Consider the following 115,343-nt stretch of genomic DNA (forward strand, 5'->3'; position numbering starts at 1 on the left):
AAAATAAGCTGCTGAGCTTTTCTCAACAGCCTTTTTTTACTACGATTTTGTAGTGTTAGAAATTTCGTTTGAAGCAATAGTTTCCTTCGTTATTGGATTTGTTTTATGTACAGCTCTATAAAGGCGAGGAGCAATAATTCCTGCAAATATCGATAAAATAATATCTTTCGGCAATGGAACCATCATCCAACTCCAAGCAAGTTTATATGTAAATCCTTCTGGTGCTTCAGCCCAAAGTTTGTAAGCATAGTACATCCAATTTGTACCGATGACATAATTGACAACCATACCAATAAGTGAAGCTGAAATAAAAATGCCAACAGATTTTTTCTCAGATTTTTCGATGAACAAACCGACAAGAAAAGAAACTAATATGTAGGATAGTAAAAATCCAAATGTCGGTTTTATAAATATAGCAGCACCGCCAGTAAATTGGGCGAATACTGGTGCACCAGCAATACCAATGAGAACATAAGCAATCATTGCCAACGCCCCAACTCGACTACCTAAAATGGCACCAGCAAGGATCGAAAAAAATGTTTGCAATGTGATCGGCACTCCTCCAATGACTAGGAAAGATGTCATATTTGCGCCAACAGCCATTAAAGCAACAAAAACGGCTGCCATCGTTAAATCAATTGTTCTTAATCTTTTTTTGACCATTCTACTTTCTACTCCCCTTTACAATTGTTACCAAAGTTATCATAGACAAAAGCAACCCATTTTGTCAACTCATTTCTTTTATATGTTAACTTTTATTGTAAGAAATTTTTAATATTTTTATATTTTTTCTATTTTATATAGATTTTTAACGTCTTTATTGTTAACATTATTTTATTAGAAGTTTACATAAATGGAGGCTGTAATATGAATTGGAGTAAATTAGCAGAACATGTTATTAATGGAAGAGAAATTTCTGATGAGGAAGCGCTGGCAGTTTTAAATTGCCCTGATCATGATATCTTATCTTTATTACATGGAGCTTTTCAAATCCGCAAGCACTATTTCGGTACAAAAGTTAAATTAAATATGATAATGAATGCCAAGTCTGGCAACTGTTCGGAAAACTGTGGGTATTGTGCGCAATCCGCTGTTTCAACTGCACCAATTGAAAAATATTATATGCTGGACAAGGAAGCATTATTAAAAGGAGCTAAACAAGCATTTGATTTAAATGTTGGTACATATTGTATTGTCGCAAGCGGGCGAGGACCAACAGACCGGGAAATTGATACGGTTGTTGAAACAGTAAAAGAAATTAAACAAACATATAATTTAAAAATTTGTGCTTGTCTCGGATTATTAAAACCTGAGCAAGCAAAAAGGCTAAAAGAAGCTGGTGTTGACCGATACAACCATAACTTAAATACATCAAAAGAACACCATGACTTTATTACAACTTCCCATTCGTATGACGATCGTGTCAATACGATCTTAACGATTAAAGAAGCAGGTATATCCCCTTGTTCCGGTGTAATTGTCGGAATGAAGGAAACAAAGGAAGATGTCATTCGTATGGCACGGAACTTAAAAGCGATCGGTGCAGATTCGATCCCGATAAACTTTCTTCATGCCATTGAGGGGACACCACTTGCAGGAACGAATGAATTGAATCCTAGGTATTGTCTAAAGGTATTGGCCCTTTTCAGATTTATTAATCCTGATAAAGAAATTCGCATCTCTGGCGGACGAGAAGTGAACTTAAGGAGCTTGCAGCCACTCGGTTTATACCCTGCAAATTCAATATTTGTTGGCGATTACCTAACAACAAGGGGAGCAGAAACCACTGCAGACCACCAAATGCTGGAGGACCTTGGATTTGAAATTGATTTCGTAAAAGTAGAGGCAGAAGTGTAAAAAAATAGACTAATGAAAAATAAGCACCCATGAAGGTATAGAAAAAATACGTTTATGGGTGCTTACAAAAATGGTATTAAAAAATAAACATCTAGAAAAGATTTTATCTTTATATAATAGTATTTTGTAAATATTTAAAGGCTAATAAATCTGTATCCTCGGTGTATTTACTTCCTAATTGCCGTGTTGTTTCATTGTCACGGCTTCCAATCCAAGCTATTAATTGCAATCTTCGCATCATGATAAAAGTAGGAATTTCTTCCTTTTCTTCATTGGAAAGGGGGCGTATCTTTTGATATCCTTTTATCCAGGCATCAATTAATGCGGGAACATATGGTTTATGTTCAATAAAACTTAAAGAAGTTGCAAGATCGTATAAATAATATCCAAATCCGCAGTCATCAAAATCAATAACTTTTATGTTATCTCCATCAATAAGTAAATTAGCAAGGCGTAAATCTGAATGAATAAGACCGAATCGATCAGGTCCATTCCCAAAATTTTTTAGCCTAGTAAATATTTTTTCTGAAACTTTCTCGAACAAGGCTAATCGATCTTGGGTCATTCCCAAGCCATTTTGCCACTTGCCCCATTTTGGATTAGAACCAAGAATAGTGTCATAATTCCAAGTTAGACGCTTTATATTACGCAAACGATCTCTAAATTTAATACTGTGTTCGTGGAGCTTTGCTGTTATTTCACCAAGAATCTCAAATTGATCAATGAGAGCGCTTTCATCGTTTTCATCAGGAGCTTTCCCTTCTAAAAATGTAAATAAAGTACAATAATATGTGTTATTTTCATCCGTAATCTCTTGTATATATTGCCCGTTTTCTGCTTTTATTGGTAAAGAAACTGTAATCGTAGAAAGTTCATCAATTGATTTAATCCAAGCAATTTCACCTTCAATTTCTTCCTTTGTATGATAACCTGGCCTCCCTACTCTTAAAATATATTTTTCACCAGTAATTGTATTTTTCACTAGAAAAGTTGCGTTTTCAGAGTAGTTTAAAAGTTGGATCGTTTCTTGAGTTTGAAATGGGTAAAAAAGGATTGCTCTTTTTGCAATCTGAGTAAATTTATCTAAAACATCGTATAAATAATTTTTAGTATCACTCATCGTATTTCTCCTTTCATTTCCAAATCTATCAACTATTTCGAAAAACAGTTTGTTTCAGCTTGTTTAGTAAACACGTTACAATTGCCATGCTATATTACTAAACCACATCAATTAAAAGTTAAATAAATTTTTAATATTCCGATATTTAATTATAAAAATTGAAAAAGTTATTTCTACCTATTGTCCAATATCCATTAATTCTTTATAACTATGAATAATTAAATCAGCATCAATCAGATGATCTGTATTTTTTGCATAAGAGACAATCCCTACTGTAAAATTTATTCCTGCATTTTTACCTAATTGTATATCAGCATTTGTATCTCCAATTAGCATTGTCTCTGAAAGTGAAAATCCAAAGCGGTCACTAGCCAAATAAACAAGATCAGGGTATGGCTTTCCATTCAACACTTGATCACTTCCAATCACAAAGTCAAAATAGTTTTCCACACCTACTTTTTTTAAGTGACACTTTGCTTTTTCAGTATCATCTGCTGTCAAAACACCTAACTTTACATTATTTTCCTTAAACTTTTCAAGTAACTCCTTGATTCCATCTATCAATTTAATTGATATTGAACTATTTTGTCTTTCATTTGCATAATTTACACTTTCATTAGCATGAAATACAGCTAAATCCCATGGTAAGCCGTTTTCATATATTTTATAAGCTAAAATAATCTTACTTTCTTCCATATTAGCTATTGCTAGAGGACTTTTCGGATCAATAGAATTGTCTTCTTCTCCCGCTCCAAAAACTTTTCTTAATTCCTTCTTGGTAAGTGAACATTCTGGCAAATTACTTCTAATATATTCTGATAGATCATCAACCCATGGTATCCAAATGGATGGAAAATCTAATATTGTTCCATCTTTATCAAAAAGAACTGTATTAATCTCTCTCCCTAAAAAATTCATCTTTTCACGCCTTTCAAGTATTGGAAAGGAACACTATATGATTTCAGATATAATATTTATAGTATTTCTTACATCGTTAGCAGAAATATCTAATTGGTTCTTTTCTTCATTAGTTAGAGGAAGTTCAATGATATATTCAATCCCACTACCACCTAGGATCGTAGGTACACCTAGACACAAGTCGTAATAACCATATTCACCCTCTAGATAAGCAATGGCTGGTAGAATGCGTTTTTTATCTCTAATTATTGCTTCTGCCATTTCAACTAAAGAGGCTGCAGGAGCATAGTATGCGCTCCCATTTCCTAACAATTCAACTATTTCGCCTCCCCCTTTTCTAGTTCTTTCAACAATTGCATCAATTTGTTCTTTTGTCATAACTTGATCTAAAGGGATGCCGGCGGCATTGGAGTACCTGATCAGTGGTACCATATTATCACCATGGCCACCTAGCACGAACCCTTTAACATCCTCCACAGAAATGTTTAAAGCTTCAGCAACAAATGTATTAAAACGTGCTGTGTCAAGGACACCAGATTGACCGATCACACGATTTTTCGGAAACCCAGTCGTTTTTAAACAAGTATACGTCATAGCATCAACTGGATTACTTAGGACAAGGACGTAACTTTCAGGTGCATATTCTTTAATCTTTTTCGAGACGGTCACCATGATATCTTTATTCGTCATTACTAAGTCATCGCGGCTCATACCGGGCTTTCTGGCAACTCCAGCGGTTATAATGATCATGTCGGCATTTTTTATATAAGAGTAATCTGATGTGCCAATAATTGTAACATTGAATTTTTCGATTGGCCCTGCTTCAAACATATCTAAAGCTTTCCCTTTGGTTGGCTTTTCTAACGAAGGAATATCTAGTAAAACGATATCTCCTAGTTCTTTTTGTGCTAACAAAAGCGCGCATGTTGCACCTGTAAATCCAGCCCCTATTACCGCAATTTTATTTTTTTTAAACGTTTTCATGCGTGATCTCCCTCTTCTATAGCAACTTTTTATTCCATTCATTTATTTTTTTCCATTTCTCCATTCGAAGGATCCCCATCATTTTCACTGTTAGTATTAGAAGATTTAAGAACATCATCTGGAATATTAAGTGGATTTTCTTCCTTCCGTTCAACTATTTTTCTCCCTGTTTTTTCTCTATCACTCTTAATATCTTTCATCTTTTTATTATTTTTTCTTTTCTCTTGATCTTTAATATTGATTTGTTCACGATCAGTAATATTTGTTCCATCGTTCTTTTGGATCAATTCTTTTATTTGTTTGTCTGGATGGGGTATCACCCAGGATGAAACATAGGTTCCGAAACGATTTGAAGCTTTCTTCCCTGCTTCTACTGCTGCTTGAACAGCACTAACATCCCCTTCAATTAAAATGGCTACTAAACCAGCATCAACCTTTTCCTTTCGAATAAGTGTCACATCCGCCGCTTTTAACATTGCATCTGCAGCTTCTATTGTGGCAACAAGACCCTTTGTTTCAATCATGCCTAAAGCTTTCGTCAACCATTCTCACCCCCGGTTTTTTATCAACAATGGAAGAAATGTTCATTAATTTCCAGGAAGAATCCCTTTTAATTCACTATGCGGTCGAGGAATTACATGGACAGAGCGAAGTTCTCCAACACGTTTCGCCTGTTCGCTACCTGCTTCTACTGCCGCCTTTACAGCCCCAACATCTCCACTTACAAATACTGTGACAATTCCCCCTCCTACATGTACTTTTCCAACAAGTTTTACGTTTGCTGCTTTTACCATTGCATCTGCTGCTTCAATTGCCGCAACAAGTCCTCTTGTTTCAATCATTCCTAATGCACCATTAATTTCAGACATCGTTTTCCTTCCTCCTTAAATTCACTTTTTATAAACTTGAATCTATAAGGCTACTTGTGACACTACTTTTTGAACTAGATCAATGATAACTTTTTTATCAATCGATTGTGTGTCATACTTAACATCAGCAAGCACTTTAGCTACAACTTCTTCAACTGTTTTTTCTTCCTTTTCAGTAATATGTTGAGGTTGCACTATTTCTTGCGGAATGGAAACTTCTTTCGTAACAAAGGCTAAACGTTTAATATTAATAAGATGACGGGCTGAAATATTATCACCTGTTATATTCCCTCCATAGGATCCACACCCAAGAGTAAAAGATGGTTTTAATCCTGTTGTTGCACCAACAGCTCCAATGGAAGAAAGAGTATTTACCATTATTCGTGAAACAGGCATTTCTTTTGAAAACTCTTCAGCGATTTGTTCATTATTGGTATGAATTGACAGGCTATGTCCTCTACCACCAAGATTTAATAAACCTAAACAAATTTCCTTGGCTTTCTCTTTCGTAGGTGCAGTATATAGTGCAAGAATTGGAGATAGTTTCTCAATAGAAAAAGGCGCTGATTTTTCTAACCGATCTTCTTCAGCAATGATTACACGAGTATCAGGAGGTACTTGAATACCAGCCATTTTAGCTATTTCCACTGCAGATTTCCCGACAATATCCGGATTAAGCTGCCCAATAACAGGTGAGATTATTCTTTCCACTTTTTGTTTTTCCTCACCTTCAACAAAATAAGCTTTATTTTTTTTCAATTCCCGTATTGTCGCTTCTTTTATATTTGCATCTACCACGATCGCTTGTTCAGAAGCACAAATTGTTCCATTATCAAAGGTTTTGCTATCAATAATATTTTTTACAGCTTTGGCAATATTAGCGGATTTTTCAATATATACTGGTACATTTCCTGGACCAACTCCATAAGCCGGCTTCCCAGAACTATATGCCGCCCTAACTAGACCAACACCACCCGTTGCTAATATGACATTCGTTAATTTGTGTTTCATTAACTGTGTAGTTGCTTCTAAAGTAGGATTGGAAATCCAACCAATTATTCCTTCGGGAGCCCCTGCTTCAATAGCTGCTTGACTACACACTTTTAACGCTTCAATTGTACATTTTGTGGCGCGCGGATGCGGACTAGCGACAATTGCGTTTCCACTTTTTAATGATATTAAAGTTTTATAGATAGCTGTGGAAGTAGGATTTGTTGTTGGTATGATTGCTGCTACTACTCCAAAAGGATAAGCAATCTCAATTAATTTTGAGGCATAATCACGATGAATGATTCCAATCGTTTTCTCATTTTTAATAGATTCGTAGACATCTCGAGAACTTACTTCATTTTTTATTTTCTTGTGAGCAACAATGCCTATTCCTGTCTCTTTAACTGCCATTTCAGCAAGTCGATTAGCTTCGCGAAATGCAGCGTCTGCTATATTCTTTACAATTTGGTCTACTTTTTGCTGTGAAAAAGTAGCAAATAATTTTTGTGCTTCATGTGCTTTTATCAGTGCATGCCTCATTTCTTGAATCGATTGAAGATCAGTATCTAGACACATTTTCTGAATCCCTCCTATTGTTTAATAATGTTTTGGTTTATTTGCCACATGAATAACAGCTTCACGAAAAGCATTTGCAGCAGCTTCACAAGCTGATTGAGTGCCTGTTAATAGTCCCCCGGCAAAATTTGTTTCCGATGGTGGTTTAAATAAAGACCTTAACTCAACATTTGCTTCTTTTAAAGCAATATCAATTCCAAACATTGCTTCCAGTGGAGGTGCAATTAAATAAGCAATTGATTCTCCTTCTTTAATTCCCGCTTCCTTTGATAATAATTTTCCAGCACGAGGAACGACATGGGCAAAAAACACATGGGAAACCTCTTCATTTAAGGCTTCAAAATAAGCTTCCTTATTAACTGTTTTAATTACAGCTTCCATACCGCTTCGTACTTCATCATTGTTTGGGCCAGAAAACATTCCAATAAATTCTCCTGATAATGGACCTGAAGAATAAGCAGAACCAGCGTAAAAAGAATGGCTGTAACAGACTTCGATATCAGCTTGTTTTGTCGCCTCATCAAGGGCAACAATTCCAATATCATCAATTGTCACAGTAAACATCCCAATGCTAGAATGATTTGGTGGTAAATCAAACTTTTTGATCATATCTGGATGTACTTTAGGAATTATTCGAATTGCTAATATTTCAGCGAAAATGGGTTTGAGCTTCATAAAATTTTGGATCTCCTTTAAAGTTCCTTTTGCACAAGAGATATTCCACTAGCTTTATAATTTAAAATCTTTTCTATCAATGTTCCAAGATAAGCACCGGCTTCAACAGGAGGTATTCCGCCTTTATGGATGTTCGAAACAACCATACGGTCTGCTTCAATCGTTCCAATTCTTGGCTTATAGCATAAATAAGCACTTAATGATTCAGCACTTACAAGCCCAGGCCGTTCACCGATAAGTAAAACAACTACTTCTGGTTCCAAAATTTCACCAACATCATCCATGACAGCAACTCTACCTCTTTTTATAAAAAAAGGTGTACCTATCATAATGCCCTTATTCACTAAAGACTGTTGAAGTGAAAGATAGACATCTTCTACATTTTCTAATATTGCATTTGAACTCAATCCATCTGATATAATGATTTGTACTTGAGGTTTTTTGATGCATCTACTCTTTATTAGCTCTTTTCCCTCTTCAGAAAGCCTTCTACCGTAATCAGGTCTTCTTATATAAGTGTCTTTATCAACTGCTTTTGTTGTGACCGAAAATAATTGCAATCTTTCTAGAAATGTATCAGGTACTTCCCCTGAAACCGCATCAACTGCTGCAGCATGATCATAACGAAATTTAAGCCAACTATTCGTAAGAGGACGAGGTCCAGATCTTCCTACACCAACTCGAGCTGGTGTTTTTTTTCTTATTTCGATTAATTCATCAGACACAAATTCTGTCTCTATACTTGAATTTTCTTTTAATTCAGAAATATTTTTTCGCTCTAATTCATTTATTTCTTTCTCATTCCTTGAGTCAGTAATACTTTGAGCAGTTTTTTTCTCAATAAGTTGATCAACAATAAGTCTTGTTACTTTTTCTATCAGGAGTTTATCCATAATTTTTACCCCTTTTATCTATTAAAAATTGTTAGGTCTCCAGCTTTATTAGTCAAAATACCATCCTCTGTTATAATATCCATTTCTAATAGCCAGCGATTAAATTCAGGAGCAGTCTGCTTTTGTAATGTTTGTCTTAATGTTGCAACATCATGGTAACTCAATGTTTGGTAATTCAACATGCAATCATCACCCATTGGAGCAGCAATAACAAAATTGACACCTGCAGCAGTCAGCAAAACACTTAAATCTTCGATATCATTTTGGTCTGCTTTTGCATGATTTGTATAGCAGATATCAACTCCCATCGGCAATAAATGCATTTTTCCCATAAAATGGTCTTCTAGACCAGCCCGAATAATCTGTTTATTATTGTACAAGTATTCAGGGCCAATAAATCCAACAACAGTATTAACAATAAAGGGATCATAGCACCTTGCAAAACCATAGTTTCTTGCTTCCAAAGTCATTTGATCAACATTGTAATGGGCTTCAGCGGACAACTCTGATCCTTGACCTGTTTCAAAATAGAGACGATGTGGTCCGGTACCTGTCCCTTCTTTCCTAACTAGTTCATTAGCTTCAAATAATAGCTCTGCTGTTATACCAAATGATCGATTTGCTTTTTCCGTTCCTGCGATACTTTGAAAAATCAGATCTGCAGGTGCTCCTTGTCTAATTGCTTTCATTTGCGTTGTGACATGTGCTAACACACAATTTTGAGTAGGAATTTTCCATTCCCGAATAAAATCATGAGTAGCATGTAACAACCTTTTTACATTTTCTACAGAATCATCAACTGGATTAATTCCTATAACAGCATCCCCAACACCATATGACAGACCCTCTTTAATCGACATTAAGATGCCCTCAACATCATCTGTTGGATGGTTTGGTTGTAATCTCGAAGAAAGTGTACCTTTTTGTCCAATTGTAATATTACATGTTGTAATAACTTCAATTTTGTTTGCTGCATAAACTAGATCTATATTTGACATTATTTTTGCAACAGCAGCTATCATTTCACTTGTTAGGCCTCTACTAATTCGTTTTAAATCTTCACTTTTCGTATTGTCCGATAAAATATATTCCCTTAATTCTGCAATGGACCAATTTTTAATGGAAGAATATATTCTTTCATTAATCGAATTTTCAATCATTCTCGAAACTTCATCTTCTTCTGGAGGAATTATAGGATTATTTCTAATGTCTTCAAGCGTCAATGTACTTAAAACTTCTTTGGCTGCGATTCGTTCCTGGACCGTTTCGGCTGCTATTCCAGCTAAGCGATCTCCCGATTTTTCCTCATTCGCTTTTGCAAAAAGTTCTTTTAAATTGGAAAAAGAATATACTTTTCCTAAATACGTTGTCTTTAACTTCACTATTAGCACCTCTTAATAAGGAAGTTCTTAAAATGCTAATGACTTCATAACAACTGGAACAACACCTGACTGAAGTAATTTGCCTATATCTAAATAATCACCAAATTCAGAATTAATTTGATCAATACAAACACACTTTAAGGATGGATACTTGATGGCAAGAGTTTGACCAATCGCTTTAGCTAAATCTTTTTTTAGAATAATTACCAATGGCTGGAAGGGATCTTTTTTATAATTAATACCATCTATTACAGCATCAACAAGTTTATGAATCTCCTGAAAACTTAATAATGGAACATCAGTGAAAAATAGCGCAAAATTTTGTCCTTCCTCAAAAGGATCATATATTTGAATTCCTTCTCTTATTGCATTGACGATAATGGTACTTTTTTCATCCGTCCAGTTTGGAAACTCAATACGGTGAATTGGTAAATTTTTTATCGGTAAAAGTGAAGGATCCACTTGAATGGTTGCTCCACTAATTTCGGTCGTTTGTGTACATGCTCCTATGACAGTGGCACGTGATGTTTCTTTCGGTATTAGCCATTCGAACTCAGCTAGAGAACGATTTTCCAAAAGAGATTCTGCTAAAACCATTCCGATATCGTTAAAAGATACACCATTTTCCAATTGTTTTTCTTTTTTATAAATACACTCTGCTATACCACCAGAGAAGGTAATTACATCAATCCTCTCTGACCAATTTGGCGGGTGGCCAAGCAAGTATTGATAATCATCGGCTTGTAGACGTTGTTGTAAAGTCCGTGCAAGTACCATAGCTAAGTGATCAGTCATTATTTTCAATTTAGTTTTTGATATATAATCTCCTATTCCTACATTCATTCCTAATTTAGAAAAGGAATTTTTTATCCTGTCAGAAATATAAATGATAACTTCATTTTTAAACTCTATTAGTTTTCCACCAATATGTAATGTACAAGTTCCCAATAGCTTGCCATATTGGTAGACTGCAATATTAGCAGTTCCACCGCCAATATCAATGTTTGCAAATACTTTGCTTGATTGTTTTGATGCATCATATAAACCTGAACCTTTAGCGGCAACAATCGCTTCAAGATCTGGACCAGCTGTAGCAACTAAAAAGTCTCCACCCTGTTTCGAAAGATAAAATAATGCCTCTTCAGCATTTGATTTTGTCGCTGCTTCACCAGTAATAATAACAGCTCCAGTTTGAACATCTTCCGGAACAATATTGGCTGCTTCGTATTGGGATAAAATGATTTCTTCAATTTTTTCCATATCAATTTCTGAAGATGATTTTAAAGGTGTACGAAAAATTGGACTCTCGTAGATAATTTCTTTGTTAATAATTTCAATGGAAGGTATACGTGTTTTTCCCGCAGTATTTTTTAATAAAAAACGGCTGACAACCATTTTTGTTGTACTTGTTCCAATATCGATTCCAACGCTAATCAAATGTTCATTTTTACACATTTTTACATCCTTTCAAAAATCAAAGTTAAAATTTTTGGGATATTGCTCTTTTTTATTCAATTAGTTATGGAAGATTAGAATATCGTTTTGCAACGTATTTTTAGAAATTTCACGCATTTCTTCAATACTTGAACATTTAATTAGTTCTTTTAATTCTTTGATACCGATCATTGAATATGAAGAGGTAAGAACGATTGGACCAGATATTATTGCCCTTTTCAAATATTCAACTGCACGTTTTACGTTTGCTTCTGGGTGATCGCATTTGGTAACAACTCCAATAATCAATTTATTGATACCTAAACTAAAACCTGGCGGAAATATCGATTTTTCTTTTGTTGCATCCTGAATAAATAATACATGTGTGACTTCCAACGAAGTTGCCATAATACTTTTGTAATATAAAGGGTTTTCACTATATTCCCCTGGAGTATCAATAATCCAATCATAGAAATTTAAGCTTTGTGTTTTATGTGGCTCAATTTTCTTTCCTAACAATGCAAGTGTTAATGTTGTTTTTCCTGCACGAATGGCACCAATTAGCATGGCTCGATTATTCATTGCAGCACCCCAAGAACGATTATGATTTTGTAACCGCTGTTGTTGTATAATTTAAATATTTCTTAAGAAATTGATTTACCTCTATTAAAGCTGTTTCGACCTCGGAAACACTACCAGTCAATACTAGACTCCCAGTAAATCGATCAAGAAAACCAATTTTTACGCTTGCTGCTTTAGTCGCATAATCGCCAGCTATAATAACTGTTTCACTTGGAGTTAAAGTTAAAATTCCTAGTGCTCCTGTCTTTTCCAATCCTAGTTTGTCGTAAAGGTCCGGGTCAGGGTTGGCAATCAAGTGACTTAGTGTTACCTGCTTTCCAGGAACAAATTCTTGAATAAATCGCTTCTTTTCTTCCACCAAGATCAACACCTGTTTTCATAATTTCTAACATCATTTTTCTGGTTTTCGATAATCAGGCTTGCAAGTGTTTGTTGATCAACTGTCGGAATGACCGAGTAGGCAACTAGCGCTCCCGTACGTTCTGCAATCTGCTTTCCTACATCAATGGCTGCCAATACAGAACTAACATCGCCTGTTATAAATGTAGTTATTCTGGCAGGATCTGTCTTATTTTGCTGAAACACGCGTACATCAGCAGTTTTTAGCATGATATCAATAGCTTCAATTGTAGAAGCAATCCCTATTGTCTCGATCATCCCAACAGCTATCCCCATGTTTTCATCCTTTCTTAATCTTCCGGATCAATAATTCCGATAATAAGAGCATCGACAGGTACAGGCTGATCGTTGAAAGTTGAGGCTGGTGTTCCCCTTGTAACAATCACTTTGTCTCCTGTACCTGCGCCAATACGGTCAACAGCCACAATGATTGAATTTGTACAGGATTCATTTGGTTCTAAGTATTCAATTTTTACTTTTAATAGCTTTACACCGGTTAACCCTTCTTCCTTTCTAGTAGCCCAAATGCTACTAATTACGGTTCCTATGACCATGATGGAAAGCCTCCCCGACTTTAAGAAAACGAAATCTCGATACCACGCTCCCTTGCTTTATCACGTGCAAGCGGAGTAATGATTGTACCTTGCTGAACAACAAGCCGTTCACCAGAATAATTGATAATATCATCTTGTGTAACGAGTGTTTTTGTAATGGTGCTATTCTTTTCAATATTAAAAGGTTTCAAATCCTTAAGTTCCTTAAAAGCTACTCCATATTTTTCGATTGTTTCTTTGTAACTATGAATGGTTTTTAAATAATATGGATATTTATGTTTTTTTTCGTCTACCTGTAATAATTTTTGCAATCTAGGTTCAAGCACGAATGTAATTGGAATTTCATGAATGATTAAATGGGAAAAAAGTTTGCTTTCAAGACAATCGGTAAAACCAAGCGCAACTTTCGCAAGAAAGTCTTGATCAACTGATAAGAATGCTGCATGATCAACTTGGAACATTAAATTGTCATCTTGCTGATTTGCTTTCACAATACTCCAATAAAAATTTAAAAAACTACAATCCTGTTCGGTATTTATATTAGGCTTTGAAACTACAAGAAGTTTTTGCCTTTTCATCATATTTTCGTTGGCTAGTTTGTTAACGATCTCTTCAACAATTCTTTCTATTACTTCTGGGTCAATCATATTGGACCACCCAATTTAAATAGTTTTCCAAATGTACCAGGCTTGACGTCAGCCGCATTTGCCTCATCTGTGTCTATATGCATTTCCAAGACAAAATTTGGAGAGACCCGAACTTTTACTTTTTCAAATGAAATTGGTCTGCTTTCATTTATTATTTTGACACGAACGAATTCTCCGTCTTTTACATTAAAACGGACTGCATCTTCGGGATTCATATGGATATGAGCTTGAGCAATAATTAAACCTTCTTTCAAATAGATGCTCCCTTTTGGCCCAATGATTGTTACTGGCGAAGAATCCATAAGTTCGCCAGATTCCCGAATTGGCGGTGTCACCCCAAGCTTTCTAGCATCTGTCAAGCTAATTTCTACTTGTGTCTTCCGTCTTAATGGTCCCAATATTCTGACATTTTGGATACTTCCTTTTGGTCCAGCAATTGTAACCGTCTCATTAGCCGCAAATTGCCCTGGTTGTGAAAGGTCTGCTTTCTTTGTCAAAGATGCTTCACTTCCAAATAATTTTTCAAAGTCACTCTTCGTCAAGTGACAATGACGACCTGATACACCGATTGGAACAAGATATTTATCATTACTATTTTTCATAGCATGTTTATTTGTAAGCTCCTTTACGATTTCTTCAACCAAATGATCAATATCCATTCTTTTCACTTTAAACACCTCAAAGACTGCTATTTACTTTCTCCAGCCTTTGGCAAAATACTAATCAATTCATTATGTGGTCGAGGGATTACATGGACAGATAACAATTCCCCTACACGCTGGGCAGCTAAACTCCCTGCCTCGGTTGCTGCCTTTACAGCACCGACATCCCCTGTTACGAGAACAGTTACAATTCCTCCTCCAACATGAACTTTTCCAACAATATTCACATTTGCAGCTTTAACCATCGCATCTGCCGCCTCAATTGAACCTACTAAACCTTTCGTTTCAATCATTCCTAATGCGCCATTTATAGATGTAGACATAAAAATCCTCCTTTGAAATAAATTTACGTTTTTTATATTAAATAATTAAATATATTTAGAAAATTTCACTTTTTTAGTAACCATTCCATTACAACTGTTGAATTCACTTTTATAAGGATTTCCTTCGCTTATTTTGACCCATTCATTTAATTCAGTTTCACTTAAAGGAACCGTATATTTGTAATTGCTATTACAACAATTTTCATATACTAATTTGTCTCTATGAAAAGATTCCCACTCCTTAATTTCACCAGCACTAAGTGGTTTAATTGTGGAAAATTCCTCCACACCTAATCTTTCAAGAACGAGTTTTGTAATCTTTTCAACTAGTTCTCTTTCCATAATTCACCTCCAAGTTTATAAAGCATTTGTGTCTCCAACCGCAATATTTTCTTCATGGACTCGTTCTTCTGGAGCATCTTTATTAATACGGTAGCGTGCCCAGGCAAAATAATAAATGATCGCCACTACAAATATTCCAATACTAATCATGAAAAATGTAATGTTTGCAAAAACACTTGCAAAAATTGAAATTACTGCCAAAATTAAAGATATTATTGATGTAAACGGATATAACGGTGTTTTGTAGGTCCGTGGTAGATTAGGCTCCTTTTTTCTCAGTATGATTACTGATAGATTCATAGAAATATAAGAAACAAGCGCCCCGAAGGTTGAAATTAATATTAAGTCATCGGGATTAAATAAAACAACCAGAATCAAACCAATAATGCCTGGCAAAGTGATCGCTAAATATGGCGTCCTTCGGGTTTTGTGCAGTGTTGCCAGAACAGGCGGTAAATACCCTGCCCTTGATAAAGCAAAAATTTGTCTTGAATATGCAAGAATAACACCGGAAAAACTCGCAATCAATCCAACAAGCCCTACAGAAGCTAATAACTGAGCTAACCAGTAGGTATTGCCAAATGCAGCTGCTACCGCGGCTGGAAGCGGATCACTTGCTGTACTCATATATTCAATTCCACCAAGTCCAATCGCAACAGTAGTCGTTGATACAGATAGAATCAACAAAGTGACAATACCAGAAATAATCCCTTTAGGCATATCCTTTTTAGGATCACGGGTTTCTTCCGAAAGCATCGGAAGCATTTCAATTGCTAAAAAGAGCCACATAGCATATGGTAATGCACCCCAAATTCCTTTAAAACCATTTGGAATTAAAGGTGTGTCACCTGTACCTAACAATTTTTCAATCTTGATTTCTGGTAAACCAACAAAATACATTAAAACTAGTAAAGCCAAAGCAACAAATACTAAAATAGCTTCTAGTGTTGCATATTCCTTAATTCCAATAATGTGCACAATCATAAAGAAAACATACATAACCGCCGCTGCTACAATTGTATTAACAGCAGGAAACAGGAAGCTTATATAAGCACCAATTCCAATCGCAATGATTGGTGCAGCAATAAAATATTCTAAAATAACTCCAATTCCTGTTAAGTACCCTGCTAATGGACCCATTGCTCTTCTTGCAAAAGAATATGGACCGCCAGCATGAGGGAGTGCGGTTGCCAGTTCTGAGATACCTAAACACATAAACAAATACATAATCCCCATTATAGCTGTAGCGATTAACATGCCAACATAACCTGAATCTGCTAACCCAAAGTTCCAGCCAAAATAATTACCGGAAATTACGATTCCAACACCAATTACCCAAAGGTGAAATGGGGTCAATGTCTTTTTCAACTCTAAATTTTTTGTTTCTTCCATGGTATCCTTTCCTCCCTATTTCAGAATATTCTGAAACAAATGTTTATAATGGTTTTTCTTAATTTTCAAAATACAGGAAACGCTTTCATTATTTTTAAAAAAATCTATTTTATATTTTGTACCTCACCTCCTACATACAAGACGATAAAACCTAAAAGTTAAATTTTTTGTGCAGCCTCTTTAATACTTTTTTCGCATCGCTCCAACAAATCATCGCAATAAGCTTTATCTAATAATAGTCCTGGTTTAAATTGGAGAACCTTTGTATCAAGCATAGAATAAATAGCCCAAACACCGTTTTTATATAGAGCCCGCATGACATCCTTCGCTGCGTCTTTTTCTCTAAACTCCAATCCCATAATGACACCAAGTTGACGAATCCCTACAAAATAATCAGAATACCTTTCTTTAATTTGTTCTAGGCCTATCCGCAAGTAACGGGAAACATATTCAACATTTTTTACTACTTCTGGACGTTGGGAAATTTCCAGTACTTTTTTTGCTACAAAACAGCCAAGTTCTGCACCACCGAACGTTGAGATATGGGCGAATCCATCTTCATTCATCCATCCGCCCGCACGTTCACTAACAACTGTTGCAGTAATCGGATAAATCCCGCCTCCTAAGCCTTTAGCTGTGACAAGAATATCTGGTTCTACATCGTAATGTTCAATCCCCCACATTTTTCCACTTCTCATTAAACCTGTCTGAACTTCATCTGCTACATATAGAGAACCATATTTTTCACAAAGCTCTTTAACCTTCTTTAGATATCCTTCTCTTGGCATCGGAAACCCGTATGTTGCGGGAACAGTTTCGATAACTACACATGCTACGTCTTCATTTTTAAGCGCACTTTCCATTGCTTCTATATCATTAAATGGAACTTGTATAAACATGCCCGGTTCACCTTCGCTTAAAAATGGACCAGAATAGCGAATATGTCCTAATGAAACTGCTAATCCACTATGACCATGATACCCATTCTGAATCGAAATGACCTTTTTTCGTTTTGTTGCATAACGTGCGCATTTAATAGCTGCGTCAATAGCTTCACTTCCTCCACACCCAAATATAGAAAAACGAACACTCTTAGGAGTTGACCTAGCAAGTGCTTCAGCTAATTGAGCACGTCCAATGGATGGAAAATGGTGGTTTCCAATATCAAATTCTTCAAGCGCTTCCTTTAATGCTAGGATAATCTCTGGATTCCGATGGCCAAGATTAAACGTTCCTCCATTTAAATGAAGATCCATTAATCTTTTCCCATTCATATCATAAATGTAATACCCTTCTCGTTTCCCCATAACAAAATCAATGCCATCTTCATGCCACTGTCTAGTCTTACCTGGGTTCCACCATTCTATCGATTTTCTTAGCACTTCTTCTTTTGATATATCCAATTTCAACATCTCTCTATCTCCCTTATTTGTTTTATAGTACTTATCCAATAATAGTTTTTATCTCAAAAGAATCCATAATCTTTCTCCATTCATTTGATAATCCTTTATCAGTTACAAGAATTGAAATTTCTGAAAGGGACGCTATGTGTGCGAAAGTCACCTTTCCAAACTTTGAATGATCTGCAAGTACAATAACGTCATCTGCCCGTTCCATCATTTTCCTTGACAAATTCGCGCCATAAATATCATAATCAGTAATACCGCTTTTTGCTGAAATCCCCCCAGCTGCAATAAAAGCTTTATTCACTTTTAACTCCTCTATGATTCTTTCAGCAATTGGACCTGCTGTTAATTTTTGCTCACGACCTAATTCTCCGCCTACAAATATTACTCTTCCGTCAAAATATCCGTCTAGACACATCGTTAGAATTGGAATCGAAGGAGTTATTATCATTACATCTTTCTTATCTTTTAAATAATGCACCATATGTGCCGTTGTTGTTCCATGGCCAATCATGATAATGTCCCCATCCTCAACCAGCTCTGCTGCAGCTTTACATATGGCATGCTTTTCTTCAGCATTGACCAGTGTTTTTTGATCATAAGGAAGTTCAAAAGATCTCTTTTCTCTTACCGCACCGCCATGGACTTTTTTTAATAAATTTTCTTTTTCCATTTTGTCAAGATCACGACGAATTGTTTCCCCTGATACACCAAGGATATTAATGAGTTCAGGAATTCTGACACGATCTTGCCTATTGAGTATATCAATTATCACTTTTTTTCTTTCTTCATAAGATACCGACATAAATTTCACCTGCTATCTTGCTAAAATACTTTTACGATTGTTAAATGAAATTTGTTAGTAGAATTTTTAATACGGTAAAAGTTATCAGAAAATTAAAAACTTATTACTTGTTTATAGATTATCAAAAATAATCACAAAAAACAACATATTTTTGTGTATTTTTTTGAATTTTTGTTGTTTATCTTCGATATTTAGAATATTCTGAATAATTTACAATAAGATAAAAAGATAGGATTTCTTTTTAGACTGAAATAGAAAAACCACCCTAGGTAAAAGGTGGTTTCTATTACGTTATTTAGTTAATAAATTTTCACTAACAACCTCCACCCACTTCATTTCCTTTGGCATCTACTAGGGTGAAGCTTCCTCCAAACCAAGATTTGCGGAAGTCTAGGGCAAGTCCTTCAAAGAAATGTTTATCTCTTTTATTCAATAAAAATGTAACACCATCTTGTACAAAGACTTCGTCTGTCGGTAAAGCTGTCTCTTCCAGAGACAAGCGAAGTTGCGGGCCACCTCAACCGATTCCCATTCCTAATCGAAGAAACAATGTTTCTCCTTGCTTGTTGTAATATTCCATTTCTTCCTTAATTTTTTCAATTGCAGCTTTTGTGATTGTTACCAATTTTCTTCACTCCTTATTTTTATACCCTACTACGTATATTATATACTGTAATTTTATTTATTGCAAAAATATGCTTCAGTACAATTTATTTTTTGAGAAATTACGATAATTTTTTCATTATTATATATTATAGTAAAAGAAAAGATATTTTTTGGGAGCTATTAAATTATGATGAAATTAAAAATATATTTGGTCGTTCTTTCAATGGCTTTTCTTATTTTATCTGTTTTACTCTATTTTCAACAAAATGGAAACAAAGTCCATAATTTTTTAAGTGATTCCCTTACTATTTCCAATGAGGCCTTTCACAGTCATCCAATAAAACAAATTAGTGAAAATGGAAAAAATTTACCGGCTACAACCGCCAAACTAGTTGCTGTTGGTGATATATTAATCCATGGGATTGTTTATAAAGATGCTAAAAAGAATAATTCCTATGACTTTAAACCAATGTTAGCGCAAATCAAGCCTTATATTGAACAAGCTGACCTCGCTTTTGCTAATCAAGAAACAATTATTGGTGGTGCTCAACTTGGTCTATCAACTTATCCAACTTTTAACAGTCCTTTTGAAGTTGGTGATGCATTAAAAGATGCAGGGTTTGACATCGTTTCAATGGCAAATAATCATGTCTTAGACCGCGGTGTTAAAGCAATCGAAAATGCAACACGATACCTAAATGATATTGGTATAGCTTATACAGGTGCCTACACTAGTCATGATGATAAAGAAAATATCCGAATATTAAAAGCAAATGGAATTTTGTTTTCTTTTTTAGCTTACACGTATGGTACAAATGGTATTCCTATTCCCAAGGATAAACCATATGTAGTAAATCTCATAAATTTAGAAAATATGAAGGAAGATATTTCGGAAGCAAAACAAATGTGTGATGTTGTTGTTGTAAGTGTTCATTTCGGAAATGAATACGAACGTTTGCCGAATGATAATCAAAAACAGCTTGTAAAAGAACTGGCTGAAGCTGGAGCACATATCATAATAGGTCATCATCCTCATGTGTTGCAACCTGCTGAATGGATCGAAACAGAAGATGGACGTAAAGTTTTTGTAATCTATTCATTAGGTAATTTTTTATCTGGGCAAAACGGCCACTACACGAAAATCGGTGGTATCCTTCAATTAGATATAGAAAAAACAGTTGGTGTAAACGGTGTAGACATTCAAATTCATAACCCTGCTTTTCTGCCGACCATTGTGACAAAAACGTCTGAATCCAAATATTCTGTTGTACCATTACATCAAGTTTACAATTCCAATTCAGAAGTTTATCAAGAACTTTTTCGGCATATGACACATTTTATGGATGACCTATACTTTATTAAAAATATTCAATAGTTTTACTTAATTCTTTTCCATTGATAGCCGTTCAGAAAAATAAATAACTTATTATTTGTTACATGTCGTTTGTTTGAATGAAAGGGGGAATTTAAAGATTCATATACGAACCGTCTAATAGCTTTTTCATTGACTTTTTTCTTTATTTTTTTTATGATAAATCGTAATGGTTACGAATTTAGGAAGTAGGAACTGGAGTGTTTCTATGCGGTGGTTATTCATTGGTATCATTCGATTTTACCAAAAATTTATTTCACCATTAAAACCGCCAACTTGCCGATTTTATCCTTCATGCTCCAACTACGGGTTAGAGGCTTTTAAACGGTTCGGCGTTCTGAAAGGTAGTTATTTAACAGTTATAAGGATATTAAAATGTCATCCATTTCATCCGGGTGGCTTTGATCCCGTCCCTGAAAAGATTGAAAAAAAATCCAATTAATAAAATACATTTTCATATTGCTTCAAAAGAACGGTGAAAACTTATGAATAATAATGACATAGTAGTAGACATTCAGCATGTATCATTCAGCTATGATGATAAAAAAGTATTAGATGATGTAACTCTCCAAATTCCAAAGGGAACGTTTTGGGGACTAGTCGGTCCGAATGGTTCTGGAAAATCGACGTTAATAAAGATTATTTTAGGTATTTTAAAACCAGATCAAGGTACAATCAATGTTTTCGGAAAACCCATTTCAAATTTGAAAAACCGGCATTTAATCGGTTATGTTTCACAAAAAGCAAATAGCTTTAATACAGCCTTCCCTGCCACTGTCCTTGAAGTTGTTTTAAGCGGTCTTGTATCGAAAGTCGGTCTATTAAAACGATTTACAAAAAAAGAAAAGGAGTTGGCACTTGAAGCAATTTCCGCTGTAGGGATGGAAGAATTCGTTCATCGTAATATAGGAGAGCTATCCGGCGGCCAGCAGCAACGAGTTTTCATTGCTCGTTCATTAGTCAGTAATCCAGAACTACTCATATTAGATGAACCTACCGTCGGTGTTGACTTGAAAAATGTTGAAAATTTTTATGATATGCTTGCAACTTTAAATAAAGAGAAAGGAATCACACTTATAATGGTATCCCATGATATCGGAACGATGACCAATCATGCAACACACGTTGCATGCTTAAATAAGACTCTTCATTTTCACGGAAATTCTGATGAATTCCATCATTTGGACAATGCCAAGTTATCAACCATTTATGGCCATGATATCCATGTTTTGACACATGCTCATGAACATGGAGGTTCATACGTATGATTGGAAATCTACTACAATATCAATTTTTGCAAAATGCATTTCTAACTGGAATTCTGATCGGTCTAATCGCACCTCTCATTGGAGTTTTTATCGTAGTAAGAAGACTATCTTTACTTGCTGATGCGTTAAGTCATATAACATTGGCAGGGATTGCTGCCAGCATGTTAATTGAAAAGAAAGTCGTAGCTTTTTACACTTTAAATCCTATGTATATGGGAATGGTATTTTCTGTTTTTGGCGCTATGATTATTGAGAAACTGAGAAAAGTATATAGACATTATGAAGAACTCGCCATCCCCATCATTTTATCTGGTGGTGTCGGTTTAAGCGTCGTTTTTATTTCTTTAGCGGATGGATTTAATACTGATTTGTTCAGCTTTTTATTTGGTAGTGTCAGTGCTGTAAGTAGTTCGGACGTTTGGATGATAAGTGTAATTGCAATCATTGTTCTTTCTATTATTTTCCTATTTTTTAAGGAACTGTTTGCTTTGTCGTTTGATGAAGAACATGCTGTCGTTTCTGGGATCAATGCCAAAATGATTCATCTTTTCTTCATTATATTAGTTGCCCTAGTTGTTGCTGCTTCCATGAGAATTGTTGGTGTACTACTCGTATCTGCGTTAATGACATTACCAGTTGCTGCTAGCATTCGTATTGCAAGAGGCTTTAAGCAAACAATTATTTTTTCAGTTTTGTTTGGTGAATTGGCTGTCGTAGGTGGGTTAATTGCAGCTTATTATTTAGATATAGCCCCTGGTGGAACGATCGTTATTTTTTCAATCCTTTTATTAGGTTCTGTAATATACTCGAAAAAATTAAAAACCCGCCTTCTAAAATGAAAAAACAATTTCATTAAATGGTTTTGAAAGCTTCAAGGGGATGATGAAATGAATATAAAAGAAGCGATCACTATATTAAAAGAAAGAGGCTATAAACATACTGACAAACGGGAAAAAATGCTCAACCTCTTTGCTGACCATAATCGATATTTAACAGCCAAAGATGTGTTGGAACATTTAAAGAAAGATTTCCCCGGACTTAGTTTTGATACCATTTATAGAAATCTTTATTTGTTTACGGAACTGAATATTTTAGAAGCTACTGATATGAATGGAGAAAAGCATTTTCGCTTTTCTTGTGGAACTTCCCACCACCACCATCATTTTATTTGTACCGATTGTGGCAAAACAAAACAAGTTTATGCGTGCCCAATGAAATGGTTAGATATTGATATGGAAAACTTTGAAATAACCGGGCATAAATTTGAAATTTATGGACGTTGTCCTGAATGTGCAGCAGGTTAACATAAATTGTAATATGTTTATTAAAGTGGCGTTCCCCTATGCATTATAGGGGTTTTTTTATTTGGATGAAGAACAAAGCTTGAAAAACTGGCAACATGACATGAATGTGAAAAGTTATAGCGCACACAAAACTTTATTCGAAGAAAAGATACTAGAATTGGTGGAAATAAATAATACTATTCATAGATGTTGGAAATCAATGTCAATTACAATGAGTGTTTTGTTAGAGGTAAATTTTTTTAAAGGAATATAATATTGTTTTTTTAATTGATATAAAAAATTTAAAATACTAGTGGGTTGGGTCCGTTGGTAGACCCGCCCACACTGCTTCGAATGTCGCTTCAACTACCATCTAGGAATATAAAGAAGGTGGGATTGGCAGCGGCAATCGGATGAGCCAAAGCCCTTTACAATTTCTTTAGCCTGATACATTTCTTTAAGTTGTTTGCATCTAGTGCACTCATCAAGTTTATTATCAAAAGTTTCAAATTTTGTAATTTCACCGTGTGGTCTTAGGTAATCAAAATGCCAGCGGAGAGGTTTTACCTTCTTAATATGGCGTGCTATACGCGCTCGGATATTTCTTTTAGCACTACCAATATAAATATAAGTTCCTTCAGGAAATTCATATGTACCGAGTTTACCGATTTGCAATAGCTTCTTTTCAAAAATTTTCAAATGAATTGCATAGAAACTGTGTTGTTCATTCAAGGATGGCAAGCGAAACTTTTCAATATGGCTTTCTAATCCTTCTTGAAAAAGAATTTCTACTTGTTTGATTCCTATTAAATCAAAGTGGGGATATTCTGGTCTGCGATCAATCCATTCCTCTTTTAAGCCATATTGTTTACCCCATCTTACTAGTTTACCAATATCACTGCAGCCCGCTTTCGTTACTGTTTTGTTTTCCGGGAATTTCGGATGGATCCAGTAATGGGTTAAAAAAGCAAGCTCCCCTTTCTGAACCTTTTCTTTCCATGTTGCTAGTTCTTTGCGATTGATACCGAAAGCCATTCCTTATTCCCCTTGCTTTTTTGCTTTTTCGTACGCTTCATGCCATTCTGGAAAATAATTTTTAAAACGAATAGGGCGAAATGTTTCTTTTTTTACACAAATATGATGTGTTTGACCTGTAACGGCTACTTCCCCTTCTGGATTTAAAATTTCATAGCTGTAAACGGTACGAAAACCGTCATAAAAATCAATCCATGTTCTAACAGTTGCAGTTTCACCAAAACGCATCGATTTCTTGTAAGAAATGTTTGCATCAATCACCGGAGAAAGAAACCCATCTTTTTCCATTTGTGCATAACTAAATCCTAAATCTTTTATTAATGTAGTTCTTCCAATTTCAAACCAAACTAAATAGTTCGCATGATAAACAACGCCCATTTGATCTGTTTCTGCATAACGAACATCAACTTTTACTTCGGAAACAAACATTCTCCGCTTCCTCCTCTCTCCTTATTTATTATTCTCTACTATATTAACACAAAGTTCGATAACATTCAGTCAAGATCTATTTTTACAAAAAATCAGGGCAAGTTTTCAACCTTGCCCCTTTGATTATATTTATTGATATCCATTTTCACGTGCTGCTGCTTCTTCTTTAACTTCTTGACGCATTCCTTCAATTGCTTCTTCGCGGCGTCTATTTTTAGCTTCAATTTTTTCACGCTCTTCCGGAGATGCAAACTCAGCAGTTTCTTCTGCCCTTTCTATATTTTCAAGTGTATTGTGAATCATTGATTGAAGCTTTTCAACATTGTCTCTGCGATCATCAGGATTTGGACGATTATTTGCCATATTCTTCTCTCCTTTATCAAAATTTTAATTTCTGTTTTATTTTTTCAAACAAGATTTGTTTTATTCACCTTTTGTTTGAATCACTTGTGGATGTTCGCCAGATTGGTCTTGCATTTTTCTGCCTTTATTGCCCCCATATCCCCGTGGTTGAGTCCCAATATGATTAGGTTGGAACTGGCGGTTTTTGGTTGTGGCACTTTTTGTCATCTTAAAACCTCCTGCATGTTTTTTACGGTTCTTTCTTAATATCAGCCAAAGTTCAAATAAATATAAAATGAAAAAGCAGGAAAAGCTCATTCTGCTTTCCTGCTTTTACATTTCCATTAGTTTTGCTTGAGCACGTTTTTCTAGTTTTTCTTCAATCCGCGCCAATGCTTCTTGATCATTTAATAATTGTCTTTTATTTTCTAAAACTAATTCTTTAAATGAACGCTTTTTGAATTTTCTCATTTTCTTCACTCCATTTCAAATTTTCTGAAAGATGTTATTTTTCATTATTTCCAACGATTTTTCAGATCATACAAAATTTTTGAATTTAATTCAATTCCAGTTTAGACCGCTTTGTTTTTATAAAATATCAAACATTCATTTATGCAAGCATTTCAACTTGTTCATCGAAATATTGAACTTCTTTTAACTCTATTTTCAACGACCCATGCATATCTTTTGTAAAATTATTTGCAATTTTTTGAACTTTTGTAAATGCGTCATACATTCCATTCGCTTCGACATATTGTTCACATATACATTTTTGTGGACAATCTTTATCCATGAACAAAAATACGTACTTTTTCATGCTGTTTCCCCTCCTTAGTTGTTATTTTTAAATCATTTTTGTGAATTCTTTCACATTAAATCCGCTAGTATATTTTAACTCATTGATTAACTCGAATATTAATGTAAGCGTTATCTTAATTATACATTATTTTGAATAAATTTGTATGACAATATTGTGAATTTTTTCACAAAGCCTGTCCAAGAAGACAGTTTCTTCATTTTATGTATACATAAAAGAAGTATTACAAATAAACTAAGGAAATAAAAAAGAAAATACCCAGTTGTATAATGCATGTTAACGTGAAATGAATAAAATTTTTATATAAAAAAACCGCCAATGGCGGCCAAACATTTAATATTAATTAATCTAATTTTGAAATACCATTCAACATTTGTTCATAACTTAATGTACCAGTAAATTTATCCTCAATTATCCCTTTAGAATCAATAAAATAAGTGGTAGGCAATGCAACTACTTGATAAGTCTTAGTCACTTTTCCTTCCTCATCAAGTAATATTGGAAATGTTAATCCTAATTCTTGAATAAAATTTGAGGGACTGTCTGCACTTCTTTCAGTTTGAGTTGCATTTACCGCTAAAATAACAAGATCCTCCCGACCTTCTTTATGTAATTCTTCCATGTCTGGCATTTCTGCCCTGCAAGGTCCGCACCAAGAAGCCCAAAAGTTTAGCAACACTTTTTTGCCGCGAAAATCAGAAAGTTTCACCTTGTCCCCATTTAAAGTGACCAATTCAAAATCTGGAGCAATATTTCCCTTTTCAACACCAACAACGGCACTTTCTTCTGAAAATGCTGCTGAAAAAATCGTATACCCTATTAAACCTATAAAAACGATTAGAGCTATGGCTTTTTTCATAATTTCCTTCCTTTCTGTTTGGTTCGTTCCGCCATTTCTACCTTCTAAATTTTTATTCATTTGTTTTATACTCCGCTTTGAATAAATATAGAATAAAAGTGCAACTACAACCATTTTACCAAAAGATTGGGCGACTTCATATGAAAAAAGAAAAAGGAGCAAGTAATAACTTGTTAAAAAACTTAACACTCCAACTATAAATGTATCGAATGCGATTTTATAGTTCAAACGATGCTTTTTAACTTTACAAATTAAATAGCAACAACTAATAATAGTTGCAAGTATACCTCCATTTTGACCACCAGTAAAAAATAAAATTGTTTGCGGGGTCTCTATTGCTCTAGTGGGATAAAATAAAGAATAACTAAATTTCCATATGAAAATCCAAAGAAGTGTTGCATTCCCAAATTCGTCCATGATCATTGCTTGCAAATCTGGTCTTTCTTTCAAGCGACTTTTCATGACGACATATGAGATTACGCTAGAAACAATGATTACTAAATAAATGTACTTAATTAAAAATGGACCAAATTTTATAGCGTCATTGATCAATAACATCACCTGTACACAAAATACCCCATGCTGTATTAAGTATAACAAAAAAATGCAGCATTGCCAATGACCTTAGCAACGCTGCACTTCGATATTTATTATTGTGCTAATTTTTCACGTAATACCATTTGTAAAATACCGCCATGACGGTAATAATCGATTTCAACTTCTGAATCAAAGCGGGCAAGTGCTTCAAATTCAACTTTTGAGCCATCTTCTTTTGTAGCAATAACTTTTACAAAATCACGAGGCTTGATGTTTTCATCGATTTGTACTTCGAATACTTCTTTACCAGTCAAACCAAGTGTATCAGCGTTTTCGCCATCTTTAAATTGAAGTGGAAGAACGCCCATCAACACAAGATTTGAACGGTGGATACGTTCATAGCTTTCAGCGATAACTGTTTTAATGCCAAGTAGGTACGTACCTTTTGCAGCCCAGTCACGAGATGAACCCATACCGTAATCTTTTCCAGCCAGAACAACTAAGCCAGTACCATTTTCCTTATATTTCATTGCAGCATCATAAATAGACATAACTTCGCCTGTTGGCCAGTAAGTTGTCCAACCGCCTTCTGTACCAGGTGCAATTTGGTTGCGAATACGAATGTTCGCAAATGTACCTCTTGTCATTACACGGTCGTTACCGCGGCGTGAACCATAAGAGTTGAAGTCACGCGGACTTACACCTTTTTCTTGTAAGTATTTACCTGCTGGTGAATCCTTTGCAATTGAACCAGCTGGTGAAATATGGTCAGTTGTTACTGTATCGCCGAATTTACCGATTACTCTCATACCAGTAAGAGGCTTAATTTCACGCAATTCTTTTGTTAATCCTTCAAAGAACGGAGGATTTTGGATGTAAGTAGAATTTTCATCCCAGTTATATAAAGCATCGTCTGGAGACTCAATTTGGTTCCAGCGAGAATTGCTTGTAAATACATTTTCATATTCTTTACGGAACAATTCAGGCGTAACAGTTTTCTCAACAACTGCTTGAACTTCTTCATAAGATGGCCAAATATCATCAAACATTACGTCGTTGCCATCTTTATCTTTACCGATTGGGTCGTTCTTAAGATCAATATCAACTGTTCCAGCTAGTGAGTAAGCAACTACTAATGGTGGGGAAGCTAAGTAGTTTGCTTTTACTAGCGGATGGATTCGACCTTCGAAGTTACGGTTACCAGAAAGAACAGATGTTACTGTTAAGTCATTTTCAGAAATTGCTTTTTCAATTTCTGGTGCTAATGGTCCAGAGTTTCCGATACAAGTTGTACAGCCATAACCTACAATATTGTAGCCAAGTTGTTCCAAATATGGTAATAATCCTGAGTTACGTAAATATCCTGTAACAACTTTAGAACCTGGAGCTAAAGATGTTTTTACATAAGGTGGAACTTTAAGACCTTTTTCAACAGCTTTTTTCGCAACTAAACCAGCTGCAACTAGAACATATGGGTTTGAAGTATTTGTACAGCTAGTAATTGCAGCAATAGCAATTGAACCTGTTTTCATAGTTGTTTCTGTGCCATCAGCAAGTTTAACAGTTACAACTTTATTAAATTCTTCTTCAGTTAAGCCGAGACCTTGTGTTCCTTGTGGCGCCACAACAGCTTTTCTAAATTGCTCTTGCATTTTAGTTAGAGGTATTAAATCTTGTGGACGCTTAGGACCAGAAAGGTTAGGTTCAATTTCAGAAAGATTAATTTCAACAACATCTGTGTAAATTGGATCTTCTGATTCTCCAGGAACATAGAATAATCCGTTTGCACGGCAATAAGCTTCAACAAGGTTGATTTGCTCTTCAGAACGGCCAGTTAAGCGCAAATAGTTAAGAGCTTCTTGGTCAACCGGGAAGAAGCCACAAGTTGCCCCATATTCAGGAGCCATATTAGAAATTGTAGCACGGTCAGCAAGCGGCATTTGTGCTAATCCAGGACCGAAATATTCAACGAATTTACCTACTACTTTTTTCTCACGAAGTACTTGAGTTACTTTTAATGCAATATCAGTAGCTGTTGTACCACTTGGAAGTGATCCTACAAATTTAACACCGATAACTTCTGGAACTGGGAAGTAAGAAGGTTGTCCAAGCATTCCTGCTTCAGCTTCAATACCACCAACACCCCAGCCAAGAACACCGATACCGTTAATCATTGTAGTATGTGAGTCAGTACCAACAAGTGTGTCAGGGAAGGCTACTAATTCACCATTTTCTTCTTTTGTCATTACAACGCTTGCAAGGTATTCAAGGTTTACTTGGTGAACGATACCAGTTGCAGGCGGAACAGCACGATAGTTATCAAATGCTTTTGTTGCCCAATTTAAGAATTGATAACGTTCTTTGTTGCGTTCAAACTCTAATTCCATATTGAACTCTAATGCATCAGGTGTACCAGCTTTATCAACTTGCACAGAGTGGTCGATTACGAGGTCAACTGGAATTTCAGGATTAATTTTTGAAGGGTCTCCACCCATGTCTGCCATTGCTTTTCTTAGTGACGCTAAATCAACAACAGCAGGAACTCCTGTGAAGTCTTGTAAAATTACACGTGCAGGTTTAAACGGAACATCAATATCTTTTAATTCTTTTGTGCCCCACCTTGCTAAATTTTCGACATGTTCTTTTGTAATGACACGACCGTCAACTTGGCGAAGAACAGATTCAAGCAACACTTTAATAGAGTAAGGCAATTTAGAAATATTACCAATACCTTCAAGTGCACTTAAATCATAATAGTTGTAAGTCTTGCCATTAACTTCCAACGTTTTTCGTGCTTGAAACACATCATTATTAGCCATCTATTTCTTCCCCCCTGTAAATTTTTACATATTGTCACAATTATCCAAAAAAAGTGCCAATATGTACACCCTATTAATTACTCTATCATTTTAATAGAAATTTTTACATAAGTAAATAACAAGAATGGAATCGACAAACATTAGACAATAACCTTACAACATTTTGTATATTTATGATACTATTTCAAAACCTAGTAGCGGAGGTGAATCGCAAATGCCAAAAAGAAAAGCGAATCATATAATCCCTGGTATGAATGCTGCCAAAGCCCAAGGAACCGGTGCTGGCTATAATGAAGAACTATCAAATGAACCATTAACAGAAACACAAAAACAATTCAATAAAAAAAGGAAAAAGAATCAATAAACAGTTTGCTTTAAAGTAAAAACCCGCTTCAAACTTCCGAAGCGGGTCTTACATTTGAATTAGAAATAGTTTATTCATCAAAATCAACACGGCTTACGATTGATTCTAAGTCATTTTTAAATTTACGAAGCTGGTCTAATTGGTTTTCAGACGCAACTTCTAAAGCATTGTCAATTTGTTGAAATGCCTCATTAATTTCGTTTTTTAATTCTTTTAAATGACGGCCATAATCAGGATCGTTTTTGACTAAATCATTATAAACATCGATGGCCTGGTCTACACCTTGCTGAGCTGCTTGGAATGCTTGCTGTTTATCTTTATGATAAGGCATTTGAAATTCCATCTCCTTTTTTGTTATAGCATGTCTCCTATATTTTGCACAAAAATACTTTAGACCATTCCATAGTGTTCTTATCAATTACTGAATAAAAGAAATAGACGGAATCCATTCTATACATATAAAGGAGGGATGGGCATGGGTTCAGGTCGTACAAACCAGCCAAAAAATCAACAACAGCCAACGAATCAACCTGAAGCTTTAAGCGGCTCAAAAAAGGTAAAAAACCATAATCATACGAGACAAAAAAACAACCAAAGCCATGATATGTAAAACAATTTCTGGAAAGCCTTTATTTTTAGGTGTAAGGAACAAAATAACTAACTAATCGTCTGAAAAACTGCAACCATTTCTTGCAATTCATCATCTGTGACTGTTCGAAAATCTAAATATATTTTTTCATCTTTTTGGCGGGTGACAATGCTTGGTTTGGATAATCGCAAACGTAATGAAAGCTCTTCGGAAGAAAGTGTGCGATGAGCAATAGTTGCAACAATTGTTGGGAGCTTAACATCCGGCATTGTTCCGCCGCCTACTTGAGAATAGTCTTTCTCGATCGTTATTGTATATTGGTCGCTTATCTCCATGATATGGTGTTGAAATTTTAAAGCTTTTTTCATAATTTCCTCTTCTGACTGTAAAATGTCACGCAAAGTTGGAATTTCTTTTAACTCATCCTCTCCCATCCAATAAGCTTTCAATGTTGCTTCTAGAGCTGCCAACGTTAATTTATCGACACGTAGAACACGGGCAAGCTGATGTTTTTTCAACTTTTCTATTAGTTCCCGTTTTCCGGCAATGATTCCCGCTTGCGGTCCTCCGAGCAACTTATCACCACTAAATGAGACAAGATCAGCCCCCATGGCAAGTACATCTTTTACTACCGGTTCATCACCGATTCCATCGTTTTTAAAATTATAAAGGACACCGCTACCTAAATCTTCATAAAAAATAAGATTGTCATATTTATTCTTAAGTTCAGCTAGTTCTCTAGTTCCTACACTTTTCGTAAAACCGATCACTTTAAAATTGCTCGTATGTACTTTCATAATCATCGCCGTTTCTGTAGTAATCGCCTTTTCATAATCCGCTAAATGTGTTTTGTTCGTTGTTCCTACTTCAACAAGTTTTGCTCCACTTTCTTCCATAATTGCTGATATTCGAAATGAACCTCCGATTTCAACAAGCTGTCCTCTTGATACAATCACCTCTTTATCTTGAGCAAGCGCTCGTAAAATTAAATAAACAGCTGCAGCGTTATTATTGACAACCATCGCTGCTTCAGCATTTGTTACTTTCTGGATTAAATTTTCAATAATTTCGTGACGAGATCCCCTTTTTCCTTCAGCTATTTTATATTCAAGATTCGAGTAGTTGGCAGCAACTTTAACAATATGTTCAATTTGCTTATTCCCGAGTCGAGCTCTTCCTAAATTTGTATGTAAAATTGTCCCAGTGGCATTAATAATTTTTTTTAAATAATACTCGGATTGTTGCTCTACTTTTTGTTCAACTCTCCTAAAAATTTCATTCATCCAATACTGTTTGTTTATATGATTTTGATCTGTTTCAACCCATTCATTTTGCAATAGTTGTTTTCGTATTTTATCTAATTCTTCTTGGCATATATTCGTCAATCTACTTCTTGTCATTCCATATTTTTGTACAATGCGGTCAAAAATGGGCGATTTTTGCAATTCGTGAATAGGCGGTAAATAGCGTAAATATTTTTTCATATTTGTTTTTTTTGCCACCTTTCTAAAAAATTCTTGTCCTAATTATAGCATTTAATACAATAGTTCCGCATAATACATGAGATTGGAATATTTTTGCCTAATCATTTTTTACTAAAAATGAATATGTTTATAAGGAGATGAATAATAAGGGAGGTGGAACGGTACATGGGCAACTATAACCAATCCTTTTGGCCAATGATGAGAGGGGTCCATGAACTGTTCAATCACTTTTTCGATGATCCATTTATGGAGTTATTTCACCAACCTTTTCGAGTTGATGTTTATGATATGGGAGAAAAAATTGTTGTCGAGGCAGAACTTCCTGGATTTGATCGAAACCAAATAAAAATCGAGGCCGTCCATGAAGGATTGAAAATTTGCGCTATCGACCAACAAGAAATAGAAACGGTCAATGATAATAAGAAATACTTCAAAAAAGAACGAAGCTTCCGCAAGTTTGAACGCATTATTCCTTTGCCATACGAGGTATCATCTAATACAAAAGCGTATTACAAGAACGGCATATTGGAAATTCATGTTCCAAAAAATGAGGAGTTAAAGCAGAGATATATAAATATTGAATAATCATTTACGGATACGGAGCCATGTGATACTTGGCTCCGTTTAAATTTTATTCCAATCCCATTTGCTCTAATTCCGCAATAAATTCTTTTGTATCTGGAAATTTTCCTGTTTCCTTTTTGGAATACTTTTTCACACCATTAACGGTAACTTCAAACACGCCTCCCGAGCCTGGGATTAATTCCATTGAACTAATTTTTCCTCTAAAATGATTAAATAACTCTTCTGCGAAACTCGCAGCTTTTGGTGCATAGTTTCATTGCATGCAAAATTCTACAGTGATTTTGAATGTCATAAAAATCCTCCTACTCTTATTAAAAATTTTTAACAAAGTTATTGTAGTACAAATCTATTTTTTCCGTAAAATTATCTGCTTATAAAATAGTTTTGTTAGTGAAATGGATAAACATTATACTATACTTATGAATGGAGGTGGGTATCGTGGACGAACAAATTCGATTAACCGCTATGTCTACGAAAGCTGGTTGAGGCTGTAAAATCGGCCCTGCCGAACTGTCGCAAGTATTGCGACTATTACCAGAACGTGAACATGATCCTAATTTATTAGTTGGTATAGATACATCGGATGATGCGGGGATTTACCGTGTATCAGATGATCTAGCTCTTATTCAAACCGTTGATTATTTTACACCAATTGTTGATGATCCTTATATGTTTGGCCAAATCGCTGCAGCGAATGCATTAAGTGATGTTTATGCAATGGGCGGAAAACCGAAAACTGTATTAAATATCGTTGGTTTCCCTGTTAAAAAACTCGGGGCAGAGATGCTAGCTGAAATATTACGAGGGGCAGCTGATAAAGTAAAAGAAGCTGGAGCCATTATTGTAGGCGGGCATTCTATTGATGATCAGGAACCAAAATTCGGTTTAGCCGTAACAGGGTTTGTTCATCCTGAAAAATTTTACCGCAATATTGGTGCCATTCCTGGAGATGTACTAGTATTGACAAAACCGATTGGTGTTGGCATTATCACAACCGGTATTAAACGTGGGGTTGTTACACCTGAACAAGAACAAAAAGTGATAGAAGTAATGGCTGCACTAAATAAAACAGCGTCCGAAACCCTTGAAGGATTCATTGTTCATGCTGTCACTGATGTCACCGGTTTTGGTTTATTAGGACATGCCTACGAGATGGCAAAAGGAAGTAATGTTAGCTTTGTAATTTCCTATCAATCAGTACCAATTTTAGAAGGAACGCATAAACTTGCCGAGCAAGGAGTTATTCCGGGTGGGTCAAAAGCCAATTACGAATGGCTAAAAAATGATGTTCATTTTGCAGAATCTATTACTGATAGTGAACGTTATATATTATGCGATGCGATCACATCCGGTGGACTACTTGTCAGCATGCCGAAAGATGAAGCAATGCGTTATGTAGAGAAACTCCATAGTAAAAAGATCTTAGATGCACAAATAATTGGAGAAGTAAAAGAATTTAATGGGAAATTTATTTATGTAAGGTAAGGAGTATCATAAATACCCTAGTAATGTTTGAAGGCTGTTCAAAAGTCACTATATGACTTTGGACAGCCTTTCAATTGATTGTATTAAGGGTTCATTTCCTTATCAAAAAACTGTAAAAATGCAGCGATTAACGGAATGTTTTTATTTTCAGCAAGGCAAGAAAAATAAAAATTTCGATTCACTTGAAAATCATGGACTTCAATAATTTTTACACGTCCATATTTTTCCGCTCGTTTGGCAGCAAAAGAAGAAACAACAGAAATCCCAAGCCCTGATTCAACCGCTGCAACAACAGCTTCAGTGCTTCCTAACTCAGCAACTACGTTCATTTGTTCAAGGGAACACCCTAATGATTGCACCATTTTTTCAAATGACAATCTAGTATCTGAATTTTTTTCACGGATGATCCAATCTTCCCGAAACAAATCACTAAACAGCTTTATTTCATTATCATCAAAATGAATAGGTGCAATAATATTCAATTTTTCACTCATGAGTGGCTTTACATATAGCATCGGCGTTCTCGGAGGCTCTCCTGTAATTGCAACGTCAACCGTCCTGTTGGCGAGCCATTCTGCAACCAACTTACTCCCTGAAATTTTCATTTTAAATTCAACATTCGGATAAGCCGATTTAAATTCTTTAATCATTTTAGGCAATAAATATTCCGATGGGATTGCACTCGCTCCAATAACAAGTTTTCCTTTAGGTTCTCCTCCTAAAAACTGTTCCTCAAGACTTTCCCATAGGTATAACATTTCTTTAATTTTCCCAAAAATTACTTCTCCTTGAGGTGTTAGTTGAACTCCATTAATAGTCCGATTGATGAGCTTTGTATTGAAATGTTCTTCCAATGCTTGAATCCTCAAGGTAATCGCTGGCTGCGTTACAGATAAATGTTTAGCTGCTTCAAGAAAACTGCCGAATTCTACGACCTTAACAAATGCTTTAAGATTGTTCAAATTCATTTCATCACCACGAGACCCAAACTACAACCATATTCTCTTATCCTCTACTCTTTTTGTCAGCTTTAATGCATCAAATAACTCAAGCAAAGGAATTAAATATTTTCTCGTTAACCCTAAAACATCCTTTGCATCTTTGACTGTAAATTCAACACCTGTATTTCTTTTCAAAAGCGCAGCCGCTTTTTCAATTGCTTTCATTGAAACAACAAGATTTTCGGCAAGAAGGACAGCTAAATTTGATTGCAATAAAAAATGTTTAAAATCTTCTTTATAAGAATCAGGAATACCAGCTGATTTTACATAATGATCAAATGGTTGAACTTCAATTTCATCATTTTCAATTGATGTGAGAGCACTCTCCATTCTTCTTTTCCATTTTTCAGGAAAATGGGGAGTAAAAGTACTAAGATGGATATATTGCTCAACTTTTTTTAGGAAGCCAGTTTCAACTAGTTTTTCAATGACAAATTCAATGAGGCGCTTTGGATAAAGATCCAATAATAAATGAGTTAATTCAGCCTTATTAAAACCAAGACGCATCGGATACTGTTCATGGTATTGCGCCAATTTTTCACCTGTCAATCTTTTAATGGTTTCTAAATTTTCTATTAATGCATATTCTCCACTTGGAAGCTGAAAAATCGTTTCCTTTTGTTCACCTTCCAATAGAGTTTTCAATTCTTCCTCATCAAGGGATGAATATTTTAATAAGTCATGGAATGATAGCAACGCTTTTTCTTTTAGAATTGAAGTAATCCGCTCTACTGGTGTACCTTCTTTTTTTGCTAGAAGCATTTTTACGGTTTCTTCCCCAAATCGATATTTTCTTCCTTTTGGATCAATGATCCAACCTCCGCCAATCGTTTCCATTGGTGTTGGCCTCCGCAAAATAAACCGGTCTCCTCTTTTACAAACAATCGGATGATCTAGACGAATTTGGCATACAATTTCTTTTTCTTCTTGCAACAGTTCATTCCGATCAAAAAATACGATTTTACCCATCACTTCAGTTGTTCCAATATGTAATTTAACAGGTACACGCTGTTTTATCGGTGCACTCAAATCATTAACAAACCTAACTGCAATATCAATCGTATCGGTAACTAAAAAATGGGATGAAGAAACGAGGACGTCCCCACGGACAATTTCATGCTTGGAAATTCCCCCAAGATTTAAAGCTGCTCTTTGACCAGCTCTTGCTTCTTCTACCTGTTCATGATGAACTTGAATTTGCCGGACTTTCACTGGAATTCCTTTTGGCAAAACTTGGAGGGTGTCCCCTTTGGTTACAGTTCCTTCATAAATGGTTCCGCGTACAACCGTGCCCTGCCCTTGAATTGTAAATACTTGGTCAATCGGCAATCGAAAAGGACCACGTGCATCTCTCGTTTCTTGATGCTTTAATTGTTCTTTTATAAGTTGTTTAAGTTTATCGATACCTTTCATTGAGAGGCTATCTACGAACACGATCGGAGATTTTTCAAAGACAGTCCCTTTCAAATTGTCTCGAATATCTTCTTTTACTAGTTCTATCATTTCCTCATCGACACGATCAATTTTACTAATGGCAATGATCCCTTTTTCTATTCCTAAAAATGATAGAATTTCCACATGCTCCTTTGTTTGCGGCATTACTCCTTCATCAGCTGCAATAACAAGAATAACTAAATCTATACCTGCCACACCAGCAATCATTTGTCTAATAAATCGTTCATGCCCTGGTACATCAATGATTGAAGCATGAAGCTCTTCATCAATTTTTAAAGGAGCAAAACCAAGTTCAATTGAAATATTTCTTTCCTTTTCTTCTTTTAAACGGTCTGTGTCTATACCTGTTAATGCTCTCGTAAGGGATGTCTTACCATGGTCAATATGACCGGCCATTCCAATTGTATAATTACGTACTGCCAACATCTCCACCTACTTCTTTCCATCATTACTTTTAACTTTAAAGGCAAATGGAAAAGTATTCAACTGCTATGAACCTTTTATAAATAAAATGATCATTCCCCTTGAAGTGTACTTATTAATCACAAAAAAAATCCACCAAAAGAATTGGTGGATAAAACAGAGGAATACATGATGATGAACAACAATTCTAGGGAATTTTGTTGCTCATCATATTTATCGGTTATCGAACACTAATTTTTCACTAAAATTTTAATTATTTTTGAACGTTCAATTTCTATCTCAAACATGTATCCATTTTATGGTTTAATAATATTAGGAAAGATTTCCATCTAACTAGAGGAGGCTCGAAGGACATGTGGTATGCTAAAAATGTACAAACCGTTGCATCTGAATTAGATGTAGATCTTGAGACAGGGCTTTCTCAAAAAGAAGTAGAAAAGCGCCTCGATTTTTATGGAGCTAATGAATTTAAGGAATATAAAAAACCTACCCTTATGAAATTATTTTTTGATCAAATTAATAGTTTGTTAATTTATATTCTATTGGTTTCGGCTTTTATCTTTTTTATCGTTGGAGAAATAAGTGATGCGATCATTATCCTAGTTGTCATTTTAGTAAACGCATGTATCGGTGTTATTCAAGAATCAAAGGCAGAACAAGCGCTTGAGGAATTAAAAAAAATTGCAACTCCAAAAGCAGTTGTAAAACGAGAAGGAATCATTAAAGAAGTCCCCTCTCAACAAATTGTTCCCGGAGATATTGTTATAGTTGATGCTGGTCGCTATATCCCAGCTGATTTACGTTTGATCGAAGCTGTCAATTTAAAAATTGAAGAATCCTCTCTAACTGGAGAATCAGTTCCAGTCGAAAAAGACGCAACTACTCTAGATCAGGGAGGGATCCCCCTTGCCGAGCAACGCAATATCGCTTTCATGTCAACCCTTGCAACCTATGGCCGCGGTGTCGGTATTGTTGTCAATACGGGAATGAATACTGAAATTGGCAAGATTGCTTCCATGTTGGAAATAAGCAAAGATACAACACCATTACAAAAAAAATTAACAGAACTCGGAAAGACTCTTGGTATTGGATCTATAATCGTTTCTGCAGTAATTTTCTTTATTGGTTTCTTCCAAGGTCGAGATGTCCTTGATATGTTTTTAATTTCTGTCAGCCTTGCAGTTGCAGCGATTCCAGAAGGATTGCCTGCTATTGTTACGATCGTGCTTGCCCTTGGCGTTGAGAGAATGATCAAACGCCGCGCAGTTGTTCGAAAATTACCTGCAGTTGAAACACTTGGCTCTGTTAGCATCATCTGTTCGGACAAAACTGGAACATTGACACAAAATAAAATGACAGTCACGAAAATTTATACAGGCGACCAAATTTTTCCCCTTTCATCTCCGGTTTTAGAAGAACCAATCTATGCTCGCATTTTCGAAGCAATCTCTCTCTGTAATGACGCGGTTATAACAAAACACGAAACAACAGGAGATCCTACAGAAATCGCTTTACTAGAGGCAGCTAAAAAGCTAGGTTATGACAAACAAATTTTAGATCAACAATACAAACGTGTTTTTGAAATTGCTTTTGATTCAGAAAGAAAAATGATGACAACTGTTCATCAAAATAATGATCGTTATCTTGTAATGATAAAAGGTGCGTTAGAAAGCATTTTACCATTAACTTCCTATGTTATGAAAAATGGAGAAAACATCCGATGTGAATCAAAAATGATTGAAAAAATAAACGAACAAGCAAATAAAATGGCTGATGAAGCGCTCAGAGTATTGGCGGTTGCATTTAAAGAAGTTGACTGCGAAACAATGTTTACACCTGATAAACTTGAAAAAGATTTGATTTTTCTTGGATTAGTTGGCATGATTGATCCCCCAAGGGATGAAGTAAAACAATCGATCGCCCAATGTAAAAATGCCGGTATTAAAACAATTATGATTACTGGTGATAATCAAAAAACAGCTTTTGCAATTGCCAAGGAACTCGGGATTGCTAAAGAACAACCAGAAACGCTGTCAGGTTCGGAATTGGATCGTTTAAGTGATACAGAATTGCGGGAAAAAGTGAAATTTACTACAGTTTTTGCCCGTGTTTCTCCTGAACATAAAGTGAGGATTGTGAAAGCTTTCAAAGCAAATGGCCATATCGTGGCCATGACAGGTGATGGAGTAAATGATGCCCCTTCTTTAAAACAAGCAGATGTGGGAGTAGCTATGGGGAAAAACGGAACCGATGTTGCTAAAATGGCAGCAGATATTATCTTAACCGATGATAATTTTGCCACAATTGTCAGTGCTGTTGAAGAAGGACGCAATATTTATCAAAATATAAAAAAATCAATAATATTTTTACTATCTAGCAATATCGGGGGCATCGTCTTATTATTTGTTGCAATTTTCCTTGGATGGCCTGCCCCCCTTAGTGCAATCCATTTTTTATGGATTAACTTATTAACTGATACATTGCCAGCTATTGCTCTAGGATTGGATCCGAATGATCCCGATATAATGAAACAGAAGCCACGTTCTATTAAAGAAACGATTTTTGCAGGCGGAAGCGGAGCTTTCACTTTGTTATATGGGGTACTAATCGGTTTATTGTCACTATTTGCTTTTGTGGCAGGATTGGATGCTTATACAGGTTCCCAATCGATTTTTACAATCGATTTTAAAAATGTTGACAAAGATGCGCTAATTCATGCACAAACAATGGCTTTTATTACACTCAGTCTATCTAGGTTATTTCATTCTTTTAATTTGCGTCATAAAAAGAAAGCCTTAACCGAAATCGGATTATTTTCCAATAAATTTTTGCTGTTGGCCGTAATAATTGGTATTGCCATTCAAGTAATACTCGTTAATGTACCGGTCTTAAACAAAATATTTGAAATTCATTATTTGACAGCAATAGATTGGATATTTGCAATTACACTTTCTATAGTGCCAATCATATTTAGTGAGCTTGAAAAAGCTTGGAAACGAGTTTTTGTTATTAATTAGCAGGCAAAAACGCTTGGGGATCTTAATAGACCAAGCGTTTTTACAATATAGACTACCTAAAAAGATCTTAATTTTGGTGATTAATAATACTATAACTTGAATTTACCCACCCAAATAGTTTTAAATTTTCCTTTCACATTTAAACTTTTGATGACTTACCCACATGTACCTTTAAATTACGAATTGATTAAAATGAAACCTCTATGGAAAATATCTATTTTAATAACTATTAATAACTGATTTCATTTATATAACGTACCTTCTAATTTTCTTACAATTTGATTAATCCCAAACCATCCGACATTCCAACATAAATTTCATCACTCTTTATTTTACTAACATTTTTCCTACTCTCTATAGGTGGGACTCTTTCGAAAGTTTGTTAAAATTTTCAAAATAAGTTTTGATGGTTCTTCTTGATGAAGCTGGGCATGGAATCTTTCTAAATTCTTGAAGTATTGTTTCATTGCATCTTCATTTTTTAAAGTTGTAACTATTTGTTTTTGTATATTATTGTTTGTCAATTGAAAAACAAGTCCCAACGATTTTAACTGTTGCAAATTGATTTGTTCCTGCCCAGGAAGTGCATCATAAATAAAAATTGGCTTTCTTTTAAATAAACACTCACTGATTGTTACACCACCCGGTTTCGTTACAACAGCATCAATCTGGTCATACAACTTGTTCATTTTTACACGGCAATCAATATAAGGTAACGGAATAATCCGATTATTGTTTTTCATTTTTAGTTTTTCATATAATTTTGGATTTTTTCCACATAAAACATAATAACGAATTTCTTCGTCTGCTGATTGTTTTTCGATACTTTGAATGAAAAAGTCTAAAGCCCCAACTCCTAAATTACCACCTGCTACTAAAACTTCAAATTGCGATTTTTCTTTTGTCGACCCTAAAAATGGCTCTATCTTTTTTTCAATTTTTTCATGGATCGGTATGCCGGTCATAAATATGCGGTTGTCATGAATACCCTTTTTCTTTAAAAGCCTTTTCATCTCTTCACAGGAAACAAAATGAAAGTCAATATGATCGATCCCCCAAAAACTGTGAATAAAGTAGTCTGTGTAAACATTTATGACTGGAACACTTACCTCTTTCCTCTTTTTTAAACAATTCATCATGTATGAAGGCAATGCATGTGTGCAAATAACAAGGTCTGGATTTTTTGCGAGAATCAGCTTTTTCATGAAATGAAGAAATAAATATTCATATAGCCGAAAACGCTTATCTTGATCAAGACGTCTGTAAACCGAATTTTGATAAATTAAATTGTAAAAATTAGGAAATAATTTAATCCATTTTAAATAGATGTTTGAAACGAATCTTTCAATTTTTCCATAACTGTATGATAGAATATCAACTTTTTCGCATTGAACATTTGGTAAAGTTCGTTTTATGCCATCGATTAAAGCGTTGGCAGCATGATGGTGGCCTGAGGGGATTTGTAAAAATGGTAAAAATAAAATGGTTTTCGAACTTTTACTCATGTTGCACCTCGATTTATGATAAAGTTCACCATTTCCATGGAAGTTCAACCAGCTTTTTCTTGTCTAAATGGCTTCATGGATCATGTATAATCTTAAACAGGAGGTGTTGGGTTTCGTGGAATTATTATTATTTTCTATTCTGGCATCTTTTCCTATATATTTTCTAAAAAAAGCTCATAACAACACAAAAGATGTTGTAATTAATAAAATAAAAATCAATGAACACTTTGCAAATAATCAACAACCAATGATAAGGATCTTACAGTTGTCAGATATGCATCTTGAAAATATTTCTATAACTCCGGAAGAACTATATGAAAAACTAAAAAATGAGGCAATTGATTTAATTGCCCTTACCGGAGATTTTCTGGACAGAAAACGTACGATTCCAAAACTCATTCCATATTTACAAACATTGAATCAATTAAACGCGAAATTTGGTATATTTGCTGTACTGGGTAATCATGACTATGTGCTAAGAAAACCATATTTAGACACTTTAATTCAAACCTTTGAAAATTATAATTGCAAAGTATTGCGTAATGAGCATGATACAATCTATGTAGGTGGCCATCGTATTAATATTATCGGGATTGATGATTTTAGTACAAAGCGAAGCAATCTAAAAGCTTCGTACAAAAATTTAAAACCTGGGACAAATTTAGTTTTAACTCATGATCCGAATTTAGTATTACACATGGAAAACTATCATTTTGATTATTTGCTATCCGGTCATTTCCATGGTGGTCAAATATGTTATCCGAAAGCTTATCATCTTGTTAAAATGGGTAAACTTGCAAGAATGGACATTATTAAAGGCATCCATTTTCAAGAAGGGAAACCTTTTTATATTAGTGAAGGACTTGGTCAAACAGGTGTAAACATTCGCATTGGCAGCCGTCCAGAAATAACAATTCACGAATTTTATCTTGAAGCAAATGAACAAAGAGCTATTTGTAATATAAATTAAGGTGACCGTAATAAGGAAAAAGCCGTTCATCAAGGACAGCTTTTTCTTTTATTTTTTTCACCATACAAATTCAAAAGTTTTCCTTTTGACATAAATAAATATTTTGGTGAATGATGCTGCAAAATATGTCGAACGGAATTCCCGCTTGAAATTAATTCAATTGGCAAAAACGTGCACCATTTAAACCCTTTATAAATATGGCTAGTAATATCAACAACCTCAAACCCTAACCGTTCACAACCTTTATTTAAAAATGTAATTCCAATTACGCCTTTGATTTCATCAGACCGATCAGCCCTTTGGATAAATTCGGCTAAACCTGGTAATGAGTTTTGAACATGGCGATATATAATTTTTGCTTTCTTTATTTCATTTTTTATATGAATAATTTCTTTCAATAACTTCACATTGTGAAGATGTACTTTTACTAAAGTATCATTTTTTTTAATTTCCGTTCCATCAGATAATACAATTTCTCTCCCTTTATACTTAGTAAGTCGAACACGAAAAATATTACTTTCTGCTCCTTGGCGTGGAAGATAAGTTAGTCTGGTACAGTAATAATAAATCGGATCAATGAGACTCCAGATTGAAAGTACATAACCACGCATTGAGACCATCGTCTTCCTCTCTTATAGAAATGTTCCTTATTATTTTAAACATCAGTAAAAATTATTATTTTGGAATTTTTTGTTATTTTTTTACAAAAAAATCGACAAGCGTTTACTTGCCGATTTTTAATGTTAGATGGATGTTTTAAATATCTGCCAGTTCGATTTTCCTTGTCTCTTGACCAAGGAAAGCAACTGCCAATACACCTAGGATAATACTTCCGCAGAAAATTGAAAAAATAAACCCAATTGAATAACCACTAGCAACTAACGAACCTACTAATAGCGGTCCAAGGATCCCTCCTAATCTGCCGACAGATGCAGCCATTCCGGTTCCAGTCCCACGTATAACAGTTGGGTATTGTTCTGGTGAATAAGCATATAGTGCTCCCCATGCACCTAAATTAAAAAATGACAATAAAATACCTGAAGCAATTAAAAGACCAGTGGATTCTGCAGCCCCAAACACGAAAGCAGATGCGGCCGTACCAAGTAAATAAGTAACAAGTACAAATTTGCGGCCAATACGTTCAATAAACCAAGCAGCTGAAAAATATCCTGGCAATTGAGCTAATGTCATGATCAATACATATTCAAAACTTTGAATCATGCTAAATCCTTTCATAACCATTACACTTGGCAGCCAAAGGAACATTCCATAATAAGAAAAAACTACTGTAAACCACAAAGTCCATAGAACAAACGTTGACCGTGCATATTTTTTCGACCAAACATTCCGGATATTTTGTAACACCGATCTTTTTTCAATCTTTTTCGGTGAAAATGCTGGGGAATCCGGAAGTTTAAGCCGCAAATATATTGCATATAAAGCTGGAAGGGCACTTAGTAACAAAGCAATTCTCCAACCAAATGATGGAATAATAAAATATGAAATGATTGCTGCTAGAAGCCAACCAACTGCCCAAAAGCTTTCCAACAATACAACAATTCTTCCACGGTCAGAAGATGGAGCTATTTCAGAAACTAAAGTTGAAGCTACAGGCAATTCACCTCCAAGTCCCATTCCAACTAAAAAGCGTAGAATTAAAAATACTGTCAAAGTAGTTGTTAATGCAGACACCCCGCTTGCTAGAGAGAACAAAACTAAGGTAATAATAAAAACGTTTTTGCGGCCAATACGATCCGCCCAAAGTCCAAATAGAAATGCACCGACTGCCATCCCAATAGAATTAATACTTCCGATCCAGCCCATTTCTTCCGGCGTCAAATTCCAGTCAGCCTTTAAAGCTGCGATAATAAAGGAAAGCATCCCGACATCCATGGCATCAAACATCCATCCAATTCCTGCGATTCCGAGCACTTTTCTCTGTGAAATTGTAGTATCTCCCACGAGCACCTCTCCTCTTGTCTTGACATCTGTCTTTATATTATTAACTATAGAGTGCTATATATAAAAAAACAAGTTATTAATCTGGATAAACTGTTTCGAATTTGTAAAGAATCTTTCACTATTTTGCAACAGTTATGAAGGAATTTGTTCGTTTAATGAGGTTAAAATATAAATATAGAAATAGACAACGCTTTCATATAATAGAATTTCAAAACTTTTTTGCAGAAAGGACTGTTATTATATGAACTATCAAGAGCTTATTGCCACAATGGAAGAGAGAAAAGCAATTTTACTAAAACAATTAGAAGATAATAAATTATCTAAAGAAGACTACGACACAATTCAAAATTCAATCGACAACTATGATTACATTATCGAGCTCATTGAAATGAATTATTTTGAACGTGGACAAACGATCCCATTAGGTCATATAAAGTAATAGGAGCGAAATCAAATCGCTCCTTTTTTATTTTTTCATACTTTTCCTTTTTGTATTCATAAAAATTTGTATTCATAAAAATAATACCTAATATTCTCAGGCTTTTAGAATTGGTTTATCCTAATATAAAATTAAGAAGGCTTTTCGGAGTGATTTATTTCAACATACTATTACAAATCACTAGAAAGCACTTTCCCAAAAAAACGGATAGAAACGGTGAGTTCTCCAATTCGCTGTTTTTCTTTTTCTTAAAAAATTCTGATTGCGGATGGCCTCCAAATTAGTAGTTTATGAACAATTGTTAAAATCCCGAATACTATCTGACCATTTCCAATCCCAAAAACAGAAATTAAGTGAACGACAAATCTCCATTAAAGTCATTTGAATAAACAAATCTGATCTACATTCCTTTATCATGCGAACCAGTTAAAGATTACTATGTTAAAATTCGGGCTTACAAAAAAGATGTTTGTCCATATCAATTCGATAAATGAATTCATAATTTGTATTAGTCCAACAGGAAAGGAGGGAAGCAACTTTGGCTATTACAACCGGTCCTTTTCGTGCACCGCTTTTAATGCAAAATGGAACTGCTCCAGATACTCTTGCGATTGATTTGACAAATCCAACTAGAAAAAATAAAACGGTGCGTGTCATTGTTGAGAGATGGGATCTTAGTCCTACTCCTACTGCTGGAACAATTATCTTTGACCAAGTAATTACTCTACCACCAAACAGTAGTCAATTTGTAAATGTCCTTGTAGCACAAGGATTCATCCCTGGAGCACTTTACAGAGTTACTGTTATTGGCGATACAGATGAAGATGCGGAAGGAATTGAAGTAGTTGTTAATGGAGGAGCAAACGGTTTCCACGAACCAACCATGTTTTTCCGTCATGAAGACTTTGTTGAAATTGACTAACAAAATAATAGAGTAATAAACAGGGCTCATAGAACTACCTTTTAACATAAATACCATACGTCCAGTAATTACGGTGACATAATAACTATTACTCCTCCTTTTGTTCCCCTTTTTATATTTTAGTACTCCCCCGCTCCTTTGTGTTTTGTTTAAAACAAAAGTGAGGCACTCTTCAATTTGTTTTTGAAGAGTGCCTTGGTAATTTATGTTTACTATTCAATAGGAATAAATAGTTTTACTCAATTATAGAAAATTTTACCTTTTGAAGATACATAACAACTAGACCATGTTGAGTTTTTTCACCAAATTTTATTGGTTTTAATTCAAGTAAAGCTTCAATTTTCTATTAATAGTAGGATTAATGTCATTTTATGTATGTTATTCATTACGATACAAAGTCTCCAATCTTGATGACTAATATTTTAATTTTATCCTAATTGTTAAAATTTGCAACAGTAATAAAGAAGGTCAATGGAGAAGCATTAGCACTGTTGAAAATGCAGAAAAAGTATAATTCACGGTTTGTTAGAAAAAAGCATCTTTGTATAATTTGAGGTGTATGTTATGCGGATTGTCTTATTATGAACCAAAGGAAAACTTTTTGGACCTCCCTATGATTCCCTTGATACAATGCTTTTTACAGAAATACCTTTTGTGGAAAATTATTTGCGAAATTATTAGATATACTGTAATACCCTGAATGTTTTGTAGAATAATATCGTTCACTCTATTGTTTTTCCTAAATTGTTGTCAAATAGGAGAATTTTACTCTAAATTAAAATTAATTGCTTCACGGTAACCTTTTCCTTACAACACTGTTTTACATTATGAATTTATTACGTTTTCCACAGTACTTTTCTACACCTTAAAACAAGCACCTACAACATTTATAGTCATATGATAATGAAAAATGAAAGTAGGGAGGTACTGTAAATGAATAATGAACAATTATCAAACCCATCACCATCAAGATCAAAATGGGTGTTTTGGGAAATTATTGGAGTGGTTTTGGTTTTTGGGTTATTGCTAATTCTCCTTTTTGCTCCAAATTCATTGTCTCAACTATTCGATACAACCATCAAAGAGGTAAAACCTATTGTCGTTGATATTTTTCTAACTAGCGAAATTGGAATTGCTATTATTGTAAGCGTTATTGTTGGAAGAATTTTAGAAAGACTTGGATTTACAGATGGACTTATTCGAATTTTTGTACCGATTATGAAGTGGTTCAATATTAACCCTTCTGTCATTATTCCTAGCGTTTACAATATTCTCGGTGATATTAATGCTGCGGGGAAAATTTCAGGACCTATATTGGTAAAAGCGAATGCGACAAAAGAAGAACAAAAAATTGCAATTGCTACTATGATTCAATCTCCTCAATCTTTTGCGACATTTGTCCTTGGACTGATCGCCTTATCAGTCTTTAACATCAATGCTTTTCCATTAGTGATTTTATCAATTTTTGTTCCTTTAATTGTCGTCCCCTTCATCCTTTCAAAAACGTTATATCGTGATACGAAAAAAGTAAATCTAACTGAACTGCCACATTTTACACCAAAAACAAGATTTTTACAAACAATTTTTGCATCGGCAAAAGAAGGTGCAGAACTTCTCTTTCTAATCATTATTCCTGCTGTAGCGGCCGTATTTTTCTTCATTGGAGTATTAAAATTTTTCGGAGTATGGACATTTATCGAATCTGCTCTATCTTCAAGCCTTACTTTCTTAAGCATAGAACCACAAACAGGTATCGTTTCTATACTAGCCGCCCCAACCTTAGCCGTTGCACAACTAGCCGAACTTACTGCCTCTATTGACCCAAGATTAATTGTAGGATCATTTGTTTTGGCCAATTCCGGTTTACCATTGTCAGTTATCTTTGGTCAAATTCCGGTCACATGGGCAGAATCCTCAGGTCTGACAGAACGAGAAGCATTAGAAGCAGCAATAATTGGGGTTATTATCCGGGTGGCAACTGCAATTTTCATAGGATATTGGATTACCCCTTTTTTGGTGTGATGAAAAATGGAGTATATTGTAAAAGGAAAGAAACTAGTAACTGTCAGCAAATTTGGAACGATTCATAATGGAGCAATGGTTATAAAGGATGGAAAAATTGCAGCAGTTGGACGATGGGATGCGATACATGAACAGTATCCTTCGCTAGATATAGCTGATTTTTCCAATTATGTCATTACTCCTTCCCTGGTTGACTGTCACACCCATTTATTAGAATATGCACCGAGTTCTCTATTTCCTGTTACCCCAGAAACACATTTTCATGCAGGAAAATGGATCCTATTTAATGCTCTTTCCTCTGGTATTACCGCTATAGGTGAGCAAATATGCGGACACCCTTTATGCGATTTTAAAATTGATGATTATCGTGAAGCAGTAAAAAATTTCCCTTTGGATATTTCTTTTGCTACGACAAGTATTACAATTGGTTTCGAAGAATTGGCTCATTTTTCTGCAGTTACCCAATCAAAAAAGATGCAGCATGAGGATTTAATATCTCTGAAACTTGTAGAAGAGCTTGCAAAAAACAGTGACTATCCTGGGGAGAACTTGTTTATAAACGCAACACCAGCAAATTTTACTCCTGAAATGGTTCCAAGAGCCGGAGAAATCTTATACTCTATTGATGATTTAATGAAAATTGTCCAAACCTTTCATAATTTAGGAAAGAAAATTGGCTGCCATGTCGCAGGAGAAGAAGGTATTGACTTAGCCCTTTCTGCTGGGTTTGATGTATTACATCATGCCCATGGTATTACAGAAGAACAGATGGAAAAAGTAGCAGAAAAAGGTGTTCATATTGTGGCAACACCAATTGGCGGTACACATCTAAAGCCGAATTCACCAGAAGAAATTTTAAAACTTGTAGAAAAAGGGATTACCGTTTCCATCTCCACTGATGCGTATTTACCACCTTACCCTAATGTACCTTGGCTTCAATTTAAAGACCATTCGATAATAGGGCCTGATTCACTCATGGAAATCGCCCACCCTTCAATGAAACTGTTAAAAGAAAATTTTTCGGAAAACGTAATTCTGGAGTTACTTACAGCTAATCCTGCAACTCTATTAGGCAAAGAAAAACAGTTTGGCAGATTGGAACCAGGATTAGATGCAAATTTTTTAATTGGGGAAGGCATTCCAGGGCTTGAAATGACAAACACTCAGCAAATTAAATCGGTTTTCTTTAAAGGTATTAAAGTAATTGAGCGGAAATAGGCAATACCTAAGACAATTAAAAAAGTACAAAAACATTGTAATTGAAATAGAATGATCTTTTGGTATGCAAATCACTCAAGATACCTATGTTTTTATCTTACACCAAACCAAATACAAATCAGGAAGACACACTTTCTTGATAACGCGGATTTTTTAAACTCAACGGAACGAATAAAATTATCTAAAACAAATAAATAAAATTGACAGGCATGACAATATAGGTTCGAATCCAATTCAGACATCACTAGTACTGGAGCTTGTATCCCCTAAGTATCAGGGGAAACAGGCTCTTTGTTTTGCTGACAACTATTCTTCAAATTTTTGTCTATAATTAAATATTCTTTTTTATTAGAGGGTTTCAGTATTAAACGAGTTCAGAGTCCAATGAAACAAGGAAACATCAAATCTTGCATAGTAAAAAATATTGCCCTTAATCAACACAAGTATAAGTTAAAATGTGAAAATATACTTGATCATTTAACGCAACACTGACAAACGAAAAAGTTTACTTAAGAAATATGAAACCCTTGAAACAAATAGAATTACCCTTTTTCAAAACATTAAAGGCTAGTACAAATACAAACAGATTCATTGAAGCTTCGGCTATTTTACATCTGATGAGCAAAAAATGTCCTTTATGCTTCATAACCTGAAGGTTATATTATTAGTAAAATATCTATACGTTAATTTCTCATTGTTCCGAGTAAGTTATAAAAGACACTTTTCATTTTGACGACAATTTATTTTGGATGTGGATTAATCCAAAATTAGTGTTGTGCAGGAATAAACTATTCAAATTGAGACACGAAATCTTGCCTTAGATCCATTGCAATACAATTATATTTTATATTTATTTTCATATAATCCCACTAAATTAAGAAGAAAATCAAAAAAATATGACCTTTTATGCTTATTTGTCACACAAGTGCTCAGGAAAAAATGATTGAAAATCAATTATTTATCTTAATATAAGAAAAGGTCATTTCCATTGCTTCCATCTATTAAAGTGAGTATAATAATAGAGGTAGAATACGGGGCCGGATGGGGTACTGGTGTCCTCCGCGGTCTTCAAAACCGTACGTGACCGCCGTGCGCGGTCAGGTGAGTTCGATTCTCACACGGTCCCGCCAAATAAATTTAACAAAAACTACATAGTGCCTATTTACCTTTATTCGGAATCTTGAAAAAAACGTTAGACAGTGTAAGTCTACATTTTAAAATCCAAAATAAAAAACGTCGCTTTTCACGACGTTTTTCGACGCAATTCAATTCATTTTTAGCCATCACTCATTTTGCCTCTAGTAGGATGAATTGCTTTTTCCAATTCTTCTGCACTTAGTACATTATCCTTTGCAGTCATAGCGTCACTAAAAGGTTTTCCTTTTTGACTACCACCTTTTGGATTGTCTCTGCGCTTTTTATTCGTCATCGAAATCCCTTCCCCTCAAGTCCTTTTTGAATTAATAAATTCGCCTTATTAAAGAATGAGCAATAAATTTTACCTACCGTAATCATAGCCTCCCAGTTATCCATTAAAAATATTCACTTTTCTATCAGCATTTTATTGGTTTCCACCATTAAATGTTGTTAAAATAAGAAAAGGCAAAATTGTCATGATGAGGTGGAAAAATGTTTGACAGTTGGGTTCAATGGATGATTCTGTTTTGGACCGTTTTCATGGTCGTTATGCTCTTTATCGGTGGATTTTTTATGTTTCGAAAATTTCTCAAGCGGCTGCCTAAAGCAGATGGCAAGTCTATCCTTGATTGGGAAGAATATTATATTAATGAAACACGACATTTATGGCCAGAGGAACTAAAAAATTTATTAGAAGAACTCGTAAAACCTGTTCCAGAGTTATTCCGTGATGTTGCTCGGCAAAAAATAGCTGCAAAAATTGGAGAGCTCGCCTTAGAGAAAAAAGCAGATAAAATAACAGAAAGCTTAGTCATTGAAGGTTACATAAAAGCAACTCCTAAACGTGATCATAAGTTTTTACGGAAAACACTTGCCAAAAAACAAATTGATATTTCACCGTACGAACACCTTTTTAATAAGTAAACAAGGTTGACCGCTTATGTCATTCTTATTCGATGACATTATTTGGTCAACCTATTTTTGCATTTCCAATTGTTTCGCAAGTTTTTTATAAGAATATAACATAGCTAAACGCCATGGTAAGATCATTCCGAAAGCGAGAATGAAAAACATGCCGCTTGTTTCCCCGAATGGAATGTATTGTCCCAAAATAGACTTCAAAATAATTCGGGCTATCAACAAACCGATTAAAATAAACATAAACGCTTTGGACCGTTTCAAATAAATTTCATTATTTCGTATTTCGAATTTTGATGTTTTGATTAATAAAATCGAAAAGACTAGCCCGACCGACAGTGCTTCAATAACTTCAGCAAAAGTTAAATGGAAAATGGGAAAGAGAAACATAAGAAAGCCAGTGCTCATAAAAAGAGGCGGTAAGATGATTTTTTTTGCATTAGTTGGCTTTTGGGCCGCTTTCATACGTAAAAACATCGCCAAAATAGCCATGATTAATGCGCCAACTGTTGTGGCAACCATAAGGATTCCTGTAGTATTCATTTTTCAAAAACCCTATGAATTGCCTCTAGGACACGATTTTCATCAAATGGTTTTACAATAAAATCTTTGGCACCAGCTTCAATCGCTTCAACAACAAGCTTTTGTTGTCCCATTGCCGAGCACATAATAATTTTTGCTTGAGGATCGATCGCTTTTATTTGTTTTACCGCTTCAATGCCTGTCATTTCTGGCATTGTTATATCCATCGTTACAATATCAGGTTTAAGTTCCCTATATAACTCAACCGCTTTACGGCCGTTTTCAGCTTCTCCAACAACCGTGTGGTTGCCTTTTTGCAAAATATTTGTAAGGGTCATTCGCATAAATTTAGCATCATCGACAATAAGTACTCTAGCCAATTCCTTCATCTCCCCTAATCTCAACTAACGATGTAAATTGTACTAAAAATTATATTATATCCAGCAAATATTTGCGAGAATTAAAAACCAGTAAAACCACCGAAAATACTAATAAAATATGTGGTGATTTTTGTCATCCAATCAAAGAATAAGAATATTCCCATTACGATCATCACATAGCCGCCAACTTTTATTATTTTCTCACTATTCCTTTTAATCCACTGCAATTTTCCAATAAAGAATGACATAATAAAAAACGGAATAGCAAAACCAAGGGTGTAAGCTAACATATACACAAGGCCAGAGCCCGGATTTGAAACGCTTAATGCAATAACAGCTGCCAAAATTGGGCCGGTACATGGTGTCCAACCTGCAGCAAATCCCATTCCTATTATAATCGAACCAATAAAACCTGAGGGACGGTTTTTAAATGATATTTTTCTGTCTTTCATTAAAAATTCGGGTTTTAATACGCCTACAATAACAAACCCAAAAAATACTATTAAAATAGCGCCAATTTGTCTAATTAAATCATTATATTGGATAAAAAATTTTCCAATCATCGACGTTGATAATCCTAACACGATAAAAATGCTAGAAAAACCGATTAAAAAGAAAATGGTATGGAGCATTGCCCTCTTTCCGAGCATTGCATTTTCTTCTTTCAATTCATTGACAGAAATTCCGGTAATGTATGATAAAAATGCAGGATATAAAGGTAAGCAGCAAGGTGAGATGAACGATAAAAATCCAGCCCCAAAAGCTAGAAACAGATTAACATCAGCCACCATATAACAACTCCTTAAATGGAACTCTATAATCTTATATCATTCTATCAAAATGGTTGCAATTTGAAACATTTGAAATTAACAGTTTTGTGTCAGGTGCTTGAACTACATATTGATTTAAACATTTATTGTTGGAACAATTCCCCATTTTTCAACAATTGTATTGATTTCGTTTTTAATGATATCCAATCCATCTTCCATACCTTCTATAACTACAATACGAGCTGGGGTTTCGTATTTTTCTTGGGCATAATGATATTTGGGATCATAATAATTTTCTAATAATAATTTTACGAACTGTTCATACTCTTTATGATGCAAACGATCTTGAATCTCTTGGAACAACTCAGGCTTCAATCTTTTTTTGAGAGCGGTCGAAGCAGCAACAAATTGTTCATGAAACTCATGAAATCGATATGTGTCACAAATTGCTTTAATTCGAGATTCAAGGGATGAAACAATATGAATTCTTGTTCCTTGTTCTTTCCCTTTCAAAATGAAGTCTGGAATGACGATTCTGCCGATTCTTTTACTTTCTGCTTCAATAATATAATAAGGCGCATCTTTTAGCTCCCAAAGCCGTTGCCAAAGCTTTCTCTCAAATTCTTTTTGAGAATTTGGATTTAATCCGATGGCTCCGAATATCGAACCTCGATGTCCAGCAAGCTCTTCTAAATTAATGGTTGGATAATTTTCTTGTTGGAGCCTTTTTAAAATTTCAGTTTTATGAGTTCCTGTGTTTCCTTCAAGTACGATAAATCTTTTTTGAATTTTTGAAAATTCATCGAGGTCTTTCTGGATTAATTTTCGATAGCTGCGAATGCCTCCTTCAAGCTGAATGACAGGGAATTTAATGGATCCTAAAAAAGAAACAATCGTTCCACTTCTCATTCCACCGCGCCAACAGTAAACGACAATATTTTTATGATCATTTTCATTTACAACTTTTTGAAATTGTTGAAAAATTTCCGGTAATTTTTTTGAAAAAAATTGAACTCCTAATTCAATTGCCTGTTTCTGACCAACTTGTTTATAAATAGTGCCAATTTTCGCCCGTTCTTCGTTTGAAAATAAAGGTATATTGATTGCTCCGGGGATATGAAATTCCTCAAATTCTGCTGGGGAGCGGACATCAACCAATATCACTTTTTCTTTCAAAAGTTCTTCTATTGAAATGGTTGGCACTTTCACACTCATCAAACGTCATCCTTTAAATCTATATGTATATACCTATTATAGTACCTAGATTTTTCTTTATCAAATAGCAAAAAGCTGCCTCAATAAAGGAAGCATCACCAACGAATTCATTCGAGGCATGAATTTGTATGCTATCCTTTTGAGACAGCCTTCGTTTAAATTATATAAAGATGTAATCAGTAATTGTTCTACATTTATTTTTTTTGGAGCTTGTTTATTTGTTGCATCATTTGATTAATTTTCTTTTGAGATGGCTTTTGGCCCATTTGTGTCATCATTACTTTTAACATTTGTTCATTAATAGGCGGATTGTTTTTCAAATAGTTTTCCATATATTTTCTTGCAATAAAAAAGCCGATGGCAATACCGATAAGTAAAGCCACGAGTCCAATCGTAATATAAAGCCACATAAAAATTCTTTCCTCCTCCAAGTTGTCCTATCAATAAAGTGTACTAGAACAACAGCCATTTCACAATATTTTTTATAACTTTCCTTTTTAAATATAACGCTCCTGCTTGATTGGATTTAACCAACCAAAATGTTTGTTGTCAAAATCCATAGCCAAAAAACATGGATTATATTTCCGAAGAACCTCAAAAAAATGAGTTTCCGCATCATAGCTTCCTTCTGACATAATCCTCATGTATCGATCGTATACTTCTAGCTTTGCAAGGGAAAACGATTTACTAGCTTGTGGCTTATAAATGAATTCCGTTCCTTTTTCTTTATATGTCGCCTGAATTTGCATGTTTTTTTCAATATATCTATTTATTTCAATTACTGAAATCGGATTCGTAATATAATCAATTTGTTTTGACAACAACTCGGATCGAGCAGGGTTTTGTTCTTGAATTTGTTCTAGGAATAAATTAAAAATTAAAAACTCTTTTCCAAAATATTCGTAGGCTACATCATCTTTTAATAGATAAATAAAATAGTTTCTCATGAAAATTCCCCCTACTACTCGTTCTAGTAAAAGTATAGACGAAGTAGAGAGAAATGATTGTCACCTGTTGGTGAGAGAATCCACTAGTTTTGTCGAAAAAGGTGAGGCTGAAATTTTTTGTTCAGCCTCACATATATTTGTTGTTATTTTTCAAGCAAGGCTTTTACTCTTGCAACAACATTTTCTACAGTAAAACCGTATTCTTGCATAAGTTTCTCTCCAGGTGCTGATGCGCCAAACTGATCGATAGCAATGATATCGCCTTCTGAACCCACGTAACGATGCCATCCTAGTGAAGAACCCATTTCAACAGCTAAACGTTTTTTCACATTTTTAGGCAAGACAGATTCTTTGTACTCTTCTGATTGCTCTTCAAATAGATTCCATGCAGGCATGCTAATGACAGATACGTAAATTCCTTCTTCTTTAAGCACTTTTTGTGCTTCGATTGCTAAGTTTACTTCAGAGCCGGTAGCTAAGATCAGAGCATCTGGAGTTTCTTTTTCTGATTTACTAATTACATAAGCTCCTTTCCTAACTCCTTCATAAGCTTTTTCTTTTGTACCCTCAATGGTTGGTAATCCTTGTCGCGATAAAACGAGAGCCGTTGGTCGATTTTCACTTTCAAGAGCTACTTTCCATGCGGCAACTGTTTCATTACCGTCAGCAGGGCGGATTGTAGTTAAATTAGGCATCGAGCGAAGAGAAGCTAAATGTTCAATTGGCTCATGAGTAGGACCATCTTCGCCCACAGCAATGCTGTCATGAGTAAACACATAAGTTACCGGCAAGTTCATAAGTGCTGACAATCGAATCGCTGGACGTAAATAATCAGAGAACACAAAGAATGTTCCTCCGAAAACTTTTAATCCTCCATGCAGAGCCATTCCATTTAAAGCGGCACCCATCGCAAATTCGCGAACACCAAACCAAATATTACGGCCGCTATAATCATGGGCAGAAAAATCACCTTGGTCTTTCATCGTTGTTTTATTTGAACTTGCTAAATCGGCTGATCCACCAAAGAATTGCGGAACAGCTTTAGCAATGGCGTTAATGGTTTGACCAGATGAATCACGGCTAGCTAATTTCGTACCTACTTCATATGTTGGAAGTTCTTTCTCCCAACCTTCTGGTAGTTTGCCATTAATCGCTTGTTCTAATTGTTGGCCAAGTTCAGGATACTTTCCTTTATAAGCAGACAATAATTGATTCCATTCAGCTTCGTGTTTTGCTCCTGCTTCAAAAACCTCTTGTCGGAAATGATCATACACTTCTTGCGGTACATAGAAATCTTCCTCAAAAGTCCAATTATATGATTGTTTAGTTAACTTAACTTCTTCTTTCCCGAGAGGAGCGCCATGGGAAGCAGATTTTCCAGATTTATTCGGAGATCCAAAGCCAATAGTTGTTTTCACTTCAATTAAAGTTGGTCGGTTTAAATCTGCTCTTCCTTCCTCTAATGCTTTTTCAATTTCATCTAAATTATTGCCGTCTGTAACCCGCAATACTTGCCAACCGTATGCTTCATAACGTTGTAAAACATTTTCTGAAAACGAGCGGTTAAGATCTCCGTCTAATGAAATATCATTGGAATCATATAAAATTATTAAGCGACCAAGTTTTAAATGGCCTGCTAATGAAGCAGATTCAGCTGAAACACCTTCCATTAAGTCGCCGTCTCCGCATATTGCATATGTAAAGTGATTAATGATTTCGAAATCTGGTTTGTTAAATTTAGCAGCTAAATGCCGTTCAGCCATCGCCATCCCGACAGCTGTTGCAACACCTTGTCCAAGAGGACCTGTTGTTGCTTCAACCCCTGGTGTATGTCCATATTCTGGATGACCTGGTGTTTTTGAACCCCATTGACGGAAGTTTTTAATATCATCCATTGTCAAATCATAACCGCTTAAATGTAAAAGGCTGTACAATAACATAGATCCATGTCCAGCAGATAGAATAAAACGGTCTCGGTTAAACCAATTTGGATTAGCTGGATTATGTTTCATAAATTTTGTCCACAACTTATAGGCCATTGGTGCTGCACCCATAGGCATACCTGGATGCCCTGAATTTGCTTTTTCAATTGCATCAATTGACAAAGTGCGGATCGAACTGATCGATAATTGTTCGATAGATTGTGACATTTATTTCATCCTTCCTAACTTTTCTACTCGGTTTCCATCATATAACGAAAAATCCATTGTTTCAACAAATTTCCTCAAGACAATACATATTATGTGCGATTGTGGTAATTTTTATTGAACCAAAACTGGTCTACCCATCTTTTATCACTTTTCGAAAATTCAATAATCTATTACAATTGCCCCTAAACTCAAACTTGTTATAAAAACGGTTTAAATGAACATTGTTACAACAATTAATTGAAGCAGCTCGTTATAAGAACCGCTAAATTTATTTTATCGGACTATTCCTAACCAACGATTTATACGCCACTTAACCTCTCCTTCAATCCTATCACACATTTCTTTTCGAACTTATGTTTGTAAACAAATGCAAAATTTGTTATAATTCTATTAATATATTGGATTAAAGAGGTGAAAATGATGACAAAAATTTCTAAAAGACAGCAAGACATCCTTGATTTTATAAAAAAGCAAGTAAGCGAAAAAGGATATCCACCATCCGTTAGAGAAATTGGCGAAGCAGTAGGCTTAGCATCAAGCTCGACAGTCCATGGGCACTTATCGAGACTTGAGAAAAAAGGATATATTCGTAGAGATCCTACTAAGCCGAGGGCTATTGAAATATTAACGAATGAAGAGACAAACTCAATTCCTAAATCAGAAACAGTCAACGTACCGATTATCGGCAAAGTAACGGCAGGTTTACCGATTACCGCCATTGAAAACATTGATGAATATCTTCCTTTACCAGAACGATTTGTACCCGCTGATGGCAATGTGTTTATCCTTGTCGTTGAAGGGGAAAGCATGATCGAAGCAGGCATCCATGATGGGGATTATGTCATCGTTCGTCAACAACAAACGGCTGAGAATGGCGATATCGTTGTTGCAATGACCGAAGAAAACGAAGCAACTGTTAAACGATTTTTCAAAGAAAAAAATTATATTCGCCTTCAACCAGAAAATTCAGCGATGGAACCGATCATCGTTCGAAACGTATCAATATTAGGAAAAGTGATCGGCCTTTACCGTTCCATTGATTGAACAAAATTAATAAACAACAGTAATAAGCTGCATCAAAACGGAAAAAAATTTGATGCAGCTTTTTTATAAATTATCAGAAAAATTAATCCGACAAAAAAGGGCGTAAGATCGTGCTATTCTCGACCCCTGCCCTTACTTCCAATATCTATTTTATATCATATTTTAAATACCCCATTTAGAAGGCTTCTCAATTTCTTGCAACCACTTTTAATAAGTAGACATATAATGCTCACGTTCCCAAGTCGTTACAGTTGTACGGAACATATCCCACTCAATTTCTTTTGCTTCAATAAAGTGTTCTGCAATATGTTCCCCTAATGCATCTAAAATGACCTCATCCTGTTTTAATTTTTCCAAAGCGACACCAAGGTTTGATGGTAAATCGATGATTCCATGTTCTAAACGTTCTAACTTACCCATAACGTATATATTGCGGTCAACAGGTTTTGGAGCTTTTAATTTATTAATAATTCCATCCAAACCAGCAGCTAAAATTACTGCCATCGCTAAATAAGGATTTGCAGATGGATCAGGACTACGCACTTCTACACGGGTGCTCATACCTCTAGCTGTTGGAATGCGGATTAGTGGACTACGATTTTTCGCAGACCAAGCAACATAGCATGGAGCTTCATACCCTGGCACAAGGCGCTTATATGAATTAACAGTTGGATTACAAATTGCTGTAAATGCTTCAGCATGTTTCATAATACCTGCGATAAATTGATAAGCTGTTTCGCTTAATTGAAGCGGACCATTTTCATCATAAAAGGCATTTTGATTTCCTTTAAATAATGACACATTACAATGCATGCCAGATCCTGCAATTCCAAAGATTGGTTTTGGCATAAAAGTAGCGTGTAAACCATGTTTACGTGCAATTGTTTTAACAACTAATTTAAATGTTTGAATATCATCACATGCTTTCACTGCATCCGCATACTTAAAATCAATCTCATGTTGGCCTGGGCCGCATTCATGATGGGAAGCTTCAATGTCAAAGCCCATTTCTTCCAATTCCAAAACAATATCGCGGCGGCAGTTTTCTCCAAGATCTGTAGGAGCCAAGTCAAAATATCCGCCTTTATCATTTAATTCCATTGTTGGTTCGCCATTTTCATCAAGTTTAAATAAATAAAATTCAGGTTCTGGTCCAAGGTTGAAAGAAGTGAAGCCTAACTCTTCCATTCTGCGAAGCATCCGCTTCAAGTTACCGCGAGGATCGCCCGCAAAAGGTGTACCGTCTGTATTATAAATATCACAAATTAAGCGGGCAACTTTCCCTTTTTCAGTCGTCCATGGAAAGACAATCCACGTATCATAGTCTGGATATAAATACATGTCGGATTCTTCAATACGAACAAATCCTTCGATGGATGAACCATCAAACATCATTTGATTGTTGAGGGCCTTATCCAACTGACCGATTGGAATTTCTACGTTTTTAATAATTCCAAGCATATCTGTAAATTGAAGGCGAATAAATCTTACATTTTGCTCTTGTGCCATTCGTTTAATGTCTTCTTTTGTATACTTTGCCACTACTAGCTCCTCCTAAATACTGTCTATTCCAAAATGATTTATTAATAAAATAAGTTGAAATTGCCATTCTGCTGCTTACTAAAACGGCCAGCCTGAATAAGCTCTTTACGAAGCAAACGCCTCAACTCGGCATCTGACAATTCCTGCTTCACATCAGAGACTTGCTCGGTTTTTTCTATAAATTTTTCGTCTTTCTTTGTCGCAAATATTTTTTTAATTCCGGCTAAATTAACCCCTTGTTCAATCAACGATTTTATTTCAAGTAAACGGTCAATATCATTGAAGGAAAACAACCGTCGATTTCCATTTGTTCTAGCGGGATGAATTAATTCATTTTCTTCATAATAGCGAATTTGACGAGCGGACAATTCAGTAAGTTGCATTACTATTCCAATTGGAAATAAAGGCATCGTACGACGAAACTGATCACTCATTACTGGTGCCCCCTTCAAGCAGTACTGCTTTCATTGATTTTATCTTAAATGACGATATTTTTTCTGTCAACACTATGTTAGAATACCTTACACTTTTTCATAAACAATCAAGTACTAACGAATATATCCCTTTTCCATTAATTGATTAATTGCGGTAATAAGGGCTATCTTCACATGTTCATAAGTAAGTCCCCCTTGAACATATGCTTCGTACGGAGGACGCATTGGACCATCAGCTGTTAATTCAATACTTGCTCCTTGTATAAAAGTACCAGCAGCCATAATGACATCATCTTCATAACCAGGCATATAACTCGGTTCAGGTGATACATGAGCATTAACGGGAGAAGCAAATTGGATGGCTTGACAAAAAGCAATCATCATTTCCCGATCTTGAAATTGCACAGATTGAACGAGATCGGTTCGTTTTTGTTTCCAACTTGGATATGTATGAAACCCATACTCCTCTAAAAGAGCTGATGAAAAAACAGCTCCTTTCAATGCTTGTCCTACAATGTGAGGAGCAAGGAAAAATCCTTGATACATTTCATGCAAGCTATATAGCGACGGGCCTGCTTCCCTGCCGATACCTGGTGCAGTTAAGCGATTGGCACATAAATCAACTAACATTTCTTTTCCAACAATGTAACCACCACTTTTAGCAAGACCGCCGCCAGGATTTTTAATTAAGGAACCCGCTACTAAGTCTGCACCAACATGACAAGGTTCAAGCTCTTCAACAAACTCACCATAACAATTATCTACAAAAACAAATACCTCTGGCTTAATTTCTTTTACAAATTTGATCATTTCCTTAATTTGATCAATTGTAAAGGACGGTCTAGTTGCATACCCTTTTGACCGTTGGATGCCAATTAATTTTGTATTTGGTTTAATAGCCTTGGCAACATTGTGATAATCAACAGTTCCTTCTGGTGTTAAAGGAATGGCTTGGTAGCTGATTTGAAAATCTCTTAATGAACCGTTTTGTTCTCCACGGATACCGACAATTTCTTCAAGTGTATCATACGGTCTTCCAGTAATATATAAAAGTTCATCACCAGGTCGAAGCACCCCAAATAATGAAAGGGAAATGGCATGAGTGCCTGATATAATTTGTGGCCGTACCAACGCTGCTTCCGCACCAAACACTTCAGCATAAACGTTTTCCAGTGTATCCCTGCCGATATCATCATAACCATAGCCAGTAGAAGGATTAAAATGAAAATCAGCCACTTTTTGATTTCGAAATGCCGTTAAAACTCGATACTGGTTTTTCTCAACTATTGAATCAATTTCAGAATGAATAGGTTTAATTTTTTCTTCAATTTTTTCAACTACTTTTTTTATTTCTAATCCAAAACGAAAATTCTCGTACATACTAATCTCCCTAATGAAGTTGATAATCTTTTATTTGTTGATGTAAAGGTCCATTTGGCATTACGAATCCTTTACATTCATAAATTTCTCTTTGCTCATTAAATTGTTGATCAACTACGATCGTTTCCCCTTTAAGTTTAGCGAGTAGCCGTCCTTCTGTTTTAGGAACAAAGATATGATAATATTCCATTTGTTCGATTATTTTCTCTTCGATTTTTTTTCGGAGGAAATTTATATCTTCCTGATCAAGGGCACTTATAAATACCATATCATTCGTCGAAGGAACGAACGAAGTAAGTACTAAGTCTTTTTTATTGTAAACGGTTAATATCGGGATATTTTTAATCCCAAGTTCCTCTAAAATTTTGTATACTGTTTTTTCATGGTTAAAATAATCTGGATTTGAACAATCTACTACGTGCAAAATTAAATCAGATTCACACACTTCCTCGAGGGTAGAACGGAACGCAGCAATTAAAGTCGTCGGCAAATCTTCAATAAATCCAACCGTATCGGTTAAAAGGGTTGTTAATCCGCTTGGCAGGATGAACTTTCTTGTCATCGGGTCTAACGTTGCAAACAATAAGTTCTCTTCAAACGCCGCTGCTTCCGTTAGTCTGTTAAAAATCGTTGATTTTCCAGCATTCGTATAACCGACCAGGGAAATTTGAAACGCTTGATTCTTCTTTCTCCTTTCCCGATAACGGATCCGATGTTCAGTAACCGCTTTTAGCTGCTTTTTAATTTCATCAATGCGGCGGCGAATATGGCGACGGTCGGTTTCCAGCTTTGTTTCACCCGGCCCTCTCGTTCCAATCCCTCCGCCTAGACGTGATAAGGCAAGACCTTGGCCTGCAAGCCGTGGTAATAAATATTCGTATTGAGCAAGCTCTACTTGGAGCTTCCCTTCTTTTGACTTCGCACGGGCTGCAAAAATATCTAAAATTAGTTGTGTACGGTCAATGACCTTTGCTTCAAACGTTTCTGATAAATTCCGAAGTTGGGAGGGCGAAAGTTCATCATTAAAAATGATTACATCAATATCTAATTCTTTTTCTAGTTGGGCAATTTCTTCAACCTTTCCTTTTCCGATATAGGTTGCAGGATGAATCTTCTCTCTTTTTTGCGATAAGCTCATCATTACTTCACCGTGAGCTGTTTTTGTCAGAGAGGCCAACTCTTCCATTGAATATAAAAAACGTTCTTCATCCATGTGCGGCAATTGACAACCTACTAACAATGCCCTTTCTTTTCTTGCTTCATTTTCAATCAAAATTTGTCCCTCGCTTTTATTACATTCTTTATCAATATTAACAAAGAAAATAAACATTTTCATCCTGTGAAAATATAAAAAATTGAAAAGAAAAAGAAAGACTGACAAATTTGCCAGCCCTTTCTTTCTTAAAAATCACCAAAAGTTAAATCTTCACTTTTAATTGTTTCCAACTCTTTTTTATCATAGGTATCATTCACTAAAAGTCTTAACGCTTGGGCGCGTATAGCTTTTTCAATACAATTGCGAATGTAACGACCATTGCTAAAAACATGAGGAGATCTATTGTATTTTACAGCTTGCAAGTGTTCTCTAAGCTTCCACTCAGCATCTTTTGATAAAACATATTGTCTTTCTTTTACCATTTTCCTTGCAATTTCCATCAATTGATCAACGGTATAATCCGGAAATTCAATAACTAAAGGAAATCGTGACCTAAGTCCAGGATTTAATGATAAAAATTGATCCATCTCTTTAGCATAACCAGCTAATATTAAAATGAAGTCATTTTGTTTATCTTCCATATTTTTTACTAGCGTATCGATCGCTTCTTTTCCAAAATCTTTCTCTCCCCCACGTGCCAAAGAGTAAGCTTCATCAATAAATAATATGCCACCCATCGCTTTTTTAATTAATTCCCTTGTTTTTTGTGCTGTATGCCCGATGTATTCTCCGACAAGATCAGCCCGCTCTGCTTCGATTAAATGTCCTTTTGACAATGCATTCATTTCTTTTAACAATTTTCCGATAAGCCTTGCTACTGTCGTTTTCCCAGTACCCGGATTTCCTTTAAACAACATATGAAGCACTTGACCGCCCGGAAGTAAACCATGCTCTTCACGGACTTTGTTAATGTAAATCCATGCATATATTTCTTTTATTACTTTTTTCATTCCATCCATTCCAACAAGAGCATCCATTTCTTTTTCGATTTTCATCAGCGGCTCGTGTTTGGCATGGATGATTTCTTGCTGTTTATCAAGTGACTTTGATGCTTTTGTGACCTTCAATTTCATTTTTTCATTGTTTAAAACAATGTTAATCTGACCGTTTTTATTCAAAGTTAGTGGTTGCTCCATATGAAGTCACCTCTCATTCATGTATAGTATACGTACGAGGTGGGTAAATTGTGACAAATGCCTATAAAAAAGTGAAAATTTCCTTGATTGAAGAAATTTCTGTTTTCAAATACTTTTTCCATTATTTGCTTTATTTCATTTAATTTTAAGGGACAGGCCCCGGAGCGCTTTTTTAGTATTCCCCCACACAAAAAAGAGGGTAATCCAGAATGTCGATTTTCCGACAACTGAATCCCCTCTTTCATCTTTTAGACCAAAATGAAATATATTTGAATATTCCCATACATGTAAACGGTTAAAATTGGATGTTTATCAATTTTTTATATTGAAAAGGGTATCAATGATTCAGACAACCCCTTTTCTAAACTTCCTTATTGTTGATTGCCTTCCAAGTCAATTTGAACAGCTTTTTGCGGTGAAAAAGTGGAAATTGCATGTTTATAAATCATTTGTTGTTTCCCATCCGTATCTAATAAAACTGTAAAATTATCAAATGCTTTCACAGTACCTCTTAACTGGAAACCATTTAATAAAAATACAGTTACATTAATATTTTCTTTACGGAGCTGGTTTAAAAATTGATCTTGGATATTTATGGATTGTTTCATCGAACAGTCCTCCTCTTCTATTCCTTATATAATCTATTTCGCTTTAAGGTGAAGCTTTCCTGCAATTAAATTTAAAATTTCTTGAATCTTTTCTGCAAATATGGTTTCATTTTGAACAGCTAAAGACATATCAACCCAATTTACATCCATTTTATTACGGAACCATGTTAATTGTCTCTTTGCATATCTTCTTGAATTACGTTTTAAAAGTTCAATTGCTTCCTCTTTTGATACTTTTCCTTCAAAATAATCATATAGCTCTTTATAACCAATCGCTTGAACCGATTGGCAGTCTCTGATACCTGCCTCGTATAATGCTCGGACTTCCTCAATTAAACCTTGTTGCACCATTTGGTCTACTCTTTTATTAATGCGGTCGTAGAGAAGATCTCTTTCCATTGTCAGCCCAATAATAAGATCATCATAAGGGGCTTCTTGTTCCTGTTTTTTTAAGTACTCGGTCATTGTTAAACCAGTTTCATGATAAATTTCCAACGCCCTGATTACTCGCCTCACATTATTGGGGTGAATACGCTTAATGCTTTCCGGGTCAATCGTTAAAAGTTCGTTATAAACTTTTTCAATTCCTTCCTCTTCAATCCTTTTTTCAAGAAATACCCGGTATTCCTGGTTAGATGCAGCTTTCGAAAAATGATACCCGGAAAGAACTGCTTGGATATATAATCCTGTTCCTCCAACTATGATTGGAACTTTCCCTCGATTGGTAATTTCTTCAATACAATGAGTGGCAAGTTCTTTAAATTCCGCTGCTGAAAATTCTTCCCATGGATCTTTAATATCAATGAGATGGTGGGGAATTCCTTGCATTTCATCTTCTGTCACTTTTGCAGTTCCGATATTCATCCCCCGATAAATTTGCATGGAATCTCCACTGATGATTTCCCCGTCAAGCGCAAGAGCTATTTCTATACTTGCTTTTGTTTTTCCAACCGCAGTTGGTCCAATAATAGCAATCACTTTTTTTTTCATTTTTTTGTCACCTTAAAAGTACCTCTCCATCCATAATAAACAATTCTAGTCATGAATACAAACTTTCATTCATGTTTATAATGAGAAAATTTTACATGACACGTTTAAACATTTTCTCGAGTTCATACGTCGAAAAATAAATAATAATTGGACGACCATGTGGACAAGTAAAAGGATCGGTAGATTTTCGCAAAGTTTCAAGCAGGGCAAAAATTTCATCGTTGCGCAAGTGGCGGTTTGCTTTAATCGAACCTTTGCAAGACATCATAATTGCTGCTTCTTCCCGAAGTTCTTGGATGCTAATTTTTTTCTTCGTAAGCACCTCTTGAATAATTTCTTCAATGGTTTCTTTTTCATATCCTTTTGGGAACCATTGTGGATGTGACCGGACAATAAAAGTTCCTCCGCCAAATGGCTCAAGGAAAACTCCAACCCCTTTTAATTTGTCTAAGTTTTCCTCAATAATAAGTGCTTCATTTTTTGTATACTCTAGGGTAATTGGGAACAACAAATCCTGAAGTTCCCTCGGCACTTGTCCAACTTTTTCTCTAAAATATTCATATTTCACTCGTTCTTGTGCTGCGTGTTGATCAATAATATACAAGCCTTTTTCATTTTGTGCCAAAATATACGTTCCGTGCAATTGACCGATTGGGTAAAGAGGTGGAATTCGATCGTAATTCTTTTGAATATCAGCCACTATATGATTATTCCCGATATCGCTCTTCGGTTCAGTTAAATTTGTTTCCCCATCGACAATTGTAGTATCTATATTGATAACTTCATCTTCGATAAAATTTTCTGATTGACAAGTATTTACATTAATAACAGATTCATTTTCTTCGTCTATTTGTGGTTCATTTATATCTTCAATCTGTAATTCGTTATCTATTTGTCCATACGGCTTTTTTTCCTCTATAATTTTATGTTCAAATTGGAAAGCTTGCTGTTCAGAAGCCGGTTTCGTTTCTTTCCTACCTTTAGCAACTTCTGGGATTAACGTTTGTTTCCTGAATGCACTCTGAATCCCTTCTTTGATCAAGTCATAAAGCTCGTTTTCTTTGCTTAAACGAACCTCTAGTTTTGATGGATGAACATTGACATCTACTAATAACGCATCCATTTCAATTTGTAATATCGCAATCGGGTAACGACCAATCGGCAAGAGGGTATGGTAGCCTTCTTGAATTGCTTTTGATAACGTATAATTCTTTATAAACCTACCGTTGATAATTGTTGAAATATAATTCCGTGAAGCCCTAGTCACTTCAGGTTTTGCGATATACCCTCTAATGATAAAGTCGATGTTTTCAAGCTTTAAAGGAATCATTTGCTTAGCTATGTTCATCCCGTAAATGGATGCAATGACTTGCAGTAAGTCGCCATTGCCGCTTGTAAATAATATTCGGTTGCCATTATGCGTTAATAAAAGTGATATTTCTGGATGAGCCAAAGCAATCCGGTTGATATAATCGGTAATATTACTTAGTTCTGTATGAACCGTCTTCATATATTTTAGCCTTGCAGGGGTATTGAAAAATAAATTTCGTACAATGATTTCCGTTCCTTTACGGCTTGATGTACTTTTCTGACTTTCAAGAGTACCCCCTTTTAATTTAAGGTATGTACCTGGACCTTCCCCTGTTGATGTTTTCATTTCCAACTCTGAAACGGAAGCAATACTTGGTAGTGCTTCGCCTCGAAAGCCAAGAGTTTTTATTCTAAACAAGTCTTTTTCGTCTTTTATTTTACTTGTCGCATGTCGTTCAAAAGCGAGAAGACAGTCATCCGGCTCAATTCCATCACCATTATCAACGATACGAATTTCCTCTAAACCACCTTCTCTTACATGAACTTCAATTCTTGTGGCGTTGGCGTCAATTGCATTTTCAACCAATTCTTTTACAACAGAAGCCGGGCGTTCGACAACTTCCCCGGCTGCAATTTTATTGGAAAGATGATAATCCAACTGCTTGATTTTTCCCACAATATCACCTGCATTACACTTTTGATTTTAATCGTTTTTGTAGTTTATAAAGCACATTCATAGCATCGAGCGGCGTCATTTCAAGTAAATCTAGTGACTGTAATTTTTTCAATACCTCTTCAGCATTTTTGGTGACTTGGGTGGTTTTTGAATTTTGCTCCTTCGGCTCAGTTTCGATATTAAAAAATGATAATTGAGCATTTTCTTCATAAACTGTTGTATGAATATTTTTATTTTCTGTTTGATTGTTTTCCAACTTGTCCAAAATTTCTTTAGCACGTTTGATTAGCGTCTCAGGCAATTCTGCCAATTCAGCTACATGAATACCATAACTTTTATCTGCAGGTCCTTCTTTCACTTTATGAAGAAAAACTACTTTACCTTTTTCCTCCATAGCGCTAACATGAACATTTACTACCCTTGCCAAGGAATGTTCAAGTTGGACTAACTCATGGTAATGGGTAGAGAATAATGTTTTCGCTCCTATTTCATCATGAATGTACTCAATAATCGCTTGTGCTAAAGCCATTCCATCATAAGTGGATGTTCCTCTGCCGATTTCATCCAGCAAAATTAGACTATTTTGAGTTGCTTTTGTTAATGCATTTTTCGCTTCGAGCATTTCTACCATAAACGTGCTTTGCCCTGATACTAAATCATCAGCTGCACCGATTCTTGTAAAAATTTGGTCAAAAATAGGCAGGACTGCTTTCTCTGCAGGAACAAAACAACCAATTTGCGCCATAATTGCTATTAATGCAATTTGTCGCATATACGTACTTTTCCCAGACATATTTGGCCCAGTAATTAAAAGGATTTCCCTCTCGCTGTTAAGGTGGCAGTCATTTGCAACGAATACATTGGATTGAAGCACTTTTTCAACAACTGGATGACGGCCTTCCTTAATGATCATGGACCGGTCTTCTGAAAATTCCGGTTTAGTATAATGATATTCTTCACTTATTTCTGCAAAACTTTGTAAACAATCAATTTCACTAATAAACTTTGCTAAATGTTGCAGCTGTGGAATATACTGTTTTACTTCTTCTCTAATATTTACAAACAAATCATATTCCAAATCGACCATTTTTTCTTCTGCTTCCAAAATAAGTGCTTCTTTTTCTTTAAGTTCAGGTGTTATATATCGTTCAGCATTAGCCAGTGTTTGCTTTCGCTCATATCGGCCTTCTGGCAATAAATGAATATTCGACTTTGTTACTTCAATATAATAGCCAAAAACTCGATTGTAACCGATTTTTAACGATTTGATGCCAGTTATCTCTTTTTCCCTCATTTCCAATTGGGCAATCCATTGTTTTCCATTCAATACAGCATCACGATACGCATCAAGTTTTTCATTGTATCCATCTTTAATGATTCCCCCATCTTTGATGGAAAGCGGAGGATTTTCTTGAATACTAGCATCAATTAAATGAAAAAGTGATTCACAGCGGTCAATATCACGCACAAGTTGATTCGCGTATTCATTTCCCAGCTGTTCGACTAATCCAAGAATGATTGGCACCTGTTCAAGCGATCTTTTTAATTGAATTAAATCACGGGCATTGACATTCCCAAAAGCGACCCTACCAGAAAGACGTTCTAAATCATAAACGAGCTTTAATGCTTCCCGTAATTCTTTTCGAATCATAAAATTATTTAGAAATTGTTCTACGAGATTTAAGCGATTTTCAATTTCTGTTTTTGAAAGAAGCGGACGTTCAATCCATTGTTTTAAACGCCGTGCTCCCATTGCTGTCACTGTAGAATCTAAAAGCCATAAAAACGATCCTTTTCTCCCTTTTGCGCGAATCGTTTCAACAAGTTCTAAATTTCGTTTTGAATGGATATCGAGTTTCATATATTGATTCGTTTCATAATATTGGACTGGTTGTAAATGTTCAAGGGATCGTTTTTGCGTTTTTATCAAATATTGTAATAATCGGCCCAACGTTTCTTTGAGCTTTGTTTGTTCTAATCCTTTACTAGTTTCAGCTAGAGACTCAGGAATTGCTGAATCATCTTCAATAGAAACGGTAATATTCATCCGCTGCTTGAACTCTCGTAATTTTTCTTCCGAAAATGTAGAAGATACTACAACTTCTTTTGCCCCAACAGAATAGATTTCTCCCACTGCATCTAGCCAATCGCCAACAATCATCGTAATATTGCCTTCACCAGTTGTTAAGTCAATATAGGCAAACCCATAAGAACCATCTTGAAAATCATTAATGCTAGCAATATAATTATTTGCTTTTTCATCGATGACTTTGCCTTGCATGACCGTTCCAGGGGTAATTAACTGAACAACTTCTCGACGAACAACACCTTTGGCAGCTTTTGGATCTTCTACTTGTTCACATATAGCAACTTTATAGCCTTTTTCAATCAATTGATTTATATAACTTTCAGCAGAATGATAGGGAACCCCGCACATTGGAATTCGTTCCTCAGTTCCCCCATCACGGCCTGTAAGGGTAATCTCTAATTCTTGCGAAGCTTTAATTGCGTCTTCAAAAAACATTTCATAAAAGTCGCCTAATCGAAAAAATAAAAAGGCATCTTTATATTGTGCCTTTACAGATAAGTATTGCTGTATCATTGGCGTGTATTTTGCCATGTTTACAAATCCTCCAATTAAAATCCTTTTCCCATTCTTACTAGTATAAAGTATACCATAAAAAAACTAGGAAGGAGTATCTTCCTAGTTACTATTCTTCTTCTCCAGCTACTAAAAAGTCTGGATTTAAATCTTCAAATTCATCGTCGCTAAGGTCTTCATCACAAATATCTTCTTCACAAACTCCAGGATATACCTTCACACAAACTTTTGTTTCACCAATGACTTCTGCAATAAACTCCCGCTCAACTTGAACGACTATTTTATTGCCATTTGGTGAAATTGAACATTCTAAACAATTTGGTTGCTGGAGCACCCTAGCAATAACTTCTAGATCATCGCTAATGCACTTTTCATCTCTCGAAGATAGGCGTACGACATCTTTATAGTGTACTGTTTCAGTGACTACTTCTGTTTTTGTGTTTTCACTGAATGAGTACCATACGTTAATATCATAACAACCTTCGATTTCAACGTGTTCTCCAGACTTTTTAGCATCATATTCATGGTTAATGATCCAACATCCTAGAATGCTAGTCGGTCTGTGAGAAGGTGTAATTGTATGTGTGCATTGCGTAAATTTACGACCTTTGCCGCAAACGGCTTTCGTAATAATTTCTCTAAATCTAAAATCATGCTCTCCTCTAGTTGACATATTGAGCACTACCTCCTCAATCTTATGTTCCATTTCATCCTATGCAGGGCGAAAGACCAGTGTGCAAAAAAATTCAGTTCTCAATTTTCTTTAAACCTTAGTTTATTTTATGCACGGAACATAAGATATGTGCCCAATCAAATAAATTTTACTGAAAAAGAGGCTGACAAATCGTCAACCTCTATTTCAATAAATTTCCATTTTATTTTTTCTTAAATTCTTCTGGGATTAGATGGTCATGTTCACAGCCGCCTTCTTGATGACAGCCTGGTTGAGAGCCTGTTTTTCCTTGCAGTAAATCGCCGCCAGTCGATAAAATAATTTCATTTGTAACCGTTTGGGAAATCGTACTAGAAACAAGTTGCAGCAGGTCATTGACAACGACTTGTGAACGTTTAAATTCTGCCACTACCGGTATTTCGTCTAATTCTGCCATTAGGGCATCTATTTTTTCTTCTACTTTTTTCAATGCTTCCGGTTTATTATAATGTTTAAAATTGACAGCCTGCTTTTGATAGCTTTTTATATCATCCATTAGCTTTCGTACTTTTTCATTTTTATTAATTGCTTCCTCAGCTCTTTTAAAAAATTCGACTTCTTCAGTTTCTGCAATTAACTTTGCTAATTCTTCCGCCTTTGCCACCACTTGTGATTTTGTATATTTAGCCATTATATGTTACCCCCATCGCTTCTTCTACCATCTCACCATTTAATGACCAAGTTTTTGCTTCCGTAATTTTCACTTTTACAATTTTGCCGATTGCAGATTTTGGACCTTTAAAGTTTACAAGCTTGTTCTTTCTTGTGTAGCCTGCTAAAATATCTGGATTGTTTTTGCTCTCTCCTTCTACGAGTACTTCAACAATTTGATCTTGATACTGCTTATTTTTTTTGGCGGAAATTTCGTTTACTAATGCATTTAAGCGTTGCAAGCGCTCTTTTTTAACTTCCATTGGAACATTATCAACCATTTGGGCTGCAGGTGTTCCTTCTCGTGGAGAGTAGATAAATGTAAATGCACCATCATATTCGACTTCGCGATATAAAGAAAGCGTTTCTTCAAATTGTTCTTCTGTTTCATTTGGGAAACCAACGATAATATCAGTTGTTAAGGAAACATCCGGAATTGCTTCTTTTATTTTACGTACAAGTTCTAAATATTGTTCTCGGGTATATTTTCGAGACATGATTTTCAATACTTCTGTACTACCTGATTGCACAGGCAAATGGATATGATTCATTAAGTTGCCGCCTTTTGCAAGCACCTCGATTAAACGATCATCAAAATCGCGTGGATGGCTTGTCGTAAAGCGAATACGCGGAATATCGATTTTTCGGATTTCATCCATCAAATCGCCTAATCCATACTTGATATCAGTAAAATCTTTTCCATATGCATTTACGTTTTGACCAAGAAGTGTGATTTCTTTATAACCTTGGCGTGCCAACTCTCGTACCTCAGCAATAATATCTTCTGGGCGACGGCTTCTCTCTTTTCCTCTCGTATACGGAACGATACAATAGGTACAGAATTTATCGCATCCGTACATAATATTAACCCATGCTTTAATTTTTCCATTTCTAACTTTTGGCAGATTTTCGATAACATCCCCTTCTTTTGACCATACTTCAACGACACGTTCTTTACCAAACATGGCTTCCCGAAGAAGTTGCGGTAAACGGTGAATGTTATGCGTACCAAAAATGAGGTCAACTTGCTGATGTTTTTGTAATAGTCGGTTTACAACACCTTCTTCTTGTGACATACATCCGCAAACGCCCAAAATTAGATCTGGCTTTTCAAGCTTTAATCGTTTTAAATGACCTACTTCACCAAAAACTTTATTTTCAGCATTTTCACGAATCGCACATGTATTTAATAATATAATATCTGCTTCTTCTGGCGAATTTGTACTTTCAAATTCAAGCTCAGTTAAAATTCCTGCCATTACTTCCGTATCATGTTCATTCATTTGGCATCCGTATGTGCGAATATAAAATTTCTTGTCTTTACCAATCCCCACCATATCTTCCGGTATATCATAACCGCGGTGCACTTTAACCTCTGATTTGCCGCGCTTTTTTGCTTCCTTCATGGAAGGTGGGATATAAACTGTTTCAAAATATTTTGCATAATCCTTTTCGGATTTTCTGTCCGAAGGATTAACCGCATTTACTTGTTGACTTTGCAATCTTTGTTGTTCGTTCATGTGTATCTCCTTCCTCAAAAGTTAAAATTTTCATCATCATTAATGAATAAGGAACATAACAATTACATAGTATATATCTTTACTGAAGTTTTCACAATAGCGGGTTCTATTTTAAAATTTGGGAGCGCAAAAAAGCTGGCCGATTGGCCAGCCTTTGATTCTTTGAAAAATGTTTAATTCAAATTACATAAACTCTTTTACCAATTCATTGAACTTCTCTTCAGAAATTTTTAAATCTGCATAAACTAATGGTTTTTCACTATATCCATGAACAAGCTCTTGGTAAGATTTTTGTTCTTTGTTTTGATAAATTAAACCTGTAACGAGTCCATGGTTTTCCATCAATACTTGCATCGCCATGTTACGGTTCGATGGATCATAGCCTTCAATATCATCCAATTTCTTAAGATTTTCTTTAAACCAATCATAAGTGTTCACTTTATTATAGGTTACACATGGACTAAAGACATTGATTAAAGAAAATCCTTTATGTTTAATACCAGCTTCAATTAATGAAGTAAGCTCTTTTAAGTCGCTAGAAAAGCTTTGTGCCACGAATGTTGCACCTGCAGTTAAAGCCATTTCCATCGCATGGATTGAATGCTCGATGGAACCTTTTGGTGTACTCTTTGTTTTAAAGCCAAAATCACTGCGTGGTGATGTTTGTCCTTTTGTTAATCCGTAAATATGGTTATCCATTACGATATATGTGATATCTATATTACGACGAATTGCGTGAATTGTATGCCCCATACCGATGGCAAAGCCGTCGCCGTCACCGCCGGCAGCAATGACTGTTAAATCTTTATTTGCCATTTTAACCCCTTGGGCAATCGGTAAAGCACGACCATGAATACCATGTACACCGTAAGAGTTAATATATCCGGAAATCCGTCCAGAACAACCAATCCCTGAAACAACTACTAATTCATGTGGCTCGATGCCGATATTTGCAACCGCGCGTTGGATAGCTGCTTGCACAGAGAAATCACCGCAGCCTGGACACCAGTTAGGTTTCACGCTATTTCGAAAATCTTTAAATGTTGCCATTTTATAACAACTCCTTAATTCTGTTGTAAATTTCACTTGGTAGGAACGGATTTCCGTCGTATTTAAGAACGCTCTCCACTTTATCGTGATTTCCTACATTTAATTTAAGGATTTGCGCTAACTGACCAGTACCGTTATGTTCAACAACGACCACTTTCTTTGCTGAATCCACTAAAGGCTTAATTTCATCAACTGGGAATGGATGAATCAAGCGGATTTGTGCATGGTTCACTTTTACTCCATCATTTTCAAGGCGTGCCATTGCTTCTTCAATTCCACCGCGAGTAGAGTTGAATCCAATGACAAGTACATCAGCTTCATCATGTTTAACATTTTTATATACAGCATTGTCAAGCTTAATGTTATTTAACTTGCGTAGACGCTTGTCCATTTGAATTTGACGGTTTTTCGCTGCTTCAGATGGACGACCGATCTCGTTATGCTCTACACCTGTCATATGGTGAAGACCATTTTTCATACCTGGTACGACACGTGGAGAAATACCATCCTCTGTTACAATATAACGTTTATAGTTTCCATCAGTTCCATCAGCAACTAATTCTGCATTTAAATCAAATTTGCCTCTGCGAATTTGAATTCTAGAATAATCTAAAGGTTCAACTGTTTGCTTACCTAAAGAAAGTTGCAAATCAGTTAATAATATAACTGGGCATTGATATTCTTCCGCAAGATTTAAAGCTTCAATTGCATCATAAAATGCTTCCTCAACCGTGCTTGGTGCAAGAACGATTTTTGGAATTTCACCATGTGTACCATAAATCATTTGCATTAAATCAGATTGTTCAACTTTTGTTGGCAAACCTGTACTTGGGCCACCGCGTTGAGTATCAACTACTACAAGTGGAGTTTCTGTCATACCTGCAAGACCAATTGCTTCCATCATTAAAGAAAGCCCTGGACCAGCAGACGCAGTAATTGCCCGTACACCACCATAGTTAGCGCCAATTGCCATCGTACAAGCAGCTATTTCATCTTCAGTTTGAATAACTGTTCCACCAAATTCTGGAAGTTTCTTAATTAAATATTCCATGATTTCAGATGCTGGCGTAATCGGATACGCTGACATAAAACGGCAGCCACCAGCAACAAAACCTAAGGCAATCGCATCGTTACCGATCATAAACATGCGCTTCTTACCATCAGCTTTTGCTAGCTTCATTGTTGAAAGTGAGCCGCCAGCTTGGGTTTTAATATATTCATAGCCTTTTTGGATGGCTTCCATATTTTTTTCAACAACTTGTTGACCTTTACGTCCAAAAATTTCTTCAACTACTTCTCTAAATGCTTCAACATCTAATTCTAAAATTGCACATGATGCACCGACAGCCACCATGTTTTTCATTAATGAAGTGCCTAATTCAGTTGCAATTTCTGTAAATGGTACTGAATAAAATGCAACTTTGGCATTTTCAGGAATCGTTGGATTGAATTTCGAATCAGCGATGACTACGCCGCCTTCACGCAATTCATGAAAATTGACATCAATGGTTTCTTGGTCAAAAGCAACTAATATATCAAGATCATCAGAAATTGATAGAACTTGACTCGTGCTTACACGAATTTTATTATTTGTGTGACCGCCTTTGATACGGGAGGAAAAATGGCGATAACCATATAAATAGTAACCTAAACGATTCAGAGTAATTGCAAAAATCTCCCCTGTACTCTCAATTCCTTCCCCTTGTTGTCCTCCAACTTTCCATGAAAGTTGATTGATCATTTTTTACACCCCTTTTGAATGTACATTGTTCAAATGTTTCAACGTATTAAAAGTGTAGCACGATTCCATAAAATACCTCAGTCTTTAGACCTACTTGCCGATTATGTAAGCAATTTTAGGTATGGAAGGGTACTAAACGCTTTCAATTCTAGACTTATAAAACAAAAAAATCAACCCCTATCATCGCATTTTTGACAATTTTGTGGATACAATTTTTATTGGGGTTATTTTGGAAAGTTATCTACAAAATTTTGATAGCAAATTCTAGAAATTAAGTCCGCTGAGTAATGTTTTTCTAATTCATTTAAAAGATTTTCATATCCTCGGAAATTTTCCAAACCGATGACCGTATCATCAATCCCATCAAAGTCCGAACCGAAACCAATATTTCGATCGCCGCCTAATGAACAAATATGCTCAATATGATTTAAAATATCCTTAATGCTTGCTTCATGATAATTTTCTCGTAAGAAATAAGGGACAAATGTAATGCCGATGACACCATTTTTTTTGATGATCGCTTTAATTTGGTCATCTTTCAAATTGCGGGGATGGGAAAAAACTGAGAAAGCATTTGAATGAGAGGCAATCGGATATTTCGCAATTTCAATTGTGTCCCAAAATGATTTTTCACCTAAATGAGAGACATCTGTCCAAATTTTAAATTGGTTATTTAACTCAATAACTTTTTTTCCAAAATTTGAAATTCCCGCATTTCTTTTTTCACGTACACCATCTGCTACAGCATTTGCATAATTCCATGTTAGGCCGACCGAACGAACACCAAGCCGATACAAGGTTTTCAATTTAATTAGATCATAATCGATTGCATCGCAGCCTTCTAACGTTAACATCGCTCCAATTTCATGATCTTTTAAATTCAAAATATCATTTTTTTCAAGAATCATTTTCATATTTGAATTTTCATTCAGCACTCTTTCATAAAAAATATCAACCATTTCTAATGCTACCATAAATTTGTCATATATTCTTACACTTTCTGGGATAAAAATTGCAAAGCACTGCACTTTCCCTCCAGATGCTAGCAAATGATCCAAGTTAACATGGAGCATATTACTATCTTTAAACGATATTTTATCGTTGAACCACATTTTATAAAGAACATCACAATGGGCATCAAAAATTTTCCGCAAGTGCCATTCCCCCTGATGCAAAATAAGGGGCTGTCTTAAGTGCAAGCACCCACTACTAATTACAATACGATTAGTATTCATATCGGATACAAGACACTTAGACGCCCCAACATGTCAACAATATAAATTTTTCATAGCCTTCATTAACGCGGTTCGACGATTAATTTTATTGCCGTTCTTTCTTCGCCGTCAATCACAATATCAGTAAAAGCAGGAATGCAGATTAAATCAAGTCCACTCGGTGCAACAAATCCTCGTGCGATCGCAACTGCCTTTACGGCTTGATTTAGAGCACCTGCACCGATTGCTTGAATTTCAGCAGCGCCACGCTCGCGTAATACTCCCGCAAGTGCCCCAGCTACAGAATTAGGATTAGATTTTGCTGAAACTTTTAATATTTCCATTCCTAGTTCCTCCTCGTATGATAAGTAAATCTGAAAACATTTCTCTTCTACTATATTCACGAAATTACCATTTATTCCTGCTTTCGTTAGCTGTTTTTTCAAAAAAGTTTTAAAATTCACTCAAAAAATGGATGATCTTCATTTATTAAAATTCGCTCAATTTTTAGAGACCGCCCAGTTTTTGGATCAACATCAATGACAACACCACATAATTGCACGCGGCCGCTTGTTACTTCAAAGCGGACAGGAAGATTTGTTAAAAACCTCTTTAAAACAGCATCTTTTTCAATCCCAAGAATGCCGTCATATGGACCTGTCATCCCTGCATCAGTAATGTAAGCTGTCCCATTAGGAAGAATGCGGTCATCCGCTGTCTGCACATGGGTATGTGTACCGACAACTGCGGAAACTCTTCCATCGAGATACCAGCCCATTGCTTGTTTTTCACTTGTTGCTTCTGCATGAAAGTCAACAAAAATGATATTTGTTCTTTTTTGTATTTCATTGATTAATAAATCAGCTTTTTTAAATGGACAATCAATTGGTGGAAGAAATGTACGGCCTTGCAAGTTAATAATGCCTACTTCAATTCCATTTATATTTAATATAATATACCCTTGGCCTGGTGTTTCTTCAGGAAAATTGGCTGGTCTCACAAGATATTTAGCATCATCGATAAATTCAAAGATTTCTTTATTATCCCATGTATGATTGCCAAGTGTAATCGCATTCGCACCAGCTTCTAATAAAGATCGGTAAATTTTTGCTGTAATCCCTTTTCCAGCTGCAGCGTTTTCGCCATTAACGATTGTAATATGTGTTCTATATTTCGCCTGTAATTTAGGTAAATAAGTTTTCACCATTTCTCTTCCTGGTGAACCTACAACGTCGCCGATAAATAAAATTCTCATTTAGAAACTCCTATCTTCATACAATTTTGTAGTAATTTCAGTTTTACATACAGTTCTATTAATGTCAAAATGGAAAATTACATGTGCTGAAAAATTGTAGAAAAAGCCTTTCTTGCAATAGAAGGCAGAAAAGCGAATTTTGTTAAACTTTTAGGGAAAAAAACGGGATCTGTAACATTTTAATTTTTAATCTTTAAAAAAAGAAGTGGTGAAAACTCACCACTTCTTTTTTTATTTTGCATACTCAACCGCGCGTGTTTCGCGGATTACAGTCACTTTTATATGGCCTGGATAATCTAATTCATTTTCAATTCTCTTGCGGATATCTCTTGCAAGCTTATGAGCTTCTAAATCATCCACAGCATCTGGTTTAACCATAATTCGTATTTCACGACCAGCTTGTATTGCATAGGATTTTTCTACACCTTCATAGGATTCGGAAATTTCCTCAAGTTTTTCCAATCTTCGAATATAGTTCTCTAATGTTTCACTTCTTGAACCAGGTCTTGCAGCAGATAAAGCATCAGCTGCTGCAACAAGAACGGCAATAATTGACGTTGCTTCCGTGTCCCCATGGTGAGAAGCAATACTGTTGATAACAACTGGATGTTCTTTATATTTCGTCGCAAGCTCAACCCCAATTTCAACATGACTGCCTTCAACTTCATGGTCAATCGCTTTTCCGATATCATGAAGGAGACCTGCTCTTTTAGCAAGGGTAATATCCTCACCTAATTCTGCAGCCATTAATCCAGTTAAATGGGCAACTTCAATGGAGTGCTTAAGTACGTTTTGCCCGTAACTTGTCCGATATTTTAATCGGCCCAAAATTTTAATTAAGTCTGGATGTAAACCATGAACGCCAACTTCAAATGTTGCTTGTTCTCCAACTTCACGTATATGTTCATCCACTTCTCTTCTAGATTTATCGACCATTTCTTCAATTCTGGCCGGATGAATACGACCATCTTGAACAAGCTTTTCCAGAGCAAGTCTTGCTGTCTCACGACGGATTGGATCAAAGCCAGATAAAATTACAGCTTCAGGAGTGTCATCTATAATCAGATCTATTCCCGTTAACGTTTCAATCGTTCGTATATTCCGGCCTTCACGACCGATAATTCGCCCTTTCATTTCATCGTTAGGCAAATTAACGACAGAAACGGTTGTCTCGGCAACATGATCTGCAGCACATCTTTGGATGGCAAGTGAAATAATTTCCTTTGCTCTTTTGTCTGACTCTTCCTTAATGCGGTTTTCATTTTCTTTAATCATGACTGCAGCTTCATATGCAAGTTCTTTTTCAAGATTTTCCATGATAATCTGTCTTGCTTCTTCTCTGGATAATCCTGAAATTCGTTCAAGTTCCGCTTGTTGCTGACGAACCATTTCATCCATTTTGCTTTCCAACTCTTCAATATGCTGTTGTCTTTTAGCAAGAGATTCTTCTTTCTTTTCAAGCGTTGCTTCCCGTTTATCCAAACTTTCACTTTTACGATCAAGAATCTCTTCCTTTTGCATTAAACGATTTTCTTGTTTCTGCAACTCGCTCCTTCGTTCACGGATTTCACGCTCCGCTTCAGTACGAATTCTATGATTTTCATCCTTTGCTTCAAGAAGCGCTTCCTTCTTGGATGCTTCAGCTTCACGTTTGGCATCTTCGATAATTTGTTGCGCTGCATGTTCCGCACTGGAAATTTTAGCTTCTGCAATGGATTTTCTTATATAATAACCAACAACTGCACTGACAAGCATGGCAAGCAAAACGGAGATGATTTTTATTAGGTCCATCATTTCACCTCCTCTTGCTATTGACTTGTACATCTTGATTGTATAAACAATCAACTTCTTGTTTTGATGGAAGGAAATTCCCACCTCAAATGTTTAACATACAGCACATGTTTTCCATAATTTTCAATATCTAAAAATAGTGAAATTATACAGTTTAATTGTAAAGGTCGAAATATCCATTGTCAAGTCTCTTACATTTCCGCAAAAAAGAAGCGTCCGAACTCCGAACGCTTCATTCTATAAAACTTTTATTATGAAAATAAATCTTCTTGTGCGGCTGTGTTTTCAACATCGGAAATATGGCCTGCATCATCTAGTCCATAATGAGCTCGGACTTGCGCTTCAATCTGGTGATAAACATCTCGATTTTCTTTAAGGAACTGCTTGGCGTTTTCACGGCCTTGCCCTAACCGTTCATCATTAAAGGAATACCATGCACCGCTTTTTTGGATAATATCTAATTCCGAAGCAATATCAAGGAGCTCTCCTTCTTTAGAAATTCCTTCTCCATACATGATGTCTACATCTGCTGTTTTAAATGGAGGAGCCACTTTATTTTTGACTACTTTAATTTTCGTTTTGCTTCCTACCATGTCATTACCTTGTTTAATTGTTTCGGCACGACGCACTTCTAAACGAATAGAAGAGTAAAATTTTAAAGCTCTACCACCTGGGGTTGTTTCAGGATTTCCGAACATTACGCCAACCTTTTCGCGGATTTGGTTAATAAAGATTGCAATTGTTTTTGATTTGTTAATAGCACCAGATAATTTTCGTAATGCTTGAGACATGAGGCGGGCTTGTAAACCAACATGGGCATCTCCCATTTCACCTTCAATTTCAGCTTTCGGTACTAATGCTGCAACAGAGTCAATAACAATAATATCTACAGCTCCGCTTCGGACAAGCGCTTCTGCAATTTCAAGGGCCTGCTCGCCTGTATCCGGTTGGGATAACAATAATTCATCAATATTAACACCCAGTTTTTCAGCATAAATTGGATCAAGCGCGTGTTCTGCATCGATAAATGCTGCTGTACCGCCTTGTTCTTGGACTTCTGCAATCGCATGAAGCGCTACTGTTGTTTTACCTGAACTTTCCGGTCCGTACACTTCGATAATTCTACCGCGCGGATAACCGCCTATTCCAAGAGCAATATCAAGTGCTAAAGACCCACTTGATACAGTCGCCAGTTTTCTTTCCGTTTGCTCACCTAATTTCATTATAGATCCTTTGCCAAATTGCTTTTCAATTTGCCTTAATGCTTGCTCAAGGGCGAGTTTACGATCATTCATTAAATGAAATCCTCCTTCTTATAAACTATCACTATCATACCTGTTTTTTTTCATTTTGCCAACAATTAAATCGAACGTCTATTCGTTTGAAATTCCAAAAAAATGTGCTCGAAAATGTTAAACCATCAAGAAAAATTAAAAATTCAGAAGAAAAATCTCCTGAATTTTTAATTTCTACATAGATTGTAAAATTTTTAACAAATGAAAATAACCATGTTTAATAGATTTTTTACGGATTGTACTACGGCTCCCAGCCAAATTCAATGGAAACACTTTCGTCTCCTGCCCTTTAAACGCAATACCGACAAAAACTGTTCCAACAGATTTGCCTTCTTGCATATCCGGGCCGGCAACACCGGTAAAACTAATGCCAATATCTGTCTTTAATAATTGGCGTACATTTTCAGCCATATACTTTGCACAAGTATTGCTTACAACACCTTCGATTTCAATTACTTCAAGTGGTACCTTTAATATATCCTTTTTAACTTCTGTATCGTAGCAAACAATACTTCCTTTAAAAATGCTAGACGAACCAGCAAAATTTGTTAATTCATGAGCAAATCCGCCACCGGTTAAACTTTCCGCACTGGAAATAGACATTTTTTTCTTCTTTAAAAGTTCGAAAACTTCTTTATACAAGGTCGTATTATTATAACCGTAAAAATATTGGCCAACACGGTCAAGTATTTTTCTCTCCAATTCCTCTAACATCTTTCGTACATCTTCAAGGGATGTCCCCTTTGCCGTCAGCCTTATCGTTGCTTCGCCATCTTCAATGACTGGAGCAATCGTTGGGTTCGTTTGCGCTTCGATTAAATCAAGAATTTCTGTTTCAAGTTTAGATTCACCGATCCCGAAAAACTTAAGTACTTTTGATTCAATGTATTCCTTTATTTTCAATTGTTCAAGCAAAAATGGCCGTCCGTAGTTGATAAACATTGGTTTCATCTCTGCAGGCGGTCCAGGAAGAAGCATGTAAACAATGTTATCTTTCTTAATTGCAATCCCGGGGGCGGTTCCAACATGGTTTGGCAAAATGGTGGAACCTTTCAAAATAAGCGCTTGCTTACGATTATTTTCCGGCATCATCCGATTCTGTTTTTTAAAATAATCGCTAATGTCTAGCAAAACATTCTCGTCTTCTACTAAAGGAAGGTCTAAAACTTCAGCAACAGTTTCTTTCGTTAAATCATCTTTTGTCGGACCTAGTCCACCCGTAAAAATAATTAAGTTCGATCTTTTTTGAGCTATTTCAATAACTTGCTGCAGACGAGTTTGATTATCACCCACAACTGAATGGTGATAAACATTTATCCCAAGATTCGCGAGTTCCTTCGAAAGAAATTGGGCATTTGTATTTACAATTTGCCCTAATAAAAGCTCCGTGCCAACGGCAATGAGTTCCGCATTCACTGATCATCACACCTATTACTTTGAATTTTTAAAAACATGCATGTTTTTCGCAAAATATTCCCATCCGGAAATAATTGTTAAGACTACTGCAATCCATAAAGCAATATCTCCTAATGGAATATTATATTTTTCAAATGGCACATTATGAAGCAATAGAGCTGAGATAGCGATAATTTGAAACACTGTTTTAAGTTTTCCAAGCTTACCAGCAGCCATAACCTGCCCTTCACCAGCTGCGACTAATCTTAAGCCAGTTACAGCAAATTCCCTGCTAATAATGACAATGACCATCCATGAAGGTGCCAGCTGCAGTTCTACTAATGTTATTAAAGCTGCAGAAACTAGCAATTTATCAGCTAATGGATCAAGAAATTTCCCTAGATTCGTCACCAAATTATTCTTTCGAGCCAAATGTCCATCAATCCAATCAGTTGTCGATGCCAGAATAAAAATAATTGCTCCGATAAAATGGGCAACTGGTATCGAATCATTGATCAGATAAATTTCGCCAAAAGGCATGGGAACTAACATAAAAATTAAAAAAATAGGGATCATGAGGATTCGTGAAATCGTAATTTTATTTGGTAAATTCAAGCTAAGTGCCTCCTATCTACATTCCATGAAAGGGGCTGTCCTAAGCGCTAGGCACAAAAAAACGATGATGTACGTTTCAGTATTTCCAAAAGTGCCGAACACTATAAGACAGCCTTTCCGTCATTGTTGGCTCTCTTTTATGAATTTAATTTTGATTTTTTGATGAACTTTTTCATTAGGTGTAAATGGATAGGCAAAATCTTGACCATTAATTTTAATGGAAACATCGAGGGTTCGCCCGACATTTAACATAATTTCTTGTTCTGCTGTAAAGTCATATGAAAGCTTTTCTCCGTTTTTTACCTCTCCAGCATAAAATGATTTCCCAAGACCATTTTCAATACCGACATAGCTTCTCCCATTTGGTGCTGCTGTTATTTCGACGAGAAACTCCTCTGCACCTGTCAATTCATAAACGGTCAATGGTGAACTCCCATTTTTCTGTTCAATTTGGACTAATTGTTGAATAGGTTCTTCTGGAACTGTTTCATTTTGACTTTGCTCTTCCTCATTGTCCATTGTCTCTTCAGCTTCCTCTTCATCTGTTTCTTCAGGTATATTTTCTTCACTCGGATTTATAATTGTAATATTTTCATCTTGCTGACTTTCAACAGGCGGTTCTTCCGTTTTTACATTTTCAGCATTCTCACTCCCTTGCTTATCTTGGAAAAATAACCATAAAAAAACGACAACACATATAACCAAGAGAGCTATTAATAGTTTTGGAAGTATTGAAGCCAATAAATTTGATGTTTGGCTTGAAACAGTACTTTTCTTCCGTTGTCTTCTTGATAAACTGTTTAGGACTTCAGTTGGTTCTGTTTCGGTTTTTGGTATTTCCGAAGCATACTCATCAAAAAGTCTTTCAGGATCAAGTCCTACCGCTTCAGCGTATTGCTTAATAAACGCTCTTGCATAGAACTTTCCTGGTAAAATATCTAAGTTTCCATCTTCGATTGCTTGCAAATACCTTTTTTGTATTTTTGTCATTGCCTGCAATTCGTCCAAAGTAAGATTTTTTTGTTTTCTCGCTTCCACTAACCGTTTTCCCAGCTCAGTCAATGATAACACCATCCGTTTTTATATTAAAAATCAAAATTTGAAAAGCCAAATCCAGATTCTGAAGAAAATTGTTGTTCAACAACATCATATGTAATATCTTCATCATAATCATTCCGAAGCTCAATTATATAATCAAAATCATCAAGTGTAAATTCAGTGTGGCGAACAAAAATGTCAGGATGCTCTACAACCTTTACTGCATCCATTCGCATGATTTCCCTTACTAATTGCCAATGTGATTCAGGGGCTCTTTTCGTTGAAACAACTCCATCAATTATGTATAAATGGTCATTATAGTATTCATCCTCCAGCAATTGACTACGGATTGTTTGTTTTAACAATGTCGAGGAAACAAATACCCATCTTTTATTCGCACAAACGCTGGCTGCAACGATCGATTCAGTTTTGCCAACTCGAGGCATACCTCGGATTCCAATTAATTTATGTTCATTTTTCTTAAAAAGTTCTGCCATGAAGTCAACGAGAAGACCTATTTCAGCGCGAATAAATCGAAATGTTTTTTTATCGTCTTTTTCACGATGGATATAACGGCCATGTCTTACGGCTAAACGATCTCTTAGTGTTGGCCTGCGCAATTTTGTTATTCTAATATTTTCAATTGTCTGAAGGATTGATTCTAGCCTTTCGATTTGCTGCTGTTTTTCACATTTGATCAGCAAACCACGACGCATCGTCTCTACACCATTTATTGTAACTATATTAATAGACAACATACCTAATAATGAAGATATATCCCCTAGGAGGCCTGGACGGTTAATGACAATTTCATATTCTAAATACCATTCTTCCTTTTCCATCATCATCCTCCCAAATGTATTAATATTGGTGGAATTTTCCTTCCACCTTTCTAACTATTACTATAATAAATGATTTTATGGTAATAGAAAAGAACATTAAACCAATTACCGACAAATTTCTCATTGGACATATTTTTTTAACATAATTGTATGAAAAATTAAAGAGAGGTTCAATGGAAGCCTCTCTTTTTAGCGAAATTAAGATTTTTGAACTAATTTTACCATCATGTTAGCAATTGCATGTTGCTCTTCAGGAGAAGCAACATTCCAGAGCTCTTTCAATAATTTTTCTTCAGGATTTTTTGGTTGTACTTCTTTTGCTAAATATTCCCCAACTTCATATGCAAGATTAGAAATCGTTTGTTGGTCAAGCCCTTGTTCTTGCGCTTGCTCCATTCTGTTTTGTAAAAAGTCTTTCCATTGTTCAAAATTATCCAATACAGACATGATCATCACTCCTTAGAGATTTATTCAACATTTATCATGCCTCATTGATTAGAAATTATTCACGTATACCATGCTCCATTAATATTTAATATTTCTCCATTGATGTAGGACGCCTTCTCAGATATTAAAAAAGAAACTGCATGGGCAATTTCTTCCGGTTTGCCAAAACGGCCCATTGGAATTTCATCAAGAATTGCTTGTTTGTCTTCTTCAGAAAACATATGAAGCATACTTGTTTCGATCGGACCAGGGGCCACCCCGTTGACATTAATTCCCGATGGGGCAAGTTCTTTAGCCAGCGCTTTAACGAACGTGTTTTGTCCACCTTTGACCATAGAATAAAGGACTTCACATGAAGCGCCCACAATACCCCATACAGAAGAAATAACAATAATTTTTCCGTATTTTTTGCGAATCATCATCGGCAATAACTGTTTTGTAAGTAAAAAAGGGCTTGTAATATGAAGTTGAACCATTTTGTTTACTTCTTCATCTGAAATATCTGTCACTAAACCGACATGACTTTGACCAGCATTTAAAATTAATACATCAATATTATGGAAAATATGCTTTGATATTTCCAAATATCCTGTTGGACTAGATAAATCAGCACGAATTAACTGACAACGAACAGTTAATTGTTCAGCTAGTCTTTTAACAGGCTCTTCATTTTGATTGTAGTGCAAATAAAGATTATAACCATCATCAGCTAAAGATTGTGCGATTGCTAATCCGATTCCCCCACTTGCACCGGTAATTAACGCCCATTTTTCCAAAATCAACCACTCCAAATCAAAAGCGCCCAAAGTTTTATTGTTCGGGCGCAACTCATTCATTTCTAACCAACACCGTAAAATAAAATTGTTGGCTAGACTTCGATCATTCTTTTTTCTAGATTTTTAACCAAGAAAATCGAACACAATCATTATTTCGGAACAACTTGACAAACGGTAAAACATTTTTCATCAAATAAATCGTCTGCCACCATTCGTATTTGCTCCATGCTGACTCCTTCTAGGACAGATATAATATCAAATAAATTCATACCATTAAATTGGTACCTTGTAAATTGATTAGCGATAAATTCAGGTGAGTTAAATGCACGTAAAAATGATCCGATTTTTTTCTTTTTTATTCGAGCTAAATAATCAGTGGAAAGTTTACTTTCGTCAAAGTTCAACATTATATTTTTTAAACGGTCAGCTAGTTCATCTGGCTTCTCCGTATCCCCGCCAATCATTGAAAAACCAAAACCATATTCTTCCGAATAATCATAGGAAAAACTATCATCTATTAAACCATCGTTATAAAGCTCCTCATAATATTGCGAACTTTTCCCGAACAATAAATCCAATAATACATTAATAGTCAGCTCACGTGTTAATAACTCTTTTCCTCTTCTCGTTGGATTTTTCGCTTTAAAACCAACTAAACATTTCGATGTTTTTACTGACATTTTTAATACTTGTTTGTCTTTTGTAACTTCTATCGGTTCTTCATCAAAAAACCTCTTAATTTCTGGTGCTTCCCTAAATTGTTTTTTACTTTGATTTGAACGAATTTGTTCCATTGTTTTATTTACATCAATAGGACCAACAACGAAAAGAAGCATATTGCTTGGATGATAAAAAGTTTCATAACAAGTATACAAAAGATCTTTTGTAATCTTTGAGATCGATTCAATTGTTCCAGCAATATCAATTTTGACTGGATGATTTTTGTACATATTTTCAATGAGTCCGTAATAGACACGCCAATCCGGATTATCATCATACATCTTAATTTCTTGGCCAATAATTCCTTTCTCTTTTTCAACAGTTTCGTTAGTGAAATAAGGACTTTGTACAAAGTCGATTAATGTTTCCAAGTTTTCTTTAACATTTGCAGTACTTGAAAATAAATAGGCCGTTCTTGTGAAGGAAGTAAACGCGTTTGCCGATGCTCCTTGTTCGCTGAACTTCTGGAAGACATCGCCATCTTCTTTTTCAAATAGTTTATGTTCTAAAAAATGGGCAATTCCATCAGGAACATGGATTGCTTCGCTTTTTCCTAAAGGGATAAAGCGATTATCTATACTTCCGTATTTTGTTGTAAAGGTAGCATAAGTTTTATTGAAACCTTCTTTTGGTAAAAGGTAAACACGAAGTCCATTGTTTAATTTTTCATAATACAAAGTTTCTTTAAGTTGTTCAAAAACAATTTTCTCCATCGCTACGCTCCCTCCAATCCCTTTAGGAAGTATATCGTATCAAGCTCAACTTTATTCGCAACAGCTTGAATCTCATCTTTTGTAACTTCATCTATTTTTGTAATCCAATCTTCCAAAGGGCGATGAACTTCCGAAACGACATTATGGTAAAGGACCTCTATCAACCCACTTGCAGTATCAAGTGTTTCTAATATTTGATTTTTTAACACCGCTTTTGTTTGTATAATTTCCTTATCGGTAAAATTCCCATTTCTCATATCTTCCAACTGTTTTTTTATTATGTCGACACATTTTTTATAATTTTGAGATTCGATCCCACTCATGATCATTAAAAGCCCTTTATGACTTTCAAACCTTGATGCCGCATAATAAGCTAAACTTTCTTTTTCCCTTACGTTAATAAACAATTTCGAATGGGAAAATCCTCCAAAAATACCATTGTACACTTGTAAAGCAAAATAATCGTCATCTTGGTAAGTTACATTTGTCCTACATCCGATATGTAACTTCCCTTGTTTTACATCCTGTTCCTCAATAATCTCTTTAACATTAACAATTTTTTTGGGGATATAGCTTACCTTGGTCTTAGCAATTTGAGATGAGCGGCTATCTGGCATGCGAAATACCTTTTCGACGATTGTTTTTACTTCACTCACTTTTATATCGCCGACAATGTATAAATCGATTTCATCATCTGTTAACACCGATTTGTAATAATCATATAGCGATTGGGCATCTATATCGTCAAGATCTTCGATATTGCCATAAGCATTTAATCGATAAGGCTCCCCTTCGCACATTTCTTGAATAAGGCGCATGTTAGCATAACGCATTTTATCATCGTAAATGGCTTGGATGCGCTGTTTTAATGCCCTCTTTTCTTTATCAACGATTGCTTTCGAGAAGGCTCCATTTTCGGATAGCGGTTCAAGTAAAATTTCCGCCATTAATTTCAAACCTTGTTCCAATAGCGGTGTCTGTTCATTTAAATATTTTTCATTAGCAATATCCATGCGTATTGTTATTATTTGGAATTCACCTTTTTTAGAAACATCGACGTTTAAAGAGGCCCCATATAGATCATCAAGTCTTGTACGTAATTTGAGTGCCGACGGGAAATTTTTCGTCGCACTTTGCAGAACATAAGGAAGGAGCGCTCTTTTTGTCACTGTCCCATCTTGTAAAGGGGATTTCAGCTTTAGAGCAATCGTATTTGTTTTATATTTGAGTGTTTCGATCCCATGTAATGTGAAGCCCTTCATGGAGACAGTTTCTTCCTTCACAAGATTCATTCAATTCCCTCCTAACTCGCATCTTGAAAAAAATCCTTATTCGTCACTATGTTTTCTCTAAAATTATAAAAATAAACGGATAGTTCCGTATTCGATTTTTTTCATTTCTTTATGAACGTTTCCGCAAAACATGAAAACTGAATTTATCTGCCCGGAAATAATTACAAGAATAAAAAACGGGATTGTCATTTTGATCAAAATGCATTTGTTTCATTACAAGTAAAGAAGCATCTACTTCACAATGCAAAATTGGTGAGATTTTTTCAGAAAAACCTAAAGGTTCTATCGTCGTCACTGCATATGAAATATAGCAGCCCGCTTCCCTTTCAAATAAATCAAAAATCGAACCCGATTCATGGGTGAAGTTTTTCGGTAAAATTGATTTTGGAATTTGATCAATACAGTAAACAACAGGTTCATCATCAGATGTGCGAACACGTTCGATAATCACTATTTCTTCATCTTTGCTGCAATTGAACTTATTTACATCATCTTCCGTTGCTTTTCTTGAAGTTGAAGAAATAAAAATTGTTCCAGGCTTCTTTCCTACCCGTTTAATCATCTCGGTGACACTAAATAATTCTTCAATGCCGGAAGTAAATAGTGGTTTCGGGTTTACAAAGGTTCCTACACCATGTCTATGGACGATAATGTTTTCTTCTTCAAGCACACGCAAAGCTTCACGCACAATTTGTCTTGAAACTCCCAACTGTTTCGCCAAATCAAATTCGGATGGCAGTTTCTCATCCTCTTTATAGATGCCACGATCAATATCTTTTTTAATTCGATCAACGATTTCCAAATAAAGATGATCTGTATCCGATTTAATACTCATTCTAACCTCCAGCTTCCTCTTTTATTAATTTGATACTTCGTCTTTTGTTTTAGATATTAAAACTGCACGTGGTTTACTTCCTTCATAAGGTCCAACAATTCCTTTTGCCTCCATTGCATCAATAAGTCTCGCTGCTCTAGTATATCCGATACGAAAGCGTCTTTGCAGCATTGATACTGAAGCGGTTTGCATTTCAACTACCAGATCAACGGCATCATTAAATAACTCATCATCAATTTCAACCTCGACATCGCTTTCTTCAGATGGCATCATATCCTCTTGATATTGGGCCTTTTGTTGAGATATAACATGTTCGACAACTTCTTCAACTTCGGCATCCGATACAAAAGCACCCTGAATACGGATTGGTTTAGATGCTCCGACAGGTAAAAATAACATATCCCCTCTACCAAGTAATTTTTCCGCGCCACCCATATCTAAAATAGTTCTTGAATCAATAGATGATGATACACTAAACGCAATTCTGGAAGGGATATTTGCTTTTATTACACCTGTAATGACATCAACGGAAGGACGTTGTGTTGCAATAATTAAATGGATACCTGCCGCACGCGCCATCTGTGCAAGCCTTGTAATTGCTTCCTCAACATCGCTTGATGCAACCATCATTAAGTCCGCTAATTCATCAACGATAACAACAATATATGGAAGCTCTGGCTGCTTTTCGCCTGTTTTTTCATTATGAATGCGAACATGTTCATTATACCCTTCAATATTTCTTGTTCCTGTGTGGGAAAATAGCTCATATCGCCGTTCCATTTCAGCAACAACTTTTTTTAAAGCTTGTGATGCTTTTTTCGGGTCTGTTACAACGGGTGTTAATAAATGAGGAATTCCATTATACATATTCAGTTCCACCATTTTCGGGTCAATCATCATTAATTTGACTTCGTGCGGTTTTGCCCGCATGATCAAGCTAATAATAATCCCGTTAATACAGACGCTTTTCCCGCTTCCAGTTGCACCTGCAACAAGCAAGTGAGGCATTTTATTAAGCTCAGCCAAAATTGCTTCCCCTGAAATATCGCGGCCAAGTCCCACCATTAATTTTGCTTCTGGGCGATTATTTTTTGACTCTAGTACTTCTCTAAGTGTTACCATTGCAACTTCTTGATTTGGCACTTCTATGCCAATTGCTGATTTCCCCGGAATTGGCGCTTCAATACGAATATCTTTCGCTGCCAATGCCAATGCTAAATCATCACTAAGACTAACAATTTTACTTACTTTTACCCCGACATCAGGATGAACCTCATACTTAGTCACAGCAGGTCCTAAATGGACTTTCCGAACTTTAGCTTTTACTCCAAAACTTTCAAACGTTTTTTCTAATTTTTGAGCATTAATAGAAATTAATTTTTTTTCTTGGTTTTGGTTATTATGCACAGGCTTTTTCAGTAACTCAAGCGGAGGCAGTTGGTAAGATTCATTCGTAACTTGTGTAAAGTCAATGGCAACTTGGCTTTCTCCGTTTTCATTTCCATCATTTGATTGATTATTATTTCCGTTTCTCTCATTCTTATCACTACGTTCTGTAGTAGGCGCGTTTGCATCATTGCCTGCAATTTCATTAAAATCGGAAATAATCGGTTCTTCACTAAGTTCCTCTGCTTGTTCAACAATTATCATTTCTTGTTTATTTTCATCGATATCATACGATTCATTGTTCGTTCTATTTTCATTTATTCTCTTTTTCTTTCTTCCTTTCAGGAAAGAACGGCAATCATGTACGAAAGCAATCCATTGGGTTTTCAAAAACTGAAAGAACTTTTGTCCAGCAATTGAGAATAAATCATGTATGGAAATACCTGTTAAAAGTATTAAACCGATCAAAATTAAAAAGATAAAGATAATTTTTGTTCCTAGTGCACCAAATAAAAAATAAGAAATGGCAAAAAGGAGAGCTCCAGCCATTCCTCCTCCTAAAGCTTTCGATGTGCCCCCTTTCACTTCACTCCAAAATTGATTCCATGTATTTTGAATGATGGACGGATTTCCGATAGGTGCTTGATTATGTATTTCATTAAAAACCTCAACATGAGAATATAATAAAAGGGCAGCAGAAATAGTATAAATACCTGCTAATCTCCTAGTAAAAAAGGATGGCCATTTTCTTTTTACTATGAAATAAATCGATAAGAAAAAGAGGCCAATTAAAAGGAGGCTATACCATTCTCCAAAAAAGAAGCGAGCTAATTGGATCAATGCTTTACCAACTACACCACCAATATCTGCAAGAGCGATAATTGCGACTGCTAGTATACCAAGCCCACCAAGTTCAAAGGTAAGTGTTTTTTTCCAATCAATCGCTCTTTTTTCCGCTCTTTTTTTCTTTGATTTTGCCATCTTATCACCTAGTTTAATTCCAAATATTCTATTTTTAAAAAAGAAATTCATCAAAAAGAAAGCAGCCAAACCTCTAGGCTGCTTAAGGAGTTGTAGTTATTTATTATATCATATATTTGCTTTAGCGGCTATTTTTCTATTTGCGGTTTTAACGAAAGGAGGGATCCAGGTTGTATTGCGTCATTTAAAAAATCATAAGGATTTGTGCTCAAAACTTGAATTACCCGGCATTCTTCATGGGAGACAGGTTCAACAAGAAGCGATAATCCGTTCACTTCGATGATCGTTTGTTTTGAACAGGATTGATGATTTTCTTGAAAAATTAGTTCCGAAGGCATCGTAGTATATAAGATCATTGCAATAGTTCTCCTTCTTTTGGCATATTGGCTTTACGCCTTTCTTCAATGAGCTCATTCAGTTTGGCAAGCGCTTGTCCAACACCACCAACCTCATTAATAAGCCCGTACTTTACCGCATCCCGACCGACGACATTTGTACCAATATCACGGGTTAAATTTCCTTTTGATAGCATTAATTCTTTAAAACGATCTTCAGTAATATTTGAATGTGATGTTACAAATTGAACAACCCGATCTTGCATTTTATCTAAATATTCAAAAGTTTGTGGTACACCGATGACTAAACCTGTTAATCGAACCGGATGAATGGTCATCGTAGCCGTTTCTGCAATAAACGAATAATCAGCACTTACAGCGATCGGTACTCCAATCGAATGACCGCCACCTAATACAATCGATACAGTTGGTTTTGATAATGAAGCAATCATTTCAGCAATAGCTAATCCCGCTTCAACATCTCCACCTACTGTATTTAATATAATTAACAGCCCTTCGATCTTTGGATTTTGTTCGATCGCAACAATTTGTGGAATTAAATGTTCATATTTCGTCGTCTTATTTTGTGGTGGCAATTGTACATGTCCTTCTATTTGCCCAATAATTGTCAAACAATGAATATTCGATTCTTGTCCCAATTGCGGCACATTTGTTTGTCCAAGTTGGTTTATTTTATCAACTAAAGATTCTTTTATATCTTTTTTTTCTTGATCTTGTTCTGATCGATGATTAGGTGAATGTTCAATAAAATTTCCCATATAGGTGCTCCTTTCATGAAATAGACTATCCATAGTATGAATCTCTTACTTACTTTTAATTCTTTAAATAGCTTTTATCATCATTACCCTCAATTTCAGGAAAAACATTTCGCAAATAAAAAAGAACTGACCTATTACGGTCAGTCCCTTATATTTCCATAATAATCGGCAAGATCATTGGCCTTCTCTTTGTTTTTTCGAATAAAAAGTGACTAAGCGATTCGCGAATATTTGTTTTTAATGTAGACCAATCAATTGTCCGATCCTTTAAACATTTTAAAATAATTTGTTGTACAATCTCATTAGATTTTCCAAATAATTCCTCAGATTCCCGCACATATACAAAGCCTCTTGAAATAATTTCCGGTCCTGAAATTATTTGATTTTTTTCTTTCGATAGCGTTACAACGACGATTAATATACCGTCTTGTGACAAGAGGCGTCGGTCGCGTAAAACGATATTTCCTACATCTCCGATGCCAAGCCCATCTATTAACACATTACCGGCAGGAACTTTGCCAGCAATCTTCGCACGGCTATTCTTATATTCAAAAATATCGCCATTTTCCATTAAAAAAATATGATCACGGTTCATTCCAGTTGCTTCTGCCAATTTTGCATGGGCACGCTGCATTTTATATTCCCCTTGAATCGGAATAAAATAGCGGGGATTCATAATGCTTAGCATCATCTTTAATTCTTCTTGGCTAGCATGACCTGATACATGTACTTTCCTTTGACCATAGATAACATTAGCACCTGCTCTAAAAAGCAAATCAATTGTATTAGATACGAGCTTTTCATGCCCAGGAATAGTTGTAGCTGCTATGATTACAGTATCACCCTGTTTAATTGCTGTTTGTTTATGGGATTTTACAGCCATTTTAGCCAAAGCCTCAAGAGGCTCTCCTTGGACACCTGTTGCCAATATGACTAAACGGTGATCATCCCATTTATCGATTTCTGAAATCGGTATGATCAATTTCTCCGAAACATCAATATAACCAAGCTCCATTGAAACTTCAATCGCACGTTTCATGCTATTTCCAACAATTGCAACTTTTCGATTCGCTTTTTGAGCTGCATCAAAAACTTGTTGAATGCGGTGGATATTTGAGGAAAAGGTAGCAACGATCACTCGTTTTTCCGCTGTGCGGATACAGTCGCACAATTCATCACCAACCGAACTTTCAGAACCTGTTGTTCCTGGGCATTCAGCGTTTGTACTATCAGACATTAAGCATAAAACGCCTTCTTTGCCAAGTTTCGCCATTTTGTAATAATCAAAACGAACTCCATCCGCTGGTGTTTGATCTAGTTTAAAGTCACCGGTATGAACAATTGCTCCGTCCGGTGTATGAATGACAACTCCTACGGAATCGGGAATACTATGGGTTGTTCTAAAGAAAGAGACGCTGGCATATTCAAAATTTAAGATTGTATCTGCATCAATGACTTGCAGATTGGCCAAATGCTTTACTCCTGAATCTTCCAATAAGTTGGCAACTAAGCCGATCGTTAACTTAGTACCATAAATCGGAACATTAATACGTCGCAGCACATAAGATAAAGATCCGATATGATCCTCATGTCCATGTGTTAGAAAAAATCCTTTCAGTCGCGCAACATTTTCTTCTAGATAAGTGATATCAGGGATCACTGCATCGATACCAAGCAATTCATCTTCAGGTAATTTCAATCCAGCATCAATAACAAAAATTTCGGGGCCCACTTCGACAACATACATGTTTTTCCCGATTTCCCCTAGGCCGCCAAGTGCAAAAATTCTGACTGGATGGTTCCCTTGCTTTATCAATTGATATCCTCCTATTCAGTTTTGAACCGCTCAAAGTCACTTGCATTTATTATACCTTATCGAAGTAGTTAAAAAAAGAGAGAGAAAAAATAAAATACGAGCCCAAGAAGGACTCGTATTTTTAACCTATCAGTATTGTTTTAAAAGTTCATCAATTATCAATTGTTTTTCTTTTTGCAAAGGAACAAGCGGTAAACGTACTGAACCAACATCTATGCCTTTTCCTTTTAAGGCATATTTTACTGGGACAGGATTAGGGCCGATAAATAAGCCTTTCATGATCGGCAACAACCGTTGATGCAATTTTGCTGCTTTTTTTACTTCGCCTTTTTCAAAAAGCGTAATCATTTCTTGCATTTCTTTGCCAATGATATGTGAAGCAACTGAAATGACGCCTCTTCCCCCGATAGCTAGAACAGGAAGAGTGTTGCTGTCATCACCAGTATATAGATAAAAATCATCATCAGTGCGAGAAATGATTTCAGCCATTGCATTCAAATCCCCGCTCGCTTCTTTCACTGCAACAATATTTTTGATCTGTGCAAGTTTTACAATTGTGTCAACTGAAATGTTAACGCCGCATCTTCCAGGAATATTGTATAACATGATCGGTAGATTTGTTTCGCCAGCGATCGCTTTAAAATGCTCATATAACCCATCTTGATCAGGTTTATTGTAGTACGGTGCAACAAGCATTATTCCGTCGACACCTGCTTCTTCTGCTTTTTTTGTAAGCTCAATTGAAGACTTTGTATCGTTACTTCCTGTTCCTGCAACAACAGGAACTCTGCCATTTACTACTGCTACGACATGACGATATAAAGCAACCTTTTCTTCTTTTGAAAGGGTCGGAGACTCACCGGTTGTTCCTGCTACGATTAAAGAATCGGTTCCATTTTCGATTAAATAGTTTACCAATTCTGTAGTTTTATCAAAATCAATATTACCATTTGCATCAAATGGTGTTACCATCGCTGTCCCAATACGGCCAAAAACCATTATTTTCAACCCCTTATAGATTGTTTTATAGTCCCGATCAACTTTTATTATTCTTGACAAAATTCATCATGCAAAGCGTTAACAGCACGAACCATATCTTCTTCATGGACAAGAACCCATATAGTTGTGTGGCTATCAGCAGATTGTAATATTTGAATTCCCTCTTTAGATAGCGCATTAACAATACGGGCAGTCACTCCAGGAACACCAGTCATCCCTGCGCCGACAGCTGATACTTTCGCACAGTTGCGGATGATTTTTGGCTCATAGCCTAGGTTCTTCAAAGCTGTAATTGCTCGATCTGTCATATTATCCATGACTGTATAAACAATGGCATTCGGTGAAATATTAATAAAGTCGACACTAATATTTTCTTGTGCCATCGCTTTAAAAACTTCTGTTTGGATATTGTAATGCTCTTTTCCCGCAGTTACTGTAATTTGGGTAACCCCTGGAACATGGGCAATCCCGGTAACAACACGATCTCGAATTTCGTTTTCCTTATTGTGGGAAGCAACTGATGTAACTAGTGTGCCAATGCCATCAGAATACGTCGAACGAATTCGAAGAGGAACTTTTGCTTGCATTGCAATTTCAACAGCTCGCGGATGGATGACTTTTGCCCCTTGATGAGCTAAATTACAAATTTCGGTATACGTAATGATAGGTAAAGGCCGTGCTCCTTCAACGATGCGTGGGTCAGCTGTCATGACCCCCTCTACATCTGTAAAAATATCAATAAATTCAGCATTTAAGGCAGCACCAAGCGCTGCCGCTGAAGTATCACTGCCGCCTCTTCCAAGTGTAGTTATTTCGCCTGTACGGGAAATCCCTTGAAATCCAGCCACTACTACAACATCTTGTTTTTCTAGCTCCTCTAAAATTCGATCGCATTTCATTTCAATGATTTTTGCATTTGTATGTTCTTCGTTTGTTAAAAAACCAGCTTGGGCTCCGGTTAATGCAGTCGCCTTAATGCCATGATTATTTAGCAAATTAGAAAAAACAATGGCCGAAATTGTTTCTCCACAAGAAAGCAATAGATCATGCTCACGCTTACTAATCGTTGCTAAATCTACAAGACTTTGTAATGTATCAGTCGCATACGGGTCCCCTTTTCGTCCCATTGCTGAGACAACAACAACGACTTTAAAACCTTCGTTTAAAGCATTTACAATGTGGCCTTTAGCCATTAATCGGCCTTCCTCGTCCTTCACCGATGTGCCACCAAATTTTTGGACGATAATTTTCATGAAGACACCTCTTAGAAGTTGATCATACTATTATCTGTAATAATGCCTTGCCTTTCGTAATTTAATATTATTTTAAAATTCCAAGAGAAATTAATCTTTCCGCGATTTGAACGGAATTCCATGCAGCACCTTTCAATAAATTATCAGAAACAATCCACATATGGAAGCCTTTATCATTATCCAAATCTTTGCGAATTCTTCCGACAAACGTTTCAAGTTTTCCTGCAGCATTGATGGCCATAGGATAAATTTGTTCTTCTGGTTTATCCTCAAGTACTACTCCCTCAGCTCCAGAAAGAACGTCTTTAATGTCTTGAACTGAGACACCGTCTTTCTCAACTTCAATATAAACAGACTCTGAATGACCGTACACGACCGGAATCCTTACGCAAGTAGCTGCAACTTGAAGATGTGGCATATGCATAATTTTTTTCGTTTCATTAATCATTTTCATTTCTTCAAAAGTAAAGCCATTTTCCTGGAATTTATCGATTTGTGGAATGGCATTAAAAGCAATTTGGTAATGTTTTTTATCAGATCCACAAGGTAAAATTTCCGGTGTAAATGGCTCTTCGTTCAATACGGCCTGCGTTTGATCTAACATCTCTTTAATAGCCATTGCTCCAGCTCCTGAAACAGCTTGGTACGTTGAAACGATAACTTTTTTCAGTCCAAATGCTTTTCTAATTGGCTCTAGAGCTACAACCATTTGGATTGTAGAGCAATTCGGATTGGCAATAATGCCTTTATGTTGATGAAGATCTGCATCATTCACTTCCGGAACTACTAATGGAACTTCTGGATCCATTCTAAATGCGCTTGTATTATCAATAACAATCGCACCTCTTTTAGCAGCTTCAGGAGCCAATTGTTTAGAAACAGCTCCTCCTGCGCTGAATAAAGCTACATCAACGCCTTCAAAACTTTCTGGCTTCGCTGCTTGAACAATATGTTCTTCTCCTTTAAAAGTGATTTTCTTTCCTGCTGATCTTTCTGATGACAAAAGCGTCAATTTTGAAATCGGGAAATTTCTCCTCTCAAGTGTTGATAGCATTTTTTCTCCTACTGCACCCGTTGCACCCACAACTGCTACATGATAGCCTTTTCTATTTTCCATTTTGCTACTCCTTCCCCTATATACAATATTAAAGTAGAAATTTCGTTATTAATTGTTAATTTTAAATTATAAAAATTATTTTATCATATTCCGTCTTGAAGGAAAGAACTTTTATTTTAATTTCATTATTATAATAAATTCTTTATGCTTTATCCCTGAATTTTTCGATTAAAACTGGTTGATATTGCCGGCCTTCAAGAGCCGCTTCTACCGTATCGACCAATGCATCCATTCTTGCTACTATAGAGTTTGGTTTTTTTAGTGGATCATCTTGGCCGAATGGTATGAAATAAATGTTTTTGGTCGCCATTAATCTCATTAAATTGACGCCATTTAATCCTAAAGCATCATTTGTTGAAATACCTAAGACAACTGGTTTTAAATTTCTGAGCGTAGCTTTTGCTGCCATTAACACCGGAGAATCCGTTAACGCATTAGCTAATTTGCTCATAGTATTCCCAGTTAAAGGAGCAATGACCATGCAATCTAAAGGATATTTCGGCCCAAGTGGTTCTGCATCCACGATTGAATCAATTACTTTTTTTCCAGTCATTTCCTCTAACTTTGTCACCCAATCTTCGCCTTTTCCAAATCTTGTCGTTGTATTTTTTACCGTAAATGTAACAATCGGCTGAACTTCGGCACCCGCTTTTACAAGCTTTTCAATTTGCGGCATAACTGCATCATATGTGCAATGCGAACCAGTTAACCCAAACCCGATACGTTTTCCATTTAATGTCATTTACAAATTACTCCTTTCCTTGTTTCAACTCTTCAATTAAAATCTGTGAAATTACTTTGGCAACAATGGACCCAGCTGTTTTTGGGGCAACTATCCCCGGAAGGCTCGGTGCCAACAATGCTTTAATGCCTCTTTTTTCAGCATAGCGAAAATCCGTTCCTCCAGGTTTTGAAGCAAGATCAATGATAACTGTGTGAAGTGGCATTTTCGAAATAACTGCAGCTGTCACAACGAATGCTGGAACGGTATTGATGACAATGTCTGCATCGCTAACTTCCTTCATAAGGTCATCTGTAAAAAACGGATAAAGACCCATTTCGGTAATCCGAGCAATATCTTCTAATTTCCTTGCGCCCACCTTTACTTTAGCCCCTAAACAAGCAAATGCTCTCGCCACTGACATACCGACTCTTCCTAATCCAATAACAACAACATTCGAACCATGAATGGTGATATCTGTATGCTGAATTGCCATCATAATCGTGCCTTCGACAGTTGGGATCGAGTTATAAATGGCAACATCATTTCTCTCGAAAAGTTTAATTAATTTCCTATTGGCTTCTTTGCAAATTGCATCTAAATACTGATTACTTATTCCTGAAAAAATAATGCAGTGATCAGGAGTTTGTTTTAACATTTCCTCTGTTAAAATAATCTTCTCGTTAGAAAAAATCGTTTCCACCTCTCCAGAAAGGTTGGCTCCTTTAACAGGAAGAACAATGGAATCGAGTTCAGAAAATTCTAATTCATTGATCCCTTTTTTGGAAGATCCCGAAAATACATGATCCAGTTGTTCAAAACCAACTAAAGATAATTTCGCATCCATTTCTGATAATCTACGGATGACTTCCAATTGACGTGCATCTCCACCAATGACAGCAATATGCAAGTCAGTTAGCATTTCCATCTCACCTTCTTTATTGGTTCAATAGCCTAACATTCGTTCTTTCACATCATATGAACAGCAGGAAAAGAAGGTGAAAAAAAGCTATAAAGTCTAAAAAATAAAGAAAGTGGATGGAAACGATTTCGTTTTTTCCACTTTCTTTTATTTCGTCAATCAATTTAAAAATAGTCCTAAACAAATTGATCCTTAAAGACATGCTTAAACAAAATGAAAAGCGATTTTTATTAAAGGATTTAAGAAAAAGGACACAATCTACAACGTGGCATGGAGGAATAGAGAATTGGAATATTAAGAAAGAAAGGTTAGCATGGAGGAAATTAATACTGGAAAACGTTCAACTATTTTCTTAAAAGAATCTTTCTACAACAAGATTGTAAAAATGAAATACAAATCGATAAGTACATAATATATTGATTGAACGTATTTCGTTTAATTAATACAAGTGAATATTTCACCGTTCATTTAACAAATTTTTTTGCTAATCATTAATCCTCCGAAGAGGGAAAATACAGAAAAGGGTAATGAAAACTCGAAAATTGAAGTATAAGAAAAGGGGCATTCAGAAATCATATTTCATTTCTCGAAAGCCCCTAAAAAATTAATATTCATCTTGAAAGTCGACAATAATCATATCACTGCCAATTTTCTTTATGTTTTGCCAAGGAATTCTAACTTCGACTCCATTTTTTTTGAAACCGAACCATTTCATCGTTGGGATTAGAAAGGCTTGGATATGGCCAGTATCTTCATCGATTTCTAAATCGGCTTGCCCAAGGACCCCCATCCGTTCACCTTTTTTTAAATCGATAATCTCTTTGCCATTCATTTCACTAAGCCTCATTTTTGCCCCTCCTAGGTTGTTTATGCCTTATCTAATCCTATTTTCATTACAATAAAAAAATGACTATTTATGATCATAGAACTTTATTGAATATTTTTCGGCAATTTTCCATCAGGGCTAATTAATGCAAGGGCGTATTGATCCGTAAATATTGTTTTTGCCAAATTATTAACGGAATCCAATGTCACAGCTGATACTTGATCTAGTATTTCATTTAAAGAACGATGTCTTTTTAAAAGCAATTCATTTTTACCGTTTCGGCTCATTCTACTGTTTGTACTTTCTAAACTTAACATTAAATTTCCTTTCAATTGTTCCTTGCTGTTTGCAAGTTCTTTTTCAGAAATGCCGTCCCGTTTTAAAGTTGCCAATGTTTCTTGGATTGTTTCAAATAAAATATCCAATTGGTTATTAGCAGTTCCCCCATAAATAGCTAATATACCTGAATCTAAATAGGAGGAATGATAGCTATAAATGGAATAGGCAAGTCCGCGTGCTTCCCTTACATCTTGAAAAAGACGGCTGGACATGCTGCCACCTACAATATTATTTAACACTATTAAAGAGTAAATCTCATCATGCCCTACCGGTAGTCCATGAAATCCTAGACATAAATGAGCTTGTTCCGTATCTTTTTTCCTTGCGATCTTTTCATCTAAAATGACAGGCTGTTTGGAAAGTGGTTGTGCATATTTAGCTTCAAAATGACCAAAATAAGCTTCAACTTCTTTTATAAACATTTCATCAATATTACCGGCAACTGAAATGACAATATTCTCAGGGGTATAATATTGATCCATATATTTTCTTAATGTATCCCCATTAAAACTTGCTAATGTCTCTTCTGTACCTAGAATAGAATAAGCAAGCGGGTGATCTCCGAATGTTGCTTTACTTAGCATATCATGAACAATGTCGTCCGGTGTATCCTCATACATTTTTATTTCTTCTAAAACAACATTTTTTTCTTTCTTTAACTCTTCTTCATTAAAAGTAGAGTTAAAAAACATATCTGCTAATATTTCTAATGCAAAGCTTGCATGTTCGTCTAGAACTTTTGCATAATAGCATGTATATTCTTTGGAGGTAAATGCATTTACCTGTCCTCCAATACTATCAAAACTTTCAGCAATTTCCTTAGCAGTTCTCGTTGTTGTTCCTTTAAAAAACATATGTTCTAAAAAATGGGAAATACCGTTATTTTCTTTTGTTTCATATCGTGAGCCAGCACCGATCCAGATTCCAATAGCAACTGAGCGGACTGTTGGAATTTTTTCTAGTACAACTCTAGCTCCATTTTGGCAAGTATATTTTTTAATCAAGTGAAATCCTCCCATATCCAAAATACTCAAGTAGCATCATACCAATATTAATAGTGAATGTCACGTATTTCATAAATTTCCATATTTACTTTATCTTAACTCTTTCTTCACTTAATAATGTTGACACATTTGCTATTTGGTATTCTTTTTCCTTTATTTTTAAAATTAAACTTTCTAATCCTTTTGCAGTTGATGAAGTAGGGTGCATTAAGATCATCGTGCCATTTGATATTTTTGAAACAACACGGTCGACCATTGCCGTCGGATCAGGTCTGCGCCAATCAACCGTATCAACAGTCCATAAAATGACTTTCATATTTTCTTCTGCTGCTATTTTAATAACTTCATCTTTGAAACTTCCGCTAGGAGGTGCAAACCATTTTGGAGTAACACCCGTAGTGGCTTTAATGATTTCATTCGTTTTAACAATTTGTTCACGAATAGCATGACTCGATAAATTTTTCAAATCAGGATGACTGTAAGCATGGTTGCCAATTTCATGCCCAGCATCTACAATCATTTTTGCAATATCGGGATATTTTTTCACCCAGCTTCCATCTAAAAAAAATGTAGCTGTAACATGATGTTTCGCCATTGTTTTTAACATAAATGGAATATATTCATTTCCCCAAGCGACATTTACTAAAAAAGATACCATCGGCTTATCAGGATGACCACGATAAATGGGAGAAGGTGGAAGGTCATCTAAAGTGACTTTTGGCCTTACTTCTTCGAATACTAGTAAAAGAGGGTTAAATTTTCCGCTTTTCTCCATTCTTTTATATGATTCTTCAACATTAACTTTCAAACCATTTAGACCAGGGATTGCTTTCCAAACACGATCAATCCTAGCATCTTGAGGTGGAATTTCATATTTATCCTTTTGCTTCACAATTTCCAAATAAAGTGGATCTTTTTGATTTGAAACTGCAATCGCAGATTTTTTTATTGCATCTTTAAAATCAGTTTTATATGGGTTTTGAAAGGCACCGATTGTAATAATTAGCAGTACAGAAAAAACTACAAGTTGAATAGCCAATCGAATCATTATACTCGTCCTCCTTCATAACAAAATTATGAAATCAGACGAGATCATAGAACATTAGGAAAATAGGTAATTTTCCTGCAATGGTAAAATAATATCTTTTCTATTACTTTATTCCTTTAACAAGTTATTCTTTTTAAAATATTAAAAAAGAAGCTGCAATTTCAGCTTCCTTTCCTTTACGATGGATTCCGTTTTTCTTTTTGATCTTTTAAAACTGCTTTTCTGGAAAGATTAATTCTTCCTTGTTTATCGATTTCCGTTACTTTAACCAATAATTCATCCCCGATGGATACGACATCTTCCACTTTTCCAATACGCTCTTGAGCCAACTCGGAAATATGAACAAGCCCATCTTTACCTTGGAAGATTTCAACAAATGCTCCGAATTTTTCAATACGTTTTACTTTACCTAAATAAATTTGACCAACTTCTACGTCGCGTACAATATCTTCGATCATTTTTTTAGCTTTTTCGTTCATTGCCATGTCCGGTGAAGCGATAAAGATCGTACCATCTTGTTCAATATCAATTTTTACGCCAGTTTCTTCAATAATTTTATTGATCTGTTTCCCGCTTGGACCGATGACTTCGCGAATTTTATCCGGGTTAATCGTCATCGTTAAAATTTTCGGTGCATATTGTGACAATTGTTCACGCGGCGCAGCTAATGTTTGCATCATATGTTCTAATATTTGCATTCTTCCTTTTTTCGCTTGCATTAAAGCTTCTTCTAAAATTTCTCGAGATAAACCGGAAATTTTAATATCCATTTGTAGAGCTGTAACACCTTTTGTTGTCCCGGCAACTTTAAAGTCCATATCGCCTAGATGGTCTTCCATTCCTTGAATATCTGTTAAAACCGTATAATCATCACCGGATTTAACAAGTCCCATGGCAATCCCTGCAACAGGTGCTTTAATTGGTACCCCAGCATCCATCATTGCTAATGTACTTGCACAAATGCTCGCTTGAGAAGTAGATCCGTTCGATTCTAGGACTTCAGAAACTAAACGGATTGTATATGGAAATTCTTTTTCAGATGGAACGACTGGTTCGAGTGCCCGTTCACCTAAAGCTCCGTGTCCAATTTCTCTTCGTCCTGGAGCTCTGATTGGACCTGTCTCTCCAACACTAAATGATGGGAAATTATAATGGTGCATGAATCTTTTTGATTCTTCGATACCTAAACCGTCCAAGATTTGTACATCACCTAAAGCGCCAAGTGTACAAGTGCTCAATGCTTGTGTCTGTCCTCTCGTGAACAATGCTGAACCATGCGCTCTTGGTAATAAACCTACTTCAGATGAAAGTGGACGAATTTCATCAATTTTTCGACCATCCGGACGAATTTTTTCTTTCGTAATTAAGCGGCGCACTTCTTCTTTCACGAGCTTGTACAAGATTTCGTCAACTTGCATGAGCGTCTCTTCTGTAACGCCTTCTTGCTCTTCATATTTTGCTTTTACAGCTTCTTTAACGGAATTGATAGCCTCTTCACGAGCAAGTTTTTCTGATACTTGGACTGCCTTTTTAATATCCTCTTCAGCCATCTCACGTATTTCTTGCTCAAGTTCTGCATCAATTTCATATAGTTCTACTTCCATTTTTTCTTTGCCTACGTGTTTGGCAATTTCCTCTTGAAAAGCTATTAATTTCTTAATTTCTTCATGGCCAAACATGATCGCTTCCAACATTACTTCTTCAGGTACTTCTTTTGCACCTGCTTCAACCATGTTTATTGCGTCTTTTGTGCCGGCAACCACTAAGTGGATGTCGCTTTTTTCTTGTTGTTCAATCGTTGGGTTAATTATGAATTCATTATCTACGCGGCCGACTGTTACACCTGCGATCGGGCCGTCAAATGGAATGTCAGAAACTGTTAATGCTAAAGATGATCCAAACATTGCTGCCATTTCAGGTGAACAATCTTGATCAACACTCATGACAATGCTAACAAGTTGAACTTCATTGCGAAAACCTTCAGCAAATAATGGGCGAATTGGACGATCGATTAAACGACTAGCTAAAATCGCTTTCTCACTCGGGCGGCCTTCACGCTTAATAAAACCACCAGGAATTTTACCAACCGCATATAAGCGTTCTTCATAGTTTACAGTAAGTGGAAAAAAACCTAAATTTTTCGCTTCTTTAGAAGCTGTAGCTGTTGCCAAGACAGCTGTTTCTCCATAGCGAATCAGGCAAGCGCCATTGGCTTGTTTAGCTAACTGGCCAATCTCAACTACTAATGGGCGGCCCGCCCAATCCATGGAAAAGATTTGTTTTCCTTGTTCCATGTAAGTCAGTACCCCTCTCTTATGATTTGCGTTTGTGGTCAATATCGGTGAAATGTCGATTGTCAGATTGCTTAATTGTCTTCTATCTACTATATTGTATGTAGTTTATACCTTCAATAAATTACCAATTTATTCCAGTTATATTTGCGTAAGAAAAAAGCGGGATTAATCCCGCTTTTTGTAAATCTTATCTACGTAATCCAAGCTTTTGAATCAATTCACGGTAACGTGTAATGTCTTTATTACGAAGATAGTTAAGCAAGTTGCGACGTTTCCCTACCATCTTTAATAGACCACGGCGTGAATGATGATCTTTTTTATGAACGCGCAAATGTTCATTCAAATTGTTAATCTCTTCTGTTAGGACAGCAATTTGAACTTCTGGTGAACCAGTATCATTATCATGAATTTTAAATTCATTAATTATTTCTTGCTTACGTTCTTGTGTGATCGCCATCCTATTCACCTCCTCATCTTTAAATCCCCAATTCCCTAGCAAGCGTTGGTGAGGCGCATTGCCAAGCAATGGTTCTTCTTTTCCATGCATTATTTAGAATACTATTGTTTTAGGCAAAATGCAAGTTTTTCTTGGCTGTTTTTTGCAAAATATTGTTGTGCCTCTTCCTTATCTTTTCCGATTTGCTTAATTAATTCTTCGACAGATGTGAATTTTTTTTCGGATCTAAGACGCTTAATCCACACAATTTGCACTGTTTGGCCGTAAATTGTTTTTTCAAAATCAAAAAGATGGGCTTCAATCGCCAGTTTTACAGTGGATGGGTCGTGGAATGTTGGTTTATAACCAATATTTAAGATTCCTTTATACCACTTACCCTCAACCTTTGCGCAAATGGCATAGACTCCTGTTAACGGAAGAATGTAATCATCAACATGTTCAATATTTGCTGTAGGAAATCCGATCAATCTCCCCCGTTTTTCCCCATGGACAACGATCCCAGTCGTTTTGTAGTAACGGCCTAAAAATGCTGGTAATCGATGGACTTCCCCATTTTGTATTAATATACGAATTAATGTTGAGCTAATTTTTTCATTATTTTCAACAACTTTTTCAACGACAGTTTGCGTAAATTGCTTTCTTGAGTGAAAAGGTAATGTTTCCATTGTTCCTCTACCAAGCCGTCCATATGTATAATCAAATCCGGCAACAACATGTTTCACATGAAGCCCAATAATATATTGGTCTACAAACTCCTGAGGCAGTAATTCAGCAAAATGATTCGTAAATTCAACTATAAATAAATAATCGATACCAAGGTTTTTTATTTCCTCTTCTTTATCTTTAATTGATGTTATACATGCTGCATGTTCCTTACTATTTCGTAAAACTACGCTTGGATGTGGATAAAAAGTCATAACAGCACTTTTATATCCTAATTCTTCTGCTTTTATTTTAGCCGTCTTGATCACTTTTTGATGGCCAAGATGAACGCCATCGAAATACCCCAATGCCAAAACAAGTGGTGGAAAATCCTCTTTCTTGAAAGAATGGGGATGGCTTAACCTAATGACTTTCATATTCTGTTCACCTGCTTTATCCAACAGCCACTTGACGAAGCGCGTGGTTCTATTTAATCGATTTTTAACACCTTTTCTGGTTTCATCATCCCTGAAATCGTCGGGTGCGGCACATAAATTGCAATACATTCATTTTTGCTATTGTATAGGGCTAGCCGCTTCATTTCACCGTACCCATCTGGGATCGGAAGGATTTGTCCGTTTTGTACTTTCCTTTCTAGTTTTTCATTAATTTCGAATTTCGTCAAATGTAATAGAGCTCTCTCTAATGGATATAACTGTAAATTATCATTTTCGAGCTTTTCAGCAATTTCTTCAAACGTCAAACAATCATTTTTCGTAAAATTGCCTGAAGCAACTCTAGTTAACTTCGACATATGAGCTGGATAGCCAAGCTCCTTTCCAATATCTACCGCCAACGTACGAATATATGTCCCTTTGCTCGCACGTACATAAAAACGAAATGAAGGATTCGATTGATCTAAAAAATCAAATTCATCTAATATTTTGATTTCATAAATTTGAACTTTTCTCTTCGGACGTTCTACCTCCTGTCCACTTCGAGCATATTCATACAGTCGCTTTCCATTAACTTTCACAGCTGAAAACATAGGAGGTATTTGAACGATAGTTCCATGAAATTTCATTAACACATCATCAATTTCATTTCTCATTATTTGTCCTGTAATTTCTTTTTTATCAATAACATCCCCAGAGGCATCTTCAGTTGTTGTTGCAATACCTAAGGTGACTTCCCCTTCATACGCTTTCTCTGCTTCTGTCAAATATTCTGCCACTTTTGTCGCCCTGCCGACACATATAGGCAATACACCGTCAACATCGGGGTCCAATGTTCCGGTATGTCCTATTTTTTTTGTTTTTAATAGCTTGCGAAGCTTAAAAACACAATCATGGGACGTCATTCCTTTCGGTTTCCAAAGAGGTAAGATCCCTTCCAAAACCAACCCCCCTATTTTATTTCTTAGAAAAAGGATAGACAATAGTCTATCCTTCAGAATTGTGTTGTTCTTTTTCTTTTTGTAGTTGTTCTAAAATTGTTTCAATTCGATTTCCATATTCAATCGATTCATCAAACTCAAAAAATATTTCAGGCGTTTTTCTTAAACGAATTCTTTTACCGATTTCGGAACGGATAAATCCATTTGCTTTTGCCAAAGCAGTTAGTGTATTTTGTTTTGCTTCTTCATCTCCAAGGACAGTTATATAGACTTTTGCTATTTGCAAGTCCCCTGACACTTGCACATCTGTTACAGTAACAAAACCTATACGAGGATCTTTAATTTTTCGGCTAATAATATCGCTCAATTCTTTTTTCATTTGTTCTCCAACTCTTGTAGGACGAATATTGCCCATGTCTATCACCTCGCTATTTGAAGTTATAACCAATCAATGGTTGTAACTGTCCTTTCAATTTCAGGAAATGAATCAATCATTTGTAGCGCTTTTTCAAGCTCTTTTTCAGCAGCAATTTTATCAGAGGAAACAATCGCAATTGTAATTTCTGTCCGCTGCCATAAATCTTGAAAATCTGTTTCCGCCACCGATATATTGAAGCGTTGTCGTAATCTCGTAATAATTCGCTGTAAAACTGCCCTTTTTTCCTTTAGGGAGTTCGCATTATATATGATGCACTCGCATGTTGCACAGCCAATCATTTACGTTCTACTTCTTCCATTACATATGCTTCAATAATGTCGCCTTCTTTAATATCATTATAGTTTTTAATCGTCAATCCACATTCATAACCTTGGGCTACTTCTTTTACGTCATCTTTGAAACGTTTTAACGTATCGACTTCGCCCTCAAAAATAACAACACCATCACGAACTAAACGAATACCCGCATCCCGAGTGACTTTCCCGTCAGTTACATAGCAACCGGCAATTGTACCAACTTTGGAAACTTTGAAAATTTCCCTTACTTCTAATTGACCGATTACTTTTTCTTCATATTCAGGATCGAGCATTCCTTTCATTGCCGCTTCAATTTCCTCGATAGCTTTATAAATGATGCGGTGCAGGCGGATATCAACCTTTTCTGCTTCCGCTGTTTTCTTTGCATTTACATCAGGACGGACATTAAATCCGATAATAATCGCATTGGAAGCAGATGCTAAAATAACATCAGATTCTGTAATCGCACCGACACCAGTGTGAATAATTTTTACTTTTACACCTTCAACATCAATCTTTTGCAATGAAGATGACAGTGCTTCGGCTGAGCCATGAACATCCGCTTTGATGATGATATTAAGTTCTTTCATATCACCTTGTTTAATTTGTTCAAATAAATCTTCAAGGCTGACTTTGTTTCGTTCTGCACGCTGCTGTTCAAGCTGCTTTTGGGCACGCGCTTCGCCAATTTGACGTGCTTTCTTTTCATCTTCAAATACGACAAAACGGTCACCTGCACTTGGAACTTCGTGCAAGCCTGTGATTTCAACAGGTGTTGATGGAGTTGCTACTTTTACGCGGCGACCCATATCATTCACCATCGCACGAACACGACCGTACGTATTTCCGACAACAATCGGATCGCCCACTTTCAATGTACCGTTTTGAATGAGCAATGTTGCTACAGGACCTCTTCCTTTATCAAGGTTCGCTTCGATAACTGTACCCACCGCAGGTCGATTTGGATTAGCTTTAAACTCTTCCACTTCACTTACTAATAAAATCATTTCTAGCAATTCATCGATACCTTGACCTTTTAATGCTGATAACATAACAAAGATCGTATCTCCGCCCCAAGCTTCTGGAATAAGATTGTATTCCGTTAACTCTTGCATGACTCGATCAGGATTTGCATCTTCTTTGTCAATTTTATTTACAGCAACAATAATTGGCACACCTGCTGCTTTAGCATGGTTAATAGCTTCAACTGTTTGAGGCATAACACCATCATCAGCAGCTACAACGAGAACAGTAATGTCAGTTACGCTGGCACCGCGGGCACGCATCGTTGTAAATGCTTCGTGACCTGGTGTGTCAAGGAACGTAATTTTCTTATCATTTATTTCAACTTGATAAGCACCAATATGTTGTGTAATTCCTCCAGCTTCACCAGCTGCAACTTTTGCATGACGAATGGAGTCTAACAATGTTGTTTTACCGTGGTCGACGTGGCCCATAATTGTCACAACTGGCGGCCGCTCTACTAAATCCTCTGGTTTGTCTTCTCCGATGTAGTTTTCTAAATCTGTCATATCAAGTACAACTTCTTTTTGTACTTCCGCACCATATTCTGATGCAATCAATTCGATGGTATCATCATCTAAATCTTGGTTTATTGTTGCCATGACACCAAGCATCATCAACTTTTTAATGATTTCTGACGGTTCTTTTCCTAATTTTTTCGCTAACTCTCCCACCGTCAAGCTCTCTTCATATTTTACGACCTTAACTGTTTCTTCTTTTTTAGGCGCTTGTTGCACGTTTTGTTGTTTTTGATTTTGCTTTTGTTTTTTATTTTTCGGATGTTGCTTTACAATTTTTTCGCTACTATTTTCTTTTTCTCGTTCTTGTTTTGATTTTACTTTTTTCGGACCTTTGCTTTTATTTTTTGGCTCATAAACGTAGTCATCATCAGTACCGTGTACATCTTCTTCTATTTCGTCTTGTTCACTGATTGGAAGAATAGGTCCTTTTGGTCCTCTTTTCTTTTGTTTCTTAGGATCGAACTTAGGACGCTTTCCATCTTTCTTTTGTGGATGTGTATTCGCTTGGTCTGCTTCTTGCGGTTTATTTTTTGTATACACTTTATCTAAAACTTTAATTGCGTCTTCATCTAACATGGACATATGGTTCGTTACCTCGATATTATTTTCTGTTAATTTAGAAATAATTTCTTTACTTGATTTATTATGTTGTTTTGCATATTCATAGACACGCATCTTACTCATACGTTCACCCCCAAAAAATTTAATCGAGCAACTCCTCTAATTTCTTAGCAAAACCATCGTCAAGAACGGCAACAACAACGCGAGTGTCTTTGCCTATAGCCTGACCTAATGTAAAACGGTCATTCACTTTCTTCAAAGGAACTTGATAATATTGACATTTATCAGATATTTTCTTTGCTGTATTCGCCGATGCATCATTAGATAAAATTACTAATTTTGCTTTCCCTTTTCGGATTTCTCTAACGACTAATTCTTCACCTGAGATTAGTTGACCTGCCCGATTACATAGACCTAATAGCGACATCCATCTTTTATCATTCAAATGTTTATTGCTCCTTTTCAAGGAATTGGAGTATTTCATCATAAAATGATTCCGGTATTTTTACTTCTAAATGATGTTCAAGAATATTTTTCTTTTTGGCGAGAAGAATGCACTCTTTATCTTTGCTAAGATAGGCGCCTCTTCCAGATTTTTTACCTGTAGGGTCAATGGAGACTTCCCCGTCTTTTGAACGGACAATGCGGATGAGGTCGCGCTTTGGCTTCATCTCTTGACTAGCAACGCATTTACGCATTGGCACTTTCCTTTGCTTCATCCGGTCCCACCTCTACTTTTCATCTATATCTTCTGTTTCTTCATCGGAGAACAAACGATCTGTTTGTACATCTTCTTCTAGTTGAATTCCCAACTCTGTATCATCTTGTTCGTCTGTTTCATAATTAATTTCCGGTGAAAATAACGGCTCTTCTTCTTCAGCAGGCTCGTCGGTTAAAATATTTAGAGCTTTTGCTTCTGATAAACTTTTTATGTCAATTTTCCAGCCTGTTAATTTAGCTGCTAGACGCGCATTTTGACCTCTTTTGCCGATTGCAAGGGACAACTGATAATCAGGAACAATTACAGTTGTAGCTTTTTCCTCTTCATTTACAAGCACTTTTACAACTTGGGCTGGACTTAATGCATTTGCTACATATTCGACTGGATCTTTAGACCAACGAACGATATCAATTTTTTCACCTTTTAACTCATTTACGATCGCTTGAACCCGTTGGCCTTTTGGACCGACACATGAACCAACCGGATCCACATCTGGGTTGTCTGAATGAACTGCTATTTTCGAACGGTCTCCAGCTTCTCTAGATACAGACTTAATTTCAACGGTTCCATCGTATATTTCAGGAACTTCAAGTTCAAATAGACGCTTTAATAAACCTGGATGTGTTCTTGAAAGAAAAATTTGCGGTCCTTTTGTCGTTTTTTCAACTTTTGTAATATAAACTTTTATACGGTCATGGACTTTATATGTTTCATTTGGCATTTGTTCGCTTGCAGGTAAAAGACCTTCAATTTTACCTAAGTTCACATAAATGAAGCGAGAGTCCTGCCTCTGGACAATACCGGTCATAATATCTTCTTCACGGTCAATATATTCTGAATAAATGACACCCCGTTCTGCTTCACGAACGCGCTGTGTTACCACCTGTTTCGCGGTTTGCGCTGCAATTCGTCCAAAGTCTTTCGGAGTCACTTCGATTTCAACAATATCTTCAATTTCATAATTCGGATTTATTTTTTTCGCTTCTTCATATGAAATTTCGAGACGTGGATCGAATACTTCTTCAACCACTTCTTTTCGAGCAAACACCCGCATCGTTCCTGTTTCCGGATTGACATCCACGCGAACATTTTGTGCCGAGTTAAAATTGCGCTTATAAGCTGATATTAACGCAGCTTCGATCGCTTCTAACAAAACTTCTTTACTAATGCCTTTTTCCTTTTCAAGCAATGTTAAGGCATCTAACAATTCACTACTCATTGTTTTCTCTCCTTTAATGTAATCAATCCTTAACGTTAGTGAAAGGTAACTGCCAGCCTAGCACTAGCAACTTTATTATATGGAATTTCATATTGCTTTTTTCTAGTTTTAACAAGGGTTTCGACAACGACAGTTTCCCCATCAAAAGAAAGAAGCCTTCCTTCAAAAACCTTCGCATCTTCAATCGGTTCATAAGTTTTTATATGAACTTGTTTTCCAATAGCTTTTTTCATATCTTCAGGTTTTTTTAGAGGACGTTCAGCTCCAGGCGAAGAAACTTCCAAAAAATAAGGATAGGTAATAGGATCTTTCTCATCGAGCTTTTCACTTAATTTTTCACTTACTTTTCCACAGTCTTCGATATCGATCCCTTTTTCGGAATCAATAAAAACTCTTAAGTACCAATTCTTACCTTCCTTCACAAATTCAATATCAACAAGTTCTAAATTCATTTCTGCAAGAATTGGCAATACAAGCTCCTCAGTTATTTCTGTTACTTTCTTGCTCATGCTTAACCTCCTTTTCGAAAGCGCGTTTCTTCTGAAGCAGTCCTTTCATTCTAATCGATATAAAATTCCCTGCTTGTTAAGCAGGGATCATTCATACATATAGCGATCAAAGTTGCGTAAAACGAAAATGAAAGAGTGGGTTTTGGCCCACTCTTTGAGAATTACCAATATTTTTCGTAACGTCAATAAAAATATACCATACGAACAAATTTTATGCAAGACGAGAAAACGGAAGTTCCCCTTTAAAACAAGGATAGCTGATTTTGATCAGGCAGGTCATCTAAACAACCTTGGCTTTCTAAATATTCAAGAATTGTTTTGGAAATTTTGCTCCTTTGTTGCAAATCTTCTTTTGACAAAAATTCGCCTTCTTCTCGTGCTTTTACAATATTCAATGCAGCGTTCGTACCAAGGCCAGGAATGGAATTAAATGGCGGAATCAAACTATTACCATCAACTATGAATTCCGTAGCACTTGAACGGTATAAATCAATTTTTTGGAAAGAAAATCCACGCTCACACATTTCCAAAGCAAGTTCTAGGACAGTCAGCAAGTTTTTTTCTTTCGTAGATGCGTCCAAACCTTTTGCATTAATTTCTTCAATGCGGCGGCGGATTGCATTTTTACCTTTAATCATTGTTTCAATATCAAAGTCATCTGCACGCACCGTAAAATATGCTGCGTAAAACAATATTGGAAAATGGACTTTAAAATAGGCGATCCGAACCGCCATTAATACATAAGCGGCAGCGTGAGCTTTAGGGAACATATATTTAATTTTTTTGCATGATTCAATATACCAATCTGGAACATTATGTTTTTTCATTTCTGCAATAAATTCGTCCGTTAATCCTTTCCCCTTACGGACGGATTCCATAATTTTAAAAGCTAATGAAGGTTCAAGGCCTTTGTAAATTAAATAAACCATAATATCATCACGGCACCCGATAACTTCACTTAATGTGCATGTGCCGGATTGAATAAGTTCATTCGCATTGTTAAGCCAAACATCTGTACCATGGGATAACCCTGAAATTTGGACAAGTTCGGAAAATGTACTTGGTTTTGTTTCTTCAAGCATCTGACGGACGAATCTTGTACCAAACTCTGGGATTCCTAAAGTACCCGTTTTACACATGATTTGTTCCTCTGTTACCCCTAACGATTCCGTTCCTGAAAATATTTTCATTACTTCTGGATCATCCGTCGGAATCGTTTTTGGATCGATTCCACTTAAATC

118 protein-coding genes, 1 tRNA gene and 1 pseudogene (1 of these 120 running past the window's edge) are annotated in these 115,343 nt (G+C 35.8%); 20 read left to right on the forward strand and 100 right to left on the reverse strand.

Features of this window, described 5'->3' with window-relative positions:
- Window positions 1–39 precede the first annotated feature (39 nt).
- Window positions 40–663: a biotin transporter BioY gene (locus HR057_RS04520; RefSeq protein WP_173730240.1), complete on the reverse strand. Its 624-nt coding sequence runs from the start codon at window positions 661–663 to the stop codon at window positions 40–42.
- Window positions 664–867: 204 nt separating this feature from the next.
- On the opposite strand from HR057_RS04520, the gene bioB reads away from it, so the two are divergent.
- Window positions 868–1,857 carry a biotin synthase BioB gene (bioB, locus tag HR057_RS04525; RefSeq protein WP_173730241.1) on the forward strand — a complete coding sequence of 330 codons (990 nt, stop codon included), beginning with the start codon at window positions 868–870 and terminating at the stop codon, window positions 1,855–1,857.
- Window positions 1,858–1,966: 109 nt separating this feature from the next.
- On the opposite strand, the gene HR057_RS04530 is transcribed toward bioB, so the two are convergent.
- The 22 genes from HR057_RS04530 to HR057_RS04635 all read right to left on the reverse strand — a co-directional run bounded on the left by HR057_RS04530 (window position 1,967) and on the right by HR057_RS04635 (window position 19,309).
- Complete coding sequence (locus HR057_RS04530) at window positions 1,967–2,977, reverse strand: phosphotransferase enzyme family protein (protein WP_173730242.1); 1,011 nt, start codon at window positions 2,975–2,977, stop codon at window positions 1,967–1,969.
- Window positions 2,978–3,154: 177 nt separating this feature from the next.
- Window positions 3,155–3,895 carry an HAD family hydrolase gene (locus HR057_RS04535; protein WP_173730243.1) on the reverse strand — a complete coding sequence of 247 codons (741 nt, stop codon included), beginning with the start codon at window positions 3,893–3,895 and terminating at the stop codon, window positions 3,155–3,157.
- Between the two features lie 33 nt (window positions 3,896–3,928).
- On the reverse strand, window positions 3,929–4,879 hold the full coding sequence (gene mdh, locus HR057_RS04540) for a malate dehydrogenase (protein ID WP_173730244.1): 951 nt from the start codon (window positions 4,877–4,879) through the stop codon (window positions 3,929–3,931).
- Window positions 4,880–4,917: 38 nt separating this feature from the next.
- On the reverse strand, window positions 4,918–5,421 hold the full coding sequence (locus HR057_RS04545) for a BMC domain-containing protein (protein WP_173730245.1): 504 nt from the start codon (window positions 5,419–5,421) through the stop codon (window positions 4,918–4,920).
- Between the two features lie 45 nt (window positions 5,422–5,466).
- Complete coding sequence (locus HR057_RS04550; RefSeq protein ID WP_173730246.1) at window positions 5,467–5,748, reverse strand: BMC domain-containing protein; 282 nt, start codon at window positions 5,746–5,748, stop codon at window positions 5,467–5,469.
- A gap of 42 nt (window positions 5,749–5,790) precedes the next feature.
- Entirely contained in the window at window positions 5,791–7,314 is a 1,524-nt protein-coding gene (locus HR057_RS04555; RefSeq protein ID WP_173730247.1) for an aldehyde dehydrogenase family protein, read from the reverse strand.
- A gap of 21 nt (window positions 7,315–7,335) precedes the next feature.
- A complete protein-coding gene (gene eutL, locus HR057_RS04560; protein ID WP_173730248.1) occupies window positions 7,336–7,989 on the reverse strand; it encodes an ethanolamine utilization microcompartment protein EutL in 654 nt (217 codons plus the stop codon).
- A gap of 17 nt (window positions 7,990–8,006) precedes the next feature.
- Window positions 8,007–8,882: an ethanolamine ammonia-lyase subunit EutC gene (gene eutC / locus HR057_RS04565; protein ID WP_173730249.1), complete on the reverse strand. Its 876-nt coding sequence runs from the start codon at window positions 8,880–8,882 to the stop codon at window positions 8,007–8,009.
- A 14-nt stretch (window positions 8,883–8,896) separates the two neighbouring features.
- The gene (locus HR057_RS04570; protein ID WP_173730250.1) at window positions 8,897–10,264 is read right to left on the reverse strand and encodes an ethanolamine ammonia-lyase subunit EutB; all 1,368 of its coding nucleotides are present in this window, start codon (window positions 10,262–10,264) and stop codon (window positions 8,897–8,899) included.
- 27 nt (window positions 10,265–10,291) lie between these two features.
- Entirely contained in the window at window positions 10,292–11,719 is a 1,428-nt protein-coding gene (locus HR057_RS04575) for an ethanolamine ammonia-lyase reactivating factor EutA (RefSeq protein WP_173730251.1), read from the reverse strand.
- 60 nt (window positions 11,720–11,779) lie between these two features.
- On the reverse strand, window positions 11,780–12,280 hold the full coding sequence (locus tag HR057_RS04580) for a EutP/PduV family microcompartment system protein (RefSeq protein WP_173730252.1): 501 nt from the start codon (window positions 12,278–12,280) through the stop codon (window positions 11,780–11,782).
- A gap of 19 nt (window positions 12,281–12,299) precedes the next feature.
- On the reverse strand, window positions 12,300–12,641 hold the full coding sequence (gene eutS / locus HR057_RS04585; protein ID WP_173730253.1) for an ethanolamine utilization microcompartment protein EutS: 342 nt from the start codon (window positions 12,639–12,641) through the stop codon (window positions 12,300–12,302).
- A 2-nt stretch (window positions 12,642–12,643) separates the two neighbouring features.
- Window positions 12,644–12,955, reverse strand: a complete 312-nt coding sequence (locus tag HR057_RS04590; protein WP_173730254.1) for a BMC domain-containing protein — start codon at window positions 12,953–12,955, stop codon at window positions 12,644–12,646.
- A gap of 14 nt (window positions 12,956–12,969) precedes the next feature.
- Window positions 12,970–13,233, reverse strand: a complete 264-nt coding sequence (locus tag HR057_RS04595) for a EutN/CcmL family microcompartment protein (RefSeq protein ID WP_173730255.1) — start codon at window positions 13,231–13,233, stop codon at window positions 12,970–12,972.
- A 20-nt stretch (window positions 13,234–13,253) separates the two neighbouring features.
- Window positions 13,254–13,880: a hypothetical protein gene (locus HR057_RS04600; RefSeq protein WP_173730256.1), complete on the reverse strand. Its 627-nt coding sequence runs from the start codon at window positions 13,878–13,880 to the stop codon at window positions 13,254–13,256.
- Window positions 13,877–14,548, reverse strand: coding sequence for a phosphate propanoyltransferase (pduL, locus tag HR057_RS04605; protein WP_374724009.1), 672 nt, complete (start codon window positions 14,546–14,548; stop codon window positions 13,877–13,879). Before pduL ends, HR057_RS04600 begins: the two co-directional genes overlap by 4 nt.
- 20 nt (window positions 14,549–14,568) lie before the next feature.
- Window positions 14,569–14,865, reverse strand: coding sequence for a BMC domain-containing protein (locus HR057_RS04610; RefSeq protein WP_173730257.1), 297 nt, complete (start codon window positions 14,863–14,865; stop codon window positions 14,569–14,571).
- A gap of 45 nt (window positions 14,866–14,910) precedes the next feature.
- On the reverse strand, window positions 14,911–15,207 hold the full coding sequence (locus HR057_RS04615) for a hypothetical protein (protein WP_173730258.1): 297 nt from the start codon (window positions 15,205–15,207) through the stop codon (window positions 14,911–14,913).
- A gap of 15 nt (window positions 15,208–15,222) precedes the next feature.
- The gene (gene eat, locus HR057_RS04620; RefSeq protein ID WP_173730259.1) at window positions 15,223–16,599 is read right to left on the reverse strand and encodes an ethanolamine permease; all 1,377 of its coding nucleotides are present in this window, start codon (window positions 16,597–16,599) and stop codon (window positions 15,223–15,225) included.
- 158 nt (window positions 16,600–16,757) lie between these two features.
- Complete coding sequence (locus HR057_RS04625; protein WP_173730260.1) at window positions 16,758–18,011, reverse strand: class-III pyridoxal-phosphate-dependent aminotransferase; 1,254 nt, start codon at window positions 18,009–18,011, stop codon at window positions 16,758–16,760.
- A 31-nt stretch (window positions 18,012–18,042) separates the two neighbouring features.
- Complete coding sequence (locus tag HR057_RS04630) at window positions 18,043–18,810, reverse strand: DeoR/GlpR family DNA-binding transcription regulator (RefSeq protein ID WP_173730261.1); 768 nt, start codon at window positions 18,808–18,810, stop codon at window positions 18,043–18,045.
- 313 nt (window positions 18,811–19,123) lie between these two features.
- Window positions 19,124–19,309: an iron-sulfur cluster assembly accessory protein gene (locus HR057_RS04635; protein ID WP_173730262.1), complete on the reverse strand. Its 186-nt coding sequence runs from the start codon at window positions 19,307–19,309 to the stop codon at window positions 19,124–19,126.
- A gap of 294 nt (window positions 19,310–19,603) precedes the next feature.
- On the opposite strand from HR057_RS04635, the gene HR057_RS04640 reads away from it, so the two are divergent.
- The 6 genes from HR057_RS04640 to HR057_RS04665 all read left to right on the forward strand — a co-directional run bounded on the left by HR057_RS04640 (window position 19,604) and on the right by HR057_RS04665 (window position 23,613).
- Window positions 19,604–20,791: a CapA family protein gene (locus HR057_RS04640; protein WP_196237851.1), complete on the forward strand. Its 1,188-nt coding sequence runs from the start codon at window positions 19,604–19,606 to the stop codon at window positions 20,789–20,791.
- A gap of 205 nt (window positions 20,792–20,996) precedes the next feature.
- Window positions 20,997–21,230 (forward strand): membrane protein insertion efficiency factor YidD, encoded by a 234-nt coding sequence (yidD, locus tag HR057_RS04645; protein ID WP_173730263.1) that lies wholly within the window; start codon window positions 20,997–20,999, stop codon window positions 21,228–21,230.
- 43 nt (window positions 21,231–21,273) lie between these two features.
- Window positions 21,274–22,056 (forward strand): metal ABC transporter ATP-binding protein, encoded by a 783-nt coding sequence (locus HR057_RS04650; protein WP_173730264.1) that lies wholly within the window; start codon window positions 21,274–21,276, stop codon window positions 22,054–22,056.
- Window positions 22,053–22,895 carry a metal ABC transporter permease gene (locus tag HR057_RS04655; protein ID WP_173730265.1) on the forward strand — a complete coding sequence of 281 codons (843 nt, stop codon included), beginning with the start codon at window positions 22,053–22,055 and terminating at the stop codon, window positions 22,893–22,895. The genes HR057_RS04650 and HR057_RS04655 overlap by 4 nt, the downstream gene beginning before the upstream one ends.
- Before the next feature lie 48 nt (window positions 22,896–22,943).
- The gene (locus HR057_RS04660; RefSeq protein ID WP_173730266.1) at window positions 22,944–23,360 is read left to right on the forward strand and encodes a Fur family transcriptional regulator; all 417 of its coding nucleotides are present in this window, start codon (window positions 22,944–22,946) and stop codon (window positions 23,358–23,360) included.
- A gap of 61 nt (window positions 23,361–23,421) precedes the next feature.
- Window positions 23,422–23,613, forward strand: a complete 192-nt coding sequence (locus HR057_RS04665) for a hypothetical protein (protein WP_173730267.1) — start codon at window positions 23,422–23,424, stop codon at window positions 23,611–23,613.
- Window positions 23,614–23,705: 92 nt separating this feature from the next.
- Here HR057_RS04665 and HR057_RS04670 read toward each other — a convergent pair whose 3' ends face one another.
- From HR057_RS04670 to acnA, 9 genes and pseudogenes are all read right to left on the reverse strand, one after another.
- A complete protein-coding gene (locus HR057_RS04670; RefSeq protein WP_230474360.1) occupies window positions 23,706–24,080 on the reverse strand; it encodes a GIY-YIG nuclease family protein in 375 nt (124 codons plus the stop codon).
- A pseudogene (locus tag HR057_RS04675) lies at window positions 24,078–24,374 on the reverse strand (hypothetical protein); the annotation flags it as partial. The pseudogene HR057_RS04675 and the gene HR057_RS04670, both read right to left, overlap by 3 nt.
- Before the next feature lie 3 nt (window positions 24,375–24,377).
- Window positions 24,378–24,803, reverse strand: coding sequence for an acyl-CoA thioesterase (locus HR057_RS04680; protein ID WP_173730268.1), 426 nt, complete (start codon window positions 24,801–24,803; stop codon window positions 24,378–24,380).
- Between the two features lie 129 nt (window positions 24,804–24,932).
- Window positions 24,933–25,166, reverse strand: a complete 234-nt coding sequence (gene tlp / locus HR057_RS04685; protein WP_173730269.1) for a small acid-soluble spore protein Tlp — start codon at window positions 25,164–25,166, stop codon at window positions 24,933–24,935.
- A gap of 60 nt (window positions 25,167–25,226) precedes the next feature.
- Window positions 25,227–25,373: an acid-soluble spore protein N gene (locus HR057_RS04690; protein ID WP_173730270.1), complete on the reverse strand. Its 147-nt coding sequence runs from the start codon at window positions 25,371–25,373 to the stop codon at window positions 25,227–25,229.
- A gap of 105 nt (window positions 25,374–25,478) precedes the next feature.
- Window positions 25,479–25,616, reverse strand: coding sequence for an FbpB family small basic protein (locus HR057_RS04695; protein ID WP_173730271.1), 138 nt, complete (start codon window positions 25,614–25,616; stop codon window positions 25,479–25,481).
- A 139-nt stretch (window positions 25,617–25,755) separates the two neighbouring features.
- A complete protein-coding gene (locus tag HR057_RS04700) occupies window positions 25,756–25,962 on the reverse strand; it encodes a hypothetical protein (RefSeq protein ID WP_173730272.1) in 207 nt (68 codons plus the stop codon).
- Between the two features lie 343 nt (window positions 25,963–26,305).
- Window positions 26,306–27,373, reverse strand: a complete 1,068-nt coding sequence (locus tag HR057_RS04705) for a redoxin domain-containing protein (protein ID WP_173730273.1) — start codon at window positions 27,371–27,373, stop codon at window positions 26,306–26,308.
- 98 nt (window positions 27,374–27,471) lie between these two features.
- Window positions 27,472–30,177, reverse strand: a complete 2,706-nt coding sequence (gene acnA / locus HR057_RS04710) for an aconitate hydratase AcnA (RefSeq protein ID WP_173730274.1) — start codon at window positions 30,175–30,177, stop codon at window positions 27,472–27,474.
- A 214-nt stretch (window positions 30,178–30,391) separates the two neighbouring features.
- On the opposite strand from acnA, the gene sspO reads away from it, so the two are divergent.
- Window positions 30,392–30,541 (forward strand): small acid-soluble spore protein O, encoded by a 150-nt coding sequence (gene sspO / locus HR057_RS04715; RefSeq protein WP_173730275.1) that lies wholly within the window; start codon window positions 30,392–30,394, stop codon window positions 30,539–30,541.
- Window positions 30,542–30,611: 70 nt separating this feature from the next.
- On the opposite strand, the gene HR057_RS04720 is transcribed toward sspO, so the two are convergent.
- On the reverse strand, window positions 30,612–30,872 hold the full coding sequence (locus HR057_RS04720) for a hypothetical protein (RefSeq protein ID WP_173730276.1): 261 nt from the start codon (window positions 30,870–30,872) through the stop codon (window positions 30,612–30,614).
- Between the two features lie 138 nt (window positions 30,873–31,010).
- On the opposite strand from HR057_RS04720, the gene HR057_RS04725 reads away from it, so the two are divergent.
- Complete coding sequence (locus HR057_RS04725; RefSeq protein ID WP_374724011.1) at window positions 31,011–31,151, forward strand: small acid-soluble spore protein P; 141 nt, start codon at window positions 31,011–31,013, stop codon at window positions 31,149–31,151.
- Between the two features lie 47 nt (window positions 31,152–31,198).
- Here HR057_RS04725 and selA read toward each other — a convergent pair whose 3' ends face one another.
- Window positions 31,199–32,614 carry an L-seryl-tRNA(Sec) selenium transferase gene (selA, locus tag HR057_RS04730; protein WP_173730278.1) on the reverse strand — a complete coding sequence of 472 codons (1,416 nt, stop codon included), beginning with the start codon at window positions 32,612–32,614 and terminating at the stop codon, window positions 31,199–31,201.
- A gap of 165 nt (window positions 32,615–32,779) precedes the next feature.
- Between selA and HR057_RS04735 the strand changes: the two genes are divergently transcribed.
- Complete coding sequence (locus tag HR057_RS04735; protein ID WP_173730279.1) at window positions 32,780–33,199, forward strand: Hsp20/alpha crystallin family protein; 420 nt, start codon at window positions 32,780–32,782, stop codon at window positions 33,197–33,199.
- 46 nt (window positions 33,200–33,245) lie between these two features.
- Here the strand turns inward: HR057_RS04735 and HR057_RS04740 are convergent, their stop codons facing one another.
- On the reverse strand, window positions 33,246–33,491 hold the full coding sequence (locus HR057_RS04740) for an Rdx family protein (RefSeq protein WP_374724014.1): 246 nt from the start codon (window positions 33,489–33,491) through the stop codon (window positions 33,246–33,248).
- A 173-nt stretch (window positions 33,492–33,664) separates the two neighbouring features.
- On the opposite strand from HR057_RS04740, the gene selD reads away from it, so the two are divergent.
- Complete coding sequence (selD, locus tag HR057_RS04745) at window positions 33,665–34,684, forward strand: selenide, water dikinase SelD (protein ID WP_407926115.1); 1,020 nt, start codon at window positions 33,665–33,667, stop codon at window positions 34,682–34,684.
- Between the two features lie 83 nt (window positions 34,685–34,767).
- On the opposite strand, the gene HR057_RS04750 is transcribed toward selD, so the two are convergent.
- Window positions 34,768–35,652 carry a selenium metabolism-associated LysR family transcriptional regulator gene (locus HR057_RS04750; RefSeq protein WP_173730281.1) on the reverse strand — a complete coding sequence of 295 codons (885 nt, stop codon included), beginning with the start codon at window positions 35,650–35,652 and terminating at the stop codon, window positions 34,768–34,770.
- Between the two features lie 21 nt (window positions 35,653–35,673).
- On the reverse strand, window positions 35,674–37,566 hold the full coding sequence (selB, locus tag HR057_RS04755) for a selenocysteine-specific translation elongation factor (RefSeq protein WP_407926114.1): 1,893 nt from the start codon (window positions 37,564–37,566) through the stop codon (window positions 35,674–35,676).
- A 350-nt stretch (window positions 37,567–37,916) separates the two neighbouring features.
- Here selB and HR057_RS04760 point away from each other — a divergent pair, with 350 nt between their 5' ends.
- Window positions 37,917–40,580, forward strand: coding sequence for a calcium-transporting P-type ATPase, PMR1-type (locus HR057_RS04760; RefSeq protein WP_173730283.1), 2,664 nt, complete (start codon window positions 37,917–37,919; stop codon window positions 40,578–40,580).
- Between the two features lie 347 nt (window positions 40,581–40,927).
- Here HR057_RS04760 and HR057_RS04765 read toward each other — a convergent pair whose 3' ends face one another.
- Window positions 40,928–42,085, reverse strand: coding sequence for an MGDG synthase family glycosyltransferase (locus tag HR057_RS04765; protein WP_173730284.1), 1,158 nt, complete (start codon window positions 42,083–42,085; stop codon window positions 40,928–40,930).
- Window positions 42,086–42,200: 115 nt separating this feature from the next.
- Between HR057_RS04765 and HR057_RS04770 the strand changes: the two genes are divergently transcribed.
- Window positions 42,201–43,055: a metallophosphoesterase gene (locus HR057_RS04770; RefSeq protein ID WP_173730285.1), complete on the forward strand. Its 855-nt coding sequence runs from the start codon at window positions 42,201–42,203 to the stop codon at window positions 43,053–43,055.
- A gap of 29 nt (window positions 43,056–43,084) precedes the next feature.
- On the opposite strand, the gene HR057_RS04775 is transcribed toward HR057_RS04770, so the two are convergent.
- Together HR057_RS04775 and HR057_RS04780 are read right to left on the reverse strand one after the other, a co-directional pair.
- Window positions 43,085–43,675, reverse strand: coding sequence for a YkoP family protein (locus HR057_RS04775; RefSeq protein ID WP_329955838.1), 591 nt, complete (start codon window positions 43,673–43,675; stop codon window positions 43,085–43,087).
- A gap of 136 nt (window positions 43,676–43,811) precedes the next feature.
- The gene (locus HR057_RS04780) at window positions 43,812–45,017 is read right to left on the reverse strand and encodes an MFS transporter (RefSeq protein ID WP_329955839.1); all 1,206 of its coding nucleotides are present in this window, start codon (window positions 45,015–45,017) and stop codon (window positions 43,812–43,814) included.
- A 241-nt stretch (window positions 45,018–45,258) separates the two neighbouring features.
- On the opposite strand from HR057_RS04780, the gene HR057_RS04785 reads away from it, so the two are divergent.
- From HR057_RS04785 to HR057_RS04805, 5 genes are all read left to right on the forward strand, one after another.
- Window positions 45,259–45,456 (forward strand): DUF3896 family protein, encoded by a 198-nt coding sequence (locus HR057_RS04785; RefSeq protein WP_173730286.1) that lies wholly within the window; start codon window positions 45,259–45,261, stop codon window positions 45,454–45,456.
- A 538-nt stretch (window positions 45,457–45,994) separates the two neighbouring features.
- Window positions 45,995–46,378, forward strand: coding sequence for a hypothetical protein (locus HR057_RS04790; RefSeq protein WP_173730287.1), 384 nt, complete (start codon window positions 45,995–45,997; stop codon window positions 46,376–46,378).
- A gap of 933 nt (window positions 46,379–47,311) precedes the next feature.
- On the forward strand, window positions 47,312–48,400 hold the full coding sequence (locus tag HR057_RS04795; protein ID WP_173730288.1) for a hypothetical protein: 1,089 nt from the start codon (window positions 47,312–47,314) through the stop codon (window positions 48,398–48,400).
- 6 nt (window positions 48,401–48,406) lie between these two features.
- Window positions 48,407–49,618 (forward strand): amidohydrolase family protein, encoded by a 1,212-nt coding sequence (locus tag HR057_RS04800; RefSeq protein WP_173730289.1) that lies wholly within the window; start codon window positions 48,407–48,409, stop codon window positions 49,616–49,618.
- Between the two features lie 1,033 nt (window positions 49,619–50,651).
- Window positions 50,652–50,748 (forward strand) — tRNA-Sec (locus HR057_RS04805).
- Between the two features lie 146 nt (window positions 50,749–50,894).
- On the opposite strand, the gene HR057_RS04810 is transcribed toward HR057_RS04805, so the two are convergent.
- Entirely contained in the window at window positions 50,895–51,047 is a 153-nt protein-coding gene (locus HR057_RS04810; RefSeq protein ID WP_173730290.1) for a hypothetical protein, read from the reverse strand.
- Between the two features lie 200 nt (window positions 51,048–51,247).
- On the opposite strand from HR057_RS04810, the gene HR057_RS04815 reads away from it, so the two are divergent.
- Window positions 51,248–51,679: a DUF2621 family protein gene (locus HR057_RS04815; RefSeq protein WP_173730291.1), complete on the forward strand. Its 432-nt coding sequence runs from the start codon at window positions 51,248–51,250 to the stop codon at window positions 51,677–51,679.
- 51 nt (window positions 51,680–51,730) lie between these two features.
- Here the strand turns inward: HR057_RS04815 and HR057_RS04820 are convergent, their stop codons facing one another.
- The 7 genes from HR057_RS04820 to tkt all read right to left on the reverse strand — a co-directional run bounded on the left by HR057_RS04820 (window position 51,731) and on the right by tkt (window position 57,657).
- Complete coding sequence (locus HR057_RS04820) at window positions 51,731–52,201, reverse strand: CcdC family protein (RefSeq protein ID WP_329955843.1); 471 nt, start codon at window positions 52,199–52,201, stop codon at window positions 51,731–51,733.
- 11 nt (window positions 52,202–52,212) lie between these two features.
- Window positions 52,213–52,575, reverse strand: coding sequence for a response regulator (locus HR057_RS04825; RefSeq protein ID WP_173730293.1), 363 nt, complete (start codon window positions 52,573–52,575; stop codon window positions 52,213–52,215).
- Window positions 52,576–52,655: 80 nt separating this feature from the next.
- On the reverse strand, window positions 52,656–53,363 hold the full coding sequence (locus tag HR057_RS04830) for a cytochrome c biogenesis CcdA family protein (RefSeq protein ID WP_173730468.1): 708 nt from the start codon (window positions 53,361–53,363) through the stop codon (window positions 52,656–52,658).
- Between the two features lie 117 nt (window positions 53,364–53,480).
- A complete protein-coding gene (gene mnmH / locus HR057_RS04835) occupies window positions 53,481–54,560 on the reverse strand; it encodes a tRNA 2-selenouridine(34) synthase MnmH (protein WP_173730294.1) in 1,080 nt (359 codons plus the stop codon).
- Window positions 54,561–54,754: 194 nt separating this feature from the next.
- Window positions 54,755–54,970 carry a YneF family protein gene (locus HR057_RS04840; protein ID WP_173730295.1) on the reverse strand — a complete coding sequence of 72 codons (216 nt, stop codon included), beginning with the start codon at window positions 54,968–54,970 and terminating at the stop codon, window positions 54,755–54,757.
- A gap of 87 nt (window positions 54,971–55,057) precedes the next feature.
- Complete coding sequence (sirA, locus tag HR057_RS04845) at window positions 55,058–55,507, reverse strand: sporulation inhibitor of replication protein SirA (protein WP_173730296.1); 450 nt, start codon at window positions 55,505–55,507, stop codon at window positions 55,058–55,060.
- A gap of 143 nt (window positions 55,508–55,650) precedes the next feature.
- On the reverse strand, window positions 55,651–57,657 hold the full coding sequence (tkt, locus tag HR057_RS04850; RefSeq protein WP_173730297.1) for a transketolase: 2,007 nt from the start codon (window positions 57,655–57,657) through the stop codon (window positions 55,651–55,653).
- A gap of 420 nt (window positions 57,658–58,077) precedes the next feature.
- Between tkt and lexA the strand changes: the two genes are divergently transcribed.
- A complete protein-coding gene (lexA, locus tag HR057_RS04855; protein WP_173730298.1) occupies window positions 58,078–58,701 on the forward strand; it encodes a transcriptional repressor LexA in 624 nt (207 codons plus the stop codon).
- Between the two features lie 207 nt (window positions 58,702–58,908).
- Here the strand turns inward: lexA and glnA are convergent, their stop codons facing one another.
- The 52 genes from glnA to HR057_RS05115 all read right to left on the reverse strand — a co-directional run.
- A complete protein-coding gene (glnA, locus tag HR057_RS04860; RefSeq protein ID WP_173730299.1) occupies window positions 58,909–60,243 on the reverse strand; it encodes a type I glutamate--ammonia ligase in 1,335 nt (444 codons plus the stop codon).
- Window positions 60,244–60,284: 41 nt separating this feature from the next.
- A complete protein-coding gene (locus tag HR057_RS04865) occupies window positions 60,285–60,677 on the reverse strand; it encodes a MerR family transcriptional regulator (protein WP_173730300.1) in 393 nt (130 codons plus the stop codon).
- Window positions 60,678–60,791: 114 nt separating this feature from the next.
- Window positions 60,792–62,057, reverse strand: a complete 1,266-nt coding sequence (locus tag HR057_RS04870) for a methionine gamma-lyase family protein (protein ID WP_173730301.1) — start codon at window positions 62,055–62,057, stop codon at window positions 60,792–60,794.
- A 10-nt stretch (window positions 62,058–62,067) separates the two neighbouring features.
- Window positions 62,068–63,330, reverse strand: a complete 1,263-nt coding sequence (gene hflX, locus HR057_RS04875) for a GTPase HflX (RefSeq protein ID WP_268990191.1) — start codon at window positions 63,328–63,330, stop codon at window positions 62,068–62,070.
- A 128-nt stretch (window positions 63,331–63,458) separates the two neighbouring features.
- Window positions 63,459–64,409, reverse strand: a complete 951-nt coding sequence (gene spoVK, locus HR057_RS04880) for a stage V sporulation protein K (protein WP_173730303.1) — start codon at window positions 64,407–64,409, stop codon at window positions 63,459–63,461.
- A 371-nt stretch (window positions 64,410–64,780) separates the two neighbouring features.
- Window positions 64,781–65,017, reverse strand: coding sequence for an RNA chaperone Hfq (hfq, locus tag HR057_RS04885; RefSeq protein WP_173730304.1), 237 nt, complete (start codon window positions 65,015–65,017; stop codon window positions 64,781–64,783).
- Window positions 65,018–65,050: 33 nt separating this feature from the next.
- The gene (miaA, locus tag HR057_RS04890; RefSeq protein WP_173730305.1) at window positions 65,051–66,007 is read right to left on the reverse strand and encodes a tRNA (adenosine(37)-N6)-dimethylallyltransferase MiaA; all 957 of its coding nucleotides are present in this window, start codon (window positions 66,005–66,007) and stop codon (window positions 65,051–65,053) included.
- Window positions 66,008–66,098: 91 nt separating this feature from the next.
- Window positions 66,099–67,994, reverse strand: coding sequence for a DNA mismatch repair endonuclease MutL (gene mutL / locus HR057_RS04895; protein ID WP_173730306.1), 1,896 nt, complete (start codon window positions 67,992–67,994; stop codon window positions 66,099–66,101).
- A 13-nt stretch (window positions 67,995–68,007) separates the two neighbouring features.
- Complete coding sequence (gene mutS / locus HR057_RS04900) at window positions 68,008–70,614, reverse strand: DNA mismatch repair protein MutS (RefSeq protein ID WP_173730307.1); 2,607 nt, start codon at window positions 70,612–70,614, stop codon at window positions 68,008–68,010.
- A gap of 91 nt (window positions 70,615–70,705) precedes the next feature.
- Window positions 70,706–71,269: an outer spore coat protein CotE gene (locus HR057_RS04905; protein ID WP_173730308.1), complete on the reverse strand. Its 564-nt coding sequence runs from the start codon at window positions 71,267–71,269 to the stop codon at window positions 70,706–70,708.
- A 202-nt stretch (window positions 71,270–71,471) separates the two neighbouring features.
- Complete coding sequence (locus HR057_RS04910) at window positions 71,472–71,939, reverse strand: RicAFT regulatory complex protein RicA family protein (RefSeq protein ID WP_173730309.1); 468 nt, start codon at window positions 71,937–71,939, stop codon at window positions 71,472–71,474.
- The gene (gene miaB, locus HR057_RS04915; RefSeq protein ID WP_173730310.1) at window positions 71,932–73,479 is read right to left on the reverse strand and encodes a tRNA (N6-isopentenyl adenosine(37)-C2)-methylthiotransferase MiaB; all 1,548 of its coding nucleotides are present in this window, start codon (window positions 73,477–73,479) and stop codon (window positions 71,932–71,934) included. Before miaB ends, HR057_RS04910 begins: the two co-directional genes overlap by 8 nt.
- 183 nt (window positions 73,480–73,662) lie before the next feature.
- Entirely contained in the window at window positions 73,663–74,529 is an 867-nt protein-coding gene (locus tag HR057_RS04920) for a 2-oxoacid:ferredoxin oxidoreductase subunit beta (protein WP_173730311.1), read from the reverse strand.
- A gap of 1 nt (window position 74,530) precedes the next feature.
- Complete coding sequence (locus HR057_RS04925; protein WP_173730312.1) at window positions 74,531–76,270, reverse strand: 2-oxoacid:acceptor oxidoreductase subunit alpha; 1,740 nt, start codon at window positions 76,268–76,270, stop codon at window positions 74,531–74,533.
- A gap of 224 nt (window positions 76,271–76,494) precedes the next feature.
- Window positions 76,495–77,424 (reverse strand): dipeptidase, encoded by a 930-nt coding sequence (locus HR057_RS04930; RefSeq protein WP_268990192.1) that lies wholly within the window; start codon window positions 77,422–77,424, stop codon window positions 76,495–76,497.
- Window positions 77,425–77,567: 143 nt separating this feature from the next.
- Entirely contained in the window at window positions 77,568–77,828 is a 261-nt protein-coding gene (gene spoVS, locus HR057_RS04935; protein WP_173730314.1) for a stage V sporulation protein SpoVS, read from the reverse strand.
- Window positions 77,829–77,944: 116 nt separating this feature from the next.
- Window positions 77,945–78,739: a TIGR00282 family metallophosphoesterase gene (locus tag HR057_RS04940; RefSeq protein WP_173730315.1), complete on the reverse strand. Its 795-nt coding sequence runs from the start codon at window positions 78,737–78,739 to the stop codon at window positions 77,945–77,947.
- 231 nt (window positions 78,740–78,970) lie between these two features.
- Window positions 78,971–80,530 carry a ribonuclease Y gene (gene rny / locus HR057_RS04945; RefSeq protein WP_196237855.1) on the reverse strand — a complete coding sequence of 520 codons (1,560 nt, stop codon included), beginning with the start codon at window positions 80,528–80,530 and terminating at the stop codon, window positions 78,971–78,973.
- A 251-nt stretch (window positions 80,531–80,781) separates the two neighbouring features.
- Complete coding sequence (gene recA, locus HR057_RS04950; protein WP_173730317.1) at window positions 80,782–81,825, reverse strand: recombinase RecA; 1,044 nt, start codon at window positions 81,823–81,825, stop codon at window positions 80,782–80,784.
- A gap of 174 nt (window positions 81,826–81,999) precedes the next feature.
- On the reverse strand, window positions 82,000–83,241 hold the full coding sequence (locus tag HR057_RS04955; RefSeq protein WP_173730318.1) for a competence/damage-inducible protein A: 1,242 nt from the start codon (window positions 83,239–83,241) through the stop codon (window positions 82,000–82,002).
- Window positions 83,242–83,256: 15 nt separating this feature from the next.
- Window positions 83,257–83,835 (reverse strand): CDP-diacylglycerol--glycerol-3-phosphate 3-phosphatidyltransferase, encoded by a 579-nt coding sequence (pgsA, locus tag HR057_RS04960; RefSeq protein WP_173730319.1) that lies wholly within the window; start codon window positions 83,833–83,835, stop codon window positions 83,257–83,259.
- A 120-nt stretch (window positions 83,836–83,955) separates the two neighbouring features.
- Window positions 83,956–84,906, reverse strand: coding sequence for a helix-turn-helix domain-containing protein (locus HR057_RS04965; protein ID WP_329955840.1), 951 nt, complete (start codon window positions 84,904–84,906; stop codon window positions 83,956–83,958).
- A 14-nt stretch (window positions 84,907–84,920) separates the two neighbouring features.
- The gene (locus HR057_RS04970) at window positions 84,921–85,715 is read right to left on the reverse strand and encodes a DUF3388 domain-containing protein (RefSeq protein ID WP_173730321.1); all 795 of its coding nucleotides are present in this window, start codon (window positions 85,713–85,715) and stop codon (window positions 84,921–84,923) included.
- 198 nt (window positions 85,716–85,913) lie between these two features.
- A complete protein-coding gene (locus HR057_RS04975; protein WP_173730322.1) occupies window positions 85,914–86,162 on the reverse strand; it encodes a DUF3243 domain-containing protein in 249 nt (82 codons plus the stop codon).
- Window positions 86,163–86,221: 59 nt separating this feature from the next.
- On the reverse strand, window positions 86,222–86,938 hold the full coding sequence (gene ymfI / locus HR057_RS04980; protein ID WP_173730469.1) for an elongation factor P 5-aminopentanone reductase: 717 nt from the start codon (window positions 86,936–86,938) through the stop codon (window positions 86,222–86,224).
- 149 nt (window positions 86,939–87,087) lie between these two features.
- Window positions 87,088–88,371 carry an EF-P 5-aminopentanol modification-associated protein YfmH gene (yfmH, locus tag HR057_RS04985; protein WP_173730323.1) on the reverse strand — a complete coding sequence of 428 codons (1,284 nt, stop codon included), beginning with the start codon at window positions 88,369–88,371 and terminating at the stop codon, window positions 87,088–87,090.
- Window positions 88,372–88,373: 2 nt separating this feature from the next.
- Window positions 88,374–89,663, reverse strand: a complete 1,290-nt coding sequence (yfmF, locus tag HR057_RS04990; protein ID WP_173730324.1) for an EF-P 5-aminopentanol modification-associated protein YfmF — start codon at window positions 89,661–89,663, stop codon at window positions 88,374–88,376.
- A gap of 109 nt (window positions 89,664–89,772) precedes the next feature.
- Complete coding sequence (locus tag HR057_RS04995) at window positions 89,773–90,498, reverse strand: GntR family transcriptional regulator (protein WP_173730325.1); 726 nt, start codon at window positions 90,496–90,498, stop codon at window positions 89,773–89,775.
- A 24-nt stretch (window positions 90,499–90,522) separates the two neighbouring features.
- A complete protein-coding gene (locus tag HR057_RS05000; RefSeq protein WP_173730326.1) occupies window positions 90,523–92,865 on the reverse strand; it encodes a DNA translocase FtsK in 2,343 nt (780 codons plus the stop codon).
- A gap of 128 nt (window positions 92,866–92,993) precedes the next feature.
- On the reverse strand, window positions 92,994–93,221 hold the full coding sequence (locus tag HR057_RS05005; RefSeq protein ID WP_173730327.1) for a YlzJ-like family protein: 228 nt from the start codon (window positions 93,219–93,221) through the stop codon (window positions 92,994–92,996).
- Complete coding sequence (locus HR057_RS05010) at window positions 93,218–93,979, reverse strand: ClpP family protease (protein ID WP_173730328.1); 762 nt, start codon at window positions 93,977–93,979, stop codon at window positions 93,218–93,220. Before HR057_RS05010 ends, HR057_RS05005 begins: the two co-directional genes overlap by 4 nt.
- Window positions 93,980–94,127: 148 nt before the next feature.
- Window positions 94,128–95,792 carry a ribonuclease J gene (locus HR057_RS05015; RefSeq protein ID WP_374724050.1) on the reverse strand — a complete coding sequence of 555 codons (1,665 nt, stop codon included), beginning with the start codon at window positions 95,790–95,792 and terminating at the stop codon, window positions 94,128–94,130.
- Window positions 95,793–95,924: 132 nt separating this feature from the next.
- Window positions 95,925–96,797 carry a 4-hydroxy-tetrahydrodipicolinate synthase gene (gene dapA, locus HR057_RS05020; RefSeq protein WP_173730470.1) on the reverse strand — a complete coding sequence of 291 codons (873 nt, stop codon included), beginning with the start codon at window positions 96,795–96,797 and terminating at the stop codon, window positions 95,925–95,927.
- 44 nt (window positions 96,798–96,841) lie between these two features.
- A complete protein-coding gene (gene dapG, locus HR057_RS05025) occupies window positions 96,842–98,047 on the reverse strand; it encodes an aspartate kinase (RefSeq protein ID WP_173730330.1) in 1,206 nt (401 codons plus the stop codon).
- A 67-nt stretch (window positions 98,048–98,114) separates the two neighbouring features.
- On the reverse strand, window positions 98,115–99,164 hold the full coding sequence (locus tag HR057_RS05030) for an aspartate-semialdehyde dehydrogenase (protein WP_173730331.1): 1,050 nt from the start codon (window positions 99,162–99,164) through the stop codon (window positions 98,115–98,117).
- Window positions 99,165–99,306: 142 nt separating this feature from the next.
- Complete coding sequence (locus HR057_RS05035) at window positions 99,307–99,906, reverse strand: dipicolinate synthase subunit B (protein ID WP_173730332.1); 600 nt, start codon at window positions 99,904–99,906, stop codon at window positions 99,307–99,309.
- A 7-nt stretch (window positions 99,907–99,913) separates the two neighbouring features.
- Complete coding sequence (dpaA, locus tag HR057_RS05040) at window positions 99,914–100,807, reverse strand: dipicolinic acid synthetase subunit A (RefSeq protein ID WP_173730333.1); 894 nt, start codon at window positions 100,805–100,807, stop codon at window positions 99,914–99,916.
- Window positions 100,808–101,411: 604 nt separating this feature from the next.
- The gene (locus HR057_RS05045; RefSeq protein WP_173730334.1) at window positions 101,412–101,654 is read right to left on the reverse strand and encodes a YlmC/YmxH family sporulation protein; all 243 of its coding nucleotides are present in this window, start codon (window positions 101,652–101,654) and stop codon (window positions 101,412–101,414) included.
- Between the two features lie 83 nt (window positions 101,655–101,737).
- On the reverse strand, window positions 101,738–102,991 hold the full coding sequence (locus tag HR057_RS05050) for a M16 family metallopeptidase (protein WP_173730471.1): 1,254 nt from the start codon (window positions 102,989–102,991) through the stop codon (window positions 101,738–101,740).
- A 70-nt stretch (window positions 102,992–103,061) separates the two neighbouring features.
- Window positions 103,062–104,024 (reverse strand): polysaccharide deacetylase family protein, encoded by a 963-nt coding sequence (locus HR057_RS05055; RefSeq protein WP_173730335.1) that lies wholly within the window; start codon window positions 104,022–104,024, stop codon window positions 103,062–103,064.
- Between the two features lie 176 nt (window positions 104,025–104,200).
- Window positions 104,201–106,318 (reverse strand): polyribonucleotide nucleotidyltransferase, encoded by a 2,118-nt coding sequence (gene pnp, locus HR057_RS05060; protein ID WP_173730336.1) that lies wholly within the window; start codon window positions 106,316–106,318, stop codon window positions 104,201–104,203.
- 187 nt (window positions 106,319–106,505) lie between these two features.
- The gene (gene rpsO / locus HR057_RS05065; RefSeq protein ID WP_173730337.1) at window positions 106,506–106,775 is read right to left on the reverse strand and encodes a 30S ribosomal protein S15; all 270 of its coding nucleotides are present in this window, start codon (window positions 106,773–106,775) and stop codon (window positions 106,506–106,508) included.
- A 101-nt stretch (window positions 106,776–106,876) separates the two neighbouring features.
- Window positions 106,877–107,854 (reverse strand): bifunctional riboflavin kinase/FAD synthetase, encoded by a 978-nt coding sequence (gene ribF / locus HR057_RS05070; RefSeq protein ID WP_173730338.1) that lies wholly within the window; start codon window positions 107,852–107,854, stop codon window positions 106,877–106,879.
- Between the two features lie 53 nt (window positions 107,855–107,907).
- Window positions 107,908–108,813 carry a tRNA pseudouridine(55) synthase TruB gene (gene truB, locus HR057_RS05075; RefSeq protein ID WP_173730339.1) on the reverse strand — a complete coding sequence of 302 codons (906 nt, stop codon included), beginning with the start codon at window positions 108,811–108,813 and terminating at the stop codon, window positions 107,908–107,910.
- Window positions 108,814–108,859: 46 nt separating this feature from the next.
- Window positions 108,860–109,228: a 30S ribosome-binding factor RbfA gene (gene rbfA / locus HR057_RS05080; protein ID WP_173730340.1), complete on the reverse strand. Its 369-nt coding sequence runs from the start codon at window positions 109,226–109,228 to the stop codon at window positions 108,860–108,862.
- Window positions 109,229–109,251: 23 nt separating this feature from the next.
- Window positions 109,252–109,530, reverse strand: coding sequence for a DUF503 domain-containing protein (locus tag HR057_RS05085; RefSeq protein ID WP_173730341.1), 279 nt, complete (start codon window positions 109,528–109,530; stop codon window positions 109,252–109,254).
- Window positions 109,527–111,776 (reverse strand): translation initiation factor IF-2, encoded by a 2,250-nt coding sequence (gene infB, locus HR057_RS05090; protein ID WP_173730342.1) that lies wholly within the window; start codon window positions 111,774–111,776, stop codon window positions 109,527–109,529. Before infB ends, HR057_RS05085 begins: the two co-directional genes overlap by 4 nt.
- A 19-nt stretch (window positions 111,777–111,795) precedes the next feature.
- Window positions 111,796–112,098 carry a YlxQ family RNA-binding protein gene (locus HR057_RS05095; protein ID WP_173730343.1) on the reverse strand — a complete coding sequence of 101 codons (303 nt, stop codon included), beginning with the start codon at window positions 112,096–112,098 and terminating at the stop codon, window positions 111,796–111,798.
- 4 nt (window positions 112,099–112,102) lie between these two features.
- On the reverse strand, window positions 112,103–112,372 hold the full coding sequence (gene rnpM, locus HR057_RS05100; protein ID WP_173730344.1) for an RNase P modulator RnpM: 270 nt from the start codon (window positions 112,370–112,372) through the stop codon (window positions 112,103–112,105).
- A 12-nt stretch (window positions 112,373–112,384) separates the two neighbouring features.
- On the reverse strand, window positions 112,385–113,593 hold the full coding sequence (nusA, locus tag HR057_RS05105; RefSeq protein ID WP_173730345.1) for a transcription termination factor NusA: 1,209 nt from the start codon (window positions 113,591–113,593) through the stop codon (window positions 112,385–112,387).
- Window positions 113,594–113,628: 35 nt separating this feature from the next.
- Complete coding sequence (rimP, locus tag HR057_RS05110; RefSeq protein WP_173730346.1) at window positions 113,629–114,102, reverse strand: ribosome maturation factor RimP; 474 nt, start codon at window positions 114,100–114,102, stop codon at window positions 113,629–113,631.
- A gap of 242 nt (window positions 114,103–114,344) precedes the next feature.
- A protein-coding gene (locus HR057_RS05115; RefSeq protein WP_173730347.1) for a PolC-type DNA polymerase III crosses the window boundary here: on the reverse strand, window positions 114,345–115,343 show its 3' portion. It continues 3,297 nt past the right edge of the window; only the last 999 of its 4,296 coding nucleotides appear in the window; its start codon lies off the right edge, out of view; it ends in the stop codon at window positions 114,345–114,347.

This window comes from Calidifontibacillus erzurumensis, from assembly GCF_013303125.1.
GTDB classification, from domain to species: Bacteria; Bacillota; Bacilli; order Bacillales; family Bacillaceae_J; genus Calidifontibacillus; species Calidifontibacillus erzurumensis.

Excerpts from the sequence above, each read along its gene's own strand:
- bioB (WP_173730241.1), top strand. The coding sequence starts at position 868 with ATGAATTGGAGTAAATTAGCAGAACATGTTATTAATGGAAGAGAAATT.
- HR057_RS04815 (WP_173730291.1), top strand. The coding sequence starts at position 51,248 with ATGTTTGACAGTTGGGTTCAATGGATGATTCTGTTTTGGACCGTTTTC.
- HR057_RS04865 (WP_173730300.1), bottom strand. The coding sequence starts at position 60,677 with ATGAGTGATCAGTTTCGTCGTACGATGCCTTTATTTCCAATTGGAATA.
- pnp (WP_173730336.1), bottom strand. The coding sequence starts at position 106,318 with ATGGAACAAGGAAAACAAATCTTTTCCATGGATTGGGCGGGCCGCCCA.
- HR057_RS04530 (WP_173730242.1), bottom strand. The coding sequence starts at position 2,977 with ATGAGTGATACTAAAAATTATTTATACGATGTTTTAGATAAATTTACT.
- recA (WP_173730317.1), bottom strand. The coding sequence starts at position 81,825 with ATGAATGATCGTAAACTCGCCCTTGAGCAAGCATTAAGGCAAATTGAA.
- HR057_RS04630 (WP_173730261.1), bottom strand. The coding sequence starts at position 18,810 with ATGTCGGTATCTTATGAAGAAAGAAAAAAAGTGATAATTGATATACTC.
- HR057_RS04655 (WP_173730265.1), top strand. The coding sequence starts at position 22,053 with ATGATTGGAAATCTACTACAATATCAATTTTTGCAAAATGCATTTCTA.
- HR057_RS04975 (WP_173730322.1), bottom strand. The coding sequence starts at position 86,162 with ATGTCTGTATTGGATAATTTTGAACAATGGAAAGACTTTTTACAAAAC.
- HR057_RS04785 (WP_173730286.1), top strand. The coding sequence starts at position 45,259 with ATGAACTATCAAGAGCTTATTGCCACAATGGAAGAGAGAAAAGCAATT.
- HR057_RS04580 (WP_173730252.1), bottom strand. The coding sequence starts at position 12,280 with ATGAATAATCGAGCCATGCTAATTGGTGCCATTCGTGCAGGAAAAACA.
- HR057_RS04595 (WP_173730255.1), bottom strand. The coding sequence starts at position 13,233 with ATGGTCATAGGAACCGTAATTAGTAGCATTTGGGCTACTAGAAAGGAA.
- HR057_RS05045 (WP_173730334.1), bottom strand. The coding sequence starts at position 101,654 with ATGAGGCTTAGTGAAATGAATGGCAAAGAGATTATCGATTTAAAAAAA.
- HR057_RS04765 (WP_173730284.1), bottom strand. The coding sequence starts at position 42,085 with ATGAGTAAAAGTTCGAAAACCATTTTATTTTTACCATTTTTACAAATC.
- HR057_RS04690 (WP_173730270.1), bottom strand. The coding sequence starts at position 25,373 with ATGACAAAAAGTGCCACAACCAAAAACCGCCAGTTCCAACCTAATCAT.
- HR057_RS05005 (WP_173730327.1), bottom strand. The coding sequence starts at position 93,221 with ATGATCTTATATACTACGATGCCTTCGGAACTAATTTTTCAAGAAAAT.
- HR057_RS04555 (WP_173730247.1), bottom strand. The coding sequence starts at position 7,314 with ATGTGTCTAGATACTGATCTTCAATCGATTCAAGAAATGAGGCATGCA.
- HR057_RS04590 (WP_173730254.1), bottom strand. The coding sequence starts at position 12,955 with ATGGGGATAGCTGTTGGGATGATCGAGACAATAGGGATTGCTTCTACA.
- eutL (WP_173730248.1), bottom strand. The coding sequence starts at position 7,989 with ATGAAGCTCAAACCCATTTTCGCTGAAATATTAGCAATTCGAATAATT.
- HR057_RS04800 (WP_173730289.1), top strand. The coding sequence starts at position 48,407 with ATGGAGTATATTGTAAAAGGAAAGAAACTAGTAACTGTCAGCAAATTT.
- HR057_RS04550 (WP_173730246.1), bottom strand. The coding sequence starts at position 5,748 with ATGTCTGAAATTAATGGTGCATTAGGAATGATTGAAACAAGAGGACTT.
- HR057_RS04660 (WP_173730266.1), top strand. The coding sequence starts at position 22,944 with ATGAATATAAAAGAAGCGATCACTATATTAAAAGAAAGAGGCTATAAA.
- ribF (WP_173730338.1), bottom strand. The coding sequence starts at position 107,854 with ATGAAAGTCATTAGGTTAAGCCATCCCCATTCTTTCAAGAAAGAGGAT.
- HR057_RS05000 (WP_173730326.1), bottom strand. The coding sequence starts at position 92,865 with ATGGCAAAATCAAAGAAAAAAAGAGCGGAAAAAAGAGCGATTGATTGG.
- HR057_RS04520 (WP_173730240.1), bottom strand. The coding sequence starts at position 663 with ATGGTCAAAAAAAGATTAAGAACAATTGATTTAACGATGGCAGCCGTT.
- HR057_RS04625 (WP_173730260.1), bottom strand. The coding sequence starts at position 18,011 with ATGTTGAAATTGGATATATCAAAAGAAGAAGTGCTAAGAAAATCGATA.
- eutC (WP_173730249.1), bottom strand. The coding sequence starts at position 8,882 with ATGGATAAACTCCTGATAGAAAAAGTAACAAGACTTATTGTTGATCAA.
- HR057_RS05050 (WP_173730471.1), bottom strand. The coding sequence starts at position 102,991 with ATGGGAGGATTTCACTTGATTAAAAAATATACTTGCCAAAATGGAGCT.
- yfmF (WP_173730324.1), bottom strand. The coding sequence starts at position 89,663 with ATGAATCTTGTGAAGGAAGAAACTGTCTCCATGAAGGGCTTCACATTA.
- mutS (WP_173730307.1), bottom strand. The coding sequence starts at position 70,614 with ATGGCAAAATACACGCCAATGATACAGCAATACTTATCTGTAAAGGCA.
- spoVK (WP_173730303.1), bottom strand. The coding sequence starts at position 64,409 with ATGGAGCAACCACTAACTTTGAATAAAAACGGTCAGATTAACATTGTT.
- HR057_RS04725 (WP_374724011.1), top strand. The coding sequence starts at position 31,011 with ATGGGCATGGGTTCAGGTCGTACAAACCAGCCAAAAAATCAACAACAG.
- HR057_RS04995 (WP_173730325.1), bottom strand. The coding sequence starts at position 90,498 with ATGAGTATTAAATCGGATACAGATCATCTTTATTTGGAAATCGTTGAT.
- yidD (WP_173730263.1), top strand. The coding sequence starts at position 20,997 with ATGCGGTGGTTATTCATTGGTATCATTCGATTTTACCAAAAATTTATT.
- HR057_RS04610 (WP_173730257.1), bottom strand. The coding sequence starts at position 14,865 with ATGTCTACATCTATAAATGGCGCATTAGGAATGATTGAAACGAAAGGT.
- dapG (WP_173730330.1), bottom strand. The coding sequence starts at position 98,047 with ATGAAAATTATCGTCCAAAAATTTGGTGGCACATCGGTGAAGGACGAG.
- lexA (WP_173730298.1), top strand. The coding sequence starts at position 58,078 with ATGACAAAAATTTCTAAAAGACAGCAAGACATCCTTGATTTTATAAAA.
- spoVS (WP_173730314.1), bottom strand. The coding sequence starts at position 77,828 with ATGGAAATATTAAAAGTTTCAGCAAAATCTAATCCTAATTCTGTAGCT.
- HR057_RS05035 (WP_173730332.1), bottom strand. The coding sequence starts at position 99,906 with ATGACATTAAATGGAAAACGTATCGGGTTTGGGTTAACTGGTTCGCAT.
- tlp (WP_173730269.1), bottom strand. The coding sequence starts at position 25,166 with ATGGCAAATAATCGTCCAAATCCTGATGATCGCAGAGACAATGTTGAA.
- HR057_RS04905 (WP_173730308.1), bottom strand. The coding sequence starts at position 71,269 with ATGTCAACTAGAGGAGAGCATGATTTTAGATTTAGAGAAATTATTACG.
- HR057_RS04775 (WP_329955838.1), bottom strand. The coding sequence starts at position 43,675 with ATGGTCTCAATGCGTGGTTATGTACTTTCAATCTGGAGTCTCATTGAT.
- tkt (WP_173730297.1), bottom strand. The coding sequence starts at position 57,657 with ATGTCACAATCTATCGAACAATTATCGATCAGTTCGATCCGCACTTTG.
- HR057_RS04695 (WP_173730271.1), bottom strand. The coding sequence starts at position 25,616 with ATGAGAAAATTCAAAAAGCGTTCATTTAAAGAATTAGTTTTAGAAAAT.
- sirA (WP_173730296.1), bottom strand. The coding sequence starts at position 55,507 with ATGAGAAACTATTTTATTTATCTATTAAAAGATGATGTAGCCTACGAA.
- rpsO (WP_173730337.1), bottom strand. The coding sequence starts at position 106,775 with ATGGCGATCACACAAGAACGTAAGCAAGAAATAATTAATGAATTTAAA.
- miaB (WP_173730310.1), bottom strand. The coding sequence starts at position 73,479 with ATGAACGAACAACAAAGATTGCAAAGTCAACAAGTAAATGCGGTTAAT.
- HR057_RS04795 (WP_173730288.1), top strand. The coding sequence starts at position 47,312 with ATGAATAATGAACAATTATCAAACCCATCACCATCAAGATCAAAATGG.
- HR057_RS04810 (WP_173730290.1), bottom strand. The coding sequence starts at position 51,047 with ATGACGAATAAAAAGCGCAGAGACAATCCAAAAGGTGGTAGTCAAAAA.
- HR057_RS04650 (WP_173730264.1), top strand. The coding sequence starts at position 21,274 with ATGAATAATAATGACATAGTAGTAGACATTCAGCATGTATCATTCAGC.
- HR057_RS04640 (WP_196237851.1), top strand. The coding sequence starts at position 19,604 with ATGATGAAATTAAAAATATATTTGGTCGTTCTTTCAATGGCTTTTCTT.
- hfq (WP_173730304.1), bottom strand. The coding sequence starts at position 65,017 with ATGAAACAATCCATAAATATCCAAGATCAATTTTTAAACCAGCTCCGT.
- HR057_RS05055 (WP_173730335.1), bottom strand. The coding sequence starts at position 104,024 with ATGATTCGATTGGCTATTCAACTTGTAGTTTTTTCTGTACTGCTAATT.
- HR057_RS04750 (WP_173730281.1), bottom strand. The coding sequence starts at position 35,652 with ATGAATTTGAACAATCTTAAAGCATTTGTTAAGGTCGTAGAATTCGGC.
- HR057_RS04840 (WP_173730295.1), bottom strand. The coding sequence starts at position 54,970 with ATGTGGCTTTATATTACGATTGGACTCGTGGCTTTACTTATCGGTATT.
- rbfA (WP_173730340.1), bottom strand. The coding sequence starts at position 109,228 with ATGGGCAATATTCGTCCTACAAGAGTTGGAGAACAAATGAAAAAAGAA.
- acnA (WP_173730274.1), bottom strand. The coding sequence starts at position 30,177 with ATGGCTAATAATGATGTGTTTCAAGCACGAAAAACGTTGGAAGTTAAT.
- HR057_RS04700 (WP_173730272.1), bottom strand. The coding sequence starts at position 25,962 with ATGAAAAAGTACGTATTTTTGTTCATGGATAAAGATTGTCCACAAAAA.
- HR057_RS04925 (WP_173730312.1), bottom strand. The coding sequence starts at position 76,270 with ATGATCAATCAACTTTCATGGAAAGTTGGAGGACAACAAGGGGAAGGA.
- HR057_RS04600 (WP_173730256.1), bottom strand. The coding sequence starts at position 13,880 with ATGATTGACCCAGAAGTAATAGAAAGAATTGTTGAAGAGATCGTTAAC.
- HR057_RS05085 (WP_173730341.1), bottom strand. The coding sequence starts at position 109,530 with ATGATTGGCTGTGCAACATGCGAGTGCATCATATATAATGCGAACTCC.
- HR057_RS04940 (WP_173730315.1), bottom strand. The coding sequence starts at position 78,739 with ATGAGAATTTTATTTATCGGCGACGTTGTAGGTTCACCAGGAAGAGAA.
- HR057_RS05030 (WP_173730331.1), bottom strand. The coding sequence starts at position 99,164 with ATGGAAAATAGAAAAGGCTATCATGTAGCAGTTGTGGGTGCAACGGGT.
- HR057_RS04680 (WP_173730268.1), bottom strand. The coding sequence starts at position 24,803 with ATGTTTGTTTCCGAAGTAAAAGTTGATGTTCGTTATGCAGAAACAGAT.
- rny (WP_196237855.1), bottom strand. The coding sequence starts at position 80,530 with ATGGACCTAATAAAAATCATCTCCGTTTTGCTTGCCATGCTTGTCAGT.
- rnpM (WP_173730344.1), bottom strand. The coding sequence starts at position 112,372 with ATGAAGCAAAGGAAAGTGCCAATGCGTAAATGCGTTGCTAGTCAAGAG.
- eat (WP_173730259.1), bottom strand. The coding sequence starts at position 16,599 with ATGGAAGAAACAAAAAATTTAGAGTTGAAAAAGACATTGACCCCATTT.
- selB (WP_407926114.1), bottom strand. The coding sequence starts at position 37,566 with ATGTTGGCAGTACGTAATTATACAATTGGAATGGCCGGTCATATTGAC.
- HR057_RS05010 (WP_173730328.1), bottom strand. The coding sequence starts at position 93,979 with ATGGGAAATTTTATTGAACATTCACCTAATCATCGATCAGAACAAGAT.
- HR057_RS04870 (WP_173730301.1), bottom strand. The coding sequence starts at position 62,057 with ATGTACGAGAATTTTCGTTTTGGATTAGAAATAAAAAAAGTAGTTGAA.
- dpaA (WP_173730333.1), bottom strand. The coding sequence starts at position 100,807 with ATGCTAACTGACTTGCATATTGCTGTCATTGGTGGAGATGCACGTCAA.
- HR057_RS04910 (WP_173730309.1), bottom strand. The coding sequence starts at position 71,939 with ATGGCTAAATATACAAAATCACAAGTGGTGGCAAAGGCGGAAGAATTA.
- HR057_RS04970 (WP_173730321.1), bottom strand. The coding sequence starts at position 85,715 with ATGGAAAAGGAAGAATGGTATTTAGAATATGAAATTGTCATTAACCGT.
- HR057_RS04760 (WP_173730283.1), top strand. The coding sequence starts at position 37,917 with ATGTGGTATGCTAAAAATGTACAAACCGTTGCATCTGAATTAGATGTA.
- HR057_RS04735 (WP_173730279.1), top strand. The coding sequence starts at position 32,780 with ATGGGCAACTATAACCAATCCTTTTGGCCAATGATGAGAGGGGTCCAT.
- mnmH (WP_173730294.1), bottom strand. The coding sequence starts at position 54,560 with ATGAGTGTGAAAGTGCCAACCATTTCAATAGAAGAACTTTTGAAAGAA.
- HR057_RS04535 (WP_173730243.1), bottom strand. The coding sequence starts at position 3,895 with ATGAATTTTTTAGGGAGAGAGATTAATACAGTTCTTTTTGATAAAGAT.
- rimP (WP_173730346.1), bottom strand. The coding sequence starts at position 114,102 with ATGAGCAAGAAAGTAACAGAAATAACTGAGGAGCTTGTATTGCCAATT.
- HR057_RS04615 (WP_173730258.1), bottom strand. The coding sequence starts at position 15,207 with ATGGAAAGAGAACTAGTTGAAAAGATTACAAAACTCGTTCTTGAAAGA.
- selA (WP_173730278.1), bottom strand. The coding sequence starts at position 32,614 with ATGAAAAAATATTTACGCTATTTACCGCCTATTCACGAATTGCAAAAA.
- miaA (WP_173730305.1), bottom strand. The coding sequence starts at position 66,007 with ATGAAAAAAAAAGTGATTGCTATTATTGGACCAACTGCGGTTGGAAAA.
- nusA (WP_173730345.1), bottom strand. The coding sequence starts at position 113,593 with ATGAGTAGTGAATTGTTAGATGCCTTAACATTGCTTGAAAAGGAAAAA.
- HR057_RS04575 (WP_173730251.1), bottom strand. The coding sequence starts at position 11,719 with ATGTGTAAAAATGAACATTTGATTAGCGTTGGAATCGATATTGGAACA.
- yfmH (WP_173730323.1), bottom strand. The coding sequence starts at position 88,371 with ATGGAGAAAATTGTTTTTGAACAACTTAAAGAAACTTTGTATTATGAA.
- HR057_RS04720 (WP_173730276.1), bottom strand. The coding sequence starts at position 30,872 with ATGCCTTATCATAAAGATAAACAGCAAGCATTCCAAGCAGCTCAGCAA.
- mdh (WP_173730244.1), bottom strand. The coding sequence starts at position 4,879 with ATGAAAACGTTTAAAAAAAATAAAATTGCGGTAATAGGGGCTGGATTT.
- HR057_RS04920 (WP_173730311.1), bottom strand. The coding sequence starts at position 74,529 with ATGGCAACATTTAAAGATTTTCGAAATAGCGTGAAACCTAACTGGTGT.
- infB (WP_173730342.1), bottom strand. The coding sequence starts at position 111,776 with ATGAGTAAGATGCGTGTCTATGAATATGCAAAACAACATAATAAATCA.
- sspO (WP_173730275.1), top strand. The coding sequence starts at position 30,392 with ATGCCAAAAAGAAAAGCGAATCATATAATCCCTGGTATGAATGCTGCC.